We start from the raw sequence: 115,343 nt of genomic DNA on the forward strand, positions 1-115,343 counted from the left end.
GTACTGCGACAGGCCTCCGATGGTGAAGGGCAGCTTTTCGACGGCCTCGTGGGCCGGCATGTAGTCAAGGTCGAATTCGCTGTCCTTCAAGGCGTTGACTARCGGCGTCGCRCCGAGATGGAAGGTGACGCTGCCGAACTGGTCGAASCCTTTGTAATGCGTCGCCGAGCTCATCCAGCTCTCGCCGACCAGCAGGACTTTTGTTTTGGTCATGGTGACGTTCTCCAATTCTGGCTGGTCAGCCTGTTGCTTTCTGGGTAGCGCGGATCCGGTAAGCCATTGATCTAGCTTGCTACCGCGTCGCTGTTGGCCGCGGCAGCGGCCTTCAGCGTGGCAAAGTCGGCAATGTATCCCTGCGCGCCCTCGACCGTCGTCGTCAGACTTGCGCCGGTCGCGGCGTAGCGCGCGGCCGTTTCCAGCGACGCGCCATGCAGCCAGAGACTGAGGAAGATGCCGGCGAAGCTGTCGCCGGCGCCGGTCGCATCCACCCGGTTGACCGGCAGCGCCGGCACTTCGATCTGCGGTCCGCCCGTCGCCGGAAAGACAACTGCGCCGAATTCCCCCAAGGTGAGCACGACCGTCCCGCGTGGTTTGATCCGTGACAGCACCTGCCGCACCTCATCGATCATCGACGCCATGCGCGCGCTGAAGCCGTAGATCTCCCTGATCGTCACGTCGTTGATGAAGGTGAGGTCGATCTGTTTGACCATCTGCGCAAAGACCTCAGGCGTGCGCGCGCTTTTGGGCAGGCCGGGCGAATGCAGGCTCACCTTCCAGCCCGCCTGGTGAAAACGAGCTATGGACGCCGTCATCGTTTCATAGTGGAAGCCCTCGATGTGCAGGCACGTCGGGCGCTGCTCGGGCTGGATATCGAGGTTGGCCGTAAGGTCGACCTCGCCCAGCTCGAACGGCTCGCTGATGATGGTGCGGCTGCCGTTGCGCTCGATGATGACGATCGCTTGTGACAGCCGGTTGTTCGGCGTGCTGCGGATGGGTAGGGCGTGGACACCCAGTTTGGAAAGCTCGCCCAATGCCCAGTCGCTCTCCGCGTCCTGGCCGACTGCAGTCGCCAATTCGACGTCGAGAGCGTAGGGCGCGCCAACGCCTGCGGCGGCGACCGCGAGATTGGCCGCGGGACCACCCAACGCCTTTTCGATGTGGCTTGCGGTTATCCGGTCGTCGCGGTGCGGCAGCACGTCGACGCGGCACAGGAAGTCGACGCTCACCCGGCCCGCGACGAGAAGTCTAGGCAAATGATCGAGATTTTTTAGCCGCTGCGGTGCGCGGCCGGGAAGGGAGCGCGCAAACGAACTTGGACGGTACATCAAGGCCGCTACCGCCTTTTCGATACGGTCTCGCGTGCCTTCCTTGAGAGCCGCAGTTCCGTTGATGAAGTTCGAGACCGTGCCGATGGAGACACCGGCGGTTCGTGCGACATCCGCTATTGTGGGGCGCTTGCGTTGCAACAACCTGGCTCCTTTTGAAGCGTTTCAAACGCTAGCAACGGAATCGCGCAACCTCAACGAAACCATCTTCTAAAGAATCGATGAAAGGCATCTCAAATTGGAATATCGATCCGGCAATCGCCTCAATTCTGAAGTGGATCTTTCCAATATTGAAGGATTTTCAATCCAGCGAAAAGCGAGCATCTAGCGGGCGGATGACGGAACAGCGAAAGTAGCCTCATCACTGGTCAGCCCACATCGGCGCGTTAGGAGCGCGCTCGGATGCGCTTACCGTGCGCGAAGCCGGATTCAGCTAGACGGCGACCAAGGCGGTGGAACGCTCGCGAAGGACGAGGCGGTGGGCTGACCGAGAAAGAGCTTGCCGGGAAGGACTGGCTGCCGATACCGTTGAAGGCCTATCTTCGAACCGAGCACGGTGACCGCGCGGTGGACCTGATGGCGGCGCTGAAAGGCGCGATCGATCCGCAAGGCTTGATGAATCCGGGGAAGATCTTCTAGCATCCGCCCGACTTGGCCAAGGATAGAACGAGAAACTGCGTGTACGTTCCGATCCCCTTCGAGACCGACCTTTCAGTCAGGCCCGAGGGTCAAGGCCTTCTTCGACGCGACCACGAACACGGTCAGCTACGTGGTCGGGGATCCCAACTCGAAGTCTTGCGCTGTCATCGATTCCGTTCTGGACATCGACTACGCGGCCGTCCGGGTCGCTTAGCACTCGGCCGACAGGATTATCGAGCAAGTCAGGCTGTGATGCGCTAAGTATGTGCGTTACCGAGCACCGCCCGGAGCCCTGAGTCGTTCTGGCGGAGACGTTCCTCGATCCATTGCGCGGTGCGGTCGTAGGCGTCCGAAAACAACTCGGAATGCCGACTCCAATCCATGAAGCTGATCGTGCTCGAAACCTGCGGACAGACCAAGACATCCTCGTCGCCGACGGCAATGTCTTGCGGCCCGTGTGTCAGCATACTCGCGGCAATAACCTGAAGCATGCTCGGAACCTGCGGCAAGCGGGCACGGCCGAAAGGGTTCAGCAGGGCGACCGCCAGTTCCGATCTTCCGGGGATGCGGTCATAGTCGATGGGGTATTTTTGCGGTCCACTGGACCCAAAGCTCACGATGACATTGGGGCCGGTCTTGAGTTCCCTCATCTGTTCCAGCGGCAAATTGTTCATGATGGCGCCGTCTACAAGCATATCGCCGTCAGCCGTAAAGAACGGCGGCAGGACACCCGGGATCGAGCCGGATGCCCGAACGGCTTGCCAGAGTTTTCCACGACGGTGGACATGGGGCTGACGGCTGCTCAGATTGGTCGAAAGTGCAAAGAACGGAAGCCAAAGATCTTCGATCAGAACGTCGCCGTATTCCGCCCGAAGGGCTCGATCGAAGGTTTTGTGATCTAGAAGCGCGAAACGCGGCAAGGTGGGGCGCCGAAACGCCCGACTCTTGACAAATATGTTGTGCGTGCCGCGGTCGATCTGCTCCGCGTCCAATCCTCTTGCGAAGCCGGCCATCATCGCCGCTCCGGAACTCGTCCCGCCGAGATAGTCGAAGCGCCCGCCCGCCTGGAAGAAGGCCTTGTAGACGCCCAGATGGGCGCTGCCCAGGGACCCACCCCCCGCCGCCACGAAGCCACGTGCCTTGCAGGAAATAAATCGAACCAGGCGCTGGATATCAGCCCCGTCCTCCAGCGCAACGTGATGATGCTGGCCGACATAGGGACGCTCGTCGAGCCACGCAGAGGTGCCGGAGACCGCAGCCGAGCGATTGTCGTGAATTAGGACAAGCCGACCGGTCGCTGGTGGATGGACCGATAGCGCCAATTCCTCGGACGCGTTCAAGCGAGGCGAGGAGGACGCGTCAGCCAGCAATAGGACAGTATCGGCCTGGCGAATGCAGACTCGTGTCCATTCATTAGGTTCTTCATCGGCGACGTAGACAACGAATTCAGCTTGCGCCTCCAGTTCGTTCAACCAGTTAAGGACCGGCTGGCCGTCGATCGGACGACCTGCGAACTTCGCGTGGACGTCAAGCCGGGAAACGAACTGAGCGCGCGTGACCGCGCCGAACTCTTGCTGTAGGTGCCCGATGAAAACCGGTGAGATGCGACTTCCGCCGGCTGCAATGATGGCAAGCGTTCGGATCTTGGCAGGATTCTGGGGACGTGACAAAATCGGAGATTGCGTGGCGAACCGGCGCGCCAGAAATATTGTGACCGCCTCTCTCAGGTTCGGCAAAGCCTCTGCCGCCATCTCGAAATGATTACGACTGATTTCAAGGACGATCGAATCGCGCGCTGCAAGGACAGTGGCCGTACGGGGCAGTCCTGCAAAGAAACCAATTTCGCCGACTAGCTCGCCCTGTGCGATCTCGGCGACCGAGCCAATCGGCTCTCCTTTGTGTACCGTAAAGCGACCGGACAGCACGACGAAGAACCTGTCCGATGGATCGCCTTCGCGAACCAAGACCTCACCGCGCCTCAGGACCCGACGGTCGGATTCGGCAGCCAAAGCCTCGAGCGCCAGCAACGACGCCCGATCGAACATCAATGTCGCCGACAATAATCTCGCGGCGAGAGAATCGACGGAGGACATTTGAGCCATCCCGGGGACACGTTCGCTCCGGTGATTGTATCCTGTACCGCTCGTGTTTGCAGCGTCGCAAGGCTCGATCCGAGCCGAACCGCAACGTTGCCGGCTGGAGTCCGTCTATGGATCAAAATTCTGATGTGCCGACCTTATGCCAAGCATTGGTTCACTGTGGCGTCTGCGAGGCGCTCGATCCGCGGCAACTGGTGGGATTCGCCAGGCCATCTCGAAGGCGCGCCGTGGCTGCGGACGTTCAAGCGAAGGGCGAGACTCCCAACGGCCAGCCGTGCAGCCACAGCCCGAACATTGCGAAAGCCACCAAGCCGATGCCCACAGCAATCAGGTGGCTAAGCGGTCGCACGACCGCGGGTGCCGGATCCCCGCTGGCAGGTGCGGGCGGCCGCGCCATTGAGGACGCTGGAGCGTGAGCCGCGTTCGCCGTCGAGATCCGCGCCCGCATTTATCTTCTACCGAATGGCAGCTTGCGCCTCATGTCGGTCATAGAGGCAAATATTGGTGGTGCGGGAAAACGGACCTTACCGTCGATCCTGTGGAAGTTCGAGGGTGCGCCACCCACGATGACAGTCAGAAGAGAGTAAGCGGAGGCTCTTCGGGTTCAGACTGCGTAAAGGCCAAGAACTCGGGGTGCGGAACTCGTTGACGGACCAGTTCCCTGGCCGGCCTATCGGCCGCAGATAGTGGGGATATGCCAGCGCTTCCGAGCATCTGCTTCCCGGAAGCCGGCGGGCTGCTTTCGACGAATTGCGTTGAACAACTCTCGAAGTGACCTTGGCAACCATCGGTCCGCGACTGTCTCCTTCCAGATCGGGTCGGGCGCGCGGTGTCACGCAACAGGTTGCTTGGCGGTTCGAACATCAGCCCCGTATTTCTTCAGCGTGCGCCTTCACCAGATCGGCCATGCTGTCGAATCGGAAATCCACCACCGGCACCTCGCCTGGGTTCATCGTGGCGCCGAAGCCCTGATCCGCATGCCGGCGATGGATCCAGCACGATGTCAGGCCGAAGCGGTTGGCGGGAACGTGATCGTGGAACATGCTTTCCGCGGTGTGTAGGATCTCTCGCTTCTCTATCCCGATTGTACCGAGCTTTTCGAGCATATAGTTGAAGTTCCGGTCGGAAGGCTTGTAGGAGTCGATATCTTCCGCCGTATAGATCGCGTCGAAGTCCACGCCGAGCTTCTTGTTGCTGAACGAGAAGCTTTTGTTGTCGACGTTGGAGAGGATGATCAGCTTGTAGTGCTTTTTGAGGTACTGCAAGGCTTCAGCGGTGTCGGCAAAAGCCGGCCAATCCTTCACGCTTTCGCCATACGCCACGCATTCCTCAGGAGTGACGATGACACTCCACTCCTCCGCAAGTCGCTTGTAAACGATCGCCAGAAGATCGCGGTAGCGTTTCCCCGGCGTCCATTTCTGCTGGCTGGATTCGTGCCGGGCGTGCGCCTCCAGAATGTCGTTCCGGTTCAACGTGCGGGCGGCCCGTTCGGTCAGCGGCCTCAGCCCGTCGATCATGCCGGATTCCCAATCGATCAGGGTGCCGTAGCAGTCGAAGGTCAGGGCTTTGAAATCTGTGAGCTTCATGGGTTTGCCTCCTTTGATGTGCGTGGGTGAAGCGACGCCGGCGTGGATCGCGATCAATCGCGAGGTCGATTTCGCCTCGGGGATTAGCCGATCTGCTGCTGACGGAGCTGAAAGTCCTTCGCCGCTGCGCTGCCCGACGAGGTGAACCAGACACCGAACAGTGTCACCGCAAGGCCAGCCAGCATCGCCTTCGAAAGCGGCTCGCCGAACATCGACCAGCCCCAGAGCATCGTCACCGGTGGGCTGAGATAGATCACGCTGCTGACCTGTGAGGCGGTGTAGAGGCGCAGGCTTACATAATACGTGCTGTAGCAGAAGAAGGTCGAAAACAGCACCAGCCAAGCGATGCCGAATCCAAACCGGGCATCGAGGGGCGGCATCAGCCCGCCATTCCATTCGGCGCAAGCGGCGAAAAGGATTGCTGCCGTCAGGCATTGAATGCACAGGCTCTGATGGATGGGCATATTGATCGTCCCCATCCGCTTCTGCACCAGGGTTGCCAGCGCCAGAACCATCATGGAAGCGACCGTCAACAGATATGCCCAGGCCGGGGCCGTCCCGAGGCTCAGGCCGTCCAGCGAGACGATGAGAACGCCCGTCGCTCCGAGGGCCGTTCCGATCCATTGTCTCCCTGTCAGGCGGTGTCCCAGCACCGGCTGTGACAAGGCCGCGATGGCGAGCGGGACAAGATCGGAAATCAGCGCGATAAGGCCGGTCGGCACGCGCTGGCCGATGGCAAGCGCGAATCCGCCGAGATAGAGGAACATCATAGCCACGCCGAAGACCATCTGCTGGACCAGGGCACGGGCGCTTATGCGCGGTCCGATCAGGAGAGCAAATGGCGAGAGGATCAATCCGGACATCAGTGTCCGCCAGAACAGCACCAGCATGACATCGGCATTCTCGCTGGCGTAGCGGATGCCGACGAAGCCGGAACTCCAGCTTACGACCAGCGCCGTCGCCATCATTGGCCACACGAGGCGATGGGCTTTGGCGTGCAGGAGCGTCATGGCATCTCTTTGGTCAGGCGCCCGTGACCCATAAGCGGATCACGGCCAATTTTGGCGCGGACTATTGACGACACGCACGCGCCTTTGCATATGACAAATTTCGATATGATCATGAAGTGGTCCTAAAACCGGCATATCGACTTGCCTGGGGGACATCAGAGGATCAGAGATTGGCGCGTCTCTTTAGTTTCAAGCGAGTATTGTCATGGCTGGAGTGATGACCCGCCGCCTGGATGTCGACGCCTTGCGCGCGCTCGTCGCGATTGAGAAGCACGGCGGCGTGACGCGCGCGGCCGAGATTCTCGGCCTGTCGCAGTCGGCCRTCAGCCACAAGATCAGGAGGCTTGAAACGAGTCTCGACTGCGAAATCCTCACCCGGAAAGCAAATGCGCCGATGTTCACCACGGCCGGACAGGATCTGCTTGGCTATGCGCGGCGCATTCTTGGCATCCATGACGAGGCGGTCCTGAGCCTGTCGAAAAGCACTATGCAAGGCAAGATCGCGCTGGGAATGACCGAGGATACGACGTGCACGGACCTTTCGCGCATTCTCGGCCGCTTTCGCCGGCTCTACCCGGAGGTGAGCGTCCGCACGCAGGTGCGCATGAGCCTCGTGTTGCAGGAGCAGCTCAGCCAGGGAGCCCTTGATGCCGCCATCATCCAGGTCTTCCAGCACGAGGTCCGCCCCGCCGATATCCTCCTGTTCCGCGAGACGCTGCATTGGGTGAAATCGCGAGACCTGGTGCTGTCGAACGGGAAGCCAATCCCATTTTTATCCTTCGATGAAAACTGTTTTTATCGGCGCTGGGGCATGGACGTCGGGCAGGACGAGGATACGGTGTTCGAGACCGTGTTCGAATGCTCCAGCGCGGCCGGAATCATTGCAGGCGTTACCGCGGGGCTCGGAGTCGCGATCTTGAGTCAGCGGTACCTGCAGCCCGATATGGAGATTGTCGACAACCAGTTCCCAAAGGCTCCAGACCTGGCTTATGTAATCAGGCGCGCGCGCAATCCCAGGAACCCCGCGCTAGAGACTCTGGTCAGGGAGATCGAGGCTGAGGTAAAGCGTTACGGGACGCTTCAAATCGCCGTATGAGGGCGCCGCGCTGCGAAAGCTGGCACGTCAATCCTTCGGCTGTTCGCCGGCAGTTCGTCCATAGCTGGCCGTTTCTCCCGCTCTTCCAACAAGATTACACGGCAGTTCGCCGCCCTCAAAACAAGGGCCGTTCTGGCGCAAAGCCCCTGGGGGTGTAACGCTGGATGTATAGGTCGGCCTTTCGCGCAAAACATCCCGAAAGCGGACGTTCCGTTTTCGGCCCCACTTCGGTCATTCACTACAAGGGAGTTCCTGGCGACCTGCGGCTACATCGGCGATATCTCGAAGCCTGTAGTTAGTCGCGTTCATCGTCCTTAGGTTCGCCAGACCATACGAGAGAATACGAAGGAAATGGCTTGGCGGACCATCCGTTAACCTATTGATTTCATATAGGAAATGTTGACCTTCCGGGCATGCGACATTGGTCGCCTAGTTTCGCGGTTTTTCGACCGGCCAGTATGATTTTCGGAGGTTGGAGGTTCGTCTCGGCGTTTGGTGAACCGTCGCTGTAGGGTAGACGGAAGCGTGGAAGCTTCGGCAAAGGGGCGTATGGGGAGAGGAGGGGATGGTGCCCAGAGGCGGATTCGAACCACCGACACGCGGATTTTCAGTCCGCTGCTCTACCAACTGAGCTATCTGGGCCTGTTCCGGCAAACGATATCTCGCACACCGGATCTCATGAGGCACCATGGGCGCCCCTTGAAAGCGCGTGGGTTATAGCACGGGAATCCGGCCTGTCCAGCGCCCAGATGGCGATTTCAGACAGGAAATGAGACGCCGTGCAATGGCCCGGTTCCGATGCCGTAGCGACGGGCGGAACGGCTTGCGGCGCGGTCCCATTTCGGCCGGCGCCGCCCTTGTGCGCTTTGCCGTCGCGGACCGCAACGGCGTGACCCGTCTTTCAGCCGACGATCAAGATGCGACAATGCATTTGCAGCGCCAGGCAGCACCGCCTGGTCGCCGGGTTCTATCTGGCGCCAGACACCCCTCTGCGAAAATCGGAGGGCGACATGCCGGCCAGCTTGCGGAACGATTTGTTGAAGGCGCTGAGCGAGCCGAAGCCCGAATCCATGGCGACGCGGAGCACATTGGCGTCCTGGTGCATCAACAGCGCCTGCGCGTAGCTCAGCCGCAAAAGGTTGACATACTCGTTGAGCGTCATGCCCGTCGATTTCTTGAACAGGCTCATGGCGTATTTGGGATGGATGTCGGCTGCCGCCGCGATGTTCACGCAATCGATGTCGTAGAGGAAGTTCTCGGCGATGAAATCGCACATGCGCCCGACGTTGCGCGACGACTGCTGGTCGAAGGCGCTGCCGGTTTCCTGGCCGATCGGGGTTGCGGATACGAGCCGGTAGGGCTCGAACCGCACCCGCTCCAGCCGCAGCAGCAATTCGTTGACGGCGTGTTCCGCCTTGGCCTGGTCGCCGGACCGGGCGTAGCGGTTCCAGCGCTCGAAATTATGGTTGTCGGAGGGGTCGGTGGCACTCGTCACCAGTGTGGCACCCGTCATCAGCCGGTGCCGGATGTCCGTGGGCAGGTGCAGCCGGAAAAAATGCACCAGCGGCAGGTGCGCCCCGGCATAGACGGCGTCGTCGGACAAATCGTCCATCTGGTGCGGCAGGCCGCCCCAGAACAGGCACATCTCGCCGGCAGACAGCGAAATCTCGTGGTCGTTCATGCGGTAATGCACGCTGCCCCGCACGATGAAATTCACTTCGACCTGGGCATGCCAATGCGGTTTGAGCATCACCAGAGGACTGGTGTGAAACATTTGCAGCAGCAGCGGCAAGCCTTCCACGCTGCTGGCACCAGGCTGGTAAAACGGTCGTTCCGGCATCTTACTTTCCGCCAATTTCATATTCCCTTTGACGGCGACAGGCCCTGCCCACTGCATAGTCTAGCCACGCTCACAGTGAGAGAGCAAATGGAATGGGAGGATTTCAATGCGCATCACAATGACCTGCGCCGCGCTCGCGCTCGCCCTGGGCTCTGCCCCGGCCTTTGCGCAATCCGGCGAAATCACGATCTGGAGCTGGAATGTCGCGGCTTCATCGCTGAAGGCGACCGTTGCCGGCTTCAACAAGCAATTTCCCGACGTCAAGGTGACGGTCCAGGATCTCGGCAACCAGCCGACCTACGACAAGTCGATCGCCGGCTGCGCCGCCGGAGGCGTCGGCCTGCCCGATATCGTCACCATCGAGAACGGCGAGGCCGAGAATTACTGGAGCCAGTTCCCCGACTGCTTCGTCGACCTGCATACGCTGGGCTATACCGCCGAGGACCAGAAGAAATTCCCCGACTTCAAGCGCACCGAGCTCGAAGTCGGCGACAAGGCCTATGCAATGCCGTGGGATTCGGGTCCTGTGGCGGCCTTTTACCGCCGCGACTTCTACGAAAAGGCCGGCGTCGATCCGGCATCGATCAAGACCTGGGACGATTTCATCGCCGCCGGCAAGAAGATCCAGGCCGCCAACCCGGGCGTCTCGATGACCAATGCGGATTTCAACGGCGACAGCGAATTCTTCCGCATGATTTCCAACGAGCAGGGCTGCGCCTATTTCGCCGAGGACGGCCAGTCGATCACGATCAACCAGCCCAAATGCGTCGATGCCATGACCAAGGTCAAGGAGATGAAGGACGCCGGCATCGTCTCTTCGGCCGACTGGGGCACCAAGATCACCAACAACACCGCCGGCACCGTCGCCACCCAGGTCTATGGCGGCTGGTATGAAGGCACCATTCGCACCGAATCGTCCGGTGAAAACGGCAAATGGGGTGTCTACCTGATGCCGAGCCTCACCGCCGACGGCCCGCGCGCCGCCAATCTCGGCGGCTCCTCGCTGGCCATCACCTCGGCGTCCAAGAACAAGGAGGCCGCCTACGCCTATCTGAAATACACGCTCGGAACCAATGAAGGCCAGATCACCATGCTGAAGGACTTCGGCCTGGTGCCCTCGCTGGTGTCGGCGCTCAATGACCCCTATGTCGCGCAAGGCCTGCCCTACTGGGGCGGCCAGGCGGTGTGGAAGGACATCCTCGGCACCTTGCCCAAGGTCGTCCCGAGCCGCGGCACGCAATTCMAGAGCGACGCCGAAATCATCGTCCGCGCCGTGCAGACCAAATATCTGGCCGGCGGCTACCCCGACGCCAAGGCAGCACTCGACGATGCCGCAAGCCAGATCGCCGCGGCGACCGGATTGCCCGTCAAATCTTGATCTGGACCGAGACGGTCCCGGGCGGCATTGATGCTGTCCGGGGCCGAACGCGCCACGTGTCTCGGCACGGGCGCGCCCCCCCTTGAACGCGGAAAGGAGGCTACGATGCGCTATCAGAATGCCACGGCGTATCGCTTCCTCGCGCCGTATCTGCTGATCTTTGCGATCTTCTGGGTGTGGCCGATCATCGATTCGTTCATGATCTCCTTCCAGGCGACACGTACCGTGCCATGGCGGTTCGCGCCCACCTTCAACTGGGGCCGGTTGATCGGCGACCCCGCCTTCTTCAACGCCCTGAAGAACACGCTGCTCATCCTCGTCATTCAGGTGCCGGTGATGATCACGCTGGCATTGGTGATGGCGGTGCTGTTGAACTCGCCGCTGCTCAAGGCGCGCGGCCTGTATCGCTTCGCCTTCTTCGCCCCGGTCGTGGTCGGCGAAGTTGCCTACTCGGCGGTCTTCCGGCTGATGTTCAACCTCAATTTCGGCATCGTCAACAAGCTCTTGAACAGCGTCGGCCTGCCCAGCGTCGACTGGTTTTCCAACGTCACGCCGGCGATGGCGCTGATCATGATCGCGGTCACCTGGCGCTGGGCCGGCTACAACGCCATCATCCTGCTCGCCGGCATGCAGTCCATTCCCGAAGATGTCTACGAGGCGGCGACGCTCGACCGCGTCAGCAAGCTCAAGCAGTTCTTCTTTATCACTCTGCCGCTCTTGAAGCCGGTCATCGTGTTCTGCCTTGTGCTGTCGATCATCGGCACCATGCAGCTGTTCACCGAACCCTTCCTGATCACCGAGCGCGGCGGACCCGGCGGCGGCACCGAGACGCTTGGCCTGTTGCTTTACCGCCAGGGTTTTCGGTCGCTCAACTTCGGCTACGCGTCGGCCGTCGCCTACACCATGGCCGGGCTGGCGATCGCGATCACGCTGGTGCAGCTGTGGCTGACGAGGGAACCGAAATGAGTTCCCTCTCCTCCGCAAGGCTGGGACGCAGCATCGCGCTGCATCTGTTCCTGACGCCGCTGGCGCTGATCTGGCTGTTTCCGCTGTGGATGATGGTGGTGTTCTCGACCATGCCGGACAACGGCATCTTCAGTCCCGGCATCGAGCTTTTGCCGCATGGCAATTTCATGGACAATTTCAACAATCTGCAGCGTGACACCGACTTTGTCGGCGCCATCGGCATTTCGGTCTCCGTGGCGGTGACCTACACGTTCCTGTCGGTGCTGCTGACGTCGATGGCCGGCTGGGCGCTGGCCCGCTACAGGTTCGTCGGCAAGGGCCTGGTTGTCGCCATCATCCTCGGCACCATCACGCTGCCCTATGCGGTGGTGCTGATCCCGCAATTCATCATGGTTGCGCGCGATTTCAAGCTTGCCAACACCTGGGTGGCCCTGATTGTGCCGCCGCTGTTCAATTCGCTCGGTGTGCTGTTCATGCGGCAGAGCTTCTCGATGATGCCGGACGACCTTTTCGATGCGGCGCGCGTCGAGGGGGTGAAGGAATGGCGCATCTTCCTCTTCGTCGCACTGCCCCTGGCGCGGCCGATGCTGGCGGCGCTCGCCATCATCCTGTTCCTCGCCTCCTGGAACAACTATTTGTGGCCGCTCCTGATCAACAGCCAGCCCGGTTCGATGACGGCGCCGGTGGCGCTCGGCACGCTGATCGGCCTGACCAAGGTGTCGTGGGGCGGCATCATGGCGGGCGCGGTGATGCTGACGGTGCCGATGCTTGTCGTCTTCGTGCTTCTGCAGCGCCATTTCATCGCCGGCATCGCCGCCGGCGCGATCAAGTAAGGGACAGCATGGCGACAGTCACGCTCAACAATGTCATCAAGCGCTTCGGCGTCTTCGAGGTCGTCCATGGCGCCAACATCGACGTCAAGGATGGCGAGTTCGTCGTCTTCGTCGGCCCCTCCGGCTGTGGAAAATCGACGCTGCTCAGGATGATCGCCGGGCTCGAGGACATCAGCGGCGGCGAGATCGCCATCGGCGGCAAACTCGTCAACGATGTCGAGCCGGCCGACCGCGGCATCGCCATGGTCTTCCAGTCCTACGCGCTCTATCCGCACATGAGCGTCGAACAGAATCTGAGTTTCGGGCTCAGGATGACCGGCAATCCGAAGGCCGACACCGACCGGCGCGTCAAGCGAGCCTCAGAAATCCTGCGCATAAATGAACTGATGAACCGGCGTCCCAAGCAATTGTCGGGCGGCCAGCGCCAGCGCGTCGCCATTGGCCGCGCCATCGTGCGCGAACCGCAGGTGTTCCTGTTCGACGAGCCGCTTTCCAATCTCGACGCCGAATTGCGTGTCCAGATGCGGGTCGAGATATCGCGCCTGCACAAGGAACTCGGCACCACCATGATCTATGTCACGCACGACCAGACCGAGGCGATGACACTCGCCGACAGGATCGTCGTGATGCGCGCCGGCCATATCGAGCAGATCGGCCGGCCGCTCGATCTTTATGACAATCCCGACAATCAGTTCGTGGCGGGTTTTGTCGGCTCGCCGAAGATGAACTTCATCAGCGGCCGCATTGTCGGGCGCGATGCACATGGTGTTGTGGTCGAACTGGCCGGTCAGGAGAAGACCCGTATCGCGCAACCGCTGACGAGCGCTGTACCTGAAGCAGGGAGCAAGGTCATGGTCGGGGTGCGTCCCGAACATTTCGGCAGCGCCGGAGAGGGCGACACCGACCTTGTGGTGCGCATCGACGTGGTCGAGCACCTGGGCGGCACAAGTTTTCTCTATGCCAGAACGGCGAACGGCGACGACGTGGTGATCCAGCGCGACGCGGCAAACGTTCCCGATGCGTCCGAGATCACGGTTTCCATCCGCAAATCCTACCTGTTCGATGAAAAAGGGCTGCGGCTGCGCTGACGGCCGCCGGTTCAAGCCTTCAAGGAGAATGACAATGACTTCAACAACGCCCATTCGCTGGGGCATTCTCGGCCCGGGCAGCATCGCCCAGGCCTTTTCCGGTGGCGCGGCCGCTTCGCGCACCGGCAAGCTGGTTGCCATCGGCGCGCGCAACCCCGCCAAGCCGGGTCTCGCCGAGAGTTTCCCCGGCGCCCGCATCGTTGATGGCTACGATGCCTTGCTCGCCGATCCCGACATCGACGCCATTTACATCTCGATACCGCATCCCGGCCACGCGCAATGGGCGATCAGGGCGGCGGAAGCCGGCAAACACGTGCTTTGCGAAAAGCCGCTTGCGCTGACCGCCTTCGAGGCCGACGCCATGATCCATGCCGCGCGCAAGGCCGGCACCTTTCTCGGCGAAGCCTTCATGTACCGGCTGCACCCGCAGACGCTGAGGCTGGTCGAACTGATCAGATCGGGCGTCATCGGCGATATCAGGATGATCAAGTCGAGTTTCGGCTTTGCCATGCCGGGCTTCATGCCGGAGCATCGGCTCTATGCCAACGATCTTGCCGGTGGCGGCATCCTTGATGTCGGCGGCTATCCGGTCTCGATGGCGCGGCTGATTGCCGGGGCGGCGGCGGGCCTCCCCTTCGCCGAGCCGGACAAGGTGGTTGGTACGGCCCACCTTGGCCAGTCCGGTGTCGACGAATGGGCCTCGGCGCTTCTGCATTTCCCGGGCGGCATCATTGCCGAAGTTTCCTGCAGCATCTCGCTCAACCAGGACAATGTGCTGAGAATCTTCGGCGCCAGGGGCCGCATCGAGGTGCCGGACTTCTGGTTCGCCGGAGGCGACCGCAACGTCGGCCTCGGGCGGATCGACGTGATCGGATCCGATGGCGCGCGTGAGACCATCAGCGTCGACGAAAAGCGCCATGTCTATTCTTTCGAGGTCGACGCCGCCGGTGAGGCCATCCTCGCCGGGCGGCAAGAATTCGCATGGCCGGGCATGGACTGGGCCGACAGTCTCGGCACCTTGCGCGTCCTCGACAGATGGCGGGCGGCAGCGGGCCTGGAATACGGGATCGAGAAGGCCCCGCAGCGCACCAACACCATCTCCGGCCGGCCTTTGCGCTCCGGCGGAACGGCGATCGCCAAGCGCACCATTCCGGGCCTATCGAAGCCGGCGTCGGTGGTGGCGCTCGGCTTCGAGGATTTCCGCACGTTTTCTTCCGGGTCGATCCTGCTCGATGCCTTTTTCGAGGCCGGCGGCAATCTCTTCGACACCGGCTATGTCTACGGCGGCGGTTACACCGAGGCGCTGCTTGGCGAGTGGCTGAAAAACCGCGGCGTGCGCGCGCAATCGGTGGTCATCGCCAAAGGCGCGCATTCGCCGCTCTGCTATCCCGATGTGATCGGCAAGCAGCTTGACCAGTCACTCGACCGCCTGCAAACCGACCATGTCGATGTCTATTTCATGCATCGCGACAATCCGGATGTGCCGGTCGGTGAATTCGTCGATGCGATGGATCGTGAGGTGAAAGCCGGCCGCATCCGCGGCCCGTTCGGCGGCTCGAACTGGACGATGGAACGCATGGACGAGGCTATTGCCTATGCCGAGCGGACCGGCAAACAGAAGCCCTGGGCATTGTCCAACAACTTCTCGCTGGCCGAGATGCTGGAGCCGATCTGGGCCGGGTGCGTGACCTCCTCGACCGATGCGTGGAAGACCTGGCTGGCCGCCCGGCAGATGCCGAACTTCGCCTGGTCGAGCCAGGGGCGCGGCTTCTTCACCGACCGCGCCGGGCGCGACAGGCACGACAATGAGGAACTGGTGCGGGTCTGGTACTCGGAGCGGAATTTCGGCCGCCGCGACCGGGCGATCGAACTTGCCGCGCGGCTGGGCAAGAGCCCGATCCATGTTGCACTGGCCTATGTGCTCAATCAGCCCTTCCCATCCATTCCGCTGATCGGGCCACGCACCCTGGGCGAGTTGGACGACAGCCTGCGCGCACTCGACATCACGCTTTCGCCGGCCGATCTCGAATGGCTGGATGGCGGCAGGCTGCACGCTGCCTGATGCATGTTGCCCAGAAGTGCGCAGCGGTTTTGGTCGACATGCATGAAACCACGATCCTAAGGCGGCGTCAGGTCTCGTCGTCCGGCACGCTGGCGCCGCGTCTGGCCGGGGTTCTCATGCTGGCATACATGCCGGTGGTGCGGAATTGGCTGGGCGTGATGCCGTAGCAGCGGCGGAAGACCTTCGAAAAATAATTCGCGTCGTCGAAGCCGCACAGGATGGCGACTTCCTTCACCGGCAGGAAGTCCACCTTGGTCAGCAGCTTCGCCGCGCGTTGCAGGCGCTGCTGCAGCACGAACTCGGCGGGCGGCAGGCCTTCGCTCTCGGCGAAACAGCGTGAGAAATGGGCCCGGCTGAGGCCACTGATCTGGACCAGGTCCGCCACCTGCAGCGGCTTGTCGAGATTGGCACTGATGTGATCGATGACCGGCTGCATGGCACTCTGTTTTTCGGCAAAGGCATGCGAGCCGAAGACATCGTCATAGAGCGCCATCGCGGCTTCGTAGGCGACGGCCGAAGCAGCACCCGGCGAAGCGGCGCCCTTGATGAGGCGCAGGCTGCAATCGGCAAGATGATCGATCGTTGCCGGCTGCAGCCGAAACACCGGACCCGACGTCCCGAGTATGGATTTGTGGATGCGCAGCGCCTCATCGCCGTTCATGGAAATCCAGAAATATTCCCAGCGTTCATCCTTGGCCAGCCAGTAGCGGTGGTTGTGCGGCACCAGCACAAGCAATGTGTCTTTCTTCTGCAGGCGGTAGTTGCGGTTCTCATAGCGCAGCCGGCCTGTCCCGCTGATCGTGTGCTGGAGCACGGTGAACGGTGTCTGGCCCCGCTTGCGGCCGTCCCAGTCGTAGATCTCGTCCTCGCGCACTTCATAGCCCGTGCTCGTCGGCATGGCGTGCAGGCGCTGGCGGCCGCGGGGCAGCGAGATCGTGCGCATGGACTGTCCGTTGGCTATCAAATCCTGCAGCACAAAATTACCCTTCAAAGCACAATCCTTCTCTGGTCGCGCTCCCGAATAAGCGCATAATCCCCTTCGAAAAGCGAGAGAGATCCGCAGTCGAGGAGCGGAAAGGGAGGTTGGCATGGCCGGATTCCGGCGTGTCCTGCACACATGTCGTGGCATGTGGCGGAACCTTTCCTTGTCGTTCCTTGCCTGCCATTCGAACGAAATGAGGTCCGGCAGATGAGTTTCAAAATCGCTATCATTGGTGCCGGCAGCGTTGGATTCACCAAGAAGCTGTTCACCGATATTCTGTGCGTGCCCGAATTCACCGACATCGAATTCGCGCTGACCGACGTCAGCGCGCACAATCTTGAGATGATCAAGGCGATCCTCGACAGGATTGTCGAGGCAAACAGTCTGCCGACCAAGGTGACGGCGACCACCGACCGCCGCAAGGCAATCGAAGGCGCACGCTATGTCATCAGCTGCGTGCGGGTCGGCGGCCTCGAAGCCTATGCCGACGATATCAGGATTCCCCTGAAATACGGCATCGACCAATGCGTCGGCGACACGATCTGCGCCGGCGGCATTCTCTATGGCCAGCGCAACATTCCGGTGATCCTGGATTTCTGCAWGGACATACGTGAGGTTGCCGAGACGAACGCCAAATTCCTGAACTACGCCAACCCGATGGCGATGAACACCTGGGCGGCGATCGAGTACGGCAAGGTCGACACCGTCGGGCTCTGCCACGGTGTCCAGCACGGCGCCGAGCAGATCGCCGAGGTGCTGGGTGCGAAGTCCAGGCAAGAGCTCGACTATGTCTGCTCCGGCATCAACCACCAGACCTGGTTCATCGATCTGCGCCTCAACGGCCGCGAGATCGGCAAGGACGAACTGGTCGCCGCCTTCGAGGCGCACCCGGTCTATTCCAGGCAGGAGAAGCTGCGCATCGATGTCTTGAAGCGCTTCGGCGTCTATTCGACTGAAAGCAACGGCCATCTTTCCGAATATCTGCCCTGGTACCGCAAACGCCCCGACGAGATCACGCGCTGGATCGATATGTCCGACTGGATCCATGGCGAGACGGGCGGCTATCTGCGCTACTCGACCGAAACCCGCAACTGGTTCGAAACGGAATACCCGCAGTTCCTCGAAGCGGCATCACAGCCGATCGATCCCAAAAAACGCTCTAACGAGCATGCCAGTCACATCCTGGAGGCGCTGGAGACCAACCGCGTCTATCGCGGCCACTTCAACGTCAAGAACAATGGCGTGATCACCAACCTGCCGCAGGACGCCATCATCGAGTCGCCCGGTTTCGTCGATCGTTTCGGCATCAACATGGCCGCGGGCATCACCTTGCCGGAAGCCTGTGCGGCCACCTGCATCTCCTCGATCAACGTCCAGCGGATGTCGGTCCATGCCGCTATCGCCGGCGACATCGATCTGCTGAAGCTCGCCGTGCTGCATGATCCGCTGGTCGGCGCGGTTTCAACCCCGGAGGAGGTCTGGCAGATGGTCGACGAAATGGTCGTCGCCCAGGCAGCCTGGCTGCCGCAATATGCCCACGCGGTTCCGGCCGCCAGGGCGCGGCTGTCGACATCCGGGGTCAAGACCCGCGAATGGGCTGGCGCGGCGCGGCGCAGCGTGCGCTCGATCGAGGAATTGCGCGCCGAAAAAGCCGCGCTGAAACAAGCCGGCTGAAATTTCATGCGGTGATGGTGGATCTACGGGAGGCGGATCCACTGCCACGAAGTCGTTTGGATTCGAGGAGAAGGGGAGCAGGTATAAAAGCTCCGGAACAAACAAGAGGGAGAGAGACAGTGAGGAATTTACGCAATATCAGTCTTGCTGCCGGACTGGCGCTGAGCGTCTCGGTTCCGGCACTCAACGCTTTCGCTTCAGAGCCGACAGTCCCACCGGTGCCGGCGACTTTTCCGGCCGAGGGCAAGATCAAATACGTCGCGCGTGACTCCATCCTGGAGTTCAAAGCCCTGCCGGAATATCATGAGCCGGATTGGTTGACCGAAAAATACGTCAAGACCGGCAAGCTGCCGCCGGTGAAGGACCGGCTGCCGAAGGAGCCGCTGGTCTTCAAGACGGCCAACATGCCTGACGGCGTCGGCGTCTATGGCGATACGATGCGCCATGTCATCGGCGGCCGGCCGGAAGGCTGGAACTATGGCGCCGGCCAGACGCAAGGCTGGGGCGGCATCGATATTGGCCTCTCCGAATGTCTGACGCGCACGGCGCCACTGTTCCAGGTCGAAGCCAAGGACACCGAGCCGCTGCCGAACCTTGCCAAAAGCTGGGATTGGTCGAAGGACGGCCACAAGCTGACCATGCATCTGATCGAGGGCGCCAAATGGTCTGATGGCGTGGCCTTCAATGCCGACGACGTCATGTTCTATTGGGATGACGAGGTGGTCGACCCGAACGTCTCGCCGCTCAATGGCGCGACGCCGGAAACCTTCGGCGTCGGCACGACGCTGAAGAAGATCGACGACTACACTGTCGAGTGGACCTTCAAGGACGCCTTCCCGAAACAGTACCTCTACGCCATGGCCTATGGTACCTTCTGCCCCGGCCCCGCACACATATTGAAGCCGCAGCATCCGAAATATTCGAAGAACACCTACGACCAGTTCAAGAACGCCTTTCCGCCGGAATATATGAACATGCCGGTGATGGGCGCCTGGGTGCCGGTCGCATACCGGCCGGACGACATCATCGTCATGCGCCGCAACCCCTACTACTGGAAGGTCGACGAAAAGGGCAACCAGCTGCCCTATCTCAACGAACTGCAGTACAAGCTGTCGACCTGGGCCGACCGCGACGTCCAGGCGGTCGCCGGCTCGGGCGACTTCTCCAACCTCGAGCAGCCGGAAAACTTTGTCGCCTCGTTGAAGCGCGCCGCTGAAGCCAACGCGCCGGCACGGCTCGCCTTTGGTCCACGCCTTATCGGCTACAATCTGCGCCTGAACTATTCCGCCAATGGCTGGGGCAACCCGGACGAGCGCAGCCAGGCAGTCCGTGAGCTGAACCGCAATGAGGACTTCCGCAAGGCTGTCACCATGGCACTCGACCGCAAGGCACTGGGCGACTCCCTGGTCAAGGGGCCGTTCACCGCCATCTATCCCGGCGGCTTCTCCTCGGGCACAAGCTTCTATGACCGCAAGTCCACCGTCTACTATCCATTCGACCTCGCGGGCGCCAAGGCCGAACTCGCCAAGGCCGGCCTCAAGGATACCGACGGCGACGGTTTCGTGAACTTCCCGGCGGGCACTGCCGGCGGTAAGAACGTCGAGATCGTGATGCTGGTCAACAACGACTACGGCACCGACAAAAGTCTTGCCGAAGGTGTCGTCGCGCAAATGGAAAAGCTGGGCTTGAGGGTCGTGCTGAACGGCCTCAACGGTACCCAGCGTGACGCCTCGCAGTATTCCGGCCGTTTCGACTGGTTGATCCGGCGCAACGACCAGGAACTGACCTCGGTTGTGCAGAACACCGAACAGCTTGCGCCTGTCGGCCCGAAAACCAGCTGGAATCACCGTGCGCCGGAAAGCGGCGAGGTCGACCTGATGCCTTTCGAAAAAGACCTCGTCGACATCGTCAACAAGTTCGTCGCGTCAGAGGACAACGACAAGCGCGCCAGCCTGATGAAAGAGTTCCAGAAGATCTCGACCGAACACGTCTACAATGTCGGCCTGACGGAATATCCCGGGGCGCTGATCGTCAACAAGCGCTTCTCGAACATTCCGCAGGGCACACCGATCTTCATGTTCAACTGGGCCGAGGATTCGATCGTCCGAGAACGCGTCTTCGTCGCGGCCGACAAGCAGGCGAAATACGAATTGTTCCCGCAGGAGCTCCCGGGCAAGCCCGGAGACAAGGGTCCGATGTAAGTTTGCCTCCCCTGACCAAGAGAGACCCGGCCGCGCCGCTGGCGCGGCCGGGGCAAACCAACCCTCCGAACGACCCTCAATGGGAGCGTCCGGCGAAATGAGGAAGCCGACCGTCCATGCTGCGATTCCTGCTTATGCGCATAGCGTCGGCAATACCGGTCCTCGCAATCTTGAGCCTCGTCACCTTCGCCATCATCCAGGCGCCACCTGGTGACTATGCCGACTACATCCGTTCGCAGCTGATCAACCAGGGCGGCGCGTCCTTCGCGGAGGCCGATGCGCAGGCCCAGGCCTACCGCGTCGAACACGGCCTCGATAAGCCGCTGCCCGTCCAGTATCTCAACTGGATCGGCGGAATCATTACTCGCGGCGATTTCGGCTACAGCCTCTACTACAACAAGCCGGTGGCCGATGTCGTCGGCGAGCGCCTGCCGAGAACGCTGCTCCTGGCGCTGGTCTGCCATCTGCTCGCCTCGGTGCTGGGCATCACGTTCGGCATATGGGCGGCGACAAGGCAATACACGTGGATCGACTCGACGCTCTCGGCCATCGCCTTCCTCGGCATGACCGTGCCGCGCTTCCTGATGGCGCTGATCATCGTCTATCTCCTCGTCTTCCAGTTCAACCTGTCGGAGATCGGCTCATTCTTCTCGCCGCAATATGGCGGCGCGCCATGGTCTTGGGCGAAGTTCGTCGACCTGGTCAAGCATGTCTGGCCGGTGGTGGCGATCGCCACTTTCGGCGGCCTCGCCTACAATATGCGCGTCATGCGCGGCAATCTGCTGGATACGCTTAACGCGCAATATGTCGAGACGGCGAGAGCCAAGGGCCTGACCGGTAGCGCCGTCGTAATGCGGCACGCCGTGCCCAATGCGCTGCATCCACTCGTCATGTATCAGGGTGTGGTGCTGCCCTACATGCTCACCGGCGAGATCGAGACGGCGATCATCTTCGCGCTGCCGACCGTCGGCCCGGCGATCGTCGGTTCGATGGCGGTCGGTGATGTCTATGTCACGGCCACCTTCATGATGGTGCTGTCGGCGACACTGATCGTCGGCAACATCATCGCCGACATGCTGCTCGTCCTGCTCGACCCGCGCATCCGCCAATACGGAGAGAGCTAGATGCTGGCCCGCGATCCATCACCTCCACCGCTGCCGGCGGAAGGACCCATCGTCGCCAAACCGGCGCGTGGCAATGAGAGCTATATCGCGCTCGTCTGGCGCCGGTTGAAGCGCTCCTGGACCGGCATGGCCGGGCTTGGGCTCGTTGTTCTGTTGCTGGTGATGGCGGTGTTCGCCGAATTCCTGGCGCCGATGGACCCGAAGGCGACCGATGTCGGCTTCGCCCCGCCGCAACTGCCCTCCTTCCACGACAAGGACGGCAATTTCGTCGCGCGGCCACGGGTCTATGCGCTGGCCGATTCGGCCGACCTCGATCCGGTCACCTTCCAGCCCGTCGTCGGCCCCGACTACGACCATCCGAGACTGCTTGGCTTCTTTGTCGAAGGCGCGCCCTACAAGCTCTTCGGGCTGGTCCCGGCGGACCGGCATTTCTTCGCCTCGATGGACGGCCAGCCGGTGCATTTCCTCGGTACCGACAAGTTCGGCCGCGATATCCTGTCGCGCGCCATACATGGTTCGCGCGTCTCGCTGATGATCGCGCTGACGGTCGTCTTCATCATCACCGTCATCGGCACCACCGTCGGCATGGTTTCCGGCTATTTCGGCGGCCGGTTCGATATCTGGATGCAGCGCTTCGTCGAACTGGTGCTCGCCTTCCCGCAGCTGCCTCTCTATCTTGCGCTAACGACGCTGATCCCCGTCACCGCGCCGACCAATGTCTTCCTCGCCTTTGTCATTGTCGTCATGTCGGCGCTGGGCTGGGCGCAGATGTCGCGCGAGGTGCGCGGCAAGACGTTGGCGCTGGCGCGCATCGAGTATGTGCGCGCCGCAATGGCGGTCGGCGCCACCGACCGGCGCATCATCCTGCAGCACATCTTGCCCAATGTGATGAGCCACGTGATTGTCGCCGTCACCTTGGCGATCCCGACGGTGGTGCTGCTCGAATGCTTCCTCGGGTTCCTCGGCTTCGCGGTCAAGCCTCCGCTGATCTCGTGGGGCCTGATGCTGCAGGACACCGCGACCTATTCCGTTATCGGCACCTATCCCTGGATCCTGTCGCCGGTCGGTTTCGTGCTCGTCACCGTTTTTGCCTTCAACGCGCTGGGCGACGGCCTGCGCGATGCCGTCGATCCGTATTGAGGTGGCTGGGATGACCGTCGCACTCGCCGAATCCTTCGCCCCCACCGTTCGTCATGACCATGACGGGCGCCAGGACCAGCCCATCATCGACGCCCGCAACATCGAGGTCGCCTTCAAGGTCGAGCACGGCGTTGTCGAAGCGGTCAAAGACATCTCGTTCCAGCTCTATCGCGGCGAGACGATCGCCATCGTCGGCGAATCCGGTTCGGGCAAGTCGGTGACGGCGCGCGCCGTCATGGGGCTGCTGTCGCGCCGGGCCGCCGTGTCGCCGAAATCGAGCATCTGTTACGATGGCCAGGACATCCTGAAATTCCCCGAGAGCGAGCGGCGCAAGCTGCGCGGCAACCGCATCTCGATGATCTTCCAGGAGCCGATGAGCTCGCTCAACCCGATCTATACGGTCGGCAGCCAGATCGTCGAGGCGATCCGGGTGCACCGCAAGGTGAGCCGCAGGCAGGCCTGGGCACGGGCGCTCGAACTCTTGCGGCATGTCCAGATCCCCGAGCCGGAGGCGCGGCTCAAACAGTATCCGCACCAGCTTTCGGGCGGTCAGCGGCAGCGCGTAATGATCGCCATGGCGCTGGCCAACGATCCTGACGTGTTGATTGCCGATGAGCCGACCACCGCGCTCGACGTCACCGTCCAGGCGCAAATCCTGAACCTGATCCGCAATCTGCAAAAAGAACTGCGGATGGCGGTGATCCTGATCACTCACGATCTCACCGTGGTGCGCAAATTCTCCGACTATGTCTACGTCATGCAGCATGGCGCGATGTGCGAGCACAACGTCACCGAACGGCTGTTTGCGGACCCACAGCATCCCTACACGCAGAGGCTGCTCGCCGCGGAGCCGCGCGGGCGTCCGCAACCGCTTCCCGAGGGCAGCGGCGCCATCCTCGAAGCGAATGATGTGCGCGTCTGCTTCATGCTGCGTCACGGCAGTTTCCTGAGGCCGGACTGGCGCGAGCTGGTCGCCGTCGACGATCTCGGCCTCAAGCTTTGCCGCCATGAGACGCTGGGGCTTGTCGGCGAATCAGGTTCCGGCAAGACCACATTCGGCCAGGCGCTGCTGAGATTGATCGACACCAAGCGCGGCGAAATCCGTTTCGACGGCCAACCGATCCAGGGCCTGTCACGCAACGAGATGCGGCCACTGCGCGCGCGCATGCAGATCGTTTTCCAGGATCCTTTCTCTTCGCTCAATCCGCGCATGACGATCGGCCAGATCATCGAGGAAGGGCTGGTCGTCAACAGCATAGGCGCGACGCGGGCCGAGCGGGTCGACCGGGTGCGCGAGGCGCTGGTCAGTGCCGGCATGCCGGGCGATATCCTGTCGCGTTTCCCGCACGAATTCTCGGGCGGTCAGCGCCAGCGCGTCGCGATCGCCCGCGCCATCGCGCTCGAGCCCGAATTCATCCTGCTCGACGAGCCCACCTCGGCGCTGGACCTCTCCGTCCAGGCGCAGATCATCGACCTCCTGCGCAAGCTGCAGGACGAGCGGGGCTTGAGCTACCTGTTCATCTCGCACGACCTCAAGGTGGTGCGCGCGCTGTGCCACCGCGTCATCGTCATGCAGCACGGCAAGATCGTCGAACAGGGCCCCGTCGACGAGGTCCTCACCAATCCCAAGACCGCCTACACCGAACGGCTCGTCAGGGCCGCTTTCGATGTGACTTGAACATATGCCGGAGGTTAGCGTGGCAAGAAATCCCAAGATCACATTCATCGGCGCCGGCTCGACGGTGTTCATGAAGAACATTGTCGGCGACGTGCTGCAGCGGCCGTCGCTTTCGGGCGCGACGATCGCGCTGATGGACATCAATCCGCAGCGGCTCGAAGAGAGCGCGATCGTCGTCAACAAGCTGATCGCGACGCTCGGCGTCAAGGCGAAGGCAGAGACGCATTCCGACCAGCGCAAGGCACTGGCGGGCGCCGACTTCGTCGTCGTCGCCTTCCAGATCGGCGGCTATGAGCCCTGCACGGTCACCGACTTCGAAGTGCCGAAGAAATACGGCCTGCGCCAGACGATCGCCGACACGCTCGGCGTCGGCGGCATCATGCGCGGCTTGAGGACCGTGCCGCATCTGTGGAAGATATGCGAGGACATGCTCGCCGTCTGCCCGCAGGCGATCATGCTGCAATACGTCAACCCGATGGCGATCAACACCTGGGCGATATCAGAGAAATATCCTGAGATCAGGCAGGTCGGCCTCTGCCATTCGGTGCAGGGCACGGCAATGGAGCTGGCGCACGATCTCGACCTTCCCTACGAAGAGATCCGCTATCGCTCGGCCGGCATCAACCACATGGCCTTTTACCTGAAATTCGAGCATCGCCAGCCCGACGGTTCCTACCGCGACCTCTATCCCGATCTCGTGCGCGCCTATCGCGAAGGCCGCGCGCCCAAGCCCGGCTGGAATCCGCGCTGCCCCAACAAGGTGCGCTACGAGATGCTGACGCGGCTAGGCTATTTCGTCACCGAAAGCTCGGAGCATTTCGCCGAATACACGCCCTATTTCATCAAGGAAGGCCGCCCCGATTTGATCGAGAAATATGGCATTCCGCTCGACGAATATCCCAAACGCTGCATCGAGCAGATCGAGCGCTGGAAAGACCAGGCGCAGGCCTACCGCTCGGCCCAACGCATCGAGGTTGAGGAGTCGAAGGAGTATGCCTCGTCGATCATGAACTCGGTGTGGACGGGCGAACCCTCGGTGATCTACGGCAATGTCCGCAACAATGGCTGCATCACTTCGCTGCCCCGCGATTGCGCTGCCGAAGTGCCGTGCCTAGTCGACGCCTCCGGCATCCAGCCGACTTACATCGGCGACCTGCCGCCGCAATTGACGGCGCTGATCCGCACCAACATCAACGTGCAGGAATTGACGGTGCGGGCGCTGATGAGCGAGAACCGCGATCACATCTACCATGCTGCGATGATGGATCCGCACACCGCAGCCGAACTCGATCTCGACCAGATCTGGTCACTGGTCGATGATCTCCTCGCCGCTCACGGCGACTGGCTGCCGGCCTGGGCACGTGTGGGGCGCAAGACCGAGGCCGCCTGAACGCACCGGTCTCACTTCGGCTCGTCGGCGTCCGTTTCTTCCTCGTCGTCGCGGGCGGAGATGACATAGGCGCCCTTCAGCCAGCGGTTGAGGTCGATGTCCTTGCAGCGCGTCGAGCAGAACGGATAGGTTTCGCGCGCCGAGGGCTTGCCGCATTCGGGGCAGGGGCGCTTTGGCCGCAGCGGCGTGACCTTGTCGTCCAGGCTCACAGCCGGGCTCCCACCTGCCAGCCGCGATGCACCTTGAAGCCTTCGCCGGAAAGCAGCGCCACCGTCTCATAGAGAGGCAGGCCGACGATGTTGGTGTAGGAGCCGACCAGCTTGACGACGAAGGCGCCGGCGAGACCCTGGACGGCATAGCCGCCGGCCTTGCCGCGCCATTCACCGGAGGCCACGTAGGCGTCGATTTCCTCGCGCGGCAGCCGCTTGAAGCGGACCCGCGTCTCGACCAGTCGCTGGCGCAATTTGCCGCCCGGCGTGATCAGGCAGATGCCGGAATAGACCCGGTGCGAACGGCCCGACAGCAGCCCGAGGCAATTGGCGGCGTCGTCGAGGGTTTCAGCCTTGGGCAGAATGCGTCGCCCGACGGCGACCACCGTATCGGCGGCCAGCACGAAGCCTGGCGCATAGTCGGCCTCGGCCGTCAGCGAGGCGAACGCCTTCTCGGCCTTTTCCTTCGACAGCCGCTTGGCCAGAGAGCGCGGATGCTCGGCGCGCAGCGGCGTCTCGTCGACATCGGCCGGCAGCACGCGGTCCGGCTCGATGCCGGCCTGCTGCAAGAGCTCGATCCGGCGCGGCGAACCCGAGGCAAGCACCAGCTTCTGCAAAATGCTCATCGCGGACCAGTCGGGCTTTGCTTACTTGAAACGATAGGTGATGCGGCCCTTGGTCAGGTCGTATGGCGTCATCTCGACCAGAACCTTGTCGCCGGTCAGCACGCGGATGCGGTTCTTGCGCATGCGGCCGGCTGTATGGGCGATGATCTCGTGTTCGTTTTCGAGTTTCACCCTGAACATCGCGTTGGGCAACAATTCCGTCACGACACCCGGAAACTCGAGGACTTCTTCCTTCGGCATTCGATACCTTTGCTTGGATGGTAGTTCCAGCGCCCTGGCCGGAATTTCGGCGGAACCTATATGATAAACGCCCGCTTGTGAACACGCTTAATCCGTCTCGTTTTTTGCTTCTGGAAGCAAAAAACGTCGATCTATGCGTGCTTTCAGCCGCTCGCGCACGTCGCGATAGCTGGCCATGATCTGTTCGCGCGTGCCGGCGGCGTCGGTCGGGTCCGGCGTCGGCCAGTATTCGACCTCGACCGCGAGCGAGCGGGTGAGTTCGAGCGCCGCGTGGTGTGCTTCCGGCGCCAGCGTGACGATGAGGTCGAAATAGTCGTCCTCGAGATCGTCCATCGTCCTTGGGTGACGCTCGCCCAGCGACAGCCCTTCCTCGGCCAGCACCGCATCGACGAACGGATCGCGCTCGCCGGCGCGAACGCCGGCCGAGGCGACGAAGACAGTGGCCGGCAGCGCCCGCCGCGCCAGCTGTTCGGCCATTGGCGAGCGCACGGCGTTCATGCCGCACAGGAACAGGATCGAGCGGGGCAGGGCAGCCAGGGCTAGCCCCGCCAGTGCAGCACGCAGACCAGCGTGAACAGCCGGCGCGCCGTATCGAAATCGATGTCGATCTTGCCGGCCAGCCGGTCCATCAGCGTTTGCGAGCCCTCATTGTGCAGGCCGCGGCGGCCCATGTCGATCGCCTCGATATGGCTCGGCGTCGAGGAGCGGATGGCGTCGTAATAGCTTTCGCAGATCATGTAGTAATCCTTGACGATGCGCCTGAGCGGCGTCAGCGACAGGATGTGGGTGACGACGGCATCCCCGTCCTCGCGCGCCACGGCAAAGACCAGGCGTTGCTCGGCCAGTGACAGTTTTAGCCGGTATGGCCCGGGGCCGCTGTCATTGACGGGTTGAAAACTGTTCTCCTCGATCAGGTCGAAGATCGCCACCGCACGCTCATGCTCGACATCGGGCGTCGAACGGCCGATCGATTCATCGAGTTCGACATCGATCAGCCTGGCGCGGGTTTGATCAGAGTCCGACATGGCGGCCTACATGTTCAGCCGTATGGCGACGGAGCGGCCGTGCGCATCGAGGCCTTCCGCCTTGGCGAGCGCAATCGCCGCCGGCGCCAAAATCCGCAGCTGCTCCGGTCCAAGCTTCAGGATCGAGGTGCGCTTGACGAAGTCGAGCACGGATAAGCCCGACGAGAAGCGCGCCGAGCGTGCCGTGGGCAGCACGTGGTTGGAGCCGCCGACATAGTCGCCGATGGCCTCCGGCGTGTGGCGGCCGAGAAACACGGCACCGGCATTGCGCATCCGCGCCAGAAACTCTTCGGCATCGTCGATGGCAAGTTCGACATGTTCTGCGGCGATGCGGTCGACCAGCGGCAGCGCGGCGTCGATCGTGGCGACCTCGACCACCGCGCCGAAATCGCGCCAGCTCGCCGCTGCTGTCTCGGCGCGCGGCAGGCTCTGCAACTGGCGTTCCACGGCCTGTTCGACGGCACGACCGAAGGCCGGATCGTCGGTGACCAGGATCGACTGCGCCGACGCATCGTGCTCGGCCTGGGCCAGCAGGTCGGCGGCGATCCAGTCCGGATCGTTGCTGCCGTCGGCCACGACGAGCACTTCCGAGGGCCCGGCGATCATGTCGATGCCGACGGTGCCGAACACCTGGCGCTTGGCCGCCGCCACATAGGCATTGCCGGGTCCGACGATCTTGGCCACCGGCTTGATCGTTTCGGTGCCGTAGGCAAGCGCGGCGATCGCCTGCGCGCCGCCGACGCGATAAATCTCCGACACGCCAGCGATATCAGCCGCCACCAGCACCAACGGATTGATGACGCCGCCTGGCGCTGGCACGACCATGACGATGCGTTCGACGCCCGCCACCCCAGCCGGTATGGCGTTCATCAGCACCGAGCTTGGATAGCTCGCGGTGCCGCCCGGCACATAGAGCCCGACCGCCTCGATCGCCGTCCAGCGCGAGCCGAGCTCGACGCCGGCGGCGTCCGTATAGCGATCATCCCTGGGCCGCTGTCGCTCATGGTGCGTGCGGATGCGGTCGCGCGCGAATTCCAGCGCCTCTATCGTCTTAGGGTCGGCGGCCTTGTAAGCCCGGGCAATGTCGTCCTTTGATACGGCAATGCCAAGACTTCCGAGGTCGGCGTGGTCGAATTTCCTGGTGTAGTCGATCAGCGCCGCGTCGCCCACGGCGCGCACGCGCGCGATGATGTCGCGCACCGCGGCATCGACATCGGCCGACACCTCTCGCTTGGTCAAAAGAAAGGCGGCGAAACGCTGCTCGAAATCGGCATCGGACTGACGAAGCGTGATGGCCATCGGACGCTCAAGCCTTGTGGACGGGACGCGAGGTGGCTTCCCACGCGCCGCCGATGTCGGCAAGGCGGGCCTCGATGCACTCGACATCGAGCATGATGGTGCCGCCGCCCGAAAAGATCAGCTCGACGATGCCGGCCGGCTTGCTGATCTCGATGAAACTGACCGCCAAAAGCGACAGGACCTCGGCCGGCTTGTCTCGAGCGATGCCATTGGTCTTGGCGCCGAGCACGCGGTCGAAATGCAGCACGGCCTGCCGCCGCTCATTGTGCTGGCGAAACAGGCTGGATTTAGCCTCCCAGACAAAGCGGTTCATGGTCAGCACGAAACGCTTTGCCGAAGGCAGGAATTCGAGGTCCGAGACCTTCATCACGGCATCCTGGACATGGGCCGAAACGATGCTCAGATCCTGGTCGTCGAGTGCGATAAGCTTAAGGGCGGTCATGCGGATTTCGCACCTGAAGGTTGATTGTTCAGCCTTCTGTTAGAGCATGATCCCGAAAAGTGGAAACCGGTTTTCGCAAAAGATCATGCTCAGACAGGAATCTGGAGCCTCATCTCGACCTTAATCGAGATGAAACAGGCTCCAGGAGGGTCTTTCCCGTCCGCGCAACCGCGCCGCGAGGCGTGGCGATTGGCTACGCCGAAATCCGCTCGATCACCGCGCCGCAATTGGAAAGCTTTTCCTCGAGCCGCTCGAAGCCGCGGTCGAGATGGTAGACACGGTTGACCGTGGTCTCGCCTTCGGCTGCCAGGCCGGCGATGACCAGCGAGACCGAAGCGCGAAGATCGGTCGCCATGACCGGCGCACCCTTCAGCTTCGGCACGCCGTCGACGATCGCCGTCTGGCCCGAAAGCGTGATGTGGGCGCCGAGCCGAGCCAATTCCTGCACATGCATGAAGCGGTTTTCGAAGATCGTCTCGGTGATGCGCGACTTGCCCTTGGCCATGGTCATCAGGCCCATGAACTGCGCCTGCAGATCGGTCGGAAAGGCCGGGAATGGCGCCGTCGTCACGTCGACCGGCGAAATGCCGGCGCCGTTGCGCCTGACGCGAATGCCGGAATTGGTCGGCGTGATCTCGGCGCCGGTCTGCGAAATCACGTCGAGCGCGGTCTGCAGCAGTTCGGGTCGCGCGCCTTCGAGCACGACGTCGCCGCCGGTCATGGCTACGGCCATGGCATAGGTGCCGGTCTCGATGCGATCGGGAATGACGCGCACGCGGGCGCCCGACAGCGATTCGACGCCATCGATGGTGATGGTTGGCGTGCCGGCGCCGGAAATCTTCGCGCCCATGGCATTGAGGCACTCGGCGAGGTTGACGATCTCGGGCTCGCAGGCGGCGTTTTCAAGCACCGTCTCGCCCTTGGCCAGCGACGCCGCCATCATCAGCACATGGGTAGCACCGACCGAGACTTTCGGGAACACGTAGCGGTTGCCGACGAGGCGACCGTTCCTAGTCTTGGCGATGACATAGCCGGTGTCGACGTCGATATCGGCGCCCAGCACCTGCAGGCCTTCGAGGAAAAGATCGACCGGGCGCGTRCCGATGGCGCAACCGCCCGGCAGCGACACCTTGGCCTCGCCCATGCGCGCCAGCAGCGGGCCGATCACCCAGAACGACGCCCGCATCTTCGACACCAGCTCATAAGGGGCCGTGGTGTCGACGATGTTGCGGGCCGAGAAATTGATGGTGCGCGAATAGCCCTCATTCTGCTTCTCGCGGCGGCCATTGACCGAATAGTCGACGCCGTGATTGCCCAGGATGCGGATCAGCTGCTCGACATCGGCCAAATGCGGCACGTTTTCCAGCGTCAGCGTGTCGTCGGTCAGGAGCGAGGCGATCATCAGGGGAAGTGCGGCGTTTTTGGCGCCCGAGATCGGAATGCTTCCGGCAAGCTTGTTGCCGCCGACTATTCTGATGCGATCCATGGAAGAACGTCCCTCTCGGCCAAAAAAGCCGGTTCAATCGGTTGAGTATCGGCCCCTCTAGACCATTGGCCGGTCTGGTTCAAGAAATAGGATTTCGCCCGCTCCGGTCCAAGAGTGGCCGATTTGAGTTAATCTTTCTGCATTTCCATCGCCGAGCCGAGCCCGTCCGGTCGTTGGTCGGCTTCGCCGATACGCCGCGAGCGCGACTGCGCCTTGCGCTTCTGTAGATTGGCGCGCAATTGCTCGGCGAGCCGGTCCTTGCGGTTCGTGCCGCCCTTTTTCGCAGGAATTGTCTTGTCGTTCATAATCTCGCCCCGGTCGGCGACCAGCTAGCCCCCTATTCAGGGATAGCCAACATTGTGGCGCCGCCATGTCATCAAAAGCGATCCGGCAAAGGCTTTCGCAGAAGCGTTGCACTTGGCCTTGCGCTTGCCGGTTCGATATGGCAGAAGCCCCGCCATCGGCGGCTGCGGTAGCTCAGTGGTAGAGCACTCCCTTGGTAAGGGAGAGGTCGAGAGTTCAATCCTCTCTCGCAGCACCAGTCCATCCCGTTGAAATCGCTGAAGCCATTGGTGCGCTACGCCTTCCGTCCATTCTGACGTTACAAATGACGTCACAAGACGGAAATCGTGACGGCCGCTGTCCACCAGGCTTGTGATCCCCGAGGACCTTCGGCCCTTTGTGGAGTGCAGGACAGGGGCTGCCAACACGCCTTGGGCCTGGTTACAGGACGGTTCTCAAGGCACTGCCAGGCGCTGTCGCTGCTCATCATCATGAGCGCGTTGTAGCGCCGCTCCGGCGTGGGATCGCTGGACTGCTGAATGATGCTGACCTTGCTGACCCGGTTAGCGACGGTGAGTTCTCGGCGCTCCGACGGGAGCGACCAAGCGCCTGAGAAAGTCCCTCCCGGCATCTGCTATCAGCACACATGCGCGGATCGTCGCGGTCCGAAGATCGAACGAGCGGACCATTGATTCTCGGCCAGTCCGCTGCTTCTCAAGATAGCGCGCGAGCGCAATTTCGTGGCGTTGCGGCGCAACCGCATTCCACAGCCGCGGGTTTTGCCCGGCATCATCATGCCAGATGGGCCACTCATTCGGGTGCAGCATAGCATTCTCCTCCTGAGACAAGGGCTGCCTCGTCCGGGCAATCTCGTCCCCCGCCCGTGAGAATTGCGTTGGAACCAGCGTGATGAATTCGTGAAAAGCGTCACGCCGGCAAAATCGCGATTGAAATAGGGGCAGGTAGGGGAAATGATTGCCGGTGGGAGCTATGGCTGTGGCGGATTCGATGACGCATCTCTGTCTGCTCGGTGGTTTCGATTTTGCCAGCGATGCAGCGACGGTTCCGCTCCTCGGCCGCAAGGCGCGTGCCATGATAGCTTACCTGGCCCTCCAGTCCGGACGCTCGCAATCGCGCGAGAAACTCGCTTCGCTTTTGTGGGGTTGCAACAGCGAGTCCCAGGCCCGGACGAACCTGCGGCAGGCCTTGTCTGCCGTCAGGAAGGCCACTCACGCATCAGGGGGCGGGAGGTTCCTCACCGAGGGCGACACCATCAGCCTCAATCTCGACGATCTCGATTTCGATGTCGCGCGGTTCGAGGCGCTGGCCGCCGGCTCCGCCCCCGAGCAGCTCGAGCAGGCGCTTGCTGTCTATCGTGGCGACCTCCTCGACGGCTTCGATCTCAAGGAGGAGCCGTTCGAAGACTGGCTGAGGTTCGAGCGCGAGCGATTGAGGGCAATCTCCATAGCTGTGCTGGAGAAGCTCGTCGCACACCATTCCGCGACAAGCGATCTTGCATCATGCGTGCGGGCGGCTACGCGCTTGCTGGCTTTTGAACCCCTGCGGGAAGACATTCACCGCGCCTTGATGCGGGCCTATGCAGCCCAGGGTCGCGTCAACCTCGCCCTGAAGCAATATGAGCGCTGCCGCGATGCCCTGCAGCGGCAGCTCGACTTGCGGCCCGAGCCCGAAACCCGAAAGCTGTATGACGACCTTCGGGCGCGCCGCATCACACCGGACGCGGCTTTTCCAGCACCCGGAGTTTCACCTTCGCAACAGACGCGATCGCAAGCCGATAGGCGTCCGGACTCAGGTCAGCCCATCGGCCCGTCGACGCACTACGTCAAATCGGCGGGGATCAACATCGCTTATCAGGTGACCGGCGACGGGCCGATCGACCTGATCTATGTACCCGGATGGGTCTCCAACCTCGACCTTTCCTGGTCGTCGCCGCGGCTGGCGCATGTGCTCCAGCGCCTCGGCAGCTTCTGCCGCCTGATCCGCATGGACAAGCGCGGCACGGGGCTGTCCGACCGCAATGTCGGTCTGCCGACGATGGAAGAGCGGATGGAGGACGTGCGGGCAGTGCTGGATGCGGTCGGCTCGAAGCGCACGGTTCTGTTCGGCAGCTCCGAGGGCGGCCCCATGTGCATGTTGTTCGCGGCGACCTATCCCGAGCGCACGGCGGCGCTCGTGCTCAACGGAGCCTATGCCAGCGGCAGATGGTCGAAGGATTACCCCTGGGCGAGAACAAGCGAGCAGGTGGAACAAGATCTAACAGTCGTCGAGAGAGAGTGGGGAGAGCCGGCGGACATGAGCAACGCCGCGCCCAGCCTGATGAACGACAGTTTCGAAAGAGAATGGTTCGCCGCCTACCTCAGGAATTCAGCCTCGCCCGCCGACGCGATAGCGCTCTGGCGCTGGGGGACCGAAATCGACGTTCGCGACATTCTGCCGGCCATTCACGTTCCGACGCTTATCGCGCAGACGACGGGCGACCGCTGGGTAAAACAGGAAGAAGGACGCTACCTGGCAAGGCATATCGAAGGTGCCCGATACATCGAGCTTGCCGGCCGGGACCACGTGATCTGGGGGGAGAATTCCGATCGCCTCGTGGACGAGATCCAGGCCTTTGTCACCGGCGCTTTGCCGGCGGTGCCGGGCAAGCGGCTCCTGGTGTCGGTGCTGTCCGTAGAGATAGAAGGCCCTTTCTCCGGTGCCGGCGCGGATCTGATTGAGCCACACGCCGAACAGATCCGTAGCGATCTGCTCGGCGCCGAAGGCAGGCGGATCAGACGCACGGCAAGCGGATTTGTCGCCGTGTTCCAAGGCCCGACGCGATCGATCCAGTGCGCGATCGCGATCCGTCAACGCCTGAAGCAATCAGGTCTCGATGTCCGCTCGGCAGTCCATACCGGCGAATGCGAGGAGCGCGGCGATGATTTCACCGGGATGGCGATCGAGCTGTCATCGCGGCTGCTCGATCATGCGCGGCCAGGCGAGATCATTGCCTCGCGGACGGTTCGTGATCTCGTGGTCGGCTCCGGCCTGATGTTTGAAGAGCGCGGCGATACGGAACTTGCCGGGCTTCCCGGGAGCTTGCAGCTTTTCTCCGTCTGTGGGCCAGCCTGACGGCGATGATCCTTGACGCAAGTGGTTCGCGCACCTGACTCGTGGTATCGTCGTTGGGGGAGACGGCGGACGCGCCGTGAGTGCCCGCCCGCTCCCACAATGGGAGGAAAAAATGGCTTACTACGTATTGCTCTCAAATTTCACAGATCAAGGTATCAAGAGCATAAAGGATACCCAGAAGCGCGCGGAGGCCTTCAAGGCGATGGCCAGCAAGAACGGCATCAAGGTTCACACCTTGTTGTGGACGCTTGGCCAGCATGATGTCGTGGCGATTGCAGAAGCCGACGACGACATTGCTGCGACCGCACTAGCCTTGTCGATCGCATCGCTAGGTAACATCAGAACCCAGACATTGAGGGCGTTCGACGCCGCGGATATGGCCAAGATAATGGCAAAGATGGCCTGACCGCCACTCTGCCGTGAACGGGCGATCGAAGCCCGCTGGCGAGGGGAGCGGCGGCCTCGCTCATATCCTTGAAGCGAAAACCCTGGGACGAGGCCAGGGTTTTTTATGAGTGCGGTTCAACTCGATATTTTGGTCAAATCGCAACCTTAGCCAGCCGCATAGCGGCTACCTTGAAGCCATTGCCGTTCGGATTGCGGGTCGTACTTGAAGCTGCGAAGATTGGGCGTTCGCTTAGCGATGTACTGGAAGGCATCTTATGCCAGTTGTTCGGGTGGAGCGGCGGCTCGCTGCGATCATGGCCGCCGACATAGTGGCCTATTCACGCCTGATCGAAGCAGATGAGGCCCGTACACTCGCGTTGATCAGGACCCTTCGCTCCCAAGTGGTAGACCCGCTGATCGCAGACCACAGGGGCCGTGTTGCCAAACTGATGGGCGACGGCGCAATCGTTGAGTTTGGCTCCGTTGTTGAGGCCGTGGCCTGTGCCGTCGCAATGCAGGAAGGGACGGCGGAGCATCAGCGGGAGGTCCCGCCCGAGAGCCGCATAGTGTTCCGCATCGGCATCAACGTCGGTGACGTTGTCGTGGAGGACGGCGACCTGCTCGGGGATGGCGTCAACATCGCGGCACGGCTTGAGGCACTGGCGGAGCCTGGGGGCATTTGCATTGCCGATGCGGCGCAGAAGCAGCTGGCCGGCAAGACTGACTTCGCCTTTGAAGACACCGGCGAGCGCAAGCTGAAGAACATCGCGCAGCCGGTCCGCGTTTGGTGCTGGTCCAAGGGATCGGCACCGCCTGCCGCCGGTGCGCCGCTATCCTTGCCCGACAGACCCTCAATCGCAGTGCTTCCGTTCGACAATCTGAGCGGGCAGCCGGAGGAGACCTACTTCAGCGACGGCATCACCGAAGACATCGTCACCGGGCTGACGCACTTCCGCTCGCTGTTCGTGATTGCCCGCAACTCCTCCTTCGCCTTTCGCGGTAAGTCGATCGACCTTGCCGAGATCGGCCGGCGGCTTGGGGTGTCCTATCTTCTCGAAGGCAGCGTGCGGCGCGCCGGAGCGCGCGTGCGGATCACTGCGCAGCTCATCGAGGCGGCGACCGGCGCGCATCTTTGGGCCGAACGCTATGACCGCGGCCTCGACGACGTCTTCGCGGTGCAGGACGAAGTTGCGCAGACCATTGTGTCGACGCTGGTTGGGCGAATTGAAGATGCGAGACTTCAGCAATCGCTCCGGAAGCCGACAACCAGCCTTGCCGCCTACGACTGCCTGCTGCGGGGCATGGCCCACTTTCGGAGTGACACGGATGCCAATCGGCAAGCGCTTGAGATGTTCGAGAAGGCGGTGACCCTCGACGCGCGGTATGCCGTGGCGCATTCGTATCGTGCCTTCGTGAAGGTGGCACAGAACGGTCACGCCGCCGCACCGGCCGAGGTGCTGGACGCGGCGTTCAACGAGGCTAAGCACGCGATCACACTCGACCCTCTGGAGAGCCGTTGCCACCGCATACTGTCGACCATCTGTCTCTACCGTCGTGAATACGACATGGCCGAGCAATATCTCCGCCGGGCATTCGACCTCAATCCCAATGATGCAGACGGACTGATCATGAAGGGCCGCTTGCTGGCCTTTCGTGGCAGGCCGGAAGAAGCACTGGTTTGCTTGGAGGCTGCTGGTCGCCTGAACCCACTACACTTTCGCTGGTACGATGTTCACTTCGGCATCGCCCTTTATTCGCTTCGGCGCTTTGCAGAGGCCGCTCAGGCGTTCAAAAAAATGCCCCTGCCAAGCTCGTGGTCGAGTGCACGGCTGGCGGCCTGCTACGCCCAGCTCGAACGGACCGAAGCGGCACAGGCAGCAGTGGCGGAGGTCCTGCGCCTGCAGCCTGATTTCTCTACGGCTGAATACATGCGCGAAAGCGTCCTCCTTGAACACGCCGAAGACCGAGAGCTTCTCCGTGAAGGGCTCATCAAGGCCGGATTGCCGGCGTGATCTGGCCGTGCCAGAGCAGCTGGTGGCTACCATGGTACCGGTCGTTCCCGCTCGCAGCGTACCAGAATTGCAGCTTGGTGGCTTAACCCATTGGCGCTTTTGTTAGATGCGTAGTCGCCTCCCTCAGGCAAGATTCTAGAGGGGGGATCGGGGTAGTGCGTTTGCACTGCCTCGCGAACCTACTCGAACATCCGTGTCAGGCCGGCATCCGTCACCACCTTCTGGGCGATAACGCAGATCGGGACGCGGCCAGTGTTCAGCAGAAGGTCGGCGCTGACTAGGCCGAAGCGCGGTCCTTGCCTCGCCGCCAGCACGGCCGGCACGGCGGCGATGAGGTCGGACACGGCAACCGCCGCGAGCGCCGTGGTGTAATTGGGCACCGTCAGCACCACACGTCTCGCCATGCCGCACGCTTCCAGAGTTTCATCAATCAGCCCCTTCCTGCCGCCGGTAAATGACACCAGCACATGACGGCGAGGGCTCGTCGTGATCGGATTGCCGTCGGACGTCTACCTCGTCGGCTGGCCTTGTATTCAAGTAAATGCTAATAGGCATCGGGCCGGCGGATGCCGTTCCAGCTTCGCTCGGCCCATGGCGGCAGCTGATGTCGAGGGGGACGCATGCGGATCGCAATGATCGGGGCGGGCGGCATCGGCGGCTATCTCGGCGCAAGGCTCGCAGAGGCGGGGGGCGACGTCAACTTCATCGCTCGCGGTGCCCACTTGCAGGCAATGCGCCGGGACGGCCTGCGAATTCAAAGCGATATCGGCAACGTCTTTCTCCCCAATGTGTCCGCGAGCGACGCGCCGGCCGACATCGGTCCCGTCGATCTCGTGATTTTCGCGGTGAAACTCTACGACAGCGAGAAGGCCGCCGCCGCGCTCGGACCGCTCATCGGCAGGAATACGCGTGTCGTGACGTTGCAGAACGGCATCGACAGCGTCGAGATTCTAGGCCGCCATGTTCCCGGCGACCAGGTGATTGGCGGCGCCACCTACTTGTCCGCATTCATCAAACAGCCGGGAGAAGTCGTCCACGCTGGCGGGCTGCGTCACATCCTGGTCGGCGGGCACCACGAGCCTCTCATCAAGGACCTTCAGGCGCTCTGCGATCGTGCTGTTGGGCTTGAGCTGAAGCCGGTTGCCGACATCGACAATGTGCTGTGGGAGAAGTTCGTGACACTCGCGGCCTTTTCCGGAGGGACGTCGCTCATGCGCTCCGGGATCGGTCCGATCCTCGACGACCCCGAGGCTCGTATCTTCATCGAGCAACTGCGCGACGAGGGGATGGCGGTCGCGGCCGCGGCCGGTCATCCCATGGCCGAGGGGTTCGAAGGGCGCGTTGTGACCAGATGGACCGCATTCCCACCGCACGTAAAATCGTCGATGGCCAACGACCTCGAAAGGGGCAAGCCAATCGAGGTCGCCTGGCTGTCCGGGCGCATGCACGAATTGGGCATCAGGTTCGGTGTTGCGACCCCCGGCCACACGGCGGTCTTCCGCGCCCTGCATCTCTACGCAGCGGGTGCAGCTCCGTAGCGGCGCCCCGTCAACGTTCCTTGGGAGGATATCATGGCCAGTTCGTCGAGCGAGAGCATGCCGGTGGCGACCGTTAACGAGGCTACCGGCTCCCAGGACATGTTCAACAAGGAGCTGGAGACGTACCGCAGGATCGTGGCCACAAACCTCATGTTTCACCGCGAGGTCTACGGGCTCCTGCGCGACCTGCTCGTTGAGCATGCACCAGGGTCGTTTCGATTCCTCGACGTGGCGTGCGGCGATGCCGCTGCCTCTGCCGCGATGCTGAAGACGTCCGCGATCGGCGGCTATGTCGGCATCGACCTGTCGGAAGCGTCGCTAGCGCTTGCCGCTCGCGCGCTCGAAGGGCTGCCATGCCCGGTCGAGCTGCGCTGCGGCGATTTCGCGCAAGCGATGGCGAACTGGTCGGAACCCGTCGACGTAATCTGGATCGGCATGTCGCTGCACCACCTGGCGACCGAGGGCAAGGCGAAGCTGATGCGGCACGCCCGCAGGGCCTTGGGCGGCGTGGGCCAGTTCGTCATCTGGGAGCCGGCCCTGTTCGAGGGAGAAGATCGCGCCGCCTGGCTCGCCCGCTTCTCGTTGCTGCGAGACAAATGGTCGGCCGTTTCCGACGAGGAATTCGCTTCCATGGAACGGCACATGCTACTGGCCGATTTCCCTGAAACCGCCGAGACTTGGCTCGGCATGGGGCGGGATGCCGGGTTTCGCCGCGCCGAGGAGATTTTCATGATGCCGAACAGAATGGGCAGGGTATTCCGATACTGGAACTAGCCAGCGCATCGGGGCGACCATGTCATCAGATCTGAAACCGGGTGAGATCCCGCCGGGCGACGCTCTGGTTCCCGCGGCCGTCGTGCTGGTCGGTCGCTCGGGTCGCCTGCGCCCGCTCGACGCCGGGCGCGACGCATCCTGTCTCTACCCGCTGTCGCATGACGAGCACACGAATGCCACCTGGGTCGACATGAAGGTTGGCCCGTTCGCCAGCGAGCAATGTTTCGCCGACCACGTCGCCGAACTGGTGGCCGACAAGAAACGCGCCTTCTTTGCCGTCGCCGGCCTCGACGACAAGCCGCTGGGGTGGCTCTGCCTGATGGAGGCGAGACCCGCCCATCATGTCGTCGAGCTCGGCTATGTGCTGTACACGCCGCCGCTGCAACGCACACGGCTCGCCACCGAGGCGCTCTACCTGATCCTGCGCCATGTCTTCGACGATCTTGGCTACCGGCGCCTCGAATGGACCTGCACCTCGACCAACCTGCGCTCGCGCAAGGCGGCCGATCGGCTCGGCTTCGTCTATGAGGGCACGCTGCGCCAGGGCCTGTTCCTGAAGGGCAAACCTTGCGACATCTGTGTCTATTCGATGCTTTCCAGCGAATGGCCGGACCATCGCTCAGCTTTTGAGGCCTGGCTTGATCCCGGAAATTTCGACGCCGGGCGGCAGCTTCGCTCGGTTGCCGAGATCAGGAGCGGCCTTGACTAGCATGATCCAGAGATCAATCCTCAGTCGCAGCACCAGTCAATCCCTTGAAATCACAGTCCCGCGTCACCGACCAAGCGGCTGCCGTGACAAGGCGAGGAGCTCGGCCTCGTCGGTGATGCCGGCCATATAGTTGGCGATGATGCGGGAGGCCAGCGCTTCTCGGCTGGCATCAGAGTCGCCCTCGCGCTTTGCCTGGTCGAAGACCCGCCCAAGAAGTCCCATCTCGGACGGCGTGAAGTTGCCCGCCTCTTTGAGTTTGCGATTGATGGACATGCGGCCTCCCTTCCTTTCGAAAAGTATACGCGCATCTCACGCAAAAAGGACGGACTGAACGAGCGACAGCTTCGATTGCGCCCTTTTTGATTTCGCTCACAACCCGCGATCTTACGCCACCGACCAGCCGCCATCGACCAGAATATTGGCGCCGGTGATCATCGACGCTGCCGGCGAGGCCAGGAACACCACGGTTCCTGCGACATCGATCGGATCGCCGATGCGGCCGAGCGGAATGTGCCCCAAGACATGGGCGTGAAAGTCTGGCTCGGCGAGGGACGGCCGCGTGCCGTCGGTCCAGATGAAGGTCGGCGCCACGCTGTTGACGGCGATCTTGTGCTGCGCCCATTCGGCGGCCAGGCAGCGCGTCAAATGGTTGATCGCCGCCTTGCTCATGCAGTAGATCGCCTCGCCCTTCAGCGTCACCGTCCCGGCCTGCGAGCTGATGTTGATGATGCGCCCGGATTTCTGCGCGATCATCAGCCTTCCGACCGCCTGGGTGGTGAAGAACGTGCCCTTGAGGTTGACGTTCACCGTCAGGTCGAAATCCTCCTCGGTGACGTTTTCGGCCAGGTTTTCCGGCCCAAGCCCGACATTGTTGACCAGCACGTCGATGCGGCCGAAGGCGGTGTGCGCCTCGGCGACGGCCTTTCGCACCGTGGCGAGGTCGGTCAAATCCATCTGCACGGCAAGCGCCCGCCTGCCCAAACTCTCGATCTCGGCGACCAGTTCCGCCCCGTCGGCCTTGCTGCGCACGCCGACGATCATGTCGGCCCCCGACCCGGCACAGGCCAGCGCACAGGCGCGGCCGATGCCGCGCGAGGCGCCGGTGACCAGCGCCACCTTACCGGTCAGATCGAACTTTGGTGTGAACTCTGTCATCGCAACCTCCCCTGAAGGTTTTCGGGCCGAAACTGCACGGATAAGTCACGACCTTTACGCTGAACACTATCCGCTCGCGGCGTGAAAGCCAGCCGGCATCTGAAGACAGCTCAAGACAAGAACACCGCTTGCCCCCCGGACTTGACAGCCTGTGCGACGTGCTGACCGATCTCGGCACTGTCCGCAAGGAGAAGGCGATGGCTGAGGAAGCCGTCGCCGCGTGCCAGGACGCGCTCGTTATCTTCCGGGACCGCAAGATGGACGACCTCACCGTCGGATCGGAAAAAAATCTCGCCGAGGCACAAGCCCTGCTGGCCGCACTGCACCGACGCAATGATTGCCCTCCGGAGCCAGGCGCCTGCAACAACGCGTGACATAGTCGATCGCTTGTCGTATATTGACATAAAGATATCCTTATGTGACATGAATAAGCTTGTCGCCAAAGGGATAAAAAATGTCGCAGAATTCTGCATCGCTGGACGCATTGTTCGGCCCCGTTGCGGCAAAGCCCGACGGTTCGGAAGTGCTTGCGGCGCTGACGGCGGCAGCACGCGAACGCATCCTTATCCTCGACGGCGCCATGGGCACGCAGATCCAGGGCCTTGGTTTCGACGAAGGCCAGTTTCGCGGCGAGGCCTTCGCCGGCTGCGCCTGCCACCAGCAAGGTAATAACGACCTTTTGATCCTGACCCAGCCCGGGGCGATCGAGGAGATCCACTATCAGTACGCCATATCAGGCGCCGATATCCTCGAGACCAACACCTTCTCCTCGACCTCGATCGCCCAGGCTGACTACGGCATGGAGGATGCCGTCTATGCGTTGAACCGCGACGGGGCGCGGCTGGTGCGCCGCGCAGCGCTGAGGGCGCAGCAGCAGGACGGCAAACGCCGTTTCGTCGCCGGCGCCCTGGGGCCGACCAACCGAACGGCGTCGATGTCGCCTGACGTCAACAACCCCGGCTATCGCGCCGTGACTTTCGACGATCTGCGCCTCGCCTATGGCGAACAGTTGCGCGGGTTGATCGACGGCGGCGCCGACATCATCCTGATCGAGACCATCTTCGACACGCTGAACGCCAAGGCGGCGATCTTCGCCTGCAACGAGATATTCATCGAGAAGGGCGTGCACCTGCCGGTGATGATCTCCGGCACCATCACAGACCTGTCCGGCCGCACGCTGTCCGGCCAGACGCCTACGGCCTTCTGGCATTCTGTGCGTCACGCCAGCCCGTTCACCATCGGCCTCAACTGCGCGCTCGGCGCCAAGGCCATGCGCGCGCATCTGGCCGAGATTTCAGGCGTCGCCAACACGTTCACCTGTGCCTATCCGAATGCCGGCCTGCCCAACGAGTTCGGCCGGTATGACGAGAGCCCGGAATTCATGGCCGCGCAGATCGAGGATTTCGCCCGCGAGGGGCTGGTCAATGTCGTCGGCGGCTGCTGCGGCTCGACGCCGGATCACATCCGGGCGATCGCCGAGGCAGTGCGGAAATATCCGCCGCGCGCCATTCCCGAGATCGAGCCCAAGATGCGCCTGTCCGGGCTGGAGCCGTTCACGCTGACCGACGAGATTGCGTTCGTCAATGTCGGCGAGCGGACCAACGTCACGGGGTCGGCCAGGTTCCGCAAGCTGATCACGGCGGGCGACTATGCCGCCGCGCTCGACGTGGCGCGCGACCAGGTCGCCAACGGCGCCCAGATCATCGACATCAACATGGACGAGGGGCTGATCGATTCGAAGAAGGCGATGGTCAGTTATCTCAACCTGGTCGCCGCCGAGCCGGACATCGCCCGCGTCCCGGTGATGGTCGACAGTTCGAAATGGGAGATCATCGAGGCCGGCCTGAAATGCGTGCAGGGCAAGCCGCTGGTCAACTCCATCTCGATGAAGGAAGGCGAGGAGGCGTTCCTGCATCATGCCAGGCTGGTGCGCGCCTATGGCGCGGCTGTGGTCGTCATGGCCTTCGACGAGGACGGCCAGGCCGACACCAAAGCGCGCAAGGTCGAGATCTGCACACGTGCCTACAAGCTCCTGACCGAACAGGCCGGCTTTCCGCCTGAGGACATCGTCTTCGACCCCAACGTCTTCGCCATCGCCACCGGCATAGAGCAGCACGACAATTACGGCGTCGACTTCATCGAGGCGACCGGCGAGATCACCGCGACGCTGCCGCATGTCCACATTTCCGGCGGCGTGTCGAACCTCTCCTTCTCGTTCCGCGGCAACGAGCCGGTGCGCGAGGCGATGCACGCCGTGTTCCTCTACCACGCCATCCAGCGCGGCATGGACATGGGCATCGTCAATGCCGGCCAGCTTGCGTTCTACGACACGATCGAACCGGAACTGCGCGAGGCCTGCGAAGATGTCGTGCTCAACCGCGTGCCCAAGGCCGGCGGCACCGCAACCGAACGCATGCTGGAGATCGCCGAACGCTTCAAGGGCACGGCGGGCCAGGAGGCCAGGGAGCGCGATCTCGCCTGGCGCGAATTGCCGGTCGAGCAGCGGATCAGCCATGCGCTGGTCAACGGCATCACAGAGTTCATCGATGCCGATACCGAGGAAGCGCGGCTGGCGGCCGAGCGCCCGTTGCATGTCATCGAAGGCCCGCTGATGGCCGGCATGAATGTCGTCGGCGACCTGTTCGGCGCGGGAAAAATGTTCCTGCCGCAAGTGGTGAAGTCCGCTCGGGTGATGAAACAAGCCGTCGCAGGACTATTGCCGCACATGGAGGCTGAGAAGCTGACCAACGCAGCCAATGGCATCGACAATGGTGAGCGCCAGACGGCGGGAAAAATCCTGATGGCGACGGTGAAGGGCGATGTCCATGACATCGGCAAGAACATCGTCGGCGTCGTACTCGCCTGCAACAATTACGAGATTATCGATCTCGGCGTCATGGTGCCGGCGGCCAAGATCCTGCAGACGGCGCGCGAGCAGCACGTTGACATCATCGGTCTTTCCGGCCTGATCACGCCGTCGCTCGACGAGATGGCGCACATGGCCGCCGAGATGGAGCGCGAGGGTTTCGACATTCCGCTGCTGATCGGCGGCGCGACGACCAGTCGCGTGCACACGGCGGTGAAGATCCACCCGCGCTATACCAGGGGTCAGACCGTCTATGTCACCGATGCCAGCCGGGCGGTCGGCGTGGTCTCGTCCTTGCTGTCGAACGAGACCAAGGACGGCTATGTCGACGCGGTGCGCGCCGAATACAAGAAGGTCGCCGATGCGCATGCCCGCTCCGAAGCCGACAAGCTGCGGCTGCCGCTGGCCAAGGCGAGAGCCAACGCACACCGGATCGACTGGGCGAGCTACGAGCCGCCAAAACCGTCCTTCACAGGCGTGAAGGTCTTTGAGAACTGGGACCTCGCCGAACTCGCGCGCTACATCGACTGGACGCCATTCTTCCAGACCTGGGAGTTGAAGGGGCGTTATCCGAAGATACTCGAAGACGAGGCGCAGGGTCCCGCCGCTCGCCAGCTGTTCGAGGATGCGCAGGCGATGCTGAAGAAGATCATCGCCGAAAAATGGTTCGCGCCACGCGGCGTCATCGGCTTCTGGCCGGCCAATGCCGTCGGCGACGATATCAAATTGTTCACGGAAGAAGCGCGCTCACAGGAACTGGCGACCTTCTTCACCTTGCGCCAGCAGCTGACCAAGCGCGACGGCAAGGCCAATGTCGCGCTGTCGGATTTCGTCGCTCCGTCGGACAGTGGCAAGCCCGATTATATAGGCGGCTTCATCGTCACCGCCGGCATCGAGGAGGTGGCGATCGCCGAACGGTTCGAGCGGGCGAACGACGACTATTCCTCGATCATGGTCAAGGCCTTGGCCGATCGCTTCGCCGAGGCCTACGCCGAGCGCATACATGAGAAGGTGCGCCAGGAGTTCTGGGGCTACGCGGCAGACGAGAAGCTGGCGCCAGACGAACTGATCGGCGAGCCCTATCGCGGTATCCGTCCGGCGCCCGGCTATCCGGCGCAACCCGACCACACCGAGAAGGCGACGCTCTTCCGGCTGCTCGACGGCGAAGGCAATGCGGGGGTGAGCCTGACCGAAAGCTATGCGATGTGGCCGGGCTCGTCTGTGTCGGGGATCTATCTGTCGCATCCCGAAAGTTATTATTTCGGCGTCGCCAAGGTCGAACGCGACCAGGTCGAGGACTACGCACGCCGCAAGGCCATGCCGTTGGCCGAGGTCGAGCGCTGGCTCGGACCCATCCTCAACTATGTTCCGGCGCACCATGCCGAGGCGGCTGAATAGCGCGGCAAGGTCTGTCGCCTTTTCGCTCTGACAGTCGGTGTGAACGGGACTCAGGCGCAGGTGTTTTGACTCTGGTTCACGCTGTGCCGTCGACAGAATTTGCTCTGGTTGCCGGCTTGTGATCCATGGCGTGGCGGTTACACCTTCGGGGTAGCCGTCTTTGCAGTTGGAGCGCCAAATGACTGTCCTCACACGCCGTAGGCTTTTGAAAACGGCAGCGATTGCCGGCGCCGGCGGGGTAGGGCTCTCGGCCATGGGCAGGTTTGCTGGCTGGGCCGCTGCCGGGCCTGAGCCGGTGGTGCTGGGGACGGCCAAAATCCAGGCGAAGCTGATGGATGTCGGCCAGACCAGGGATGTGCTGAGCTATGGCAACGCCGGAATGCCGCCGGTACTCAGGATGAAAAAGGGCGAGCCCTTCGCCGCGCGGCTTGTCAATGCGATCGACGATCCGACGACGATCCATTGGCACGGCATTCGCGTGCCGAACAAGATGGATGGCGTGCCGTTTCTCGTCCAGCCCTATGTCTATACCGGTGATCATTTCGACTACGCCTTCACGCCGCCCGACGCCGGCACCTTCTGGTACCACCCGCACTGCAACACGCTGACCCAGATGGGCCACGGCCTGACGGGCGTAATCGTGGTCGAAAACCCCGGCGATCCGAAGTTCGATGCCGAGATGGTCCTCAATCTGCGCGACTGGCGGCTCGGCGACGACGGCCAGTTCATCGACCAGTTCCGGCCGCGCGATGCCGCAAGAACCGGCACCTACGGCACCGTGCGTACCGCCAACTGGCTCGATCAGCCCCAATATGACGCGCCGGCCGGCGGGCTGGTGCGGCTCAGGGTCGCCATCACCGACGTCACGCGGATCTATGCTTTTCTCGTCGATGGCGCGGAGGCCTCCGTCATGGCGCTTGACGGCAATCCGGTCCCGCAGCGTTTTTCTCCCGATGCTCTGCAGCTTGGACCCGGCCAGCGCATGGAGCTGGCCATCCGCATGCCCGACGACGAGGGCGCGATCGTCAGCCTGCGAGACGTCAGGGGCACCAAGCCCAAGGTGCTCGCGACCCTGCGCGCGACTGGAATCTCGCTCAAGCGCGACATTCGTGATGTTGCACCCCTCGAGGTCAATCCGGTGGCGGAGGTGGATCTCACCGCCGCCCAGCATATTTCGCTGGCGCTCAGCGCCACTGCGGAAAACGTCCCGAGCGATGGCATCTGCGGTTCGCTTGGCTATAGTTTCTGGGCAATCAACAAGGTGCCGTGGCCAGGCGATACGCCCGATCCAACCGCGCCATTGGCCGAATTGAAGCTCGGCAGAAGCTATGTCATCGACATGGAGAACCTGACGCCGCAATCCCATCCGATGCATCTGCACGGCATAAGCTTCAAGGTGTTGTCGTCCTCGACGCGCCAGGTTCAGCCGTTGATTTCGGACACCTATCTCATCCAACCCAACGAGAAGGTGAGCCTGGGCTTCGTCGCCGACAATCTCGGCGACTGGCTGCTGCACTGCCACATCATCGAGCACCAGAAATCGGGAATGACGAGCTATGTCAGGGTGGCCTGAACCCGGTTTCAATGGCTCGGAGATGGGTGGGATGGTTGTTCTAACGCTGCATTGACGAGCGAGAAATTGCCGCCGGCTTGCGGTTTCGTTGGCAAAAGGGGGCGATTCCCTGCTATTGCCGCCTCGAAATCGAGAAGCATGGAAGCACCTGCATGACCAATGTCGCCTTGACCGGGCTTGCCCGCGATCTCGCCAGCCGTGCCGCCGAGGGCCGCCCGGTGCGCATCGGCGTTATCGGCTCGGGCGAGATGGGCACCGATCTGGTCACGCAAGGCATGCTGATGAAGGGCATTTCGGTCTGCGCGGTCTCGACCCGCCGCCCGCACACCGCGCGCGAGGCCATCCGTATTGCCTATGGCGATGAAGCGATGGCGGTCGAAGCCGACACCGCATCGAAAGTCACCGGCGCCATCGAGAGCGGCAAGATCGCCATCACCTCCAACGAGATGCTGGTCACCAATCCGCTGATCGACGTCGTCATCGACGCCACCGGCAAGCCGGGCGTCGCCGCTGATTTCGACCTGATGGCGATGGAGCACGGCAAGCATCTGGTGATGATGAACGTTGAGGCCGACGTCACCATCGGCTGTTATCTGAAGCAGCAGGCCGACCGGCTGGGCGTCGTCTATTCGGTCGGTGCCGGTGACGAGCCGTCAAGCTGCATGGAATTGATCGAGTTTGCGTCCGCGCTCGGCTACACCATCGTCTCCGCGGGCAAAGGCAAGAACAACCCGCTCAACCATGATGCGGTGCCGGACGACTATCGCGAGGAAGCGATCCGCCGCAACATGAACCCACGCATGCTGGTCGAGTTCGTCGACGGCTCAAAAACCATGGTCGAGATGTGCGCCATCGCCAACGCCACCGGGCTGGTGCCCGATGTCCCCGGCATGCATGGTCCGAAGGCCGATCGCGATGACCTCGCCAAGGTGCTCATCCCGCGTGAGGACGGCGGGCTCCTGTTGAAGAAGGGCGTCGTCGACTACACGGTCGGCAAGGGCGTCGCGCCCGGCGTCTTCGTCATCGTCGAGGCGACGCATCCGCGCATCATCGAGCGCATGGACGATCTGCATATCGGCCACGGCCCCTATTACAGCCTGTTCCGGCCGTATCATCTGACCTCGCTGGAAGTGCCGCTGACCGCCGCCCGCATTGTGCTTTTCGGCAAGCCCGACATGGTGCCGCTGCCAAAGCCGGTGGCAGAAGTGTGCGCCGTCGCCAAGCGCGATCTCGCCGCCGGCGAGACGTTCGATGCGATCGGCGAGACCTGCTATCGCTCCTGGACCATGACAACAGGTGACGCTCGCGCCCAACGCGCCGTGCCGGTCGGCCTGCTCGAGGGCGGCAAGGTGTTGAAGTCGGTCCGGAAAGGCGAACTGCTGAACGCCGACAATGCCGCGCCCGACCAGACCACGCGGCTGTTCGCCCTGCGCCAGCTGCAGGACGAGATGCTGTACGGGAAAACATGATCCCGAACTGAAAGGTCCGCGTTAGCGAGGAATGGGAACCGGTCTTCGGAAAGGATCATACCCAAGCAGGCCGTTATGGCGTTGTCATGACAAATGTACTATGTTGTAGTGACAAATCGCTGAGGAGCCGCGAATGAACCTTCAGATCAGGGACCCGCGAGCTCGTGAACTGGCACGACGGCTCGCCGCCAAACGCAAGATTTCTATGACCGAAGCGGTCATCGAAGCGCTGGAATCCGAGCTGAAGCGGGAAAGCGGGCGCGTTCCCATGGCGGATCGGCTGGCTGCCATTGCGAACGATTTCAAGACCAAAGCGGGCAAGGGCGGCCGGCCTGTGAGCAAGGACGAGATCGATGACATGTGGGGACATCCCTGATGTTCGTCGACACCTCCGTGGTTGTCGCAATTCTTTCAGGAGAAAGGGATGCTGGCGAGTGGAGCAACCGCATCGAGGCAGCACCCCACAGGATCACCTCCCCTCTGGTAGTACTTGAAGCGGCGATGCGGCTTTCCACTATGCTTGCCGTCGAACCCGTCATCGCGGAAGCGGCGATAGAGGCTTTTCTCCGCGAGGCTGAAATCGAAATCGTGCCGATCGACGCTGGCGACGCCAAGCTCGCGATCCAGGCCTTTTCAGACTACGGAAAGGGACGTGGGCATCCCGCTCAGCTCAACCTTGCCGATTGCCTATCTTATGCCTGCGCGAAGAGCCACAGCTCAGCGCTACTCCACAAGGGCAATGACTTCTCGCACACAGATCTCGCGTAGCGGGACGTTGGCTCACTTTCCCAGCTCGATCGATCGCAGCCGCGCTGCCTCGACTGCCTCTGTAAGCAGGTTGGTTAGCCTGTCCTCGCCCATCAGCACGCCAAGCGCAGCTGCGGTCGTGCCATTGGGGCTGGTGACCTGCTGGCGCAGCACGCCTGGCTCCTCGCCGCTTTCGGCGGCGAGCGAGGCAGCGCCGTAGACTGTCTGCATGGCGAGCAGCTTGGCGGTTGCCGTCGGCAGGCCAGCCTTCTCGGCGGCCACGGTCAGTGCCTCGATGAAATGGAAAATATAGGCCGGCCCCGATCCGGACACGGCGGTCACCGCATCCATCAGGCCCTCGTCGTCAATGGTGGCCACTTCGCCACTCGCCGACAATAGGTCGGAAACGAAACGCTTGGTGTCGTCGGAGACTAGTCGGTTGGAGAACACCACCATCATGCCCTTGCCGATGGCAGCGGGCGTGTTGGGCATGCAGCGCACAACCGGTGCGCGGCTGCCCAGGATTTCTTCGAAAGTGGCGGCCGGTGTCCCGGCAGCGATGCTGACGAAGGTGGTGCGGCCGTCGCCGAAGCGCTTGTAGGCGGCCGTCACGTCGCGGATCACTTGCGGCTTCACCGCGATGACGACGAGATCGGGAACGGCATCGGCTGGAATGCCGCCGGCATCGGCTGATGTCCCGCAGCCCAGCACTGCTGCTCGATTGCGTAGGTCGGCATTGGGCTCGACCACGAAGACCGCCGATGGTTGAAGCTTGCCGGATTTCAGCCAGCCCGAGAGCATGGCGTAACCCATATTGCCGCAGCCGGCGAGAACGAGCTTGATCGTCATGGAACCCTCCGAAGGAAGGCCTTCACATAGACGCTCGCGGTTCGGTGGGGAAGCCCCGTCAGGACGGACGAGAAGACCGCTAACCGCGATCGGAATCCCGCACTGCCATGGGCCGCAGCGACACCTGTCTCAGCCCAAGCACGCCGAGCACGAAGAACAGCCAGACCGGGTCGCCGCGATGGAAGAAGAAGCTTTCGAGGAAGGCGTTGAGCGCCGTGAACAGCACCACCATCATGAAGAAGTCGCCGAGATAGATGTTTTCCTTGCGAAGCGGGATACGCATGTAGTCGCGCAGCGGCGCGATAAGGAAGGTGTAGACCGCGATGCAAAGTGCCGGAATGCCCATCAGTACGGCGATGTCGAGATAGCCGTCATGGCCGTGCACGATGGTTCTGATGTCCCACGGTCGATCGAAGGGCTGGTCCTGGTTGAGCAGCAGCGGCGTGCCCCAGAAGCTTTCATAGCCGTAGCCGGTCCATGGTCTCTTCGCCAGCATACTGCCGGCGAACTCCCACAGCGTCGTGCGCCCGGTATAGGTGAGGTCGGGGAAATAGATCGCCGCCAGATGCTTCACCAGCGGCAGGAAGACGATGCCGAGCGTGCCGACCGCCGTGCCGATCATCGCCAGCGCAAACAGGACCGGCGTGCCGAGCCGCATGCCCATCAAGCTCGGAAACATGACGATCAGGATCGAGAACGGCACGAGGCCCGCTGTCGTCTTGGAGCCGGTGTGCAGCATGAAGATCATTGCCGCGCAGAAGATCGCCGCCCCCCAACGCCGCTGCCCGCGCCGATAGAGGTACAGGCCGGCGAAACTGAAACAGGCCATGATCGGGCCGGCGATGTTCTTGTGGGTGAACACGCCACGCCACAGGCCGGCATGTTCGGGCTCCTGCGAGTCGGCGGTGTGCATGGCTTCGTGCGGAAAGACGATGAGGCCGAAATAGGACAGGCCCATGACCACGACGGCGGTGAAGATGATGACCTTTGAGAAAGCCTCGGCGTCGCGCGGCAAGACCAGGATCGTCGCCATCGTCAAAATGCCGATCAGCGTGAACGAGGCGGCACGCATCGCCGTGGGCGGGTCGGTTGCCAGCACCACCGACAGGAAAAAGAAGCCCAGCATCAGCACCCAGGACGGGCTGAGCAGCGAGCGCACCACGCGCGGATCGGCGAAAGCCATCAGCGAGAAGATCGACATGGCGCCGAGCGAGCCGAAGCCAAGCTGGTTGACGATGTCGCCACCTTCGCCGGTCAGTTCGGCGCCGGCCGGCTGGAACGGCCGGAAGGACACCATGATGATGGTGAACAGCAGTGCTGCGATCGCGGTCGCCACGCCTTCGCGCGTGAACGCGGCGCTGAGTGGCGCACGCTCAGTTTTTCTCAGGCTGGCGGTATTGCTCATTGGCATATCCGAATTCGGCCAGCACGCGGCCCAGCGCCACATGGACGGGATAGATGGCGATCGCCGGCGATCCTGTCCGCGCCAGTCGGAGCATGCCGCGAAACGGCGAGGCGGCAAGCAGCGCCAGGCTCTTCAGCAACACCATGGCGCCGGCCAGCGGCGTGCCGGCGCGTTTCTTCTTTTCGACCAGTGTCGAGATCACGCCGTTGCGCAGGCTGCGGGCACGGATCCAGTCGGCCTCGAGGCGCCGGGCCGGAACGGTTTCACGCACTTGTCCCTCGGCGCACCAGCCCAGCACGAAGCCTCTCTGCGCGGACCGGCTGAGAAAATCGGAATCACCGCCGCCCATGAAGTTGAATTTCAGATCGAGAAAGGGCGGACCCATGGCGATCAGAACGTTGCGTCCGACCAAAAGATTGCCGGACGAATAGAGCGCCGGCACGCGTCCAGTTGCCCGGTAGGGCGGCGCAAACACCGGATGCTCGGCCCATTTCGCATGGGCGGGGTCGGCAAAGTCGGGCACCTGCGGACCGCCGACGATATCGGCGCCGAGCGTTTCGGCCGCCGTGCACATCCGTTCCAGCCATTGCGGATCGGCGATCTCGTCATCATCGATGACCAGCAGATGCCTGAAGTTGGGGAATTGCAGGATCGCTGTCTGCCAGCCGGCATTGTAGGCGCTGCAATTGCCGCGCTGATGGGCGATGATGACCAGACCTGAAATCTCGCCGCGCTCGAACAGCGGCGCCGCCGCCTTGGCGCCGGCACGCGCTTCGGCTTCATTTTCCATGACGATGACGGCAAAGCGCCGGCCGGTTTGCTGCGCACGCAGCGACGCCAGCGTTTCCAGCACCTGCTCGGGCCGCTTGAAGGTCGGCAAGGTGACGACGACTTCGACAGCCTCGACGTCAAGCCGGGGCGAGCGCCACGCGATCGATACCGAACCGTCCGATGGCAAAGGGATCATCTGTGTCCAGCCACATGGTGAGTTGGGTTCTGGTAGCACCACGGTGATAAGGTTTCGTTAATCACCTTGCACGGAGAAGCCCGCCAGGCAGCGGCTTTCGCTCGTCGATTGTGCTCGCTTAATCAAGGGTTCACCGCACTTTGCTACCGGCTACACCACAGGATAGGTGAGATGCATCTGCTGTTCGCCACATCGATCGTGCCCGACGGCGCTCTTGCCTCGGGCTATGAGATCGCCAACGCTGCAATCATCGCTGCTTTGCGGCGCGCTGGCGCGCGCGTCACCGTCATCGGCTTCACCTGGCCAGGAAAGCCCGCACACGACCCCGAAAACACCGTGGTGCTGGGTACGATCGACGTGCGCACGGACAATGCCTCTGCACGACAAAAGCTGGCCTGGGTCGGCAAGGCGCTGCTCTCAGGCCTCACCTTCGCCTCGGTCAAGTTGCGCGCAGTGCCCGACAGCGACATTCTCGCCGCGGTCGCACGCGCCGGTCCGTTCGACGGCTATGTGCTGAATTCCGTGCAGTTCGCTGGCGCCTTCGAAAAGCTGTTCGCCGACCGGCCCTCGATCTTCGTCGCCCACAATGTCGAGCATCTTTCGGCGCGGGAGAATGCCGCTGCCGCCGGCAGCCTCTTCCAGCGCCTGCTGTTTCGCCGCGAGGCGAAGTTGCTCGAGACCATGGAAGAGCGTCTCTGCCGCCGCGCGCGCTTCATCTTCACGCTGGCCGAGGAAGACCGCGCGGCACTCGGTGTCGCCTCCGACGACCGCTCGGCGGTGCTGCCTTTGGTGACGGGCGCGCAGGCGCCGAGCGAGGAAGCTTTGCGCCGTATCGACTGCGAGGCAGCGCTGATCGGCACCTGGACCTGGCAGCCGAACCGTATCGGCCTGGACTGGTTCCTGGGCAAGGTGGTGCCGCATCTGCGGCCCGGTTTCCGCATCCGCATCGCCGGCAGCATGCCTGCGGGCGTCACGTCGAAGCATCCCGGTGTCGAATTCGTCGGCCGTGTGCCGGATGCGCAAGCTTTCGTGCGTAGTGCTGCCGTCATCCCGCTGATCAGCACCGCCGGCAGCGGCGTCCAGTTGAAGACCATCGAGACCTTCGAACTCGGCCTGCCCTCCGTCGCCACCAGACGCTCGCTGCGCGGTATCGATCATCGCCCGGCCAATTGCGTCGTCACCGACGATCCGGCCGATTTTGCCCGGGCCCTGGAGGCCGCGGCAGCTGTCATCCATGATGTCGACGGCAGCGCTTTCCGTCGGTCGCAGGTCAGGGCGCTCGATGCCGCCATCCGGCACGGCCTCGAAAAGCTCGGGCCGGTCAGGCAGGAGGCGTTTGCATGAACATGCATGCCGCCCGCACCCCGTCGGGGCTCGACACCTCGAAGACGATCCTCGGTATCCCGGTGCTTGCCATCCGCTGGAACGATGCGGTCGGCCTGCTGAACCGCCTGATTGCCGAGCGGCGCTTTACCAAGGTCAGTTTTCTCAACGCCCACAACGCCAACCTCGCCTCCACAGACCCGGTCTTCGCCGACGCGCTCGATGATTTCCTCATCCTGCCCGACGGCATCGGTGTCGATCTGGCGGCGAAACTTCTTTATGGGGCGCCGTTTCCGGACAATCTCAACGGCACCGATTTCGTCCCCGCCTTCCTGCAGGCCTCGACGACGCCCCTGACGGTCGGGCTGCTCGGCGCGACGCGCGTCAATGCCGAAGCCGCGTCGGCCAAGCTTGCAGCACTTGCTGTGCAGCACAGCTTCGTGGTCATCCATGACGGCTATTTCTCGCCTGCCGAGGAGGCTGGAATAGTCGACCGGATCGAAGAATTGCGGCCGGACGTGCTGCTCGTCGCCATGGGCGTGCCGCGCCAGGAATTGTGGATCGCACGCCATATCGACGCGCGTCACTGCACGCTGCCGATCGCCGTCGGCGCATTGCTCGATTTCCTCAGCGGCGCTGTGCCGCGGGCGCCCTTGTGGATGCGCCGGCTGCGGCTCGAATGGCTGTTTCGGTTGGCCGTCGAACCGGGTCGTCTGTGGCGCCGCTACGTGGTCGGCAATCCCTTGTTCCTGCTGCGCGTCGTCAGGCAGAAACTCTCGCTCACACCGGAAGCTGCGGGAGACATCCATTGAACAGCCGGTTCGTCCCAGGCGCCGCTATCGAGCCAAGCACGCTTCAGCAGCTACCGACGGCGGCAATAGTGACGGCAAGCTATGCACCGGATTTCGAGCGTTGCCGGCTGTTATGCGAAACGCTTGACCATCACGTTTCGGGCGCGGCGCACCACTATATCCTTGTCGAACATCGCGATATCAAGCTTTTCCGTCAGTTGGAGAACGACCGTCGCAGCATCGTCGATGAGCGGGAGTTGCTGCCGCGTTGGCTGCATGCCTTCGATGATCCGCTCAGCCTGTTTCGCCGGCGAGTCTGGCTCAGCCTTAAGACGCAGCCGTTGCGCGGCTGGCACGTGCAGCAATTGCGCCGTATCGCGATCGCCGCGCATGCCGGGGAAGACGTGCTGATCTTCTGCGACTCCGACGTCGCCTTCCTCAAACCTTTCGACTGCGGCGCCTTCTGGCGCGAGGGCAAGGCGCGGCTGTTCCGCCGCGACGGGGTGCTGGCGGACGAGGGGCATGAGGAGCATCGCATCTGGTCGCGCAACGCCGGTACGGCACTCGGTATCGACCCGTCCCGGACATCGGTCCATGACTATATCTCGACGCTGATCGCGTGGCGGCGTGACACCGTGCTGGCCATGTGCGGCGAGATCGAGAAGGTCCATGCGCGTGGCTGGGTCGAGGTTGTCGGCTCGACGCGCAAATTCTCCGAATGCATGATCTACGGCCGCTATGTCGACGATCTGCTGGAGGGTGCCGGCCACTTCCACGCTTCGGAGGAGTTCTGCCGCGTCCACTGGACCGGGCAAGCACTGTCGGACGACGAGTTCCGCCGCTTCGTCGCCGCCATGGCGCCGGAGCAGGTGGCAATCGGCATGCAGTCTTTCATAGGCACCGATATCGGCCGCATCCGCCGTCTGATCGGGCTCAACTAAAGGCCGGATCCTGAAAACGGGCTGGGTTTCCGTCCGCAATTGCGTCAAAGCTGGGGAGATAGGGTGGTTCTGCGTKTCTGTGAACGGTGAACCGCCCTAGACCGGCTTTGCCGGCTTGCGCATCGCCGAATAGGTGAGCAGCGTTGAGGCAAGATACAGAAGCAGGAAGACGACGTTGAGCGACAGCACCAGGTTCGGCGTGTCGAGGATGGTCGTCAGCACATAAGTCAGCAGCACCGCCTTCAGCCCGGCAAGCAGGCCGAGATTGAGCGCCCGCACCAGCGTCTGGCCGCGGGCGAACAGCAGCTCGGCCTGGTATTCGACCAGATTGCGCAGTCCCGGGACGCAGATCGCCAGCGCCACCAGAGGGGCGGCCTCGGCGACGTTCTTGCCGAGCGCATTGGGGAAGAAATGCAGCACGATGCCAAGCGTCAGCAGCGCCAGTGTCGAGACCGCGAAAACGCCGCCTTCAATGCCGCTCTTGACCGCCAGCCGTGACAGCAGCTCCGGCGCGCGCATCATGCGCTGCACCAGCATCATCGAGAAGGTGCGGATCGGAATGGCCGTCAGGTCGACCAGCCGCATGATGATGGCGTAGATACCGGCCAGATGCGGTCCGCCGATCGCCAGGACCAGCAGCTTGTCGAACTCCATCTGCAGATAAAACAGCACTTCGGCCCCGGCCACGTAGATGGAGTCGGCCAGTCGCCGAAGATAAAGCTCGATGCGCAGCCGCAAACGCTGGCGCGGGTAGAAGAAGCCGAAGGCAATCAGCAACGAGGCGGCATTGGCGCCGATATAGAACCACGACCATATCCAGACGCTGTGATGCGCACAGAACATGAACAGCACCGCGCCGAGCGCCCGCAGCGCCGTCGCCAGGATGGCCAGCAGCGCGGCGCGGCCGAACTTGCCCAGGCCGTTGTTGACGATCAGCGCCACCTCCACCGGCCGCCACAACAGCGCTTCGGCAAAGACGATTGCCGCAAACACCGACAGCGGCACGGTGTCGGCGAAGAAGATCAGGTAAACGCCGAACGAGGCCGCGGCCAACAGCGGCAGCGACAGCAGGCCGAGTAGCAGGAAGCCGGCGGTGAAGGTGCCGATCAGATTGGGGCGGATGGTGGCGGTGCGATAGAGTGCCGAGATGAAACCGAAGGCGAGAATGCGCGACAGCATGACGCCGGCCGCCGATGCGGTGGCGAACATGCCGAATTCGGAAATCGACAGCGTGTTGGCCAGCGCGATGAAATAGGCGAGTGAAAACACCAGCCGCCCGCCGGCGCCGCTGATCGCCGAGAAATAGTCGCGCAGCAGCCCTCGTCGTTCGGCCAAAAAAGTGCCGATCCGGGCGAGGGTGGGCCGCCTTTGCGGTATGTCACTGGCTTGCGTCATATCTCCAGGGAGAGCTTAGGTCGGAAAACTTAACGTGCCGTTCTGGAGCCCAGGGGCGTGTTGAAAAATAGGTGCTGGCGGAGGGAGAAACGGCGGCTTCGGTGGGCGAAAATTAACCTTTTGTTTTCCATGCCTGTTTAGCGTGGCTTAACGAATGGCGAAGCGCCGTTTGCAGGCCGCCAAGGGTAAAGCTCCAGACGATGGTCGACAGGGAAAACCGTGAAGACTGGAAGCGCGAGCGTTCGCTGCTGGCGCTTGGCAAGGCTGTGCGTGGCGACGACGAACCCGACGCGTCCCTGGTCTCGATCGGGGACCGGGCGGACCCGTCATGGCGCGAGGATGCCGCCACGCGCCATCGTCTCGCCCGGTCACAGCGCGAAGCGCGGACGAGCCCTTCGCAGCGCGAGGCGCTGTCGAATCCGAAGCTGCCGGATGCCGTTGCAACAGATGGATATCAGGCTGGCCATGAGCCAGCTTCGTCTGCGCAGGTGCCGCCTGAAGGCGGTCGATCCGCTGACGATTATTCAGCAACCAGGTCGGCATCATCGGACTACGCGCAAACCACGTCACGGACTGCTGAAACCGCAGGCACCACCTATCGCCCCGATCGCACATCCGAACCTTACCATTCAGGCGACGCGCGGGCGTCCCGCAACGACGGCGCGGACAGCCAGCAATGGAAGCCGCTGATCGATCCGATGCAGGTCGTCCGCGGCGTTGGCAAGTCGAAGCTTCTGATCGTGGCGACGACGATACTGGGTGCCGGGCTCGGCATCGCCATCGCGCTGTCGACGCCGAAGAAATACGAAGCCACCACGGAACTGATCGTCGATCCGCGCGACCTGAAGCTCACCGACCGCGACCTCACCCAGTCGGTCGTCGCCTCCGACGCCACGCTGGCCATCGTCGAAAACCAGGTCCGGGTGCTGACGTCCGGCACCGTTTTGAACAAGGTCGTCGACAAACTCAATCTCGTCAACGACCCGGAATTCAATGGGCAGGGTAGCGGCGGCCTCGGCGTCATGTCGCTCATCCGCTCCATCCTGTCACGCCACGACGGGCCGGGCGGTGTCGACGAGACCCGCCGCCGGGCGCTTACTGTCGGCAATCTGGGCGAAAGCCTTTCGGTCGAGCGCGGCGGCAAGACCTTCGTTATCACCGTCAGCGCCACCACGCAGAATGGCGAGAAATCGGCTCTCATCGCCAACACGATGACGGATGTCTTCCTGCAGACCTTCGGTCAGATCCAGTCCGATACCGCCGGCCGCGCCACCGACGAACTGACGGCCAGGCTTGATGAATTGCGCAAGGGCGTCGAGGCGGCCGAACGCAAGGTAGAGGATTTCAGGGCCACTCACGACCTCGTCGACGCGCAGGGCCACCTCATCAGCGACGACGAGATGCTGAAGCTCAACGAGCAGCTGTCGGTTGCGCGCGCCCGCACGCTGGAACTCAACGCCCGGGCCGCTTCGGCGCGTTCGGTCGACGTCAACTCTATTCTCACCGGCACCTTGCCGGAGGAGATCAACTCCAACACGATGAGCGATCTGCGTTCGCAATATGCGTCGCTCAAGCAGGAGGCCGACCGCGCCGCCATCCGGTTCGGTCCACGGCACCCCGAACTCCAGGCGCTCAATGCCCAGCTTGCCGGCGCACGCGACCGCATCGCCGCGGAACTGCGTCGCATCGGCTCGTCGCTGCAGGTCGACCTCAAGCGCGCGGTCCAGCTCGAACAGGATCTCGCCTCTCGTCTGGCGCAGCTGAAGGTTCGCAGCGGCGACGTCAACAGCGACCTGGTGTCGATGCGCGAACTGGAGCGTGAGGCCGCCGCCAAGCGTTCCGTCTATGAACAGTATCTGCTGCGCGCCAAGGAGACCGGCGAGCAGAAGGACATCAACACCGCCAACATCAATGTAATCTCGAAGGCCTTCGCGCCGCTTGAGCCGAACGGGCCGTCGCGGGTCGTGGTGGCGCTTGCCGGCCTGCTGCTGGGCTTTGCCTCCGGCGTTGGCCTCGGCGCCATGCGTGGCGCCTATGAGAGCTTGCGTGACACCGCGACATCGCGCTCGCGCCGCGACCGCAGCATGGACGAACGCCGGACGCCTTACGACGACAAGGCATATCAGGCAGCACCGCCGCCGCCAAAACCACCTGCACCGCAGCCGGCGGCACCGCCACCACCGCCACCTGCACCGCCCCCGCCACCGCCTGCACCACCCGCGCCTGTTCAACAGGCTGACGTCACGCCGACCGARGGTCCCGGTCGGATCAGTGCGTTGCTGTCGAAGCTGCGCAAGGCCATGTCCCGCAAGCAGTCCCCGCAGGACACCATCGATGCCGGTGAGTGGGTCTCATCCTTTGCCGAAGGGAAGCCAACGGAAGATCTGACGCACCCCGCCTGTTCCCAGTCGGCAGCGGCCTTTGCGCCCCTGCCGTCGGCCGCGGCAGCCTATCCACCACCGCCTTTCCGGCCCGGCGGCAATGTTGCCTATCCGCAACAGACAGCGCAGCCGCCATTGCCTCCCCACATGATGCCGCAGCGACCTTATTCAGGTCCGCAGGCCTATCCCTATGGGCAGCCGTTAGGCCTTCCGCAGGCGCAGCACTGGCAGGTGCCGCAGCAGCCGGGCTATCCCTACCCGCAGCCCATGCCCGATGCCGGGCAGATGTCTTATCCGCCCCACCCCGCTTCCGCGCCTTATCCGCAACAGCCCACCGCGCCGCAGCAGGCGGCTCAGCCCGACGAGCCATCGGTGGAGGCGCCCCGGGCGGCGGAGGATGTCGAACGGCACGCCCCGATCGACGAAATCCGCGCCAGCCTGCGCGAATTCCGCGAAGCCGTCCGCGAACTTACCGAGACCCGCGCGCGCCGCCGCTACTTCTGAGCCACAAAATAAGTCGCGCTGCCGAACAAAAACATGCCGGTTTCGCGTAAACGGCATGGGACGGCGCTTTGACGGGATTGCGTGTTGGAATTTTCGTGAAAATGCCGCGCTGCATGGTGCCGAGGGCACGCTTCCGAGTTTGACCGGGGCGTGCGGTTTCGCGGCATGCGCCAGACAAGGATCCAGGGTGCCGCATTCATGTTTTCGATGCGGCCGTTTGGGCGGAACGGTGTTGAGGGTGGACCATGGCCGAAGTGATTGATGGGAAGAGCGTCGCCGAAGACGTGGTGCGGACGGTCAAGACCCTGACGGCCGAACTTGTCGCGAAAGGCAAGGCCAAACCCGGTCTTGCCGTGGTCATCGTCGGTGAGGATCCGGCCAGCCAGGTCTATGTCGCTTCCAAGTCGCGCACCGCCAAGGAATGCGGCTTTCATTCCGTCCAGCACACGCTGCCGGCCGAAACCTCCGAGCCGGCATTGCTGAAGATCATCGGTGATCTCAACGCCGATCCGGCCATCAACGGCATCCTGGTGCAGCTTCCGCTGCCCGCCCATATCGACGCCGGCAAGATCATCCAGACCATCGCGCCGGAAAAGGATGTCGATGGCTTTCATTTCATCAATGTCGGCAAGCTCGGCACCGGCGAACTCGAGACCGCCTTCGTGCCTTGCACGCCGGCCGGCTCAATGCTTTTGATCGAGCGCGTGCGCGGCAAGGACCTGTCCGGCCTCAACGCGGTCGTCGTCGGCCGCTCCAACATCGTCGGCAAGCCGATGGCCAACCTCCTGCTTGCCGCCAACTGCACCGTCACCATCGCCCACAGCCGCACCAGGGATTTGCCGGCGCTTGCCCGCACCGCCGACATTCTCGTCGCGGCGGTCGGTCGGCCGGAGATGATCAAGGGTGATTGGGTGAAGCCCGGCGCCACAGTCATCGATGTCGGCATCAACCGCATTCCGGCGCCGGAAAAGGGCGAGGGCAAGTCGCGCCTCGTCGGCGATGTCGCCTATGCCGAAGCGGCGAAGGCCGCCGGCGCCATTACGCCGGTGCCGGGTGGTGTCGGCCCGATGACCATTGCCATGCTGATGGCCAATACGTTAGCCTCTGCCTACCTCGCGGCCGGATTGAAACGGCCGTCCTTCTGACCCACCAGAAAGCCGCAGCTTTGCCGAACCCAACTGTTCCTGTAGAACGGCCGGTCATGACGGATCCCGTTCAAGGCGGCCGGCAGTTCGCTTTCCTGCTGGTCGACAAGTTTTCGATGTTCTCGCTGGCCGCGGCGATCGATACGTTCCGGTCGGCGAACCGGTTGCTTGGCCGCGACTTCTATGGCTGGACGACCGTCTCCGCGGATGGCGATCCGGTGATGGCCTCCAATGGCCTGCCGCTGAAGATCGACTATGCCGTTGCCGACCTGCCGCCGGTCGACATCCTGTTCGTCTCGGTCGGACTGACGACGGAATTTCCCGGCAAGAGCAAGGTGCTGGCGGCGCTGCGCAGCTGGGGCCGGCGCGGCAACGCGCTCGGTGCGCTGTCGGTCGGCTCCTACCTGCTGGCCGAGGCCGGCCAGCTGGAAGGCTATCGCTGCACCATCCATTGGGAAAACCGGGCCGGCTTCGTCGAACGCTTCCCCGACATCAACTGCACGGGCAATGTCTTCGAGATCGACCGCAAGCGCTACACATGCGCCGGCGGCACCACCTCGATCGACCTGATGCTGGAGATCGTGCGCGGCGATTTCGGCTCCAACCTCGCCAATGGCGTCGCCAACCAGTTCCAGCACGAGCGCATCCGCTCGGCCGGCGACCGCCAGCGTGTCGGGCCGGAACGCGATCTCACAGGCAAGTCGGAGAAGCTCAGGCGCATCGTCGAACTGATGGCCGACCACCTCGATGAGCCGCTGTCGGCGGTGCAACTGGCCAAATCCGCCGGCCTGTCGGTGCGCCAGGTCGAGCGCCTGTTCCTGCGCCATCTCAGCGTCACGCCGGGCCGTTATTACATGCGGCTGCGGCTGGAGCGGGCACGCGAATTGCTGCGCCAGACCAACATGCCGATCCTCGACGTGGCGATCGCCACGGGCTTCACCTCGCATTCCTATTTTGCCCAGAGCTACCGGCTGCAATTCGGCAGGCCGCCCTCGGAAGAGCGCCGCACGACCTACTGAGCGGAGGTTTTCGCTTCCGCTCAAGAGTTTGACATTCCGTCCCCTCCCAGCCGCGCCCGGCCTTGTGTCCCGACGCTGCGTCAAATAGCTTCCCGCCCGGATCGGGGCGGATTTGAGGAGATTTCGATGGCGGGATTTGCACGGAGCGTCGCTGCGGCGATCCTCCTTTTGTCGATGACGACGTTCGGCTTTGCCGCAAACAAGGTCATCATCATTCTCGATGCCTCTGGCTCCATGTGGGCGCAGATCGACGGCAAGCCCAAGCTCGAAATCGCCCGTGAATCGCTGAGAACCGTGCTTCAATCGGTTCCCGCCGATGACGAGATCGGCTTCATGGCCTATGGCCATCGCGAAAAAGGCAGTTGCGACGACATCCAGTTGATCGTGCCGCCACAGGCAGGCTCGGCGAGCGCCATCTCGGCCGCCGCCGACAGCCTGAAATTCCTCGGCAAGACGCCGCTGACGGCCGCCGTCAAGCAGGCGGCCGAAGCGTTGAAATACACCGAGGACAAGGCGACCGTCGTCCTCATCACCGACGGGCTGGAAACATGCGGCGGCGATCCGTGCGCGCTTGGCAAGGAACTCGAGGCGTCCGGCGTCGATTTCACCGCTGACGTCGTCGGCTTCGGCCTCACCGCCGACGAAGGCAAGCAGATCGCCTGCCTCGCGGACAACACCGGCGGCAAGTACATCCAGGCCTCCGATGAGAAGGCGTTGCAGGAGGCGCTAGTCGAGACTGTGGCGGCACCAGCGCCAGCACCCGCTCCTGCTCCTGAACCGGCTCCCGCTCCGGCGCCTGCGCCGGAGCCCGCGAAACCGGAATTCAACTTCCAGCCGACGGTGGTGATGGCCGAAGGTGGCGAGCCGATCACCGACGGCAACGCCTGGGAGATCTACAAGGCGAATTCCGACGGCTCGCGCGGGGATTCCGTGACCACCGAATATGGCGCCTACAAGGGCAATCTCGAGCCCGGCGACTATGTCATCGTTGCACGCGACGACGAGGCCAAGGTGGAGCAGAAATTCAAGATCGAGGCCGGCCAGGTCTACAAGCCGCTGTTCACCTTGAACGCGGGCACCATGCTCATTCATCCGCGGCCGAGCCAGGGCGCCGACATCAGTGACGAGGCCCATGTCGACTTCACCTATCCTGGCGGCAACACCACCCACTATGGCGACACCAAGATCATCGTACCGGCGGGTGAACAGAAGGTCACGGTCCAGATCGGCAGCGGCTCGGTGGTTGAGACCATCCAACTGGCCGCCGGTCAGACGATCGAGAAGGACGTCATCGTCGGCGTCGGGCACGTCGTGTTCAACGCTTATTATGTCGCCGGCGGCGACAAGGCAGACAGTTCCGGCCTCGGCTTCCAGATCGTCAAGGCGAAGAAGAAGATCGACGGTTCACGCGACGATGTCGAGCATTCCTATGGACCGGACAGCAAGTTCTGGCTGCCGCCGGACGACTATGTCGCGCTCACCACGCTTGATCTCGCGACCGTCGAACAGCCGTTCAGCGTCAAGGTCGGCGACAATCAGGACATCAAGGTGCCGCTCGGTGCCGGCGTTCTGGCCATGTCGGCCCCTGGCGCCTACTCGATCGAAGTCCTGTCTCCGAAAAAGGACATCCAGGGCAATCGCAAGGCGCTTGGCCTGAACTATGGCGACGCCTGGCAGCAGACCATTCCGGCCGGCGATTACGTGGTCGTCCGGCACATGTCCGATGAAGGCCATGACAAGGAAATGCCGGTGACGGTCAAGGCTGGCGAGCGTACCGAGATCACCGTTACGCCATGACCGCTGTCTGAAAGGCAGCAAAAAAGGGCGGCTGTCAGCCGCCCTTTTTCATCGACAGGACGATGATTTCGTCACGCCGTGCCGAAGGCGCTGGCGCCATGGTCGGCACGGCCGACCAACTGGCGGAAGCCGGCAAACAGCTCGCGGCCGAAACCGAATTCATTGCCGATGAGGTCGGCATCCGCCGTCCGGCGCAGTGCAAACTCGCCGGCCGGCACCAGCACTTCCAGCGTTCCCGCGTTGGCATCGAGACGGATGATGTCGCCATCATGGATCCTGGCGATCGGCCCATCCTCGACTGCTTCCGGCGTGACATGGATGGCGGCCGGCACCTTGCCGGAGGCGCCCGACATGCGCCCGTCGGTGACCAGCGCCACGCGCTGGCCACGGTCCTGCAGGATGCCGAGCACCGTTGTTAGCTTGTGCAGTTCCGGCATCCCATTGGCCTTCGGCCCCTGGAAGCGGATGACGGCGATGAAATCACCGGTCAGCGTTCCCGCCTTGAACGCCTCGTTCAGTCCTTGCTGGCTATCGTAGACCTTGGCCGGCGCCTCGATGACGCGCCGCTCCGGCTTTACCGCAGAGGTCTTGATGACGGCATGGCCGAGATTGCCCGACAGCACCTTCAGACCACCGGTTGCCTGGAACGCCTTGTTGAACGGCGCCAGCACCTTCTCGTCACCGCTTTCGCGCGGTGAGGCTTCGCGCACCACGCTGCCGTCGGCGCCGAGCTTGGCCTCGACCGCATAGGGCCGCAGGCCTTCGCCCCACACCGTCTGTACATCCTCGTGCAGGATGCCTTCGTCGAGCAGTTCGCGGATCAGGAAGCCGAGCCCACCTGCCGCGTGGAAGTGGTTCACGTCGGCGAGACCATTCGGATAAACTCGCGCCAGCAGTGGCACGGCTTCCGACAGGTCGGAAATGTCCTGCCAGGTGATGGCGATGCCGGCCGCCGCCGCCATGGCGATCAGGTGGATGGTGTGATTGGTCGAGCCGCCGGTGGCATGCAGGCCGACGACGCCGTTGACGATCGAACGCTCGTCGATCATCCGCCCGACCGGCGTATAGGCATTGCCGAGCGCGGTGATCGCCAGCGCCCGCTTCGTCGCCTCGCGCGTCAAGGCTTCGCGCAGCGGCGTGCCGGGATTGACGAAGGAGGCGCCCGGCGTATGCAGGCCCATGATCTCCATCAGCATCTGGTTGGAATTGGCCGTGCCGTAGAAGGTGCAGGTTCCCGGCCCGTGGTAGGACTTGGACTCGGCCTCCAGCAGTTCGGCCCGTCCCGCCTTGCCCTCCGCATAGAGCTGGCGGACCTTGGCCTTTTCGTCGTTCGGCAGGCCGGTGGTCATCGGCCCGGCCGGAATGAACACCGCCGGCAGATGGCCGAAGGTCAGCGCGGCGATCACCAATCCTGGCACGATCTTGTCGCAGACGCCGAGATAGACGGCGGCGTCGAACATGTTGTGCGACAGGCCGATCGCCGCGGCCATGGCGATCACATCGCGCGAAAACAGCGACAGCTCCATGCCGGGCTGGCCTTGCGTGACACCATCGCACATTGCCGGCACGCCGCCGGCCACCTGGGCGATGCCGCCGGCCTCACGCGCCGCGTCCTTGATCAGCGCCGGAAAGGTCTCGAACGGCTGATGCGCCGACAGCATGTCGTTGTAGGAGGTGATGATGCCGAGGTTCGACACCGTGTCCGCACCCAGCGCCAGCTTTTCCGAGGGGCTGCACACCGCAAAGCCGTGGGCGAGGTTGCCGCAGGACAGCACGGCCCGGTTGGCGGTGCGGTTCGACGCTTCGGCGATACGGCCGAGGTAGCGCTCGCGGCCTGGTCTGGAACGCTGGCGGATGCGTTCGGTGATGGCTTCGATGTCGCGTCTGGCGGTCATGGTGTCGGTCCTTTCAGGCGAGGTCCCGGAACACAATCCGGCTGTCTGCCGGGACCCTCAGCACGTTCAAATCAGGGCGCCCAGAAAACCTCTACGGGCTTGGGTGCGGCGTCGAGCACGGCGCGGATTGGCTTCCGCGGTCCAGGGGCAACCGCGCTGTCGAAGGCGGCGCGCTTGTCCTCGCCTTCGATGTGCAGCGCGATGAAGCCTGCATCGACAATGCGCGCCAGCGACAAGGTCAGCCGCGCCTCGACGGCGCTCGCCGCATGAACCGGCAGCACGATCCTGTCGGAGGACGGGTCGAGCAGCTTTGCCAGATCATCGGCATCGGGAAAGAACGAGGCGGTGTGGCCGTCCGGTCCCATGCCGAGCACGACGACATCGAGTGGCCAGGGCAATGACTGCAGCGCCGAATTGTCGGAAGCCGCCGCATCCTCGATGCCGACGCCTTCGTGATAGAGCGGCACGAACCGTGCCGCCTTGGCCGCGTTCTGCAACAGATTGGCGGCCACCAGCCCGGCATTGGAGCGCGGCGAGGAGGCCGGCACGAAACGCTCGTCGACCAGCGTCACAATCACCTTGTCCCAGGCGATGGGTATCACCGAAAGGGCGGCGAAGAATTTGGCCGGGGTGGTGCCGCCGGAGACGGCGAACAACCCTGTGCCGCGCTCGGCGATTGCATTGGTCAGGCGCCCTGCGACATGGCCGGCAAGCGCGGCCGCCAGCTCCTGCCGCCCGGCAAAGCCGTTCCAGCTATAGGCGGCGCTGTTCAATTGCTCTCGTGCCATGTCCGCCCGTCACGTTCGATCAGTGCAATAGAGGCCGACGGCCCCCAGGTGCCCGCTGTGTAGCCCTGCGCTTCCTGTCTGGCGCTTTCCCAGGCGTTCTGGATCGGGTCGATCCATTTCCACGCCGCCTCGACTTCGTCGCGACGCATGAACAGGGTCTGGTTGCCACGGATGACGTCCATGATCAGCCGTTCGTAGGCGTCCGGCGCGCGGCCGTCGAAGGATTGCGCGAAGCTCATGTCGAGCGAGATCTGGCGCAGCCGCATGCCGCCCGGACCCGGATCCTTGATCATGATGAACTGCTTGACGCCTTCGTCCGGCTGTAGCCGGATGACCAGCTGGTTGGCGAAGATCGGCCCGGCGCTGTCGCCGAAGATCGAATGCGGGATCGGTTTGAACTCGATGACGATTTCCGAAACCCGGGTCGCCAGCCGCTTGCCGGTCCGCAGGTAAAACGGAACGCCCGCCCAGCGCCAGGTGCCGATCTCGGCCTTGATGGCGACGAAGGTCTCGGTGTTGCTGTCGTGGGCAAGCTCCTCGACATAGCCCTTCACAGCGCCGCTGGCCGAGGCGCCGGCGCGGTACTGGCCACGCACAGTGTGCTTCGGCGCCTCGTTGCCGTTGATGCGCTTCAGAGCCCTCAGCACCTTCAGCTTCTCATCGCGCACCGCGTCGGCGTCCATCGACGACGGCGCTTCCATGGCAACAAGACACAGCAGCTGCAGTATATGGTTCTGCACCATGTCGCGCAGCGCGCCGGCCTTGTCGTAATAGGTGACGCGGTCTTCCAGACCCACGGTCTCGGCCACGGTGATCTGCACGTGGTCGATATGGGCGGAATTCCACAGCGGCTCGTAGAGCGCGTTGGCAAAGCGCAGCGCCATTAGATTCTGCACCGTCTCCTTGCCGAGATAGTGGTCGATGCGGAAGATCTGGCTTTCGTGGAAATCGTCGCCGACCAGGTCGTTGAGCGCTTGCGCCGAGGCAAGGTCGCGGCCGATCGGCTTCTCCAGCACGATGCGCGAGTTCGGCGTGATCAGCTTGTGCTCTTTCAGCTTGTGCGAGATATCGCCGAACAGTGCCGGCGCCACTGCCAGGTAGAAAGCGCGGATGCGGTCGCTATCGCCGATCGCCTTCTTCAGCTTGTCGAAGCCGGCGCCTGTCGTCGCATCGGCCGAGACGTAGGAAAGGCGGGCGAGGAAGGTCTTCAGTTCCTTGGCGTCGATATCGTCAGCTTTGACGTGGTCCGAGATCGCCTGTTTGGCGAAGGCCTGGAATTCCTCGTCGGTCATCTTCGAGCGCGACGTGCCAATGATGCGCGTCGGCTCGGAGAACTGATGGTCGCGCTGGCGATAGTAGAGCGACGGCAGAAGCTTGCGTTCCGACAGATCGCCGGTGCCGCCGAAAATGATGAAGTCGAAAGGATCGACGGGGATGATCTGGCTGGTCATGGTCTGTCCGCTCTGACGCCGGTCGCTGTGACGCGGCTGATATAATCTAATCGATTTAAATTTTCCAGTGCCATGGTGTCACATCTGAGTGTTGCGCCTGCCTCTTGACAGCCCGATACCTCGGAGGCTTGTCGACAGGCGCGGCCCCGGAAGCCTTCGCAGTTGCAGCATAGTGCGGGATCGAAGCGAAAGCCAAAGGAGAAATCGGCGATGACCGCACATCTTTCGACCAAGCCGGTTAGAAGTCGTGGCCCGGCTAAAAGTCGTGGCACGGTCAGAAGCCGTGGCTTTGCATGTGCCGCGGGCACTCCGGTCGATCGTCACCAACCATGAGCGGGAAAAGCATGCGTCTGGAAAACAAGGTTGCTGTGATCACCGGTGCGGCGGCGGGCTTTGGCGAGGGTATGGCCAGGCGCTTTGCGCAGGAGGGCGCCAGGGTCGTCGTCGCCGACCTCAACGCCAAGGGCGCGGAGCGTGTCGCCAGCGAGATCGGCGAGGCGGCGATCTGGACCCAGACCGATGTTTCGCAGCGGTCCGAATTCGACGAGATGGTCTATGCCGCCAAGAGCGCCTTCGGCCGCATCGACATCATGGTCAACAATGCCGGCTACACCCATCGCAACGGCGACATGCTCAACGTCGACGAGGAAACCTTCGACCTTATCACCGCCGTCAACATGAAGGCGATCTATCACGCCGCACGCGCCGTGGTGCCGATCATGGATCGGCAAGGCGGCGGCGTCATCCTGACCACGGCTTCCACCGCGGGTCTGCGGCCGCGGCCCGGTCTCACCTGGTACAATGCCTCGAAGGGCTGGGCGATCACCGCCACCAAGTCGATGGCGGTGGAACTGGCGCCGAAGAACATCCGTGTGAACTGCCTCTGCCCGGTTGCCGGCGAGACCGGCATGCTGGAGAAGTTCATGGGCGCCGACACGCCTGAAATCCGCGAGAAGTTCCGGGCGTCGATCCCGCTCGGGCGGCTTTCGACACCACTCGATATCGCCAACGCCGCACTCTGGCTGGCGTCGGATGAAGCCGCCTTCATCACCGGTGTCGCGCTGGAAGTGGACGGCGGACGCTGCATCTGAAAGCGGCAATGCCCCGAAAATCGGTACCGATTTTCGGAAAGGATCATGGGCAAATCAAAATGCCGCACGGAGGCAGCATTTCGGCGACGGGTCTATCTCTTGTCTTGACGCAATGCCCTAGGGGAAAGCGCTACGCGCTTTTCCCGGGGAACGCTTCACACTTTTCCTGAAATTGCTCGAGGCGTCAGGCGCCTGTCTTGATGTAGGTCTTGTAGATCCAGCCGGTCTTGCCGTTGTAGCTGATCTGGCACCACTTCTTGCAGCTCATCACTTGCACCGAGCTTTTGGCTGGCACCGTGAGGATAGCGGCCGCATTTTTCTTCGGGCCGCTACGCATGGTCACCGCCCGCAGGATCTGTCCGGTTCCGGCGGCCTCGACTTTGCGTGGCTTCGACTTGGCCTGGCTGCCGTCGCCTTCAGCCGCTGCGGGCTGCTCCGATGGCACTTGCGGCTGCACCGCCGGGATGGCGGCGGTTTTCGCGTCATCGGGATGGCTACCCGCCGGCGGAGTGGGGGCAGCAACCTTGGCAAGTTCGCTGGCCGCATCGCTATCGGCTGCAGGTTGCGCGAATGCCACTGCGGCTTTGTCCGGTGCCTGTTTAGCCTGGTTCGCCACCTGGCCGGGAGCAGGCGTACCGGCAGCGGATGCGGCCTTCGACTGCGAACCGGTCCAACGCGGATCATTGGCTGGCAGCGCCGGTATGGTGGCTTGCGCGGCCGCCACGGTCGGCAAAATCTTGTCCGACTTGCGCGCCGCCTGCGGCACGGCCGCTGCAGCCACAGTTGCTCCCGCCGGAGCGATTTTGGTCGTTTTCACCGGAATGGTTGGAATGGTCTGCTCGGGGCTCGCCGCCGCTTGCCTGTCATTGGCCGGCAATGCCAGCCACAGCGCCACCGCGGCGACACCAAGCAGTGCGGCGGTACCGATCGCGGCGATCACCAGATGCGAATTCGAGCGGACCTCCTGCCAGAAGGACGGCCGCATGTCATATCCGAACTGCATGGCAAAGCGCCGACGTTCCGGCGTACCGAAACTGAAGGGCTCTCTCACTCTTGCCACCTCCATAAGCGGGCCGATGTTCTTCCGATCAAATGCCAAGAACCTGGCGCCAGATCTGCATCAGTCCCAAGAATCAAAGCGGGCAAGCCCGCAGAATTCCCCGTCAGTAACCCACAACCGGCATCTTTATATCGCTGATTGTGGCATCACTACGCCCTCATCGGCGATTCTGCTCCTTTGGATGGGATTCTGCAATGTGCCGCTACGGCAACAAATATTACAACAATATTACATAGATGAGAGCTATCCTCTCCGCATGGAGCACGATCCTGAAAAGTGGCATCCGGTTTTTCGCTGGAGATCACGCTCCAACAAGTCAGATAGCGTCCCAATTCCACCGGGACAGAACTGTTTCTAGATCCTGTCGCGCAACGCGAACCAGTTGAGTGCCAGGAACAGCAGCGGCGCGCGGAAGCGCCGACCACCGGGGAATGGCGGGATCTTCAGATCCTCGATCAGCTTCAGGCGGTCGCGGTTGCCGGCGACGGTTTCGGCATAGAGCTTGCCGAAGAAGTTCGACAGCATGACGCCGTGGCCGGAATAGCCGCCGGCCGAGATCACATTGGGCATCACTTCGCGCACGAACGGCTTGCGCGGCACTGTGATGCCGACATAGCCGCCCCAGCCATGCGTGATCTCGACATCCCTGAGTGCCGGATAGAGTTCGACGATCTGACGGCGGATGTGGATGTGGATGTCCTTCGGATCGTTGACGCCATAGACTTCGCGTCCGCCGAACAGCAGCCGCCCGTCCTTCGATCTGCGGAAATAGCGCACGACGAAGCGGGAATCGTCGACCGCCTCGCCGCCCGGCAGCACTGTCGAGTCCGCGCCCAGCGGCACGGTTGCGCCGATGAACGACCCGATCGGCATGATGTGCGCGGCACTCACCGGCTCAAGTGTGCCGCCATAGGCGTTGACCGCGATCAGGCATTTCTGCGCTGTCAGCGTGCCTCTCGGTGTCGAAACCTTGACCTTGCCGCCACTGGAAATGATGCCGGTCGATGGCGTCTCCTCGAACAGTTGCGCGCCGGCTTGCGCCGCCACCCGCGCGGTGCCGATCACCAGCTTCATCGGGTGGATGTGGCCGGTGCCGGTGTCGCGCGTGCCGCCGAAATAGGCAGTCGAGCCCAGCCGCTCCGCCGTCTGTTTGGCATCCATGAACGAGATATGCGGGTAGGAAAAACGGCTCGCCATGATCTCGGCATGCGCCTTGTAGTCGTCGACATAGCGCGGCTTGTGCGCCACCGAGAGCTGGCCCGGCATATAGTCGATATCGATCTGGTTGGCGGCGGCGAACTCGAGGAGATCCGCCTTGGCCTCTTCGGCAAGGTCGAACAGCGCCTTGGCGCGGGAGAAGCCGTATTCGGCCTCCATGTCCTCGACCCAGGCGCGCTGGCCGGTGCCAAGCTGGCCGCCATTGCGCCCGGAGGCGCCATCGCCGAAGCGGTAGGCTTCAATCAGCACGACATTCGTGCCTGCTTTGGCAAGGTGAGCAGCCGCCGACAGGCCGGTGAAACCGCCGCCGATGATGACGACGTCGCATGTCCGGTCGCCATCCAGCGCCGGATATTCCGGCCGTGGGCCGGCGGTGTCCTCATACCAGGAACGGCCGGGAGAAATCGGGGATTGGTAGGGCATGATGGAGGAAAGACTCGGTGATTCAGAAGGAGGAGGTGAAAAGCGAATAGCGAATAGCGAATAGAAAAATATCGGGCACCTTCGCTACTCGCTACTCGCTAAACATTCAGCAACAGATACTCCCGCTCCCACGGACTGATCACTTCCATGAACGTCTCGAATTCCGCCCGCTTGATCGCCGCATAGGTCGCGGCGAAGGATTTGCCGAGCAGTGCGCAAAGTTCCTCATCGCCCTCGAACAGGTCGACGGCTTCGAGCAGGCTGCGCGGCAGGTCGATCTCGGCCGCGTTGGCGGTGGTCAGCACGGGAGGCTCGGCCTTGATCTTGTTGGTGATGCCGATCAGCCCGCAGGCAAGCGATGCCGCCAGTGCCAGATAAGGATTGGCATCGGAGGAGGGGATGCGGTTTTCGACGCGCCGCGCCGCGGGATCCGAGCGCGGCACGCGGAAGGCCGTGGTGCGGTTGTCGTAGCCCCATTTGTTGTTGACCGGAGCCGACGCCGCCTGTGTCAACCGGCGGTAGGAATTGACATAGGGCGCAAACATCACCAGCGCGTTCGGCACATGCTTCTGCATGCCGCCGATGAAATGGAAGAAGTCTTCGGTCTCCGAGCCGTCCTCTGCCGAAAAGATGTTCTGTCCGGTCTTCTTGTCGATGATCGACTGATGGATATGCATGGCCGAGCCCGGCTGCCCCTGGATGGGCTTGGCCATGAAGGTGGCGTAGATCTCGTGCTTCAGCGCGGCCTCGCGAATGGTGCGCTTGAACATGAACACCTGGTCGGCCAGCTCGATCGGGTCACCGTGGCGCAGGTTGATTTCGAGCTGACCGGCGCCCTCCTCATGGATCAGCGTGTCGATCTCCAGGCCCTGGCCCTCGGAGAAATGGTAGATGTCGTCGATCAGTTCGTCGAACTCGTTGACGCCGGCGATCGAATAGCCGGCGCCGCCGCCGATGGCGCGCCCCGAACGGCCGACCGGTGGCGTCAGCGGATAGTCCGGATCGGGGTTCTTGCGCACCAGATAAAACTCGATCTCGGGCGCCACCACCGGCTTCAGTCCACGCTTGTCGTAGGCGGCAAGCACGCGCTTCAACACATTGCGCGGCGTGAACTCGACCGAGCGTCCGTCCTGGTGGACGAGGTCGCAGATGACCGCGGCCGTCGGGTCTTCTTCCCAGGGCACCACCGTCAGCGTCGACAGATCCGGCATCAGCTTGAGGTCGCCATCGTCTTCCGGATAGTGGAAGCCGTTGCCATCCTCGGGATAGCCGCCGGAAATCGTCGTCATGAAGACAGCCGACGGCAGTGCCAGCGAGGTGTTGGAGGTGAATTTCTTCGATGGCATCATCTTGCCGCGTGCGACGCCGGCCTGGTCAGGGGTGATGCACTCGATGTCCTCGATACCGCGCCATTCCAGCCAGGCGCTGGCTTCCTTCCAGTTCTTGACGCCACGTTGGTTTTTCACGAAGGCAGGCGTACGCGCCCGTCCTCCGCGGCTCGACGGACGGACTTCCTTTTTTGCAGGCGGCATCATTCACCAGATTGGGTTGCGGATTGTGGAGTATAGCCGTGCGCCCCTGTGGAAGGGAAGGGGAGCCACGTCGGGCATTGGCCGAGGCGGTTGAAAATCACGCCAATCGGCTTAGTTTCCCAATCCCAATCGAGACCCCGATCCCAATCGAGACTTTGCATGCAGCACGACAGCAAATTGACGACGATCGGCTTCGATGCCGACGACACGCTCTGGCAAAACGAGCAGTTCTTCCGCATGACGGAGAAGCGCTTTGCCGCCATGCTTGCCGATCATGGCGAAGCCGAGCACATCTCGGCACGATTGCTGGAGGCCGAAAGACGCAACCTTGCCGTCTATGGCTTCGGCATCAAGGGATTTACGCTGTCGATGATCGAAACTGCGATCGAGGTCACGCAAGGCCGTGTGCCGGCTTCGGTGATTTCAGAAATTCTCGATGCCGGCCGCGAGATGCTGAGCCATCCGATCGAGGCACTGCCGCATGCCCGCGAGACGATCGAGAAGCTTGCCGGCGCATTCCGCCTTGTGCTGATCACCAAGGGCGACCTCTTCGACCAGGAGCGCAAGCTGGCTGGATCAGGCCTCGGAGATCTGTTCGACGCGATCGAGATCGTCAGCGACAAGAGTGCCGCCACCTATTCCCGCCTCTTCAGCCGCCACGGCGATGGTCCGGCAAGAAGCATGATGGTCGGCAATTCGCTGAAGTCGGACGTGGTGCCGGCCATCGAGGCCGGTGGTTGGGGTGTCCACGTGCCGCATGAACTCACCTGGGTGCTTGAGCATGTCGAGGCTCCGGTGACCGAGCCACGCTTCCGTGAGATATCCGATCTCGGACAACTGCCCGGACTGGTCGAAAGCATCGTCAATCCGGACTGATCGCGGGGCCTTCCTATTTTGCGCAATTCCGGACGGAAATTGCTTAGCGGTTGATCAGGCGATCGATCACCGGCTGCAGCCGTTCGGGTGTGATCGGCTTGGCGACCACCACGTCAATGACGCTCGACAGGCCCAGGCTCTCCGGCGTGCCATTCTTGGTTGAAAGCAGGATCACCGCCGGGAGCGATTTGCCGGAGGCTCGCCGCAACGCGTCGATGCTGGCCATCAGATTGTCGCAGTCCTTGTTGTCGGCGCCGCCGTCAAGGACAACCGCACCGGGAATGAGGGACCGCAGGATCTTTACCGCCATGTCGGGAGATTCCGAGATTGGCTTGAGCCCGGATCGCTCGACGATCTTCGAAATCACCACGCGATTGATCGGCGATTTGCAGACGACGAGCACTTGCGATGGATCGCGGATCGTCTCTGTGTTCGAGTCGCGGGCAACAAAATTCAGGTGTCTTGGAGTCTCGCCTTCGCGGTTCACTGGGCACACAAGTCGGCCAAGAAGCTCGCCCCTATTTCAATGCAGAGTTGAATCTGGAGCGCAATTGGCGTGAGATCGCCGTCTATGTCAAGTTGAAATAAAAGTCCCCCAGATCATCCCTGGGAACAATGAATTTCAAGCAACGCTACTGTACTCAACTGTCCACAGGTGGGCTTCATAAAAAGAAAATTCACCTGCGCAGAGACTGCGCAGGTGAAGGGTCGGTTGCGCGAGTTCGATCAGCTGTGGCTCTGCTGCGTGACGATCACTGGGATCAAGAGATCGCCCCAGTTTCCGTCGCCGCCGTGATGCCGTGCCGAGCGCACGAGCTCCACCGAGACGCCGGCCTCGACTGCCTTCATCACCGACTGGTTTAGGCGATGCAGATCATTGGCCAGCATGCGGATCGTCGCTTGCTGGTCGACGGTCATCGTTGTGGCCTGTTCTTCGGCGCGTTCCTTGACACGGCTTATCGATGCCATTGGTCTTCTCCTTGTGTTCCAAGCCCTGTTGGGCGTTTCCTCTGTGTTGTTCTGTTTGCTATTCGGCGGCCGGCTTGAATTGCGCGTGCTCGGTCGACTCGTGCATGGCGGTGGTCGACGACTGGCCGCCAGTGATCGCCATCGACACGGCGTCGAAATAGCCGGTGCCGACCTCGCGCTGATGCTTGGTCGCGGTGTAGCCATTGGCCTCCGCCGCGAACTCAGCCTCCTGCAACTCGGAATAGGCCGCCATCTGCCGTGCCTTGTAGCCGCGCGCCAGTTCGAACATGCCGTAGTTGAGCTGGTGGAAGCCGGCGAGCGTGATGAACTGGAACTTGTAGCCCATCGCGCCAAGCTCCCTCTGGAATCTGGCGATCGTCGCGTCGTCGAGGTTCTTCTTCCAGTTGAACGATGGCGAGCAATTGTAGGCGAGCAGCTTGTCGGGGTGATGCTTGCGCACGCCTTCGGCGAATTTCTTGGCCTGCGCCAGGTCCGGCTTCGAAGTCTCGCACCAGATCAGGTCCGCGTGAGGCGCATAGGCGACGGCGCGGGCGATGCAGGGTTCGATGCCGTTCCTGACGTTGTAGAAGCCTTCCACGGTGCGCCCGGCGCCGTAGTCGACGAAAGGCTTGTCGCGTTCGTCGATGTCGGACGTGAGCAGCTTGGCGGCTTCCGCATCGGTGCGCGCGACGACCAGGGTCGGCGTGCCCATCACGTCCGCCGCAAGGCGCGCGGCGTTGAGGTTGCGAATGTGCGCCGCGGTCGGGATCAGCACCTTGCCACCGAGATGGCCGCACTTCTTTTCCGACGCCAGTTGATCCTCGTAGTGGACGCCAGCCGCGCCTGCCTCGATGAAGGCCTTCATGATCTCGAAGGCGTTGAGCGGCCCGCCGAAACCGGCTTCCGCATCAGCCACGATCGGCGCGAACCAAGTCTCGACCGAAAGCCCGTTGCCTTCCGAGGTCTCGATCTGGTCGGCGCGCTGCAGCGTGCGGTTGATGCGCTTGACCAGTTCGGGCGCCGCGTTTGCCGGATAAAGCGACTGGTCCGGATACATCGCGCCAGCCGTGTTGGCGTCGGCGGCAACCTGCCAGCCCGACAGGTAGATCGCCTTCAGCCCGGCGCGCACCTGTTGCATCGCCTGGTTGCCGGACATGGCGCCGAGTGCGTTGACGAAGTCCTCCTCGTGGATGAGCTTCCACAGCCGGTTGGCGCCCATTTCCGCGACGCTCTGGCGGATCTGAACCGAACCGCGCAGCCGCTTCACATCCTCCGGCGAATAGGGCCGTTCGATGCCGTCGAAACGACCTTCCGGCGCCGAGGGGACAAGGTTGTAAAAGTCAGTCATTGGTCACTCCGAAGGATTGCTACACCCGTGTCCGGCGCCAATGATCTGCGCACCGGGATATGACTGAATTTACATTGCGGTGCGAAATGGGCCAGAGAAATCAAGGAAATCAGCTTGAAATAGGGGAAAACCTGTGTTGTGTTTGACAGGAAGCCGTTGTAAATTTGTCATGATTGTAAAAGAGGCGGGCGTGGGGTCGCCGCGAAAGTGGTGTAAATTCTTGTCAAGGACAGGTGATGGCTGACCAGAAGATCTTTGCCGGGCCGCGCATTCGGCGCATCCGCAACGCCAAGGGCCTGACGCAGACGGCGATGGCCGAGGGGCTCGGTATCTCGCCGTCCTATCTCAACCTGATCGAGCGCAACCAGCGGCCGCTGACGGTGCAATTGATCCTCAAGCTGGCGTCCGTCTACAAGGTCGATCCGCACGAACTGCAGGGCGAGGCAAGGGGGTCCGTCGCTGCCTTGAAGGAAGTGTTCACCGATCCTCTGCTGGTCGGCGAGTTGCCGGGAGATCAGGAGTTGATCGAGCTTGCCGAGGCGGCGCCCAACGCGTCGGCGGCGGTGATAAAACTGTTCCGCGCCTATCGCGAGCAGGCCGAGCGCCTGTCCGACCTCAACGAGCTCCTGGCGCGCGAAGGTCGGGCGACCGCACTTTCCGGCGCTCGCTTGCCGATAGACGAGGTGCACGAGATTTTCGAGCGCCGGCCCAACCATTTCGCGGCACTCGAGGAAGAGGCCGCGGCGTTCACCTCGGTGCTTGATCCCGGCGACGATCTGTTCGGCGCGTTGAAGGCCTGGCTGAAGCGCGAATACGGCATCGTGGTCAAGGTGCTGCCGGTCGCCACCATGCCGAACTGGCGCCGCCGTTATGATCGCCACTCGCAGCGCCTGTTCCTGTCCGAACGGCTGTCGCCGTTCGATCAGCTGCGCGAAGTGGCGATGGAAGCCTGCCTGATCCGCATGACGGTCGCGGTCGCCGGCGAGATCCAGGCGCTCAAATTGACCACCGACGAGGCCCGCCGTCTCGCCCGTTTCGAACTCGGCCGCTATGCGGCGCATGCGCTGATGATGCCCTACCAGGCCTTTTATGCGGCTGCCGTTCGCGCCCGCTATGATATCGACGTTCTGCGTTCGCGCTTCGGCGTCTCCTTCGAACAGGCGGCGAACCGGCTGACCATGCTGCAGCGGCAGGGCGTCCAGGGCGTGCCGTTCTTCATGCTGGAGGTCGACAATGCCGGCAACCGCTTCCGCAAGGCCGGCAGCCAGGGCTTTCCGCAAAGCCGCTTCGGTGGCGGCTGTCCCAAGCTGCCCGTGCATGTCGCTTTCACCCAGCCCGGCCAGATCTTCGTCGAGGCGGTGGAAATGCCCGACGGCGCCGAGTTCCTGTGCATTGCCCGCACGCTGGAAGGTCCGCAAGGCGCCTTCTCCGAGCGTCCGCGCCGCACGGCGTTGCTGCTTGGCTGCGACATCGGCTTTCGCGACGACATCGTCTATGGCGCGGCACTTCCCGGCGCGGCTGCCACCGCGAAGGCGGGCAGCGTCACGGCGACGCCGGTCGGGCCCGCCTGCCGGCTTTGCGAACGCGTCGGCTGTCTGGCGCGTGCCGAGCCGCCGGTGACGCGTCCGCTTGGCCTCGACGAGATGGTGACGGGCCTGAGTGCCTTCGACTTCCAGTGACGCTGGCCCCCAGTGACGCCGGGCCGGGTGCCACAATTGTCGTCGATCTCTGGCTCACCCCCGGCCTTCGCCTTTGCGTTACGCGAACGGAGTATCTTTTTGTCGTCCCTTGCGCATCGTCCCGTCCACAAAAGCCCGACAGTCGCGCCCATGACCGACACAGCACCATCACCGAGCGTTGTTTTGTCGACCGTCTCGCCGCGCGAGGAACGCGTCGGCATGCTTTTGGTGTTCCTGTCGGCGCTGATGTGGAGTTTCGGTGGCACCATCGCCCGCTTCATCGCCGTCGGCGACAGCTGGACGGTTATTTTCTGGCGCTCCGTCTGGGCAGCGGCCTTCCTGATCTGCTTCATGGTCTGGCGTGACGGCTGGCGCGGCACGCTGAAATTGTTCCGCGACATGGGTCTGCCCGGCCTGGCCGTCGGGCTCTGCTTCGCCACGGCATCGACCGCCTTCGTCGTCGCACTTGCCTACACAACCGTCGCCAACATCCTGCTGATGCAGGCCGGCGTGCCGCTTCTGGCGGCGCTGTTTGCCTGGGCGTTGTTTCGCGAGAGGGTGAGTGTCGCGACCTGGCTGGCGATCGCGGCCGTCATTACCGGTGTCGCCATCATGGTGTCGGAATCGCTCAATGGCGCCGTCTCGCCGATAGGCGACGGGCTGGCGCTCTTGATTGCTGTCATGTTCTCGATCGCCACCGTCATCACCCGGCGGTTTTCCAGCGTTCGCATGACGCCGGCGACCTGTCTCGGCACCATGCTTGCGGCGGGCTTTGCCGCCTCGCAGGCATCGACATTCGCCGTGTCGGCCAGTGACATGGGCTTTCTGTTTGCCTTCGGCGTAGTCAATCTCGGTCTTGGCCTGGCCTTCTTTGCCACCGGGGCGCGGCTGATCCCGGCGGCCGTCGCCGCATTGCTCGGCACGTTCGAGCCGATCCTCGGCCCGATATGGGTCTGGCTCGTCCATTCCGAAGTACCGTCGGAGCGCACCATCATCGGCGGCGGGGTGGTGGTGACGGCGCTGCTCGTCCATATCGGGCTCGAATTCAAGCGCCAGGCACGACCCGAGCGTGCAGGGGTCACAGGGGTGCCATCGCCTAATTGATGCGGCGTGCAAGCTTTGCCATTGACAAATTCGCTGCCGCGCGGGCAGGCTGAGACTACGCAACAACAAGACAGGCGTATCTTGCCAAGTCTCCCTGCCGGTCAGATCGAGACCGGACCACATCGTCGTATCTCTGCCCCCGCCACGGCGAAAGCCTTTGACGGTATCCGCACGCCTCCCAGGCAGCGACAGGGACACAAACCCACCACCCGCCGCTCATCGAACCGCCCGCATGCTGTCGGCAGTTGGCGCTTGTTGCTTCCTGGAAAGCTCAATAGTCTGAAACAAATGCCCGGCCGCGCGGGGTCCGCGACGAGCCGGCGAAGGAACACTCATCAAAGGAGAATAGCATGATCCGCAAAGCGCTCTGGCTTTCGGCGACCTCGGTATTTCTGACGCTTTTCACCGTCGGCGGCCATGCCGAAGATCGCGTCGTCAACGTCTTCAACTGGTCGGATTATATCGACAGTTCGATCATCGATGATTTCACCAAGAAAACCGGCATCAAGGTCGTCTATGACACCTTCGATTCCAACGAAATCCTGGAAACCAAGCTGCTTGCCGGCGGCAGCGGCTATGACGTGGTCGTGCCCAGCGGCAACTTCCTCGCGCGCCAGATCCAGGCCGGCGTGTTCCAGAAACTCGACAAGTCGAAACTGCCGAACATTTCCAACATGTGGGACACGGTTTCGGAGCGAACCGCCAAATACGACCCCGGCAATGAATACTCGGTCAACTATATGTGGGGCACGGTTGGTCTCGGCTACAACATCAAGAAAGTGCAGGCGGCACTCGGCACCGACAAGATCGACAGCTGGGATGTGTTCTTCAATCCGGACAGTCTGGCCAAGTTGAAGGACTGCGGCGTCTATGTGCTGGATTCACCGGCCGACATCATCCCTGCGGCGCTGAAATATCTCGGTCTCGACCCCAACAGCACCTCGCCTGACGATATTGCCAAGGCCGAGGAGGCCCTGCTCAAGGTCCGGCCTTACATCAGAAAGTTCCACTCCTCGGAGTACATCAACGCACTCGCCAACGGCGATATCTGCCTGGCCGTCGGCTGGTCGGGTGACGTGTTCCAGGCTCGCAACCGCGCGGTCGAGGCCAAGCAGGGCGTGGAAATCGGCTATTCCGTGCCGAAGGAAGGCGCTCAGATGTGGTTCGATCAGATGGCGATCCCTGCCGATGCGCCGCATGTCGCCGAGGCGCTCGAATTCATCAACTACATGATGACGCCGGAAGTTATCGCCAAATCGTCGAATTATGTGCTCTACGCCAACGGCAACAAGGCGTCGCAGCAGTTCGTCGACAAGGCGCTTCTCGACGACCCGTCAGTCTATCCCGACGCGGCGACCTTGCAGAAGCTCTATACGGTTCAGCCTTACGATCCCAAGACCCAGCGTCTGATCACACGCAGCTGGACCAAGATCGTCACCGGCCAATAAGCAATCCGAGACGGTCCCGGCAGCCACCTGCCGGGACCGATTCTTTCTGGGGCAAGAAGCAAGAAACAGGACGGAGTGGGACATGAAATCGCTTGGCAGCATCCGCAGGGATTTTGCGCCGTGGAACGACCCGAACGCCAAGCCATACATCCAGTTCGACAATGTCACCAAGAAGTTCGGTGACTTCACCGCCGTCAACAATCTGTCGCTGACCATCTTCGAGCGCGAGTTCTTCGCCCTGCTCGGCGCGTCGGGCTGCGGAAAGTCGACACTGCTCAGGATGCTCGCCGGATTCGAGCAGCCGACAGCTGGCCGCATCCTGCTCGACGGCCAGGATCTGCGCGGCATTCCGCCCTATCGCCGGCCGGTCAACATGATGTTCCAGTCCTATGCGCTGTTCCCGCATATGACGGTCGAGAACAACATCGCCTTCGGCCTCAAGCAGGACGGCATGCCGAAGCCCGAGATCGCGTCACGCGTGGCCGAGATGCTGAAGCTGGTCAAGCTCGAACAGTTCGCAAAGCGCAAGCCGCATCAATTGTCCGGTGGCCAGCGCCAGCGCGTCGCGCTCGCCCGCTCGGTTGCCAAGCGGCCGAAGGTGCTGTTGCTCGACGAGCCGCTCGGCGCGCTGGACAAGAAGCTGCGCGAGGAAACGCAGTTCGAACTGATGGACCTGCAGCAGAATCTCGGCCTGACCTTCGTCGTCGTCACCCACGACCAGGAAGAAGCGATGACCATGGCCGACCGCATCGCCATCATCGACAAGGGCGAGGTGATGCAGGTGGCGACGCCGGCCGAAGTCTATGAAGCGCCGACATCGCGCTTTGTCGCCCATTTCGTCGGCAACGTGAACATGTTCGAGGGCAAGGTCGCCGAGCAGACCGCAAACACGACACGCATCGCGGGTTCGAGCGGAGCCCAGATCGTCGTCGACAACGCCGCCAAGACGGCTGCAGGCGCCGATATCGTGTTCGCCATCAGGCCGGAAAAGATCAAGATTTCGTCGAAAAAGCCGGCCGATGCGGTGAATGCACTTGAAGGCGAAGTCTACGACATCGCCTATCTCGGCGACATGACCGTTTTTCACGTCAGGCTGAATGACGGGCAGATGGTGCGCGCCAGCACCATGAACGCGGCCCGCATCACCGAGGATCCGCTGAGCTGGAACGACCGCGCCTGGGTTTCCTTCCGGCCCGACGCCGGCGTCGTGCTGACGCGGTAGGGGGCGGTCATGTCGAACGCCGCCGCCACCGCATCAGCCCCGGCAACCAATGCCGACAAGTCCGTCCTGGCCAGGCTGGGAGCGGCATTCGTTGGCCGCCTGGTCATCATCATCCCGTATGTCTGGCTGCTTTTTTTCTTCCTCGTTCCCTTCATCATCGTCTTCAAGATTTCGCTGTCGCAGACGGCGATCGCCATGCCGCCATACACGCCGGTGCTCGACTTCAAGGACGGCATCTCCGGGTTCTTCGCCGGCTTTGGCGCGCTCAGCTTCGACAACTACGCCTGGCTGACGCAGGATGCCCTCTATTTCAACGCCTATGTGACAAGCGTCATCATCGCCGCGATCTCGACGGTCCTGACGTTGATTGTCGGCTACCCGATCGCCTATGGCATGGCACGCGCGCCGGCAACGATCCGCCCGACATTGCTGATGCTGGTGATCCTGCCGTTCTGGACCTCGTTCCTGATCCGCGTCTATGCCTGGATCGGCATCCTCAAGCCGGAGGGGCTGCTCAACCAGCTGCTGCTGGCCACAGGCATCATCAGCCAGCCCTTGATCATCCTCAACACCTATACGGCGATCTTCATCGGTATCGTCTATTCCTACCTGCCGTTCATGGTGCTGCCGCTCTATTCGTCGCTCGAAAAGATGGATTATTCGCTGATCGAGGCCGCAAAGGATCTTGGTTGCCCGCCGACCAGCGCGTTCTGGAAGATCACCTTCCCGCTGTCGCTGCCGGGTGTCATCGCCGGCTGTCTGCTGGTGTTCATCCCCGCCGTTGGCGAGTTCGTCATTCCCGATTTGCTCGGTGGATCGCAGACGCTGATGATCGGCAAGACGCTGTGGAACGAGTTCTTCGCCAATCGTGACTGGCCGGTCTCGTCGGCCGTGGCCGTCATCCTTCTGCTGCTTTTGACCGTGCCGATCATGTTCTTCCAGCAGGCCCAGGCGCGCGCCCAGGAGCAGGACAAATGAACACCACCTGGAGCCGATTCAACGTCACCTCGATCGTGCTGGGCTTTGCCTTCCTGTACCTGCCGATCGTCCTGCTCATCGTCTTCTCCTTCAACGAGTCGAAACTGGTAACCGTCTGGGGCGGTTTCTCGACCAAATGGTACGTTTCGCTGTTCCACAACCAGGGCCTGATGGACGCCACCTGGGTCACGGCGCGCGTCGGCGTCATTTCGGCCACGGTGGCGACCGTGCTCGGCACGCTGGCGGCGCTCACCTTGACCCGCTACACACGGTTCAGGGGCAGGTTGCTGTTTTCAGGCATGGTCTTTGCGCCGCTGGTCATGCCGGAAGTCATCACCGGCCTGTCGCTGTTGCTGCTGTTTGTCGCCGTCGGTCTCGACCGCGGTTTCCTGACCGTCACGCTCGCCCACATCACGCTCACCATGTGCTTCGTCGCCGTCGTCGTGCAGTCGCGCCTGGTCAGCTTCGACCGCTCGCTGGAAGAAGCTGCGATGGATCTTGGCGCAACGCCGGTGAAGACCTTCTTCCAGATCACGCTCCCGGTCATCATGCCGGCGATCGTGTCCGGCTGGATGCTGGCCTTTACGCTTTCGCTCGACGATCTGGTCATCGCCAGCTTCACCTCCGGGCCTGGAGCAACAACGCTGCCAATGAAGATCTACAGCCAGGTGCGTCTCGGCGTGACGCCGGAGATCAACGCCGCTTGCACGATCCTGATCGCCGTTGTCGCGGTCGGCGTCATCATCGCCTCGGTCGCCAACAAGCGGCGTGAGGTGCAGCGCCAACTCGACGAGCGGGCCGCACAACGCGGCTGAGGCAATTCCGGGAAAAGCGCGTAGCGCTTTCCATAGGGAATTGCTTCAGGACAAACCGGCGGTAAGGTCTATTCGCCAGAAACGCCGCGGCTGATCGGGGAAATGAACGGCGTGCTCCACGTTCCTCCGACGAAGAAGGATGACTGGATCGGGCCTTGCTGGCCGTTGGCCTGCGTTGCCGCCTGGTCCGGCTGAATGATACCGCCGGACAAGGCCAGTCCTCGTCCGGTGTAGGACGCGATCCCGGACAGCCAGAGCTTGTACTTCGCCGAATTGGCTTCGGCCTTGTCGATCCGCGCCACGCCCTTCGTGATGCTGGCCTTGATCTCGGCACCGTCGATCGGCAATGTTCCGTCGGAGACGTCGTCGAGCGCGAAGAAGCCGCCTTGTTCGGTATGCTTGAGGAAGGCGGGCAGGTTGAGCTTGCTCAACACACCCGGTCCGAACGTCGCGGAGACCGAGCCGTCGGCATTGTCGAAGATGGAGTCCCAGGTTCTGCCTGGTCCCTTGAGGATCACCGAGACCGTTCCGGTGGCGACCGGCACCAGCCGGGTCATCCCAGCCGCCGTGCCGAAGGCGCCGCCATCGATGTCGGACGCCAGCAGCTTAATCTCGACCTGCGAGCCTTCCGGTTTGCGGTCGAAGCGAAGGCTGCTCTGGATGTTGCCGCCAAAGGCCGAGGCATCGGAGATATCGAAGACGGAAAGACCATCCTTGACCTGGGCGGTGGCGGCGACGTCGGCGAGTTGGATAGGCCCCGCCGTAGCGTGCGCTGCCGACAGCCTGAGATCGAGGTTGACCTTGTCGGCGAAACTTGTGTCGATGTCGCCGGGTTCCGCCCCTCCGGTCGGCGCCAGCGGCGTGAAGGCCGAGAGAAACGATCTGAGGTCGAGCGTGTCGAAGGCGAGCGTCCCGGAGATCACCGGTTGCGCCTCGCCCAACGAGAGATCCAGCGCGCCCATTCCCGGATTGTTGTCCAGCGCGATCGCGGTGTTGTCGAATTTGACTCGCCCTGCCGTCGCCGTGATCTTGCTCGAAATGCTGACCGAACCGATCGCAGCACTCGGCGCAATGCCGGCCTGCGACCACTCCAGGACACGCCGCAGCGAAGGTGCCGAGAATTTCGCCTGGCCGTCGAAGTAAGCGTTTTCGGACATGCTGGCCGTGCCGTCGAACGAGAAGGTCGCGGGCGCCGCCTTGAAGGACAGCGTCAGCGGTGCTGTACCGCCGGCAAACAGGACAAGCGGCTTCGGCGAGGCTACGTCCAGCGCGACGCTTTCGCCGCGCCAGATCCCGGTTGCCGACAGCGTCGCATTGCTGTTCATCGCCGCCCAATTCGCCTGGCCGGACAGGCTGCTCAGGATCTCGACATCCTTGCCGGCGATGGACGCCACCATGCGGCCGTCGCGGAACTCCACCGTGCCGAACGTGTCGGCCGGCAGCTTGTCGAGGTCGGGCTTGGCGGGGTCGGCATTGACCACGCCGCGCGCCGTGTCGATGGAACGCGTGATGCGCCCGCCGGTCGGGACGGCGGGCAGGAAAAAGCCGGCCGGTGTTCGCTCAACCCGGATCGTCGGCCGCACCAGCCGCGCCGTCGAAAACTCCACGTCGCCGCGCAAGGCGGCCATGGCGGAAAGGTCAATCTCGACCCGCTCGGCCTCGACCACCGGCGGCGCCTCGGTGTCGGTCCATTGCGAAAGCGTCACATCGGTCAGGATCGCGCGGAATTTCGGCCAGACCTCGATGCGCGGCGAGCCGTCGATGGCGACCCGGAAGCCGCTCCACGCACTCATCTCCCAGGCAATGCGGTCACGCACGATTCGGGTGGAGGCGATCAGCGGCAGGGCGGCAACGACCAGCGCGATGACGAGCACGGCAGCGCCGATCGCCCATATTCCGCGCCGGATCAAAGTTGATGGCATATCGCCCCGTATGTTTCCATTCCGACAAAAATCGCCTGACGGGTGTAACCCCAGTCGTCACTACGACTTAGGGCTGAGGCATTTCAAGTCTTTATGGCCCGGCGATGGCATTTGCGCACATCTGGTCTCACTGACCGAACAAAATCTTGCTCTGCTGCGCTGCGATATGCATAAGCGGTGGCGACCGTGGAGGAACGATCATGGCTGCCGAAGTACCGCTCTGGACCCCGACGCAAGACCAGATTGATGCAGCACCCTTGACCGCTTTCACAAAGGCTGCGGCAGTGAAAGCCGGCGTAGCGTTTTCTTCGTATTCGGAGCTCCACCGCTGGTCGGTCGAGGACCGCGAAGGGTTCTGGAACCTGGTCTGGGACTTCGGCGGTATCGTCGGCGACAAGGGGACCAATGGGGGCGAGCGCGTGCTCGTCGACGGTGACAGGATGCCTGGTGCCTCGTTCTTCCCCGACGCGACGCTGAATTTCGCCGAGAATCTGCTGAAGAAGACCGGCGCTGGTGAGGCAATCGTGTTTCGCGGCGAAGACAAGGTCGAGCGCCGACTGTCGTGGAACGAGTTGCAGGCGCTGACGTCACAGCTGCAGCAGCTTTTCCTGTCGCTCAAGGTGAAGAAGGGCGATCGCATCGCAGCGATGATGCCCAATATGCCGGAGACCGTCGCCGCCATGCTGGCTGCCGCCTCGATCGGCGCCGTCTGGTCGTCCTGCTCTCCCGATTTCGGCGAGCAGGGCGTGCTCGACCGCTTTGGCCAGATCGAGCCGGTGGTCTTCATYGCGCCSGAYGGCTACTGGTACAATGGCAAGGCSATCGARGTCGCCGACAAGATCGCCGCGGTTGCGGCCAAGCTTGGCACGGTGCGCAAGGTTCTGGTCGTCGACTATCTCGGCACCTCGAGCGATGTCGCTGATGTCATCGACAAGGCCGTGGCGCTGGAAGAGGCGCTTTCGCCCTTCGCCGTCAAGCCCGTCACCTTCGAGCGGCTGCCGTTCGCGCATCCGCTCTACATCCTGTTCTCGTCGGGAACGACCGGCATTCCCAAATGCATCGTCCATTCGGCCGGYGGCACGCTGATCCAGCATGTCAAGGAACATCGGCTGCATGCCGGTCTCACCGACGGCGACCGCTTCTTCTACTTCACCACCTGCGGCTGGATGATGTGGAACTGGCTGGTGTCGGGGCTCGCCTCGGGCGCGACGCTGCTGCTCTATGACGGCTCACCCTTCCACCCCAACGGCAATGTGCTGTTCGACTTCGCCGATGCCGAGAAGATGACCTTTTTCGGCACCTCGGCCAAGTTTATCGATTCCGTGCGCAAGGCCGGTCTCAAGCCGATCCGCACGCATGATCTGTCGAGCGTGCGGGCGATTTCCTCCACCGGGTCGCCGCTGTCACCGGAGGATTTCCGCTTCGTCTATGACGGCATCAGCAAGGACGTCCATCTGGCGTCGGTCTCCGGCGGCACCGACATCGTCTCCTGCTTCGTGCTCGGCGTGCCGACACAGCCGGTGTGGACCGGCGAGATCCAGGGRCCKGGCCTYGGCCTTGCCGTCGATGTCTGGGACGAYGACGGCAAGCCKATCMGSCAGGAGAAGGGCGARCTGGTCTGCACCAGGGCGTTTCCRKCKATGCCGATCGGCTTCTGGAACGAYCCCGAGRGCAAGAAATWCCAGGCSGCCTATTTCGAGCGYTTCGACAATGTCTGGTGCCATGGCGATTTCGCCGAATGGACCGTGCATGGCGGCATGATCATCCATGGCCGCTCCGACGCCACGCTCAACCCGGGCGGCGTGCGTATCGGCACGGCGGAGATCTACAACCAGGTCGAACAGATGCCSGAGATTCTGGARGCKCTGTGCATCGGCCAGGATTTCGACAAYGACGTSCGSGTCGTGCTGTTCGTGCGGYTSGCSGCCGGCGTSSARCTGGATGMCGATCTGGAAAARCGCATCCGSTCSAARATMCGCASCGGGGCGAGCCCSCGYCACGTGCCRGCMAAGATCGTCGCTGTCACCGACATCCCACGCACCAAGTCAGGCAAGATCACTGAGCTCGCCGTGCGCGACGTGGTGCATGGCCGCGCCATCAAGAACAAGGAGGCGCTCGCCAACCCCGAGGCGCTGGAGCTGTTCAGGAACCTGCCGCAGCTGGCCGAGTGACCGGGCAGGCATGGTTAACCAAATATGTCGCGAGAATTTACCTAGATTTCATGAGTGGTACACATTCGTAAATTTTCGGCGGCGCCGGTAAGGAGTTGTTAAGGCCCGGCGTCGATAGTCGCACGTAACTTGAGGGAGAAATCCCGTTCCTCTGCCCCCGGAGGATCTGAATTCGCTCAAGCCCCGTTGTGACAGCAATCCCATCTCTTAAGGCGTCCTCTTGGGCGCCTTTTCTTTTGCTGCTGCATGCCGCCCAAAAGTGCTCCCGGTTTGGGAGAACGACATGCACAAGGATAAAGACCGAAAGCGCATCGCCTGAATCTGATCGGACACGCTGCGCTGTAGGTCGGTCTGTTTTCCGGAATTGCTTATTCGGCGAGCACGCGGGTCGACGGAAACGCGACCTCGACCAGGGTGCCTTCACCCGGTGTCGAGTTGATGGTGAACCGGGCGCGGTTGGCTTCCACCATCGCCTTGGTCAGCGGGAGTCCAAGCCCCGTGCCGTCGCCACGTCCGCGCTTCAACGCGTTGATCTGCTTGAACGGCTTCAGTGCCTGCTCGATCTCGGCGTGGCTCATGCCGATGCCGGTGTCGCGCACCCGCATGACGACGTCGCCTGACGTCTCATAGGCGGTCGAGACGATCACCTGGCCGCCGGCCTGGGTGTAGCGAATGGCATTCGACAGGATGTTGAGCGCGATCTGGCGCACGCTGCGCAGGTCGGCCACCACTTCGGGCAGCCGCGAAGCGAAGCTGGAGCGGATGATGACGCGCTCGCGGTTGGCCTGCGGCTGCATCATCGCCACCGTCTCGGCCAGCGTGTCGTTGAGCGACACGGCCTCGTAGGCCATCTCCTGCTGGCCGGCCTCTATCTTCGAGATGTCGAGCAGGTCGTTGACGAGGTCGAGCACATGGTTGCCCGAGCGACTAATGTCGCGCAGATAGTCGCGGTAGCGGTCATTGGCGACCGGTCCGAACTTCTCGTCGACCATCAGTTCGGAAAAGCCGATGATGGCGTTGAGCGGCGTGCGGATCTCGTGGCTGATGCGGGCGAGGAAATCGGTCTTTTGCGAGGACGCACGCTCGGCCACCGCGCGTGCCTGGGTCAGGTCCTCTTCGGCCCGCTTCCACTGCGTGATGTCACGCACGACTGCACAGAAGCCGCTGTCGTTGGGCAGCCGGCCGATGGTCATGAACAGTGGGATGAAGCGGCCCTGCGCCTCGCGCCCGATCACCTCGCGGCCGTCATTCATGACGCTCGCCACGCCGGGCTCGGACAGTCCGTTGAGATAATCGCGCGCCGCACGCTGGCTTTCTATCGCAAACAGCGAGGCGAACGGTTTGCCGGTCACTTCGTCACTGTCGAAACCGAACAGCGCTTCGGCCGGCCGGCTGATCGAGCGGATGGTGCCGTCACGGCCGATCAGCACGACCCCGTCGGTGGCGGTGTCGATGATGGTGCGCATCTCGGCGATGCGTGCCTTGAGCTCGGGAATGTCGGGCTGCGTCTGCTCGTCGCCAACCACATGCAGGGCCGCCGGCGCGTCATCTTCGCCGGTGCGGCGCACGACCAGCATCAATGCCTTGCCGTCACGCCAGGGGACGGAGCGCAGGATAGCCTCGATCGGGAATTCCTGCCGATCGCGCGTCTTCAGTCGCAAGGCGCGATCGGTGCCGTCGGAGGTCCCATCGTGGGCATAGGGGTCGGCAAAGAGCGCGCCGAGGCCGCCGGCATCCGCCAGGTCGTCGAGCGCCTCATAGCCGGTCAGGTTGAGGAATTCCTCGTTCGCATAGTGCAACTGGTCGCCGGAATGGATGAGCAGCGGCACGGGCAGTTTGCTCAGAAGCGAGGTATCAGGAGCCTTGTGCTCATCTCCGGCGGAAAAGGCCGACGGCACGAAACCTTCGACCTTGAGCGGCGGCACATTGAGGCGTGGGCGCGCGATGCGTGCCGCGTCGCCGCTTGCGCCGGCTGTTTCCGCGACGGACGCGGACGCCTGTTCGTTAGAGGCAGCGGCTTCCTCGTTGGGCTGTACCCAATCTTCACTATCCTCGGCATCGCGAAAATCCGCCGATGTCATGCTGTCGTCATCAACAGCGTCATGTGTCGCATCGGCTACAACCGGCCCTTTGCCGGTGGCGACGGGCTCGGTGATCTCTGGTTGCGCCGCCACCGGTTCGGAAACCGGGGCCCCGTCGCTGTTGTCCGCGACAGGACCGCGTTCATCATCACGGTCGGCATAGTCGAGCAACGAACCCGGCAGGGTGTCGGAGGGTGCCTCATGACCCGCTTCGTCCGGGTGACCGCCGTCAAGCCGCGCCAGATCCGCTTCGTCCTCGGCATCGACATCCGTCTCGGCCCGCATCGTCTCCGGCTCCGCCGCCGGGATTTCGCCGGCCAGCGTCGGCCCTTCGTGCGAGGCCACATCCGCTGTTGACGGAATCTCGCCGACTGCCGCAGCCTCGGCATGTGTCTCGGCGGTCCGTTCCCTGGGATTGTCCAGGCTGGGCTTCTCGGCCTCCGGCGGCTCGACCGGGGAACTGTCCTTCTTCAGCCTTTCGCCGATCTCACGGAACGCGCTTCGCTCCAGCGTCGACAGGCCCTTATCGTTGGCTGGCTGGCGATGTTCGGCCAGCCGGATCACCTTGTCGGCAAAGCGTCGCTCCGGTTTCGGCACGATGGTCAGCGCCGGCACCTCGCCCTGGAACGGGTCCGATGCCTTCGGCTCCTCGACCTTCGGCTCCTGGGCTTTCGGCGCTTCAGCCTTGGGCTGTTCAGGCACGGGTTCCACGGCTTGCGGCTCCGGCGTCTCCGGGGCCTTGCCGTTGGGCACCAGCGCCATGCCGATGGCTTCCGGATCGACGACCGCGTCACTGGCCCGGGCAACACCGAAGCCACGGAAGCCTTCAAAAGCACGGCTGCGGCCATAGACAGGCAGCGCCGCGAGGTCGACAGGGAGCTTCAGGTCGGATCCGGCGACCGGCCACAGCACGGAGCGGCCGGACCAGGTATCGCGGCGTTCCAGCAAGCCGGCGATCTCGCCGGAGGGATCGAGGCCGAAAGTGGCCGCCACATCCCTGAAGCGCCGCCCGATCACATCGGCGGCCGGCTTGCCGACAATGTCGGCGAATTCCGGAGACAGCGTGCTGAACTTGCCATCGGCATCGGTGCGCCAGACGAAGCGCAGTGGCGCCGCCGTGCGGTCGATCGACCGCACGACCGGCCGTTCGACAGGGGCGGTGGCCTTGGTGTCGTGCCGCGTCGGGACTTCCGCCGCACCCTCCGCGACGGCGGCAGGGGGCTCAACCGGCTCGGCTGCAGCGGCCCGGCCGGCCCGTTGCCTGTCTTCCTCACCGGCATTGAAGTACCAGTGATCGTGCTGCGCTGCCATAGCGGCGGCAGTTCCCGGGTCGTTATCCGCCGCCTCCGCAGGCTGCCCCGCTGGATCGGCATTCTCAGGCGCTGGCGGAATGATCTCGGCGGCTTCCGGAACGCTCGGTTCGTCCACGGCCGGGTGTTCGATGTCGATTGCCGGTCTGTTGTCCTGGTCCGGTTCCGACTGGGCAATCGCGCTTACCGCAGCCGCGGTTTCAACCTGGGCTGGCGCTTGCGTGTCCGCGACACTGTCGTCGGCAGCGGACGTGTCGTCGAGTTGGTCCTCGTCGATCACCACCAGCAGATGCCGTTCCTCGGTCAATCTTGCCAGCCCTGCCGGATAGGAGGTCGCACCGCCGGGAACGAGGCGCTTGACGATGCGGTCGCCCTCATCCGCGACGTCGGCAACCAGCGCCGCCAGCGTCTCCGGCAAGATGCCCAGTGCCGAAAATCCTTCCGAGGCGGCCTCGACGTTTCCGCTGGCATCGACAAAGGCAATGAAATGGCCGTCTTCGGTAAAGCCGCCGATGGCGCGAGCGGCGATTTCGCCGGCGCTGCGCGAGCCCGTCTGCGCCGCCGGCACGGTCAGCATGATCGCCTTTTCGGCGTCCGGCATGGTCACGGCACTGGCCAGGAAGCCGACGGCACGGCTCGTCACGCCCGTTGCCAGCCGCACCGTGATGGCGCGGTCGCCGCTGATCTCGGGAAATCCGCTGGTCGCCATGATCTGGCGTCTGGCGATCAACGGCAGTTGCGCGGAGGCGCCGATGATCGCCTCGATGTCGGGGTAGCCGAACACCGCGGCTCCTGGCCCATTGGCCCAGATCACCTGCTCCAGATCCGTCGAAAGAATCGCGATCGCGTCGCCGGCGGCAAAGCGCTGGCGGACTGCTTCGAGCACGGCGACGTCGAGGAAGGAATATTCGGACGGCATGCGCTTGGCGAACCCTCACGGAGCGGCAAATTGCGGTTAACGCTTTGTTAATAAAAGCCGGCGGCGCGAAGGTCCACAAGCCAGAACGTGCAAAGGCTGGAATCTGGCCTCTTGGTTAACGGCCCGAAGAAAATTATGGTGCACTGCAACAAAGATATTGCAATGCACAAAATTTGCCTTTATATTGCCATCATACATGAACGAGACGGCTTTCTGTCAAAGCCGCTGACGCTGAAAAGGATGGAAAATGTCCAGGACCAAAACTGCCGACACGATCGAAAACGTTGAATTCCCGAGCTTCGACGCTTCCAAGGCTACCGACCAGATGCGCGCTTTCGCCGAAAAGGGCGTTGAGCAGTCGAAGGAAGCCTACGCTAAGCTGAAGACCGGCGCCGAGGAGACCCAGAAGGCTCTGGAGTCGACCTACGAGACCGCCAAGACCGTTTCCAGCGACCTGTCGCTCAAGACCATTTCTGCTCTCCGTGCCAATGCCGAGGCCGGTTTCTCACACCTCGAGGCCCTGATCGGCGCCAAGTCGCTGTCGGAAGTCGTCGAGCTGCAGACCGCCTTCCTGCGCAAGCGCGTCGAAATGACCGTCGAGCAGGCCAAGGACTTCCAGACCGTCGCCTCCAAGGCGGCCGAGGATGTCTCCAAGCCGATCAAGACCGCCTTCGAGAAGGCGATGAAGGAAATCAAGGTTGCCTAACATTTGCGCATGATCTGAAGATGCAACAAAAGGTCGCATTTTCTTAAAAACGATCAGGCGTATGATGGTAGCCATCAAGGAATACCCGGCGAGTGGAACCTCCTCCCTCTGCTCCCGGGGTGACCAGCCAGCACCTCCTCCCGCTGGCTCGTAACAGGAAAAGGCCGGCACCTCCTCCCGCCGGCCTTTTTCTTTGTCCGGCGAAAAGTCGATGCTGTTTGTGGGCAAGCGACCTTTGCCTAGCAAAAGTCTTGAATTAAAATCCATTAGCCCGTAAGGACGCATCGCCGAACGACGGAGCGGATCACGGAAAGCGCGCTTTCCACGTGGTCCGGCTCGGTGAACGTGCCGTTGTAGCTCAGATGGTTAGAGCGCCGGATTGTGGATCCGGAGGTCGCTGGTTCGATCCCAGCCAACGGTACCATCGGATTTATAGCTAAAAAATTGAATTCATTATAGAATTTTCGTCCGCCGCTGAGCGGCGAGTTTGCCACCCTCAGCCCGGGATATATCTTTCAGCCGACGGAACGTTTGTAACAGTCCGGTGGTGTACCCATGATCCCCGCATAGGGATCATAAAGGGCGTTGCCCCTCCTGGCCCTAGTTTGAGTCCGCTGTCTCCCCGGCAGCGGACCCGACGATTTCGGTGGCATCCTCTAAACGCAAATGCCCAACGAATTAGCTGGATTCGCGCCACAGAGTCCTTTCCTGGCCACCCATCTCGAACGACTGCTTCGCGCCTCATCTCGGTCGTAGAGGTCAGCCTCGCCGCTTCACGAAAGCGGACATGCTTGCGACCACTTGGAGGTCGTGATTACGCCAGGATCGGGCATTTCCCCTTGCCGGATTTGAAGGCAGTCGATCGGCTCGCATTCTAACCGGCAGCCTTCAGGAGCCCGGCCGAAATGCAGACTGTGGACTGACCTGCATGCTCCATCTCGAGCCGACCGTCTAATGAGCTAACCTCCAAGCTATTCCATTCGAGCAAGTCGCCGTTGACAAGTGTGCGCCTGCTCGTGTTCTATTTCGCAAGCGCACATTTTTCCGCGTAACACATCGCGTCCGGCAAGGCCGGACAAGGGCAGCATGGCCCCGCCGCGTCTCATCGAGCATGGGGTGCGTGTGGGGCCTTTGTTTTTTGAGGTCCGGGTGAAGACGTTCAGGGTCGGTATTCTTTATTCGACCACCGGTCCCTACGGGGCGATCGGGCGCGACTGCCGCGCCGGCGCCGAATTCGCCATCGAGGAACTGGAGAAGGCCGGCAGCCCCGTGCGCATTGAGCCGGTGTTCGGCGATCCGGCCGGACAGCCGGAACGCTACCTCGATCTGATCCGCACCATGCTGCGCGACGAGGGCTGCCGCAATGTCATCGGCACCATCACCTCCCTGTCGCGCAAGGACGTCATCCCGCTGGTCGAGAAGTATGACGGGCTGCTCTGGTACATCTGCCCCTACGAGGGTTTCGAGGCCAACGAGAATGTCATCTACACCGGCGCCTGTCCCAACCAGCATCTGATACCGCTGTTCGACTATATGCTGCCGCGCCACGGCAAGCGCGTCTATCTCGCCGGCGCCAACTATGTCTGGGGCTGGGAGATGAATAGGCTGGCGCGCGAGCTTCTCATGCGCGCCGGCGGCGAGGTGCTTGGCGAGCGCTGTCTGCCGATCGAGGAGACCGAAGTCGGCCTACTGATCGCCGATCTGGAGCGCCACCGGCCGGACTTCATCCTCAACAACATGATCGGCCCGTCAAGCTATGCCTTCCTTGCCGCCGTCAAGCGGCTGGGCGAGCGCGATCCCGCCTTCGCGCCGGAACGCTGCCCGGTGTTGAGCTGCGACCTGACGGAATGCGAGCTGGGTGAGATCGAGCCGGGCGTGGCCGTCGGCCAGTTCTCGACAGCCTCTTATTTCGAAAGCCTGGCGTCGTTCGAGAACCGCGGCTTCAAGCAACGCGTCGCCGCCCGCTTCGGCGCCGAGCGTCGCGTCTCCAGCTTCTTTGCCGGCGCCTACGCCGCCGTGAAACTTTGCGCCGAGGCGGTGTCGGAGGCCGACCGCGACGACCCTGCCAGCGTGCGCGGCTTCCTGCATGCCCGGCCGCGGCAGACTGTGCTCGGCACGCTGGCCATCGATCCGCGCACCAACCACGCCGCCTTGCCCTTCCATCTGGGCCGCATCAACGAGCGCTCCGGCTTCGACATCATCGCCTCGCATGGCGCCATCGCCGCCGACCCTTATCTCGTCGGCACGCTGCCCATCCAGCACGCCCCGCATCTGAGGGTGGTGCAATGACGCGCACGCCCAATTTCGTTTCCTGGCGCGCCGCGATCCTGCATCGCGCCGACGACAACATCGAGCGCCTGAAGCGGCAGCTTGAACGTCTCGGCGTCACCGTTCTGGTGCAGTGGAAGCCGCTCGATCTTGCCGAGACGCCGGCCGATATCGTCCTGGTCGATGCCGATCAGGGGTGGGACGATCTGTTGCCATGGAATGGCGACGATGCACCGGTTCCGGTGGTGGCACTCCTCGGCTCCGAAGCGCCGGGCCGCATCGCCTGGGCGCTGGCCAAGGGCGCCGGCGCGATCATGGCAAAGCCGGTCGTCGCCTCCTCGGTCTATCCGGCGCTGGTGCTTGCCACACATGCCCATCACGAGCGTACCGCTGTGCGGGCGCGCATTGCCGGCCTGGAGGAGCGCTTGCGGCTCAGGCCGATCGTCCATGACGCTATGCGCTCGATCATGGGCGCGCAGGGTACGGATGAGGACGGCGCCTATCGCATCCTTTGTCGCCTCGCCATGCAGCGCCGACTCACCGTCGAGCATGTCGCCGCGGCCATCGTCGCCGGGCATGAGCCCGTGCCGCGGGCGATGTAGGCGCCGCATGCGGGTTTTGCGCGAACTTGTCAGACGGCCTTCCGCCCTGTTCGGGCTGATCGTGGTCGTCATCGTTTTGCTGGCGGCGATCTTCGCGCCCTGGATCGTGCACTTCTCGCCGGACAACCAGCTCACCGACGGCCTGTCGCTCGAAGGCGCACCGCTGCCACCCAGCGGCGAGCATTTGTTCGGTACCGACACGCTTGGACGCGACCTCTTCTCGCGCGTTCTGTTCGGCGCCCGCACGTCGCTGATCATCGGTCTCGTCGCCAATGGCGTCGCCGTCGCGATCGGCCTTCTCGTCGGGCTGCTCGCCGGCTATCTGCGCGGCACCGTCGGCAATTTGCTGATGCGCTTCACCGACCTGATGATGGCATTCCCGGCGTTGCTGCTCGCCATCGCGCTCGCGGCGTTGCTCAAGCCCAGCCTGTGGATCGTCGCCATGGTCATCGCGCTGGTCAACTGGGTGCAGGTCGCCCGCATCGTCTACACAGAAACGCGCGGCCTGGTGGAGCGCGACTTCATCGTCGCCGAACGTTCGCTCGGCGCCGGCAATGGCCGCATCATCTTCCTGCACATCCTGCCGCATCTGATGCCGACAGCGATCGTCTGGGGCACGCTCGGCATCGCCACCACGGTGCTGCTCGAGGCGACCTTGTCCTTTCTCGGCATCGGCGTGCAGCCGCCACAACCCTCCTGGGGCAACATCATCTTCGAGAGCCAGAGCTATTTCCAGGATGCGCCCTGGCTGGTGTTCATCCCCGGCGCGATCATCCTCGCCACCGCCTTGTCGTTCAATTTGATCGGCGACGCCTTGCGCGACATCCTCGACCCGACGCAGCGCGGGAGGCTGTAACGATGGCCGTCTTCCTCGCCCGCCGTCTTGTCCAGGCCGTGCTGATCCTGCTCGGCGTCGCCGCCATCACCTTCCTTCTGCTCTACTACCTGCCGGCCGACCCCGCCGTGCTGATCGCCGGCCGCTCAGCTACGCCGCAGATGGTGGCCGCGATCCGCCATGAGCTCGGTCTCGACCAGCCTTTGATCATGCAGTTCCTGCACTATGTCGGCTCTTTGCTGCATGGCGACCTCGGCCGCTCCTACACGCAGAAGACCGAAGTGCTGCCGCTGATCCTGGCGCGCTTGCCGGCGACGCTGGTGCTCATGGCCGCCGGCATCGTCGTCGAGGTGGCGCTTGGTTTGACCTTCGGCATCATCGCGGCGGTCTGGCGCGGTGGCTTCGTCGACCGTTCGATCATGATGCTGTCCTTCGTCGGCGTCTCGTCGCCGCAATTCGTCGTGGCGCTGCTGCTTTTATACGTCTTTGCCGCCACGCTCGGCTGGTTCCCGATGTCCGGCTTCGGCACCGCGCGGCATGTGGTGCTGCCGGCCCTCACGCTCGGCGTGCTCGGCGCCGGATGGTACGCGCGCATGGTGCGCTCGGCCATGATCGAGGTGCTGCGCCAGGATTATGTGCGCACCGCCCATGCCAAGGGTCTCAGCGGCCGCCGTGTTGTGCTCAGCCATGCGCTGCCCAACGCGCTGTTGCCGATCATCGCCATGGTCGGCATCGACATCGGCCAGTTCATGAGCGGCGTGGTGGTGGTCGAGGCCGTCTATGGCTGGCCCGGTATCGGCCAGCTCGCCTGGCAGGCCATCCAGCAGGTCGACGTGCCCATCATCATGGGCGTCACCCTGGTTTCGGCGCTGGCCATCGTGCTCGGCAATCTGCTCGCCGACTTCATCGCGCCCTTCGTCGACCCGCGCATCCGCAGCCAATAACCAACAAAACCAACAGAGGAGTGAACTCAATGAACAAATTCGCCAAAAGGATGGGCCTGGCGGCCTTGCTCGCCACCTCCGCCCTGGTGCCGGCCAAGCTTGCCTTCGCTGACACGCCGACCAACGGCGGCGACATCATCGTCACCTATAAGGACGACATCGCCACGCTTGACCCGGCCGTCGGTTACGACTGGCAGAACTGGTCGATGATCAACGCGCTGTTCTCGCGCCTCGTCGACTACAAGCCCGGCACGACGGAGCTCGGGCCGGCGCTTGCCGACAGCTACGACGTCTCCGACGACGGCAAGATCTACACTTTCAAACTGCATCCGGGCGTCAAGTTCACCAACGGCCGCGAGGTGACGGCGGCGGACGTGAAGTGGTCGATCGAGCGCGCCGTCAACCCGAMGACGCAAGGCCCCGGCGCCGGCTTCTTCCACTCGATCGTCGGCGCCGACAAGATGACCGCCGGCACCGCCGACACGATGGAAGGCATTACCGCGGTCGACGACCACACGGTCAAGTTCACCCTGTCGCAGCCCGACGCCACCTTCCTCAACGTCCTGGCGCTGAACTTCGCTTCCGTCGTGCCGAAGGAGGCCGTGGAAGCCGCCAATGGCGATTTCGGCAAACACCCGGTCGGCTCCGGCGCCTTCACGCTGAAGGAATGGACGATCGGCCAGCGCCTCGTCTTCCAGAAGAACCCCGACTATTTCGTCAAGGACCGGCCGCATGTCGACAGCTTCACCGTCGAAGTCGGCCAGGAGCCGCTGGTGGCGCTGCTGCGCCTGCAGAAGGGCGAGGTCGATATCGCCGGCGACGGCATCCCGCCGGCGAAATATCTGGAGATGAAGAAGTCGGCCGAGTTCGAGGGCATGATCGTCGACCGCCAGCAGCTCGAGACCAGCTATGTCACCTTGAACACGCAGGTGAAGCCGTTCGACAACGCCAAGGTGCGGCAGGCCGTCAACATGGCCATCAACAAGGACCGCATCGTGCGCATCATCAACGGCCGCGCCACGCCGGCCAGCCAGGTGCTGCCGCCGCTGATGCCGGGCTATGACCAGAACTACAAGGGCTATGCCTACGACCCCGAAAAGGCGAAGGCGCTGCTTGCCGAAGCCGGGTTGAAGGACGGCTTCTCGACGCAGATCTACACCTCCAACACCGATCCGCAGCCACGCATCACCCAGGCGATCCAGCAGGATTTGGCGGCGATCGGCGTCAAGGCCGAGATCAAGGCGGTGGCGAACCCGAACGTGATCGCCGCCGGCGGCACGCAGGGGCAGGCGCCGATGGTCTGGTCCGGCGGCCTCGGCTGGATCGCCGACTTCCCGGATCCGTCCGACTTCTACGGGCCGATCCTGGGCTGCGGCAGCGCTGTTGCCGGCGGCTGGAACTGGTCGTGGTACTGCAACAAGGACATCGACGCCCGCGGCCAGGCCGCTGACGCCATGCCGGTACCGGCCAAGGCCGAGGAGCGCAACAAGGCCTGGGCGCAGATCTTCACCGACATCCAGACCAATGAAGCACCCTGGATCCCGGTCTTCAACGAACGCCGCGTGGTGGCCAAGTCCAAGCGCATGGGCGGCCCGGACGAGATCTACATCGATCCCACCCGCGTCATCGATTACGAAGCGATCTACGCGAACAAATAGGCTCTTCTCATCTCCCGGCGGCAGGCATCCAGCTCACCGCCGGGACCGTCCCATGATGCCGCCTGCACGGGAGGGCGGCTTGCCCAAGACAACGAGAAAAAACCATGTGCGTGAAGTGCGACTACACCATCCATCGCGCCAGTCATCATTTCGGCTGGAACCGCGACTTCGAGCCGGCGCTGACGGCAAGGCCCGGCTCGACAATCCATTTCGAATGTCTCGATTCCTCAGGCGGGCAGTTCAACGCCAGCTCCACGGTCGCGGACGTCAAGACGATGGATTTCGGCAAGGTCAATCCGGTGACCGGACCGGTCTATGTCGAGGGCGCCAAGCCCGGCGATGCGCTGAAGATCACGCTGCGCCATTTCGAACCGTCGGGCCTCGGCTGGACCGCCAACATTCCAGGCTTCGGCCTGCTCGCCGACCAGTTCGAGGAGCCGGCGCTGCACATCTGGAAATATGACGCCGCCGCGATGACGCCGGCACTCTTTGGCCCTGGTGGCCGCGTACCGCTAAAACCCTTCGCCGGCACGATCGGCGTGGCGCCTGCCGAACCCGGCCTGCACTCGGTCGTGCCGCCGCGCCGTGTCGGCGGCAATCTCGACATCCGCGACCTTTCGGCTGGCACCACGCTCTATCTGCCGGTCGAGGTCGTGGGCGCGCTGTTTTCGATCGGCGACACCCATGCCGCTCAAGGCGACGGCGAGGTCTGCGGCACCGCCATCGAGAGCCGTATGGATGTCGAGGCGACGATCGAGCTGGTAAAGGACGCGCGGCTCCAAAGTCCGCGCTTCACCACGCCGGGACCGGTGACCCGCCATCTCGACGCGGCCGGCTACGAGGCCACCACCGGCATCGGGCCGGACCTGATGACCGCGGCGCGCGAAAGCGTCATGCGCATGGTCGACCTGCTTGCCGCGGAGCATGGGCTGAAGCCGGTCGACGCCTACATGCTCTGCTCGGTTTGCGGCGACCTGCGCATCAGCGAGATCGTTGACATGCCGAACTGGGTCGTCTCGTTCTACTTCCCAAGAATCGTCTTCAATTGATGGCGGATGCTTCCGGGCCAAAGCAGGATGCCGTCCTGACCGTCGACAAATTGTCGGTGGACGCGCTGACGCCTGAAGGGGCGAGGCGCGTCATCGACGGCATCAGCTTTGCCTTGGCGCCGGGCGAGACATTGTGCATCGCCGGTGAGTCCGGTTCGGGCAAGTCGGTGACGGCGCTTTCGATCATGCGGCTGTTGCCGCGCACCTCGCTGCGCATCGCCGGCGGCGACATCAGGCTCGATCGCCAGAGCCTGCCGCTCCTGTCCGAGCGCGCCATGCGCGATGTGCGTGGCGGCGAGATCGCCATGATCTTCCAGGAGCCGATGACCTCGCTCAATCCGGTACACTCGATCGGCGCGCAGCTGACCGAGGCGATCCGCACCCATCAGGGCGCGGAAGGCGCCAGCATCGAAAGCCGCGCCCGTGCCATGCTCGACGTCGTCCAGATCAACGACCCGGCGCGGCGCATGAAGCAATATCCGCACGAGCTCTCCGGCGGCATGCGCCAGCGCGTCATGATCGCCATGGCGCTGTCCTGCCGGCCGAAAGTGCTGCTGGCCGACGAGCCGACGACGGCGCTCGACGTGACCGTGCAGGCGCAGATCCTGAAACTGATGCGCGAGTTGAAGCGGGAATTCGGCACCGCCATCATCCTGATTACCCACGACATGGGCGTCGTCGCCGAGATGGCCGACCGGGTGGCCGTGATGCGTGACGGCCGCATTGTCGAGGCAGGCCCGGTGCTCGACATCTTCGAGCGGCCGCAAGCCGAGTACACGCGCGAGCTGCTCGCCGCCGTGCCGCGCCTCGGCGCGCACGCCGCGACCGACGCGCCGCCGAGGGTCACCGCCACCATCCGACCAGCCGCGCCAGAGGGCGCCGCGCCGGTGCTGTCGGTCAAGAACCTCGTCGTCGATTACGGCGCTTCCGCCAGCCTTTTTCGTCGCCGCGCCGCCGAGGCGCCGGCGGTGCAGGACGTCTCTTTCGACATCATGCCGGGACAGACGCTCGGCCTCGTCGGTGAAAGCGGTTCCGGCAAATCCACCACAGGCAAGGCCGTGCTCGGCCTGGTGCCTTTCACGGGTGCAGTGACCATCGGCGGCACGGCCATCCAGGGCCTTTCCGCCGCCGCGATGCGGCCGGTGCGCCGCGCCGCGCAGATGATCTTTCAGGATCCCTACGCCTCGCTCGACCCGCGCATGACAGTGGGCGCTGCCATCGCAGAACCGCTCGTCATCCATGGCATTGGTGCCAAGGGCGACCGCAACGAGCGTGTGGCCTCGCTTCTGAAGCACGTCGGCCTCGCCGCCGATCATGCCACGCGCTATCCGCATGAATTTTCCGGCGGCCAGCGCCAGCGCATCTGCATCGCCCGAGCGCTGGCACTCGAGCCGAAGCTGATTGTCGCCGACGAAAGCGTTGCGGCCCTCGACGTGTCGGTCCGGGCGCGCGTGCTCGACCTGATGCTTGAGCTGCAGGAGACGCTCGGGCTCTCCTATCTGTTCATCTCACACGACATGGCCGTGGTCGAGCGCATGAGCCACAACGTCGCCGTCATGCGCGCCGGCCGCATCGTCGAGGCTGGCGCACGCCGCGCGGTGCTGTCGTCACCGCGCGAAGCCTACACGCGTGAACTGATCGCCGCCGTGCCTATACCGGTCCCACGCGTCGCAAACCCACAGAAGTAGTGTTACAGAGACCGGCGCACCAAATCATCTCGGCCGGGTTCCTCGGTGGCGGGTGGGTGGCTAGTGGCCCTACCGACCTTGGCTAGTTTTTCATGGACTGAACCTGCCAGCCATCGGAAGGAGGAGTAGCCGCGGGAGCGTGTAGTTCTGCAAGTGACGTCCGCTTTGCGCCTCATGTCGGCCGTTCAGGCAATCCGCACTATCCTCAAGAAGCGGACGTCGATTGTTTCAACGTGAGGACAAGTTGCGAAAGCTGCCGGACGTGCCCCCCGAGACCCCTGCGGCACCAACATGTTCAGTGCTGCGGGCGGCTCAGCGTAACAATGCCTTCGACGTCCTGGCGGGTACGCGCGAAGCGCTTGAGCACCAGAGGGTCGTGCCCGGGGACGATGTGAGCGGGGGAACTGGCGAGTTGTTTCATACGCTCGACCCCGAAGATCACATCGCTCAGCCGGTCAAAGACGGGAAAAGGTTTTTCGCGTTCCATGTTGGCGTAGAAATGGGCTGCGTCCGACGCGATCACGACCGCGCCGTTGTCGGTCTCCACCCGCACGACCTGCAATCCGCGCGAGTGGCCGCCAACCTTGTGGAGCGTTATGCCGGGCGCGATCTGCGACTCGGGGTCGTGGAAGCAGACCTTTCCGGCAAAGACGCGTCGTACCATGGTTGACACGTCTTCCGCCTCGAAGGGATGGCGCATCGCATGGTGGCACATGCAGCGGCCGGTCGCGAACTCCATCTCCGCATCCTGCAGATGAAAGGTCGCGTTCGGGAACAGATGATGGTTCCCGCAATGGTCGTAATGCATGTGGGAGATGATGACGTCGCTGACGTCGGCGTGGTTGATGCCGATTGCCGCCAGGCCGGCATCGACGGGTCTGACGACACTGCGCCCGCGTTTGTCGCCGGTCGGCTTGTCGAAGCCGGTGTCGACGATGAAGGTGCGTTTCTCCCCAACGATGGCCCAGACGAAGTAGTCGAGCGGCATCGCAACATCATGCGTATCGCCGCCGAGGAAATTCTCACCCGAGCGGCGTTCGAAATGGCCGTAGCGAACGGCATGGATTTCATAGCGTCCGGGATCACCCATGATCAGCTCGCTTTGGCGACATCTGTGGTCTTGGCAGAACCGACTTCTACATGCGCCCATGTCTCGACCGTCTTGACCATACAGGTAAAATCGGAATCAGGCCCGTAGAGTTGGTTCGTCACGCTGAGCAACTGGCGCACGGCACTGCCCACCACCATCGGCACGCCCATTGCCTCCGCCTCATCGACGCACAAGCGTACATCCTTGAAGGACAGGCCTGTCGCGAAACCGAAATCGAAGGTGCGTGGCAGGACAGATTTTGGGAACTTGTCCTCGGTGGCGCTGTTGCGGCCGCTCGAGGCGTTGATGACGTCGATCATCACCTTCGGATCGAGGCCCGCCTTGACGCCCATCACGACCGCTTCGGAGGAGATCGCAAGTGCTGCCGCCGCAAGCAGGTTGTTGGCAAGCTTCATGGTCTGGGCGGAGCCCTGAACCTCGCCCATGAAGAATATCCGGCCGAAATTCTCGATCACCGGCCTTGCCGTTTCGAAGGCAGCCTTCGGCCCCGACACCATGACGGCCAGGGTGCCGTTGCGCGCTCCCTTCAATCCTCCGCTGACGGGCGCGTCGATCATGGCGATACTCTTGGCAGAAAGGCCTTCGGCAACCTTGGCGGCCGTGCGCGGACCCGTCGTCGAGATGTCGATGAAGATGCGAACCGCCTTGCCCTCGGCGATACCGCCTTCGCCGAGCACCACCTTTTCCAGGATCTGCGGGCTGGGCAGACTGGCAAAGACGATCTCCGCATTGTCGGCAACATCGCGCGCACCGGCGGCGGCTTTCGCGCCCGCATTGGTCAACTCCGCAACGGCTTTGCCGTCGACGTCGTAGACAGTCACTTCGTATCCGGCCTTGATGAGACGGGTCGCCATCGGCGTGCCCATTTTTCCGATGCCAACAAAGCCGATTTTCAGGGTCGACATGATCGCTCTCTCCTCTTTCGGGGCCTATTGCCCATGGTGCTTGGTCTCGATCTCTGGGATCGCATTCCGTCAGGTCGTTTCCACCGTGGGCATTTCGAGCGCCTGGCCTGTTCGCGGCACGAGAAGTTCCGCTATGTCCACGACCTTCAATCTGTCGGCCACGCCGAGCGCATCGATCGCGGCGGTGTACATCACCTTGTCCTTCGGGCAGGCGACGACGAAATAGGCGATGTCGCCCAGGCTCAGCGCTTCACGGATGCGGTTCTCGCTCGGCCGCTCGGTCACGCCGTCGTCGCCTTGCCAGATGCGGCCGCCGCCGGCGCCGCAGCAGAAGGAATTCTCGCGGCAGCGCGGCATGTCATGAAGCGTATAGCCGGCGGCGCGGATCAGCTCGCGCGGCGCATCGAAGCCGCCATTGTAGCGCCCAAGATAGCAGGGATCGTGATAGGTGACCCTGGCGCCGTCGGCGACGTGCAGATCGAGTTTTCCCGCCGCGATAAGTTCCGCCAGCAGCGCCGTATAGTGCAGCACCTCGAACGCCACACCGAAATGCTGATAGTCGTTCTTCAGCGCATTCAGGCTATGCGGATCGGTGGTCATGATCCGCTTGAAGCTGCACGCCTTGATCTCGTCGATGTTGGACTGCGCGAGCGTCTCGAACAGACCCTCTTCGCCGGCACGCCGCACATCGTTGCCGCTGTTGCGCTCGGCATCGAAGAGAATGCCGAAGTCGACACCGGCCGCGGTCAGCAGTTCTGCAACCTTGCGGGTGATTTCCTGAACGCGCGGATCGTAGGACGCGTAGTCTCCGACGAACCACAGAACGTCGACGGGTTCCTCGCGCGCGTCCTTGACCGGAAAGCCGAGCTCCCGGGTCCAGCGCGCCCGCATCTTGGAAGGCTTGCCCATGGAATTGCCGAGACGGGTCAGGTTTGATAGCGCCTCCTGCAGACCGGGGCTGACATGGCCTTCGTCGACCAGATGACGGCGCATGTCGATGATCTTGGGCAGATGTTCGATCTCGACCGGGCATGCCTCCATGCAGGCACGGCAGGTGGTGCAGGCCCACAGCGTCTCCTCGGAAATCACCCCGCCGACCAGCAGGGCCGCCGATGATCCTGCGGCAAGCGCGTCGCGCATGTCGGTGATCAGCAATTTCGGGCTGAGCGGCAGACCGGCCGCATAGGCTGGGCAGACCGCCTGGCAACGGCCGCATTCGGTGCAGGACAGAAGGTCGAGCTGCTGTTTCCAGTCGAACTGCCCCAGGCTGTCGATGCCTGGAGTCTCACGCGCTTCCGGGACCGCGGGCGCCAGGCCGCGCGGTTCGAGGCTGCGGAAGTAGATGTTGGGCGCGGCAAGAAACATGTGCCGGTGCTTCGAACCGGGGATATAGACAAGGAACGCCAGAATGGCGCCGATGTGAACCCAGTAGAACAGCTCTTCGCCCGCATGCGCCGACATGCCGGCACGATCGAGCAGTCCTGCCAGCGCCGACGCGACCGGCCGCCACGAGCCGTCGGCGCCGCCGACTATGCGCGCCGCCGCCTCAAGCAGCAGAGACGCCACGATCAGGACGATCAACACATAGATGATTGCCGCGTCACTGCCGCTCGAGCCGTCGAAGCGGGCAGGCCGCAGCACGTAGCGCTGATAGAGGGCAAGTCCGACGCCGACCAGCATCAGCACCGAAAAGATATCCTGCAAAGCGGCGATCCAGGTTTCGCCCCCGATGGGCGCAAGTGAGAACCCGGGAAACAGCCGCGAGCCGAAGGCATCGATCGTGGCGGTGAACAGCACGAAGAACGAAATGAAGATGATTGCGTGAAGCACGCCGGAGAGCGGCTTGCGGAGCATTTTCCGGTGCATGCCGATGGCGACCATCACGCCCTGGAGACGCAGCATCGGGCGGTCGAAGCGGGCCGCTGCCGGTGCATTGGCAAGAGCAACCGCGTAACGGCGCGAGCGCCAGGCCGTCAATGCGAGTGCTGTGATGACCAGGATCCAGAGTGGCAGGGTCGATGCCATCTCAACGGGCAGAGCCGGCCCGCAGCCTGTCGCTCAAATTGGCGACGAGATCGAACAGGTCACAGGTCGCGCCGTAATGCGCGACATTGAAGATGGGGGCCTTCGGATCGGTGTTGACGGCAATGATCAGGTCGGCCTGCGACATGCCCTCGAGATGTTCGGGCGCACCGGACACGCCGAGCGCCAGATAAAGCTTCGGCTTCACCTTCTGGCCGGATTTGCCGACCTGGCGCAGCTTGGGCAACCAGCCATTGTCGACGACAGGACGGCTGCCGGCGATCTCCGCCCCCAGCATCGTCGCCAGATTGCGCGCAAGGTCGATGCTTGCCTCGTCGCCGATGCCGCGGCCCACGCACACGATCCTCTCGGCTGTCGTCAGATCGACGTCGGCATAATCCGGCACGTCGATGGCTACCATCTTCACCTTGCCGCCGGCGAGCGCCGGTTCGGCATCGATCGTCTGCACGCTCACGGCGGCGATCGGGCCCGGCACTGCCTCCGCGAAGGCACCTGGGTTGATCATCAGAATGGCGGGCAGCGGCACTTCGCATTCGGCGAGTATCTTGCCGCCATACATCTGCGCGACGACCGTCAGGCTTTCGCCACGCCGCTTGATTTCATTGACATAGGAGACGAGCGGCCAGCCGGTTCGCGCTGCGATGTCGGCTGCCACGTCCAGTCCGTTTGCCGAATAGGGAACCAGGACCAGGCCAGGGCTCTCGGCGGTGATGACATCGCGCAGAAGCAGCGCATAGGTCTCGGCGGGAATAACATCCGATTTTGTGGCCCGGGCCACTATCAGGCGATCGGCGGCACCGAAGGAAGCGGATGCGCCTTGTACGTCACCGCCGGCGAAAAAGGCGACGACCTCGTCGCCGGCCTGGGCGAGCGAACGCGCCGCCGCGATCATTTCGAGGGAGAAGGCTTCGATCTTGCTGGAGTGGCCTTCGGTACAGGCAATCAATTTCATGACTTAGTTCCTTGCCAGGCCTTTGGCTGCCAGGATGGTGACCAGACGATCCGCTACTGTCTCGGCATTGCCGCCCAGGTTCTCGCCGGAGCCGCCCTGGACCGGCAGGCGCAATGTGATGATCTCGGCGGAACGCTCGAAGCCTGACGATTCTGGAGTGGCGCGGCCGATCGGCGTCTTGGACGCCTCGCGAAGCTTGCTGCCGGAAACGTAGCGCGGCGCCTTCGACGCCGTCTGCACGCCCAGCACCGCCGGCGTGGCCAACTCATAGGTGACGGCGACACCCGCGCCGCGCTCTTGCGTGACCCGAAGCACGGCGCCGTTCGCAACGATACGGTTGGTTCCCGACACATGCGGCCAGTCGAGCAGCGCGCCGACATAGGGCGCGAGCTGGCCAAAGACATCCTCGCTCGATTGAACGCCGCACAGAACCAGGTCGGCCGACTTCGCTCGCGCCATCGCAGCGATGGACGCCGCGATCTCGCGTGAGGAGATCATGGCGTCCTCCTCGGACTGCAGCGCCACGGCTTCGTCGGCACCGCGCGCGGCAGCCATCTGCAGGACACGGTTGGCGCCTTCGCCAACGGCCACCGCTGTCACCTTCGCGCCGCCGGCTTCCTTGAGCAGGATTGCTTCCTCGAGGGCATGATCGTCGAAATCGTTGAGCTGGAAATCCAGCCATTCCCGATCGATGCTGCGGCCGTCCTCGGCGAGCTGCAGCTCGCCCGCGGAATCCGGGATCATGCGCAAGATAACAAGAATATTCACGGCCTCTCCTCCGACGGAACGCACCTCAAGCGCCCGGCACCGGCTGCTAGATAAGTCGTATTCTTCGCCGCCCCCAATGGCGAAAAAGGTAATAGCAGCTATTACAAGACGGCAGATTGACGATCGTGGGTAATCGACTGCTAATTTGGGTCAAATCGCTTTCAATCGAATTTTCCTGAATTGGAGGTTGTCAGGAAAATAGTCGTGCGATTTGCCCGGGATATAAACATCTATTGTTTGTTTATACTGTCTCGTGTGCACGAATATTTGAGGAGAGTTTTAGGCGCTCTGTCGAGCGTTCAGGAGGAGGAACCAATGTCAATAAAGAGCATACTAGACCACAAGATTTCTCGTAAGAGCTTCATCCGGGGCATGCCGGCCGTGGCGGCAGCCATGGCCGCTGCACCGGCCATCCAACTCGCCCAGACCAGCGCAGCCGTCGCTTCGGAGCCGGAAACGAAGCCCGGCTACTATGGTGCGCCACGCACCTGGATGTGGAACCCCAATGCCAACAGCATGGTCGACACGTCGAAGTGGAAGAAGGCGGGTCCCTATACGATCGGCTTTTCCAATGCGTCGATTTCCAATGCCTGGCGCGTCGCCTTCCAGCATGGCGTCCTCTGGTCGGCCGGCCAGCATCGCGACGAGATTGCCCATCTTCTCGTCACCGACGCCAACGACGATCCCTCCAAGCAGATTGCCGACATCCAGGATCTGATCAGCCAGGGCGTCGATATTCTCCTCATTGCGGCCTCTACCGAGGACGCGCTCGATTCCGTCGTCGGCCGCGCCACGGAACAGGGCATTCCCGTCGTCATGGTCGATCGCAAGGTGAAGACGCCGGCCAACTACATCACCTACGTCACGGCATCCGATTGGGCGCTGGGCCGTCTCGAGGCACAGTGGCTGTGCGAGACGCTGGGCGGCAAGGGCAACATCGTCATGCTGCCAGGCATCGCCGGATCCAGCGTCGCGGAAATCCGCATCAAGGCGAACGAGGAAGTGTTCTCCAAGTTCCCCGGCATCAAGGTGCTGGAAAAGCAGTATTGCGACTGGAATCCGGCCACCGGCAAATCGGTGATGGCCGCGCTGATCCAGAAGCACGGCAAGGCCATCGACGGCGTGCTGTCCGACAGTGCGCTGCAGGGCTATGGCGCGATCGAGGCGTTCCTCGACGCCGGCTACAAGGACGGCGAATTTCCGCCGATCACCGGCGGCGATGTTGCGCGGATGTATCAGCTGGCCAACCAGCACAACATCAAGATGGTCGGTATCGACTATCCGACGTCGATGGGCATCACCGGCATCGAAACGGCGCTCGATGTGCTCAAGGGCATTTCGGTTCCCGACAAGGTCGAGGTCAGCTTCCAGGTGGTGACGTCGCCTGGCGCCGATACGGTGTCCGTCAAGGGCGACCGGCATCTGCTCGACCATGTCAGCATGAGTGACCCGGGTGACCTGTCGCCAAGCAACGGACTGCCGGCGGGATACAACCCCAGCACGTTCAATCCCGACTATCCGAAGTGAGCCTCCCAGCTCAACCGGGTGCGCGTCCAAGGACGCGCACCCGGGTGTGATTTGATTGTTTTGAGCGTCGGATAATGTCCATTTCTGTTATCGAACTCAGCCAGATCGAGAAGGAGTATCCCGGCGTAAAACCCCTGGACAAGGTCGATTTCGCCGTACAGCCAGGCGAGATTCACGCCCTTCTCGGTGAGAATGGCGCTGGCAAGTCGACCCTTATCCGCGTCATGGGCGGGGCCGTGAAGCCGAATTCCGGCGCCATCACCTATCTCGGCAAGCGGGTCTCCTGGCAATCGCCAAAGGCCGCGCGCGCCGCCGGCATCCATGTCATTCATCAGGAACTTGCGCTTTTTCCCGAACTGTCGGTGGCCGAAAACATTCTGATCGACGCACAGCCTCGCGGCCGGTTTGGGCTCATCTCCAATCGTGCCCGCCACGCCCGCGCCGCGGAAATCCTCGCCCAGCTCGGGGTTAGCATTCCCACGCACGCAAGGATCGACGAACTGCCGCTTGCCGACCAGCAGATGGTCGAGATTGCAAAAGCGCTGGTCGGCAAGGCCAGGCTGCTCATCCTGGACGAACCGACCGCTGTCATTGCCGGCCATGAGGTCGACCTTTTGTTCGAGAACATGCGCAGGCTGCGCAACGAGGGCGTCGGCATCGTCTATGTCTCGCATCGGCTCGAGGAAATTTTCGAGATCGCCGACCGGGTAACAATCCTGAAGGACGGCCAGGTCGTCGGCATGAGCCCGGTGGGCGAGATCAGCCGCGAAGAGATGATCACCAAGATGGTTGGCCGCAGCCTCGGCCAGATCTATCCGGCGCGGCGCGCGGCGCCGGCGGATGGGCCGGACATCCTCAGCGTTCGCAACCTGCGGGCCGGTCCGCGCGTACGCGACGTCAGCCTGAGCGTGAAGGCCGGAGAGATCGTCGGCGTGGCCGGCATGGTCGGCTCGGGGCGCACGGAAGTCGCGGAGGCCATTTTCGGCGCGCGCGCCGTCGAAGGCGGGGTGATCGAGTTCGACGGCAAGCCGTTCCCAAAGAGAGTGCCGAAGGATGCCATCGCCGGCGGCCTCGGTTTTCTGACCGAGAACCGCAAGGACGAGGGCCTCTTTCTTGGCCTTCCGATTTCCGCCAACATCATGGCGCCGGACCTCCAGGGCATCACGAAATATGGCCTGATCGACCGCTCGCGGGAGCGTGCGCTGGCCGAGCGCCAGATCCACGATTTCTCGGTCGCAACACCTTCGCCTGATGTGAAGGTCGGCAATCTGTCTGGCGGCAACCAGCAGAAGGTGCTGTTCAGTCGCTGGTCCAGGATCGCCAATCGGCTGCTCATCCTCGACGAGCCGACACGCGGCGTCGATATCGGCGCCAAGGTCGAGATCTACCGCATCGTCCGGCGTCTGGCGGATTCGGGCGTCGGCGTCCTGATGATCAGTTCCGAACTGCCAGAAATCGTTGGTCTGTCCGACAGGGTCTTCGTGATGGCCCAGGGCCGCGTCGTGGGCGAAGTCGAAGGCGACGCTCTCGGCGAGGAGGTAATCATGGATCTCGCGGTAAGATCGATCGAGCGTCACAAGGCGCCAGCGGAGGAGATCGCATGAGCGCCATCGCCATGGATATTCGCCGCAACCGGCTGATGATGTCGTACCTGATCGTTGCGGTGCTGCTGGTCGTGCTGGCTGTTGCCGGCGGTTTCCTGTCCGACCGCTTCCTCACTTGGCGCAATGTCGGCAATCTGTTCCAGCAGCTTATCGTGCTGGGCATGGTCAGCCTCGGCCAGACCTTCGTCGTGCTGATGGGCGGCATCGACCTGGCGATCGKCTCGCTGGTGAGCGCGCTGACGGTCTTCCTGGCGAACTTCCTCGAATGGCGGCCGGACCTGGTCTGGCTGGCGCTGCCGCTCGCCCTGGTGGCCGCGACCGCTGTGGGGGCGCTCAACGGGCTGCTGACGGTTGTGCTGCGCGTCCATTCGCTGATCGTAACGCTCGGCATGTCTTCTGTCATTTTCGGCGGCACGCTGATGTATCGCAAGGAGCCCGGCGGTTCGGTGCCGCGCGCCTTCGCCGACGTCGCCTATGCCAAGGTCGCCGGCATTCCGGTCAGCGCCATCATCCTCGTAGCCATTTTCGCCCTGGCCGGCCTCTGGCTGCAGCGGACCCGTTCGGGCCGCAGCATCTATTTCGTCGGCGGTGATCGGGAAGCGGCAAGGCTGAACGGCCTGCCCGTCGACCGCATCGTCGTGCTTGCTTACGCGCTGTCCGGCCTGTGCGCCGGCATCGCGGCGATTTTCCTCACCGCCCGCACCGGTGTTGGCGATCCGCGCATCGGTACTGCGCTGACACTTCAATCGGTGACGCCTGTCGTGGTCGGCGGCACCATACTGGCCGGCGGCAGGGGCGGCGTGCTTGGCACGTTCCTCGGCGTACTGCTGGTCACCATGCTCAACAATTTGCTGAATTTCGTGAACGTCTCGTCCTACTATCAGTGGGTCATCCAGGGTCTCATCATCATCATCGCGGTCGGCATCCACACTTCGAGGCGGAGATAACGATGGCGCCTCTCGACACTCCGATGCCGCGCTCACGAGGCCTGTCGCTCGCGACCATCTTCGAACGCTATGGGCTGGTGATCTTCCTGGCGGTGCTGATGGCGGTCGCTGCGGCGGCGTCGCCGACCTTCCTGCGGCCGGCCAACCTGGTCAATGTGCTGACCATCGCGGCACCGCTCGGCATGGTCGTGATCGGCCAGACATTCGTGATCCTGGTGCGTGGGCTGGACCTGTCGGTGGCGTCCCTGATGGCCACGGTCGCGGTGCTGGCGACCGCCTTCAAGGCCACCACCAACGACGCCATTCCGCTGATCTTTCTGGCGGCGATCGTCTTCTCGGCCATTGTCGGCTTCCTGAACGGATGGCTGGTGGCCAGGCGCAACGTCAGTCCGTTCCTGGCGACGCTGGCGATGATGATCATCCTGCAGGGTATCCGCTTCGCCTACACCGGCGGTGCGCCGATCAGCACCTTGCCGCCTGGCATGGGCTTTCTGGCCTCCGGGCGCATTCTTGGCGTTCCCGTTAACCTGATGACGCTGGCGGTGCTGGCGATTGCTTTTGGCATCGTGCTGCATCGCTCGCGCCTCGGACGCGAGATATTCATGGTCGGAACCAACCCCAAGGCCGCGTTCCTCAACGGCGTCGCGCCTGATCGCGTGATCATCCTGTGCTACGTGATCTGTTCGGTCTGCGCGGGAATAGGCGGGCTGTTCCTGCTCGGCTATGTCGGCACCGTTTCGAACTGGGTCGGCCAGGGCTACGAACTGGACTCCATCGTCGCCGCCGTCATGGGCGGTGTCGCGCTGACCGGGGGGCGCGGCAACATCTTTGCGGCGCTGCTTGGCGTGGCCGTGCTGATGGTGATCAACAATCTCGTGCTGCTGCTAGGATTTCCGATCGAGATGCAGCTCATCATCAAGGGCATCATCATCATCGGCGCGGCGGCGTTTTACCGGACGCGCCTCGTCTGACACGATGTTGCCATTGGACCGCAAGGGAGGAAGAAAATGACCGTTGAAGTTCTGGCGGATCGCAGTGCACGGGCAAGGCGCGACGAGGAAGTCGATGTCGTGATTGTCGGCGCCGGTCCATCCGGCTCGGTCGCAGCCCTCCATCTGGCGCGCGCCGGCATTTCCGTCGTCGTGCTCGAGCAGGGCGAATGGCCGGACTATGCCGACTATACGGGTGCCCGTCCGGAGCACGAGCTTGTCAGCACCAAGCTCTGGCATCCCAATCCCAACGTCCGCGACAATCCCAACGACTATCCCGTCGACACCTCGACGACGGACATCAACCCGCTGATGTATGCCGGCGTCGGTGGCAGCGCGACGCTCTACGGCGCGCAATGGATGCATTTCCTGCCGTCCGACTTCCGCGTGCGCTCGATGGATGGCGTGGCCGAGGACTGGCCGTTCACCTATGAAGACCTGTTGCCCTACCAGCTCGAGATCGAGCGCGAAGTGGGCGTGTCTGGCCTTGCCGGCGATCCGGCCTATCCGCCGCGCGGCGCCTATCCCTTTCCGGCGCTCCCCATGGGCTCCGTCGGCCAGCGCGGTGCGCTGGGTATGGAGAAGATGGGCTGGCACTGGTGGCCCGGCAGCAACGCCATCCCGTCGGAGAAGTTCGGCGAACTCAATCCCTGCGTGCGCCGCGGAACCTGTCTGACGGGCTGTCCGGAGGGCGCGAAATCGACGACCGACCGGTCGCATTGGCCACTGGCCCTGAAGGCCGGCGCGCGGCTCATCACCCGTGCCCGTGTCAAGGAGATCGAGACCAACGACCAGGGACTGGCGACCGGCGTCGTCTATGTCGACGCGAACGGGCGCGACCGGCGCCAGCGCGCCAAGGTGGTCATCCTGTGCGCCAATGGCGTTGGCACGCCGCGGCTGCTGCTGATGTCGGGAGGAGCCAGGAATCCGGACGGCCTTGCCAATTCGTCCGGCATGGTCGGCAAGCGTCTGATGATGCATCCGTTCGCAAGCGTACTCGCATCATATGAGGACCCCCTCGATTCCTGGCGCGGCCCCTTTGGCCAGCAGGTCTATTCGCTGGAATTCTACGAGACCGACGAAAGCCGCGGCTTTGTGCGCGGCTCGAAATGGAACTGCATGCCGTCGGGCGGACCGGTCGGCGTATCCGGGGCGACCGGTTCCAAGGTCTATGTCGCCGAAAGCGGCCGGTTCCAGGATTTCTGGGGCGCCAACCTCCATGAAAATGTAGCCCGCCGCTTCGGCCACTCGCTGATCTGGGGCATCGTCGGCGAAGATCTTCCGGAGGAAAGCAACCAGGTGGTGCTGTCGAAGGATCTGGTGGATTCCGATGGCCTGCCGGCGCCGCAGATCGTCTACAAGGTCAACGAGAACTCCAACCGGCTGCTCAAGTTCAACATCGACCGCTGCCTGGAATCGGTGCGCGCCGCCGGCGCCATCGAGACGCTGGTTTCGACGCCGGTGCGTGAATCCGGTTGGCATCTCATCGGCACCACCGTCATGGGCGGCGACCCCAAGCGCTCGGTCGTCGACCAGTGGGGCGCCTGCCACGACGTGCCGAACCTCTACGTCATGGACGCCTCGACCTTCCCGACCTCGGGCGCCACCAATCCGACAGCGACCATCATGGCCGTGGCGCTGCGCAACACGCGCCGCATGATCGCCGAGCGCCGCAACCAGAAGGTGGCCTGACATGTCGAATGAGAACGCCTTCCTTGCACTCGCGGACTTCCTGATCCCCGCGCATGGCAAGATGCCGAAGTTCAGCGACGTCTGCGGTTACGCCGATGTCGAGAAGTCCCTGGATTTTCGGATTGATCTAAAGCCGGGCTTTGCGCGCGGCGTCGCGGTCGATCCGGCCTCCGGCGCCGAAGCTCGTCTGGAAAGCCTCAACAAGGAGGATGGCGAAGCCTTCTCGGCGATCACAACCATTGCCATCGCCACCTACTATATGAGCCCGCGCGTGCGCGAGCTGATCGGCTACCCGGGCCAGGAGAACGTCCCTTACGATTCCAAGGCGACGCAGATCTATCTGACCGACGGCTCGCTCGGCCAGGTGGTCGCACGTGGCCGCAAATATCGGCCGACACCCGGCCTTTGATCTCCCAATCAACTGGAAAGGACCATCCAATGAGCAAAGACGTGTTCGACAAGGGTTTTGAAATCCGCAAATCAGTTCTGGGCGCCGAATTCGTCGAGAAATCCTTCGCCAGCGCCGACGATTTCAATCGTCCGCTGCAGGAACTCGTGACGGAATATTGCTGGGGCGCCGTCTGGGGCCGTGACACGCTCGACAAGAAGACCCGCAGCATGCTGAACCTCGCCATGCTTTCCGCGCTCAATCGTCCGCACGAACTGAAGATGCATGTGAAGGGCGCGCTGACCAACGGTGTGACCAAAGACGAAATCCGCGAAGTCCTTCTACAGGTCGTGATCTATGCGGGCGTGCC

The 115,343-nt window shown here is 62.9% G+C and carries 95 protein-coding genes and 3 tRNA genes (1 of these 98 running past the window's edge); 58 read left to right on the plus strand and 40 right to left on the minus strand.

Annotated features, from left to right (window positions below):
• Both AC1D0I_RS08065 and AC1D0I_RS08070 read right to left on the minus strand, forming a co-directional pair.
• The coding region (locus AC1D0I_RS08065) for a glutamine amidotransferase (protein ID WP_477394227.1) at nucleotides 1-213 on the minus strand (213 nt) is incomplete at its 3' end.
• A 71-nt stretch (nucleotides 214-284) separates the two neighbouring features.
• On the minus strand, nucleotides 285-1,466 hold the full coding sequence (locus tag AC1D0I_RS08070) for a carbohydrate kinase family protein (protein WP_477394229.1): 1,182 nt from the start codon (nucleotides 1,464-1,466) through the stop codon (nucleotides 285-287).
• Between the two features lie 387 nt (nucleotides 1,467-1,853).
• Here AC1D0I_RS08070 and AC1D0I_RS08075 point away from each other — a divergent pair, with 387 nt between their 5' ends.
• Nucleotides 1,854-1,964, plus strand: coding sequence for an FAD-linked oxidase C-terminal domain-containing protein (locus AC1D0I_RS08075; protein WP_477394231.1), 111 nt, complete (start codon nucleotides 1,854-1,856; stop codon nucleotides 1,962-1,964).
• A 257-nt stretch (nucleotides 1,965-2,221) separates the two neighbouring features.
• Here the strand turns inward: AC1D0I_RS08075 and AC1D0I_RS08080 are convergent, their stop codons facing one another.
• From AC1D0I_RS08080 to AC1D0I_RS08090, 3 genes are all read right to left on the minus strand, one after another.
• Nucleotides 2,222-4,057, minus strand: a complete 1,836-nt coding sequence (locus tag AC1D0I_RS08080; RefSeq protein ID WP_477394232.1) for a patatin-like phospholipase family protein — start codon at nucleotides 4,055-4,057, stop codon at nucleotides 2,222-2,224.
• 869 nt (nucleotides 4,058-4,926) lie between these two features.
• Nucleotides 4,927-5,649 (minus strand): haloacid dehalogenase type II, encoded by a 723-nt coding sequence (locus AC1D0I_RS08085; protein ID WP_477225400.1) that lies wholly within the window; start codon nucleotides 5,647-5,649, stop codon nucleotides 4,927-4,929.
• An 83-nt stretch (nucleotides 5,650-5,732) separates the two neighbouring features.
• Nucleotides 5,733-6,659, minus strand: a complete 927-nt coding sequence (locus tag AC1D0I_RS08090) for a DMT family transporter (RefSeq protein WP_477394234.1) — start codon at nucleotides 6,657-6,659, stop codon at nucleotides 5,733-5,735.
• A 205-nt stretch (nucleotides 6,660-6,864) separates the two neighbouring features.
• Here AC1D0I_RS08090 and AC1D0I_RS08095 point away from each other — a divergent pair, with 205 nt between their 5' ends.
• On the plus strand, nucleotides 6,865-7,755 hold the full coding sequence (locus AC1D0I_RS08095; RefSeq protein ID WP_477394236.1) for a LysR family transcriptional regulator: 891 nt from the start codon (nucleotides 6,865-6,867) through the stop codon (nucleotides 7,753-7,755).
• Between the two features lie 566 nt (nucleotides 7,756-8,321).
• On the opposite strand, the gene AC1D0I_RS08100 is transcribed toward AC1D0I_RS08095, so the two are convergent.
• A tRNA-Phe gene (locus AC1D0I_RS08100) sits at nucleotides 8,322-8,397 on the minus strand.
• 325 nt (nucleotides 8,398-8,722) lie between these two features.
• Nucleotides 8,723-9,616, minus strand: a complete 894-nt coding sequence (locus tag AC1D0I_RS08105) for a helix-turn-helix domain-containing protein (RefSeq protein ID WP_457153786.1) — start codon at nucleotides 9,614-9,616, stop codon at nucleotides 8,723-8,725.
• An 85-nt stretch (nucleotides 9,617-9,701) separates the two neighbouring features.
• On the opposite strand from AC1D0I_RS08105, the gene AC1D0I_RS08110 reads away from it, so the two are divergent.
• The 5 genes from AC1D0I_RS08110 to AC1D0I_RS08130 all read left to right on the plus strand — a co-directional run bounded on the left by AC1D0I_RS08110 (nucleotide 9,702) and on the right by AC1D0I_RS08130 (nucleotide 15,922).
• Nucleotides 9,702-10,973, plus strand: a complete 1,272-nt coding sequence (locus AC1D0I_RS08110; protein WP_477394238.1) for an extracellular solute-binding protein — start codon at nucleotides 9,702-9,704, stop codon at nucleotides 10,971-10,973.
• A gap of 105 nt (nucleotides 10,974-11,078) precedes the next feature.
• A complete protein-coding gene (locus AC1D0I_RS08115; protein ID WP_477394240.1) occupies nucleotides 11,079-11,939 on the plus strand; it encodes a carbohydrate ABC transporter permease in 861 nt (286 codons plus the stop codon).
• Nucleotides 11,936-12,772, plus strand: coding sequence for a carbohydrate ABC transporter permease (locus AC1D0I_RS08120; RefSeq protein WP_477289631.1), 837 nt, complete (start codon nucleotides 11,936-11,938; stop codon nucleotides 12,770-12,772). Before AC1D0I_RS08115 ends, AC1D0I_RS08120 begins: the two co-directional genes overlap by 4 nt.
• An 8-nt stretch (nucleotides 12,773-12,780) precedes the next feature.
• A complete protein-coding gene (locus tag AC1D0I_RS08125; protein WP_477394242.1) occupies nucleotides 12,781-13,860 on the plus strand; it encodes an ABC transporter ATP-binding protein in 1,080 nt (359 codons plus the stop codon).
• Nucleotides 13,861-13,894: 34 nt separating this feature from the next.
• Nucleotides 13,895-15,922, plus strand: coding sequence for an aldo/keto reductase (locus tag AC1D0I_RS08130; protein ID WP_477394244.1), 2,028 nt, complete (start codon nucleotides 13,895-13,897; stop codon nucleotides 15,920-15,922).
• Nucleotides 15,923-15,989: 67 nt separating this feature from the next.
• On the opposite strand, the gene AC1D0I_RS08135 is transcribed toward AC1D0I_RS08130, so the two are convergent.
• Nucleotides 15,990-17,051, minus strand: coding sequence for an AraC family ligand binding domain-containing protein (locus AC1D0I_RS08135; protein WP_477394423.1), 1,062 nt, complete (start codon nucleotides 17,049-17,051; stop codon nucleotides 15,990-15,992).
• Nucleotides 17,052-17,111: 60 nt separating this feature from the next.
• Between AC1D0I_RS08135 and melA (AC1D0I_RS08140) the strand changes: the two genes are divergently transcribed.
• From melA (AC1D0I_RS08140) to melA (AC1D0I_RS08165), 6 genes are all read left to right on the plus strand, one after another.
• Nucleotides 17,112-18,578: an alpha-galactosidase gene (gene melA, locus AC1D0I_RS08140; protein WP_477394246.1), complete on the plus strand. Its 1,467-nt coding sequence runs from the start codon at nucleotides 17,112-17,114 to the stop codon at nucleotides 18,576-18,578.
• 119 nt (nucleotides 18,579-18,697) lie between these two features.
• Nucleotides 18,698-20,779, plus strand: a complete 2,082-nt coding sequence (locus tag AC1D0I_RS08145) for an ABC transporter substrate-binding protein (RefSeq protein ID WP_477394248.1) — start codon at nucleotides 18,698-18,700, stop codon at nucleotides 20,777-20,779.
• A 116-nt stretch (nucleotides 20,780-20,895) separates the two neighbouring features.
• Nucleotides 20,896-21,903 (plus strand): ABC transporter permease, encoded by a 1,008-nt coding sequence (locus tag AC1D0I_RS08150; RefSeq protein WP_095088651.1) that lies wholly within the window; start codon nucleotides 20,896-20,898, stop codon nucleotides 21,901-21,903.
• Nucleotides 21,904-23,043: an ABC transporter permease gene (locus AC1D0I_RS08155; protein ID WP_477394250.1), complete on the plus strand. Its 1,140-nt coding sequence runs from the start codon at nucleotides 21,904-21,906 to the stop codon at nucleotides 23,041-23,043.
• A gap of 10 nt (nucleotides 23,044-23,053) precedes the next feature.
• On the plus strand, nucleotides 23,054-24,721 hold the full coding sequence (locus AC1D0I_RS08160) for an ABC transporter ATP-binding protein (RefSeq protein WP_477394252.1): 1,668 nt from the start codon (nucleotides 23,054-23,056) through the stop codon (nucleotides 24,719-24,721).
• 19 nt (nucleotides 24,722-24,740) lie between these two features.
• Nucleotides 24,741-26,111, plus strand: a complete 1,371-nt coding sequence (gene melA / locus AC1D0I_RS08165) for an alpha-galactosidase (RefSeq protein ID WP_477394253.1) — start codon at nucleotides 24,741-24,743, stop codon at nucleotides 26,109-26,111.
• Nucleotides 26,112-26,122: 11 nt separating this feature from the next.
• Here the strand turns inward: melA (AC1D0I_RS08165) and yacG are convergent, their stop codons facing one another.
• From yacG to AC1D0I_RS08210, 9 genes are all read right to left on the minus strand, one after another.
• Entirely contained in the window at nucleotides 26,123-26,320 is a 198-nt protein-coding gene (gene yacG, locus AC1D0I_RS08170; RefSeq protein WP_095088647.1) for a DNA gyrase inhibitor YacG, read from the minus strand.
• Nucleotides 26,317-26,946, minus strand: a complete 630-nt coding sequence (locus tag AC1D0I_RS08175) for a Maf-like protein (protein ID WP_457151822.1) — start codon at nucleotides 26,944-26,946, stop codon at nucleotides 26,317-26,319. The genes yacG and AC1D0I_RS08175 overlap by 4 nt, the downstream gene beginning before the upstream one ends.
• 21 nt (nucleotides 26,947-26,967) lie before the next feature.
• Nucleotides 26,968-27,186, minus strand: a complete 219-nt coding sequence (gene infA / locus AC1D0I_RS08180; RefSeq protein WP_006200926.1) for a translation initiation factor IF-1 — start codon at nucleotides 27,184-27,186, stop codon at nucleotides 26,968-26,970.
• Between the two features lie 87 nt (nucleotides 27,187-27,273).
• On the minus strand, nucleotides 27,274-27,738 hold the full coding sequence (locus tag AC1D0I_RS08185) for an arsenate-mycothiol transferase ArsC (protein WP_477303528.1): 465 nt from the start codon (nucleotides 27,736-27,738) through the stop codon (nucleotides 27,274-27,276).
• Nucleotides 27,726-28,211, minus strand: a complete 486-nt coding sequence (locus AC1D0I_RS08190) for a UPF0262 family protein (protein ID WP_095088641.1) — start codon at nucleotides 28,209-28,211, stop codon at nucleotides 27,726-27,728. Before AC1D0I_RS08190 ends, AC1D0I_RS08185 begins: the two co-directional genes overlap by 13 nt.
• A 6-nt stretch (nucleotides 28,212-28,217) precedes the next feature.
• The gene (hisD, locus tag AC1D0I_RS08195) at nucleotides 28,218-29,510 is read right to left on the minus strand and encodes a histidinol dehydrogenase (protein ID WP_477394255.1); all 1,293 of its coding nucleotides are present in this window, start codon (nucleotides 29,508-29,510) and stop codon (nucleotides 28,218-28,220) included.
• Between the two features lie 7 nt (nucleotides 29,511-29,517).
• Nucleotides 29,518-29,952, minus strand: a complete 435-nt coding sequence (locus AC1D0I_RS08200; RefSeq protein WP_457151819.1) for a DUF2948 family protein — start codon at nucleotides 29,950-29,952, stop codon at nucleotides 29,518-29,520.
• Between the two features lie 193 nt (nucleotides 29,953-30,145).
• Nucleotides 30,146-31,438 carry a UDP-N-acetylglucosamine 1-carboxyvinyltransferase gene (gene murA, locus AC1D0I_RS08205; protein ID WP_477225412.1) on the minus strand — a complete coding sequence of 431 codons (1,293 nt, stop codon included), beginning with the start codon at nucleotides 31,436-31,438 and terminating at the stop codon, nucleotides 30,146-30,148.
• A 128-nt stretch (nucleotides 31,439-31,566) separates the two neighbouring features.
• Nucleotides 31,567-31,743 (minus strand): hypothetical protein, encoded by a 177-nt coding sequence (locus AC1D0I_RS08210; RefSeq protein WP_477394257.1) that lies wholly within the window; start codon nucleotides 31,741-31,743, stop codon nucleotides 31,567-31,569.
• 161 nt (nucleotides 31,744-31,904) lie between these two features.
• Between AC1D0I_RS08210 and AC1D0I_RS08215 the strand changes: the two genes are divergently transcribed.
• The 4 genes from AC1D0I_RS08215 (at nucleotide 31,905) to AC1D0I_RS08230 (ending at nucleotide 37,251) form a co-directional block, all read left to right on the plus strand.
• A tRNA-Thr gene (locus tag AC1D0I_RS08215) sits at nucleotides 31,905-31,979 on the plus strand.
• A gap of 749 nt (nucleotides 31,980-32,728) precedes the next feature.
• A complete protein-coding gene (locus tag AC1D0I_RS08220; protein WP_477394259.1) occupies nucleotides 32,729-34,852 on the plus strand; it encodes an alpha/beta fold hydrolase in 2,124 nt (707 codons plus the stop codon).
• A gap of 112 nt (nucleotides 34,853-34,964) precedes the next feature.
• Entirely contained in the window at nucleotides 34,965-35,258 is a 294-nt protein-coding gene (locus tag AC1D0I_RS08225) for a GYD domain-containing protein (protein ID WP_142869763.1), read from the plus strand.
• Between the two features lie 256 nt (nucleotides 35,259-35,514).
• Nucleotides 35,515-37,251 carry an adenylate/guanylate cyclase domain-containing protein gene (locus AC1D0I_RS08230; protein WP_477394261.1) on the plus strand — a complete coding sequence of 579 codons (1,737 nt, stop codon included), beginning with the start codon at nucleotides 35,515-35,517 and terminating at the stop codon, nucleotides 37,249-37,251.
• 179 nt (nucleotides 37,252-37,430) lie between these two features.
• On the opposite strand, the gene AC1D0I_RS08235 is transcribed toward AC1D0I_RS08230, so the two are convergent.
• Nucleotides 37,431-37,655, minus strand: coding sequence for a hypothetical protein (locus AC1D0I_RS08235; protein WP_477394263.1), 225 nt, complete (start codon nucleotides 37,653-37,655; stop codon nucleotides 37,431-37,433).
• A 216-nt stretch (nucleotides 37,656-37,871) separates the two neighbouring features.
• On the opposite strand from AC1D0I_RS08235, the gene AC1D0I_RS08240 reads away from it, so the two are divergent.
• Genes AC1D0I_RS08240 through AC1D0I_RS08250 form a run of 3 tightly spaced genes read left to right on the plus strand, consistent with a single transcriptional unit; the run spans nucleotide 37,872 to nucleotide 40,272 of the window.
• Nucleotides 37,872-38,789 carry a ketopantoate reductase family protein gene (locus tag AC1D0I_RS08240; RefSeq protein WP_477394265.1) on the plus strand — a complete coding sequence of 306 codons (918 nt, stop codon included), beginning with the start codon at nucleotides 37,872-37,874 and terminating at the stop codon, nucleotides 38,787-38,789.
• Nucleotides 38,790-38,822: 33 nt separating this feature from the next.
• On the plus strand, nucleotides 38,823-39,563 hold the full coding sequence (locus AC1D0I_RS08245; RefSeq protein WP_477394267.1) for a class I SAM-dependent methyltransferase: 741 nt from the start codon (nucleotides 38,823-38,825) through the stop codon (nucleotides 39,561-39,563).
• A gap of 19 nt (nucleotides 39,564-39,582) precedes the next feature.
• Nucleotides 39,583-40,272, plus strand: coding sequence for a GNAT family N-acetyltransferase (locus tag AC1D0I_RS08250; RefSeq protein ID WP_477394268.1), 690 nt, complete (start codon nucleotides 39,583-39,585; stop codon nucleotides 40,270-40,272).
• Nucleotides 40,273-40,335: 63 nt separating this feature from the next.
• Here the strand turns inward: AC1D0I_RS08250 and AC1D0I_RS08255 are convergent, their stop codons facing one another.
• Nucleotides 40,336-40,545 (minus strand): hypothetical protein, encoded by a 210-nt coding sequence (locus AC1D0I_RS08255; protein ID WP_095088617.1) that lies wholly within the window; start codon nucleotides 40,543-40,545, stop codon nucleotides 40,336-40,338.
• A 111-nt stretch (nucleotides 40,546-40,656) separates the two neighbouring features.
• The gene (locus AC1D0I_RS08260; protein ID WP_477303045.1) at nucleotides 40,657-41,427 is read right to left on the minus strand and encodes an SDR family NAD(P)-dependent oxidoreductase; all 771 of its coding nucleotides are present in this window, start codon (nucleotides 41,425-41,427) and stop codon (nucleotides 40,657-40,659) included.
• Between the two features lie 128 nt (nucleotides 41,428-41,555).
• Between AC1D0I_RS08260 and AC1D0I_RS08265 the strand changes: the two genes are divergently transcribed.
• The 6 genes from AC1D0I_RS08265 (at nucleotide 41,556) to AC1D0I_RS08290 (ending at nucleotide 49,501) form a co-directional block, all read left to right on the plus strand.
• A complete protein-coding gene (locus tag AC1D0I_RS08265) occupies nucleotides 41,556-41,801 on the plus strand; it encodes a hypothetical protein (protein WP_477394270.1) in 246 nt (81 codons plus the stop codon).
• Between the two features lie 80 nt (nucleotides 41,802-41,881).
• A complete protein-coding gene (gene metH / locus AC1D0I_RS08270) occupies nucleotides 41,882-45,691 on the plus strand; it encodes a methionine synthase (protein ID WP_477394272.1) in 3,810 nt (1,269 codons plus the stop codon).
• Between the two features lie 178 nt (nucleotides 45,692-45,869).
• On the plus strand, nucleotides 45,870-47,264 hold the full coding sequence (locus tag AC1D0I_RS08275) for a multicopper oxidase family protein (protein ID WP_477394274.1): 1,395 nt from the start codon (nucleotides 45,870-45,872) through the stop codon (nucleotides 47,262-47,264).
• 152 nt (nucleotides 47,265-47,416) lie between these two features.
• Nucleotides 47,417-48,733 carry an NAD(P)H-dependent oxidoreductase gene (locus AC1D0I_RS08280; protein WP_477394276.1) on the plus strand — a complete coding sequence of 439 codons (1,317 nt, stop codon included), beginning with the start codon at nucleotides 47,417-47,419 and terminating at the stop codon, nucleotides 48,731-48,733.
• A 133-nt stretch (nucleotides 48,734-48,866) separates the two neighbouring features.
• Nucleotides 48,867-49,109, plus strand: a complete 243-nt coding sequence (locus AC1D0I_RS08285; RefSeq protein WP_477394278.1) for a type II toxin-antitoxin system VapB family antitoxin — start codon at nucleotides 48,867-48,869, stop codon at nucleotides 49,107-49,109.
• Nucleotides 49,109-49,501 carry a type II toxin-antitoxin system VapC family toxin gene (locus AC1D0I_RS08290; RefSeq protein ID WP_477394280.1) on the plus strand — a complete coding sequence of 131 codons (393 nt, stop codon included), beginning with the start codon at nucleotides 49,109-49,111 and terminating at the stop codon, nucleotides 49,499-49,501. Before AC1D0I_RS08285 ends, AC1D0I_RS08290 begins: the two co-directional genes overlap by 1 nt.
• Nucleotides 49,502-49,513: 12 nt before the next feature.
• On the opposite strand, the gene proC is transcribed toward AC1D0I_RS08290, so the two are convergent.
• From proC to AC1D0I_RS08305, 3 genes are all read right to left on the minus strand, one after another.
• Nucleotides 49,514-50,329, minus strand: coding sequence for a pyrroline-5-carboxylate reductase (proC, locus tag AC1D0I_RS08295; RefSeq protein ID WP_477394282.1), 816 nt, complete (start codon nucleotides 50,327-50,329; stop codon nucleotides 49,514-49,516).
• Between the two features lie 79 nt (nucleotides 50,330-50,408).
• Nucleotides 50,409-51,734, minus strand: coding sequence for an O-antigen ligase family protein (locus AC1D0I_RS08300; RefSeq protein ID WP_477394284.1), 1,326 nt, complete (start codon nucleotides 51,732-51,734; stop codon nucleotides 50,409-50,411).
• A complete protein-coding gene (locus AC1D0I_RS08305) occupies nucleotides 51,703-52,701 on the minus strand; it encodes a glycosyltransferase family 2 protein (protein ID WP_477394286.1) in 999 nt (332 codons plus the stop codon). The genes AC1D0I_RS08300 and AC1D0I_RS08305 overlap by 32 nt, the downstream gene beginning before the upstream one ends.
• A gap of 171 nt (nucleotides 52,702-52,872) precedes the next feature.
• Between AC1D0I_RS08305 and AC1D0I_RS08310 the strand changes: the two genes are divergently transcribed.
• Genes AC1D0I_RS08310 through AC1D0I_RS08320 form a run of 3 tightly spaced genes read left to right on the plus strand, consistent with a single transcriptional unit; the run spans nucleotide 52,873 to nucleotide 55,756 of the window.
• Nucleotides 52,873-54,045, plus strand: coding sequence for a glycosyltransferase family 4 protein (locus AC1D0I_RS08310; RefSeq protein ID WP_477394288.1), 1,173 nt, complete (start codon nucleotides 52,873-52,875; stop codon nucleotides 54,043-54,045).
• The gene (locus tag AC1D0I_RS08315) at nucleotides 54,042-54,836 is read left to right on the plus strand and encodes a WecB/TagA/CpsF family glycosyltransferase (RefSeq protein WP_477394290.1); all 795 of its coding nucleotides are present in this window, start codon (nucleotides 54,042-54,044) and stop codon (nucleotides 54,834-54,836) included. The genes AC1D0I_RS08310 and AC1D0I_RS08315 overlap by 4 nt, the downstream gene beginning before the upstream one ends.
• A complete protein-coding gene (locus AC1D0I_RS08320) occupies nucleotides 54,833-55,756 on the plus strand; it encodes a DUF6492 family protein (RefSeq protein ID WP_477394292.1) in 924 nt (307 codons plus the stop codon). The genes AC1D0I_RS08315 and AC1D0I_RS08320 overlap by 4 nt, the downstream gene beginning before the upstream one ends.
• A gap of 96 nt (nucleotides 55,757-55,852) precedes the next feature.
• Here the strand turns inward: AC1D0I_RS08320 and AC1D0I_RS08325 are convergent, their stop codons facing one another.
• The gene (locus AC1D0I_RS08325; RefSeq protein WP_477394294.1) at nucleotides 55,853-57,151 is read right to left on the minus strand and encodes a lipopolysaccharide biosynthesis protein; all 1,299 of its coding nucleotides are present in this window, start codon (nucleotides 57,149-57,151) and stop codon (nucleotides 55,853-55,855) included.
• Between the two features lie 200 nt (nucleotides 57,152-57,351).
• Here AC1D0I_RS08325 and AC1D0I_RS08330 point away from each other — a divergent pair, with 200 nt between their 5' ends.
• The 4 genes from AC1D0I_RS08330 to AC1D0I_RS08345 all read left to right on the plus strand — a co-directional run bounded on the left by AC1D0I_RS08330 (nucleotide 57,352) and on the right by AC1D0I_RS08345 (nucleotide 63,997).
• Nucleotides 57,352-60,036: a Wzz/FepE/Etk N-terminal domain-containing protein gene (locus AC1D0I_RS08330; RefSeq protein WP_477394295.1), complete on the plus strand. Its 2,685-nt coding sequence runs from the start codon at nucleotides 57,352-57,354 to the stop codon at nucleotides 60,034-60,036.
• Nucleotides 60,037-60,281: 245 nt separating this feature from the next.
• Nucleotides 60,282-61,181, plus strand: a complete 900-nt coding sequence (gene folD / locus AC1D0I_RS08335; RefSeq protein ID WP_095088586.1) for a bifunctional methylenetetrahydrofolate dehydrogenase/methenyltetrahydrofolate cyclohydrolase FolD — start codon at nucleotides 60,282-60,284, stop codon at nucleotides 61,179-61,181.
• A gap of 56 nt (nucleotides 61,182-61,237) precedes the next feature.
• Nucleotides 61,238-62,200, plus strand: coding sequence for a GlxA family transcriptional regulator (locus AC1D0I_RS08340; RefSeq protein ID WP_013530232.1), 963 nt, complete (start codon nucleotides 61,238-61,240; stop codon nucleotides 62,198-62,200).
• 126 nt (nucleotides 62,201-62,326) lie between these two features.
• Nucleotides 62,327-63,997 carry a vWA domain-containing protein gene (locus AC1D0I_RS08345; protein ID WP_477394297.1) on the plus strand — a complete coding sequence of 557 codons (1,671 nt, stop codon included), beginning with the start codon at nucleotides 62,327-62,329 and terminating at the stop codon, nucleotides 63,995-63,997.
• Nucleotides 63,998-64,068: 71 nt separating this feature from the next.
• Here AC1D0I_RS08345 and edd read toward each other — a convergent pair whose 3' ends face one another.
• The 3 genes from edd to zwf form a co-directional block, all read right to left on the minus strand.
• On the minus strand, nucleotides 64,069-65,892 hold the full coding sequence (gene edd, locus AC1D0I_RS08350) for a phosphogluconate dehydratase (protein WP_477394299.1): 1,824 nt from the start codon (nucleotides 65,890-65,892) through the stop codon (nucleotides 64,069-64,071).
• Nucleotides 65,893-65,963: 71 nt separating this feature from the next.
• On the minus strand, nucleotides 65,964-66,680 hold the full coding sequence (gene pgl, locus AC1D0I_RS08355; RefSeq protein ID WP_477394301.1) for a 6-phosphogluconolactonase: 717 nt from the start codon (nucleotides 66,678-66,680) through the stop codon (nucleotides 65,964-65,966).
• Nucleotides 66,662-68,131: a glucose-6-phosphate dehydrogenase gene (gene zwf / locus AC1D0I_RS08360; RefSeq protein ID WP_095088578.1), complete on the minus strand. Its 1,470-nt coding sequence runs from the start codon at nucleotides 68,129-68,131 to the stop codon at nucleotides 66,662-66,664. Before zwf ends, pgl begins: the two co-directional genes overlap by 19 nt.
• A 344-nt stretch (nucleotides 68,132-68,475) precedes the next feature.
• On the opposite strand from zwf, the gene AC1D0I_RS08365 reads away from it, so the two are divergent.
• On the plus strand, nucleotides 68,476-69,222 hold the full coding sequence (locus AC1D0I_RS08365) for an SDR family oxidoreductase (protein ID WP_477225433.1): 747 nt from the start codon (nucleotides 68,476-68,478) through the stop codon (nucleotides 69,220-69,222).
• Nucleotides 69,223-69,406: 184 nt separating this feature from the next.
• Here AC1D0I_RS08365 and AC1D0I_RS08370 read toward each other — a convergent pair whose 3' ends face one another.
• The 3 genes from AC1D0I_RS08370 to AC1D0I_RS08380 all read right to left on the minus strand — a co-directional run bounded on the left by AC1D0I_RS08370 (nucleotide 69,407) and on the right by AC1D0I_RS08380 (nucleotide 73,458).
• Nucleotides 69,407-70,273, minus strand: coding sequence for an SH3 domain-containing protein (locus AC1D0I_RS08370; RefSeq protein WP_477394303.1), 867 nt, complete (start codon nucleotides 70,271-70,273; stop codon nucleotides 69,407-69,409).
• A gap of 363 nt (nucleotides 70,274-70,636) precedes the next feature.
• A complete protein-coding gene (locus AC1D0I_RS08375; RefSeq protein ID WP_477394305.1) occupies nucleotides 70,637-71,923 on the minus strand; it encodes an NAD(P)/FAD-dependent oxidoreductase in 1,287 nt (428 codons plus the stop codon).
• A 98-nt stretch (nucleotides 71,924-72,021) separates the two neighbouring features.
• Nucleotides 72,022-73,458, minus strand: coding sequence for a glutamine synthetase family protein (locus tag AC1D0I_RS08380; protein ID WP_477225436.1), 1,437 nt, complete (start codon nucleotides 73,456-73,458; stop codon nucleotides 72,022-72,024).
• Nucleotides 73,459-73,614: 156 nt separating this feature from the next.
• Here AC1D0I_RS08380 and AC1D0I_RS08385 point away from each other — a divergent pair, with 156 nt between their 5' ends.
• Nucleotides 73,615-74,331, plus strand: a complete 717-nt coding sequence (locus tag AC1D0I_RS08385; protein ID WP_477303077.1) for an HAD family hydrolase — start codon at nucleotides 73,615-73,617, stop codon at nucleotides 74,329-74,331.
• Nucleotides 74,332-74,374: 43 nt separating this feature from the next.
• On the opposite strand, the gene AC1D0I_RS08390 is transcribed toward AC1D0I_RS08385, so the two are convergent.
• From AC1D0I_RS08390 to aceA, 3 genes are all read right to left on the minus strand, one after another.
• Entirely contained in the window at nucleotides 74,375-74,827 is a 453-nt protein-coding gene (locus AC1D0I_RS08390) for an ANTAR domain-containing protein (protein ID WP_457152492.1), read from the minus strand.
• Nucleotides 74,828-75,057: 230 nt separating this feature from the next.
• Nucleotides 75,058-75,300, minus strand: a complete 243-nt coding sequence (locus tag AC1D0I_RS08395) for an SMc00767 family acetate metabolism repressor (protein ID WP_095088567.1) — start codon at nucleotides 75,298-75,300, stop codon at nucleotides 75,058-75,060.
• A 58-nt stretch (nucleotides 75,301-75,358) separates the two neighbouring features.
• Nucleotides 75,359-76,648: an isocitrate lyase gene (gene aceA / locus AC1D0I_RS08400; RefSeq protein ID WP_477225438.1), complete on the minus strand. Its 1,290-nt coding sequence runs from the start codon at nucleotides 76,646-76,648 to the stop codon at nucleotides 75,359-75,361.
• A 236-nt stretch (nucleotides 76,649-76,884) separates the two neighbouring features.
• On the opposite strand from aceA, the gene AC1D0I_RS08405 reads away from it, so the two are divergent.
• The 6 genes from AC1D0I_RS08405 to AC1D0I_RS08430 all read left to right on the plus strand — a co-directional run bounded on the left by AC1D0I_RS08405 (nucleotide 76,885) and on the right by AC1D0I_RS08430 (nucleotide 83,894).
• Entirely contained in the window at nucleotides 76,885-78,327 is a 1,443-nt protein-coding gene (locus AC1D0I_RS08405) for a helix-turn-helix domain-containing protein (RefSeq protein ID WP_477225439.1), read from the plus strand.
• Between the two features lie 150 nt (nucleotides 78,328-78,477).
• Nucleotides 78,478-79,431, plus strand: coding sequence for a DMT family transporter (locus AC1D0I_RS08410; protein WP_477225440.1), 954 nt, complete (start codon nucleotides 78,478-78,480; stop codon nucleotides 79,429-79,431).
• A gap of 350 nt (nucleotides 79,432-79,781) precedes the next feature.
• On the plus strand, nucleotides 79,782-80,879 hold the full coding sequence (locus AC1D0I_RS08415) for a polyamine ABC transporter substrate-binding protein (protein ID WP_095088560.1): 1,098 nt from the start codon (nucleotides 79,782-79,784) through the stop codon (nucleotides 80,877-80,879).
• A gap of 82 nt (nucleotides 80,880-80,961) precedes the next feature.
• Nucleotides 80,962-82,101 (plus strand): ABC transporter ATP-binding protein, encoded by a 1,140-nt coding sequence (locus tag AC1D0I_RS08420; RefSeq protein ID WP_477394307.1) that lies wholly within the window; start codon nucleotides 80,962-80,964, stop codon nucleotides 82,099-82,101.
• Nucleotides 82,102-82,110: 9 nt separating this feature from the next.
• Nucleotides 82,111-83,079, plus strand: coding sequence for an ABC transporter permease subunit (locus tag AC1D0I_RS08425; protein WP_477394308.1), 969 nt, complete (start codon nucleotides 82,111-82,113; stop codon nucleotides 83,077-83,079).
• On the plus strand, nucleotides 83,076-83,894 hold the full coding sequence (locus AC1D0I_RS08430) for an ABC transporter permease (protein WP_095088554.1): 819 nt from the start codon (nucleotides 83,076-83,078) through the stop codon (nucleotides 83,892-83,894). Before AC1D0I_RS08425 ends, AC1D0I_RS08430 begins: the two co-directional genes overlap by 4 nt.
• A 68-nt stretch (nucleotides 83,895-83,962) precedes the next feature.
• Here AC1D0I_RS08430 and AC1D0I_RS08435 read toward each other — a convergent pair whose 3' ends face one another.
• Complete coding sequence (locus tag AC1D0I_RS08435; RefSeq protein ID WP_477394310.1) at nucleotides 83,963-85,816, minus strand: AsmA family protein; 1,854 nt, start codon at nucleotides 85,814-85,816, stop codon at nucleotides 83,963-83,965.
• 200 nt (nucleotides 85,817-86,016) lie between these two features.
• On the opposite strand from AC1D0I_RS08435, the gene AC1D0I_RS08440 reads away from it, so the two are divergent.
• The gene (locus tag AC1D0I_RS08440; protein ID WP_477394312.1) at nucleotides 86,017-87,987 is read left to right on the plus strand and encodes an acetoacetate--CoA ligase; all 1,971 of its coding nucleotides are present in this window, start codon (nucleotides 86,017-86,019) and stop codon (nucleotides 87,985-87,987) included.
• A 368-nt stretch (nucleotides 87,988-88,355) separates the two neighbouring features.
• Here the strand turns inward: AC1D0I_RS08440 and AC1D0I_RS08445 are convergent, their stop codons facing one another.
• Nucleotides 88,356-92,297 carry a PAS domain S-box protein gene (locus AC1D0I_RS08445; RefSeq protein ID WP_477394313.1) on the minus strand — a complete coding sequence of 1,314 codons (3,942 nt, stop codon included), beginning with the start codon at nucleotides 92,295-92,297 and terminating at the stop codon, nucleotides 88,356-88,358.
• Between the two features lie 247 nt (nucleotides 92,298-92,544).
• On the opposite strand from AC1D0I_RS08445, the gene AC1D0I_RS08450 reads away from it, so the two are divergent.
• From AC1D0I_RS08450 to AC1D0I_RS08490, 9 genes are all read left to right on the plus strand, one after another.
• The gene (locus AC1D0I_RS08450) at nucleotides 92,545-93,003 is read left to right on the plus strand and encodes a phasin (protein WP_095088547.1); all 459 of its coding nucleotides are present in this window, start codon (nucleotides 92,545-92,547) and stop codon (nucleotides 93,001-93,003) included.
• Between the two features lie 347 nt (nucleotides 93,004-93,350).
• Nucleotides 93,351-93,427: transfer RNA gene (locus AC1D0I_RS08455), tRNA-His, on the plus strand.
• Between the two features lie 725 nt (nucleotides 93,428-94,152).
• The gene (locus AC1D0I_RS08460; protein ID WP_477394315.1) at nucleotides 94,153-95,292 is read left to right on the plus strand and encodes a transporter substrate-binding domain-containing protein; all 1,140 of its coding nucleotides are present in this window, start codon (nucleotides 94,153-94,155) and stop codon (nucleotides 95,290-95,292) included.
• Complete coding sequence (locus AC1D0I_RS08465) at nucleotides 95,289-95,873, plus strand: ANTAR domain-containing response regulator (RefSeq protein WP_477394317.1); 585 nt, start codon at nucleotides 95,289-95,291, stop codon at nucleotides 95,871-95,873. Before AC1D0I_RS08460 ends, AC1D0I_RS08465 begins: the two co-directional genes overlap by 4 nt.
• A gap of 7 nt (nucleotides 95,874-95,880) precedes the next feature.
• The gene (locus AC1D0I_RS08470) at nucleotides 95,881-96,729 is read left to right on the plus strand and encodes an ABC transporter permease (protein ID WP_457152773.1); all 849 of its coding nucleotides are present in this window, start codon (nucleotides 95,881-95,883) and stop codon (nucleotides 96,727-96,729) included.
• A gap of 2 nt (nucleotides 96,730-96,731) precedes the next feature.
• Nucleotides 96,732-97,652: an ABC transporter permease gene (locus AC1D0I_RS08475; RefSeq protein WP_095088311.1), complete on the plus strand. Its 921-nt coding sequence runs from the start codon at nucleotides 96,732-96,734 to the stop codon at nucleotides 97,650-97,652.
• A 29-nt stretch (nucleotides 97,653-97,681) separates the two neighbouring features.
• Nucleotides 97,682-99,310: an ABC transporter substrate-binding protein gene (locus AC1D0I_RS08480; protein WP_477394319.1), complete on the plus strand. Its 1,629-nt coding sequence runs from the start codon at nucleotides 97,682-97,684 to the stop codon at nucleotides 99,308-99,310.
• 104 nt (nucleotides 99,311-99,414) lie between these two features.
• Entirely contained in the window at nucleotides 99,415-100,359 is a 945-nt protein-coding gene (locus tag AC1D0I_RS08485) for an acetamidase/formamidase family protein (protein WP_477303093.1), read from the plus strand.
• Nucleotides 100,359-102,047, plus strand: coding sequence for an ABC transporter ATP-binding protein (locus tag AC1D0I_RS08490; protein WP_477394321.1), 1,689 nt, complete (start codon nucleotides 100,359-100,361; stop codon nucleotides 102,045-102,047). Before AC1D0I_RS08485 ends, AC1D0I_RS08490 begins: the two co-directional genes overlap by 1 nt.
• A 295-nt stretch (nucleotides 102,048-102,342) precedes the next feature.
• Here the strand turns inward: AC1D0I_RS08490 and AC1D0I_RS08495 are convergent, their stop codons facing one another.
• The 5 genes from AC1D0I_RS08495 to AC1D0I_RS08515 form a co-directional block, all read right to left on the minus strand.
• On the minus strand, nucleotides 102,343-103,197 hold the full coding sequence (locus AC1D0I_RS08495) for an N-acyl homoserine lactonase family protein (RefSeq protein ID WP_477394323.1): 855 nt from the start codon (nucleotides 103,195-103,197) through the stop codon (nucleotides 102,343-102,345).
• Nucleotides 103,140-104,063 carry an NAD(P)-dependent oxidoreductase gene (locus tag AC1D0I_RS08500; RefSeq protein ID WP_477394325.1) on the minus strand — a complete coding sequence of 308 codons (924 nt, stop codon included), beginning with the start codon at nucleotides 104,061-104,063 and terminating at the stop codon, nucleotides 103,140-103,142. Before AC1D0I_RS08500 ends, AC1D0I_RS08495 begins: the two co-directional genes overlap by 58 nt.
• A gap of 69 nt (nucleotides 104,064-104,132) precedes the next feature.
• The gene (locus tag AC1D0I_RS08505; protein ID WP_477394327.1) at nucleotides 104,133-106,088 is read right to left on the minus strand and encodes a heterodisulfide reductase-related iron-sulfur binding cluster; all 1,956 of its coding nucleotides are present in this window, start codon (nucleotides 106,086-106,088) and stop codon (nucleotides 104,133-104,135) included.
• Between the two features lies 1 nt (nucleotide 106,089).
• Entirely contained in the window at nucleotides 106,090-107,058 is a 969-nt protein-coding gene (locus AC1D0I_RS08510; RefSeq protein ID WP_477394329.1) for an electron transfer flavoprotein subunit alpha/FixB family protein, read from the minus strand.
• 3 nt (nucleotides 107,059-107,061) lie between these two features.
• A complete protein-coding gene (locus AC1D0I_RS08515) occupies nucleotides 107,062-107,826 on the minus strand; it encodes an electron transfer flavoprotein subunit beta/FixA family protein (RefSeq protein ID WP_477394330.1) in 765 nt (254 codons plus the stop codon).
• A 315-nt stretch (nucleotides 107,827-108,141) separates the two neighbouring features.
• Between AC1D0I_RS08515 and AC1D0I_RS08520 the strand changes: the two genes are divergently transcribed.
• The 7 genes from AC1D0I_RS08520 to AC1D0I_RS08550 all read left to right on the plus strand — a co-directional run.
• Entirely contained in the window at nucleotides 108,142-109,353 is a 1,212-nt protein-coding gene (locus AC1D0I_RS08520; RefSeq protein ID WP_477394332.1) for a substrate-binding domain-containing protein, read from the plus strand.
• A gap of 74 nt (nucleotides 109,354-109,427) precedes the next feature.
• Nucleotides 109,428-110,957, plus strand: a complete 1,530-nt coding sequence (locus tag AC1D0I_RS08525) for a sugar ABC transporter ATP-binding protein (protein WP_477303111.1) — start codon at nucleotides 109,428-109,430, stop codon at nucleotides 110,955-110,957.
• Nucleotides 110,954-111,904: an ABC transporter permease gene (locus AC1D0I_RS08530; protein ID WP_477394334.1), complete on the plus strand. Its 951-nt coding sequence runs from the start codon at nucleotides 110,954-110,956 to the stop codon at nucleotides 111,902-111,904. Before AC1D0I_RS08525 ends, AC1D0I_RS08530 begins: the two co-directional genes overlap by 4 nt.
• Before the next feature lie 2 nt (nucleotides 111,905-111,906).
• Nucleotides 111,907-112,875 carry an ABC transporter permease gene (locus tag AC1D0I_RS08535; RefSeq protein WP_457152921.1) on the plus strand — a complete coding sequence of 323 codons (969 nt, stop codon included), beginning with the start codon at nucleotides 111,907-111,909 and terminating at the stop codon, nucleotides 112,873-112,875.
• 36 nt (nucleotides 112,876-112,911) lie between these two features.
• Nucleotides 112,912-114,585: a GMC family oxidoreductase gene (locus tag AC1D0I_RS08540; protein ID WP_477394336.1), complete on the plus strand. Its 1,674-nt coding sequence runs from the start codon at nucleotides 112,912-112,914 to the stop codon at nucleotides 114,583-114,585.
• Nucleotide 114,586: 1 nt separating this feature from the next.
• Nucleotides 114,587-114,994 carry a hypothetical protein gene (locus tag AC1D0I_RS08545; protein WP_477394338.1) on the plus strand — a complete coding sequence of 136 codons (408 nt, stop codon included), beginning with the start codon at nucleotides 114,587-114,589 and terminating at the stop codon, nucleotides 114,992-114,994.
• A 29-nt stretch (nucleotides 114,995-115,023) separates the two neighbouring features.
• A protein-coding gene (locus tag AC1D0I_RS08550) for a carboxymuconolactone decarboxylase family protein (RefSeq protein ID WP_112619578.1) crosses the window boundary here: on the plus strand, nucleotides 115,024-115,343 show its 5' portion. Its footprint extends 58 nt past the window's final position; 320 of the gene's 378 nt are visible here — the first part of the coding sequence; the start codon lies at nucleotides 115,024-115,026; the stop codon falls past the right edge of the window.

It is taken from the genome of Mesorhizobium sp. P2_D1 (genome assembly GCF_056404455.1).

What these genes read in the sequence shown, in the direction of transcription:
- AC1D0I_RS08080 (WP_477394232.1), bottom strand. Translation starts at nt 4,057, where the DNA reads ATGTCCTCCGTCGATTCTCTCGCCGCGAGATTATTGTCGGCGACATTG.
- AC1D0I_RS08085 (WP_477225400.1), bottom strand. Translation starts at nt 5,649, where the DNA reads ATGAAGCTCACAGATTTCAAAGCCCTGACCTTCGACTGCTACGGCACC.
- AC1D0I_RS08090 (WP_477394234.1), bottom strand. Translation starts at nt 6,659, where the DNA reads ATGACGCTCCTGCACGCCAAAGCCCATCGCCTCGTGTGGCCAATGATG.
- AC1D0I_RS08105 (WP_457153786.1), bottom strand. Translation starts at nt 9,616, where the DNA reads ATGAAATTGGCGGAAAGTAAGATGCCGGAACGACCGTTTTACCAGCCT.
- AC1D0I_RS08115 (WP_477394240.1), top strand. Translation starts at nt 11,079, where the DNA reads ATGCGCTATCAGAATGCCACGGCGTATCGCTTCCTCGCGCCGTATCTG.
- AC1D0I_RS08120 (WP_477289631.1), top strand. Translation starts at nt 11,936, where the DNA reads ATGAGTTCCCTCTCCTCCGCAAGGCTGGGACGCAGCATCGCGCTGCAT.
- AC1D0I_RS08125 (WP_477394242.1), top strand. Translation starts at nt 12,781, where the DNA reads ATGGCGACAGTCACGCTCAACAATGTCATCAAGCGCTTCGGCGTCTTC.
- AC1D0I_RS08130 (WP_477394244.1), top strand. Translation starts at nt 13,895, where the DNA reads ATGACTTCAACAACGCCCATTCGCTGGGGCATTCTCGGCCCGGGCAGC.
- AC1D0I_RS08135 (WP_477394423.1), bottom strand. Translation starts at nt 17,051, where the DNA reads ATGCCACGACATGTGTGCAGGACACGCCGGAATCCGGCCATGCCAACC.
- AC1D0I_RS08150 (WP_095088651.1), top strand. Translation starts at nt 20,896, where the DNA reads ATGCTGCGATTCCTGCTTATGCGCATAGCGTCGGCAATACCGGTCCTC.
- AC1D0I_RS08155 (WP_477394250.1), top strand. Translation starts at nt 21,904, where the DNA reads ATGCTGGCCCGCGATCCATCACCTCCACCGCTGCCGGCGGAAGGACCC.
- AC1D0I_RS08160 (WP_477394252.1), top strand. Translation starts at nt 23,054, where the DNA reads ATGACCGTCGCACTCGCCGAATCCTTCGCCCCCACCGTTCGTCATGAC.
- AC1D0I_RS08175 (WP_457151822.1), bottom strand. Translation starts at nt 26,946, where the DNA reads ATGAGCATTTTGCAGAAGCTGGTGCTTGCCTCGGGTTCGCCGCGCCGG.
- infA (WP_006200926.1), bottom strand. Translation starts at nt 27,186, where the DNA reads ATGCCGAAGGAAGAAGTCCTCGAGTTTCCGGGTGTCGTGACGGAATTG.
- AC1D0I_RS08190 (WP_095088641.1), bottom strand. Translation starts at nt 28,211, where the DNA reads ATGTCGGACTCTGATCAAACCCGCGCCAGGCTGATCGATGTCGAACTC.
- hisD (WP_477394255.1), bottom strand. Translation starts at nt 29,510, where the DNA reads ATGGCCATCACGCTTCGTCAGTCCGATGCCGATTTCGAGCAGCGTTTC.
- AC1D0I_RS08200 (WP_457151819.1), bottom strand. Translation starts at nt 29,952, where the DNA reads ATGACCGCCCTTAAGCTTATCGCACTCGACGACCAGGATCTGAGCATC.
- AC1D0I_RS08210 (WP_477394257.1), bottom strand. Translation starts at nt 31,743, where the DNA reads ATGAACGACAAGACAATTCCTGCGAAAAAGGGCGGCACGAACCGCAAG.
- AC1D0I_RS08220 (WP_477394259.1), top strand. Translation starts at nt 32,729, where the DNA reads ATGACGCATCTCTGTCTGCTCGGTGGTTTCGATTTTGCCAGCGATGCA.
- AC1D0I_RS08225 (WP_142869763.1), top strand. Translation starts at nt 34,965, where the DNA reads ATGGCTTACTACGTATTGCTCTCAAATTTCACAGATCAAGGTATCAAG.
- AC1D0I_RS08230 (WP_477394261.1), top strand. Translation starts at nt 35,515, where the DNA reads ATGCCAGTTGTTCGGGTGGAGCGGCGGCTCGCTGCGATCATGGCCGCC.
- AC1D0I_RS08235 (WP_477394263.1), bottom strand. Translation starts at nt 37,655, where the DNA reads ATGGCGAGACGTGTGGTGCTGACGGTGCCCAATTACACCACGGCGCTC.
- AC1D0I_RS08240 (WP_477394265.1), top strand. Translation starts at nt 37,872, where the DNA reads ATGCGGATCGCAATGATCGGGGCGGGCGGCATCGGCGGCTATCTCGGC.
- AC1D0I_RS08245 (WP_477394267.1), top strand. Translation starts at nt 38,823, where the DNA reads ATGGCCAGTTCGTCGAGCGAGAGCATGCCGGTGGCGACCGTTAACGAG.
- AC1D0I_RS08250 (WP_477394268.1), top strand. Translation starts at nt 39,583, where the DNA reads ATGTCATCAGATCTGAAACCGGGTGAGATCCCGCCGGGCGACGCTCTG.
- AC1D0I_RS08255 (WP_095088617.1), bottom strand. Translation starts at nt 40,545, where the DNA reads ATGTCCATCAATCGCAAACTCAAAGAGGCGGGCAACTTCACGCCGTCC.
- AC1D0I_RS08260 (WP_477303045.1), bottom strand. Translation starts at nt 41,427, where the DNA reads ATGACAGAGTTCACACCAAAGTTCGATCTGACCGGTAAGGTGGCGCTG.
- metH (WP_477394272.1), top strand. Translation starts at nt 41,882, where the DNA reads ATGTCGCAGAATTCTGCATCGCTGGACGCATTGTTCGGCCCCGTTGCG.
- AC1D0I_RS08275 (WP_477394274.1), top strand. Translation starts at nt 45,870, where the DNA reads ATGACTGTCCTCACACGCCGTAGGCTTTTGAAAACGGCAGCGATTGCC.
- AC1D0I_RS08280 (WP_477394276.1), top strand. Translation starts at nt 47,417, where the DNA reads ATGACCAATGTCGCCTTGACCGGGCTTGCCCGCGATCTCGCCAGCCGT.
- AC1D0I_RS08285 (WP_477394278.1), top strand. Translation starts at nt 48,867, where the DNA reads ATGAACCTTCAGATCAGGGACCCGCGAGCTCGTGAACTGGCACGACGG.
- AC1D0I_RS08290 (WP_477394280.1), top strand. Translation starts at nt 49,109, where the DNA reads ATGTTCGTCGACACCTCCGTGGTTGTCGCAATTCTTTCAGGAGAAAGG.
- proC (WP_477394282.1), bottom strand. Translation starts at nt 50,329, where the DNA reads ATGACGATCAAGCTCGTTCTCGCCGGCTGCGGCAATATGGGTTACGCC.
- AC1D0I_RS08300 (WP_477394284.1), bottom strand. Translation starts at nt 51,734, where the DNA reads ATGAGCAATACCGCCAGCCTGAGAAAAACTGAGCGTGCGCCACTCAGC.
- AC1D0I_RS08305 (WP_477394286.1), bottom strand. Translation starts at nt 52,701, where the DNA reads ATGATCCCTTTGCCATCGGACGGTTCGGTATCGATCGCGTGGCGCTCG.
- AC1D0I_RS08310 (WP_477394288.1), top strand. Translation starts at nt 52,873, where the DNA reads ATGCATCTGCTGTTCGCCACATCGATCGTGCCCGACGGCGCTCTTGCC.
- AC1D0I_RS08315 (WP_477394290.1), top strand. Translation starts at nt 54,042, where the DNA reads ATGAACATGCATGCCGCCCGCACCCCGTCGGGGCTCGACACCTCGAAG.
- AC1D0I_RS08325 (WP_477394294.1), bottom strand. Translation starts at nt 57,151, where the DNA reads ATGACGCAAGCCAGTGACATACCGCAAAGGCGGCCCACCCTCGCCCGG.
- folD (WP_095088586.1), top strand. Translation starts at nt 60,282, where the DNA reads ATGGCCGAAGTGATTGATGGGAAGAGCGTCGCCGAAGACGTGGTGCGG.
- AC1D0I_RS08340 (WP_013530232.1), top strand. Translation starts at nt 61,238, where the DNA reads ATGACGGATCCCGTTCAAGGCGGCCGGCAGTTCGCTTTCCTGCTGGTC.
- AC1D0I_RS08345 (WP_477394297.1), top strand. Translation starts at nt 62,327, where the DNA reads ATGGCGGGATTTGCACGGAGCGTCGCTGCGGCGATCCTCCTTTTGTCG.
- edd (WP_477394299.1), bottom strand. Translation starts at nt 65,892, where the DNA reads ATGACCGCCAGACGCGACATCGAAGCCATCACCGAACGCATCCGCCAG.
- pgl (WP_477394301.1), bottom strand. Translation starts at nt 66,680, where the DNA reads ATGGCACGAGAGCAATTGAACAGCGCCGCCTATAGCTGGAACGGCTTT.
- zwf (WP_095088578.1), bottom strand. Translation starts at nt 68,131, where the DNA reads ATGACCAGCCAGATCATCCCCGTCGATCCTTTCGACTTCATCATTTTC.
- AC1D0I_RS08365 (WP_477225433.1), top strand. Translation starts at nt 68,476, where the DNA reads ATGCGTCTGGAAAACAAGGTTGCTGTGATCACCGGTGCGGCGGCGGGC.
- AC1D0I_RS08375 (WP_477394305.1), bottom strand. Translation starts at nt 71,923, where the DNA reads ATGCCCTACCAATCCCCGATTTCTCCCGGCCGTTCCTGGTATGAGGAC.
- AC1D0I_RS08380 (WP_477225436.1), bottom strand. Translation starts at nt 73,458, where the DNA reads ATGATGCCGCCTGCAAAAAAGGAAGTCCGTCCGTCGAGCCGCGGAGGA.
- AC1D0I_RS08385 (WP_477303077.1), top strand. Translation starts at nt 73,615, where the DNA reads ATGCAGCACGACAGCAAATTGACGACGATCGGCTTCGATGCCGACGAC.
- AC1D0I_RS08395 (WP_095088567.1), bottom strand. Translation starts at nt 75,300, where the DNA reads ATGGCATCGATAAGCCGTGTCAAGGAACGCGCCGAAGAACAGGCCACA.
- aceA (WP_477225438.1), bottom strand. Translation starts at nt 76,648, where the DNA reads ATGACTGACTTTTACAACCTTGTCCCCTCGGCGCCGGAAGGTCGTTTC.
- AC1D0I_RS08405 (WP_477225439.1), top strand. Translation starts at nt 76,885, where the DNA reads ATGGCTGACCAGAAGATCTTTGCCGGGCCGCGCATTCGGCGCATCCGC.
- AC1D0I_RS08410 (WP_477225440.1), top strand. Translation starts at nt 78,478, where the DNA reads ATGACCGACACAGCACCATCACCGAGCGTTGTTTTGTCGACCGTCTCG.
- AC1D0I_RS08415 (WP_095088560.1), top strand. Translation starts at nt 79,782, where the DNA reads ATGATCCGCAAAGCGCTCTGGCTTTCGGCGACCTCGGTATTTCTGACG.
- AC1D0I_RS08420 (WP_477394307.1), top strand. Translation starts at nt 80,962, where the DNA reads ATGAAATCGCTTGGCAGCATCCGCAGGGATTTTGCGCCGTGGAACGAC.
- AC1D0I_RS08425 (WP_477394308.1), top strand. Translation starts at nt 82,111, where the DNA reads ATGTCGAACGCCGCCGCCACCGCATCAGCCCCGGCAACCAATGCCGAC.
- AC1D0I_RS08430 (WP_095088554.1), top strand. Translation starts at nt 83,076, where the DNA reads ATGAACACCACCTGGAGCCGATTCAACGTCACCTCGATCGTGCTGGGC.
- AC1D0I_RS08435 (WP_477394310.1), bottom strand. Translation starts at nt 85,816, where the DNA reads ATGCCATCAACTTTGATCCGGCGCGGAATATGGGCGATCGGCGCTGCC.
- AC1D0I_RS08445 (WP_477394313.1), bottom strand. Translation starts at nt 92,297, where the DNA reads ATGCCGTCCGAATATTCCTTCCTCGACGTCGCCGTGCTCGAAGCAGTC.
- AC1D0I_RS08450 (WP_095088547.1), top strand. Translation starts at nt 92,545, where the DNA reads ATGTCCAGGACCAAAACTGCCGACACGATCGAAAACGTTGAATTCCCG.
- AC1D0I_RS08465 (WP_477394317.1), top strand. Translation starts at nt 95,289, where the DNA reads ATGACGCGCACGCCCAATTTCGTTTCCTGGCGCGCCGCGATCCTGCAT.
- AC1D0I_RS08470 (WP_457152773.1), top strand. Translation starts at nt 95,881, where the DNA reads ATGCGGGTTTTGCGCGAACTTGTCAGACGGCCTTCCGCCCTGTTCGGG.
- AC1D0I_RS08475 (WP_095088311.1), top strand. Translation starts at nt 96,732, where the DNA reads ATGGCCGTCTTCCTCGCCCGCCGTCTTGTCCAGGCCGTGCTGATCCTG.
- AC1D0I_RS08485 (WP_477303093.1), top strand. Translation starts at nt 99,415, where the DNA reads ATGTGCGTGAAGTGCGACTACACCATCCATCGCGCCAGTCATCATTTC.
- AC1D0I_RS08490 (WP_477394321.1), top strand. Translation starts at nt 100,359, where the DNA reads ATGGCGGATGCTTCCGGGCCAAAGCAGGATGCCGTCCTGACCGTCGAC.
- AC1D0I_RS08495 (WP_477394323.1), bottom strand. Translation starts at nt 103,197, where the DNA reads ATGGGCGCATGTAGAAGTCGGTTCTGCCAAGACCACAGATGTCGCCAA.
- AC1D0I_RS08500 (WP_477394325.1), bottom strand. Translation starts at nt 104,063, where the DNA reads ATGTCGACCCTGAAAATCGGCTTTGTTGGCATCGGAAAAATGGGCACG.
- AC1D0I_RS08505 (WP_477394327.1), bottom strand. Translation starts at nt 106,088, where the DNA reads ATGGCATCGACCCTGCCACTCTGGATCCTGGTCATCACAGCACTCGCA.
- AC1D0I_RS08510 (WP_477394329.1), bottom strand. Translation starts at nt 107,058, where the DNA reads ATGAAATTGATTGCCTGTACCGAAGGCCACTCCAGCAAGATCGAAGCC.
- AC1D0I_RS08520 (WP_477394332.1), top strand. Translation starts at nt 108,142, where the DNA reads ATGTCAATAAAGAGCATACTAGACCACAAGATTTCTCGTAAGAGCTTC.
- AC1D0I_RS08525 (WP_477303111.1), top strand. Translation starts at nt 109,428, where the DNA reads ATGTCCATTTCTGTTATCGAACTCAGCCAGATCGAGAAGGAGTATCCC.
- AC1D0I_RS08535 (WP_457152921.1), top strand. Translation starts at nt 111,907, where the DNA reads ATGGCGCCTCTCGACACTCCGATGCCGCGCTCACGAGGCCTGTCGCTC.
- AC1D0I_RS08540 (WP_477394336.1), top strand. Translation starts at nt 112,912, where the DNA reads ATGACCGTTGAAGTTCTGGCGGATCGCAGTGCACGGGCAAGGCGCGAC.
- AC1D0I_RS08545 (WP_477394338.1), top strand. Translation starts at nt 114,587, where the DNA reads ATGTCGAATGAGAACGCCTTCCTTGCACTCGCGGACTTCCTGATCCCC.